Below are 101,699 nucleotides of genomic sequence, written 5' to 3'. Positions count from 1 at the left end.
AGGTGACGCGGGGTGGAGCAGCCCGGTAGCTCGTCAGGCTCATAACCTGAAGGTCGTTGGTTCAAATCCAACCCCCGCAACCACCGACACAAAACTATCCTCACCACTGCGCCGGCCCTTGCCGTTGTCGTTGATCGCATAACCGACCAGCTTGCCGCCGCGCATCCGTCAAGGGTCGCCGAGCAGGAGATGCAATGCCGGACCGGCAGCGCTCAGCGCCATGTTGCCGGCAGGCGTCCCGACCTGCCCCGCGATATCGCAAGGCCAACTTGCAGCACTCGCCGCCCGCTCACCTGCTCCATCGAATATCCAAGCGACCTTTCATCAATTCTTGAGAGAACAGCTTTGCCAACGCAAGAGTATGCAGGTTAGGTTGCAGGACCGACACCATCGCATGTTCCAGCGGTTCGCGCCGGATCGACACGAGGTTCTTGCAAGTGCCTCGTTCACGGGCACCGGCGCAGCCATAGTAGTCCTTCCCTGCGAAGGTGAAGTTGGACCCGCAGCAATCGCATTTGATGCTCCGGAAAGCAGATGCTTGCGCCACCGCTGTGCCGATGGTGCTGCGTTCTGCGTGGCCTTACGGCTGCGCGGCGACATTTTCCAGCGCACCACATTCCAAATTGCATCGTCGACGATCAGCAACGCGGGCACCTCGTTGCGTAAAGCGCCGATTAACCGCCCTGTTTGGTGGTTCTGTCACCGAACCGACGCGGTCATTGCTCCCCTCCGGCGGGTTAGTCATTCCGGTAATCGACGTTGACCACCCGTTCGATCATCCGGAATGATAAAGGGCCACATTAGGGCGCTGCGGGGCAGATTGTACTGGTTCCAGTAATCGTCATTGTAGTTGCCTGTCGCCACCGCTGTGAGCGGACCCATCTGGCCGTTAACCGTCCCCACGGACACGCAGCCGCTGCGATCCAAATGCAAGTTCGCTGAGAAAGGCGGAACCCGGGGCGAACTTCAGCACATAATTGCCCTGAACTTGCGTGCCTAATGAACAGTCGCCCATCCTCGAGCGAGAGCTAACGTCGAAATTCAGACTTGGGTATTGATCCGCGCGAGACTGGCACGCCGCAGGATCGTGACGCTGTAGATTGCCGGGAGATCTCCCGGCCCATTCACGGTAGAAGGAAAGTTTTGCAGCTTCCAAGCGCAATCGGGTGTTTTCCTTCCCGACCAGACCATTCAGCTTCAGCTGAACAATGTCGGCAAGGTCCGCACACGGGGCGTAGAGGTGGAATTGCAGGCCCGCCCGATTGAAGCGCTGCTGCTAGACGGCGGTTTCAGCTTCACCGCAATGCGCAGCGCTATACCGGGCAGACGGTCGCGTTGAGCTGTTTGCCGGTCGCGGGATCAACCACCGGAATACAGGACCTGTCAGGCGAGCGGCTGAGCAACGCGCCGCGTGGAAGTTCAATCTTGGCGGTACCTATACGGTCGAGATGCCGTTTGACGGCTTCATGCAGGGAGATGTCAGCTACCAGAGCTAGGGCAATTTCGACCTGCTGAACAACCCAGTGCTGGTGAAAGACTCGTATGCGTTGGTCAATGCCAGCATTGGCATCGACCAGAACGAGCGCGGCAATCTGCGCATTGCGCTGTTCGAACAATGTCTTCGACAAGCATTTCGCCAGCGCGCTGGGCATCTCGTCCGGCGGTACGCCCGGCGTGCTGCGCAGACCTCCACCCGCAATGCCCGCCGCTATGCGGGCATCCACGTGCGGCTGGGTTTCTGATCCGCCACCCATCCACCATCACCGCTCCATCTGGAAAGGCTGATCTTTGGCTATGACGTGATGCACGGCTTCCGCACGATCTTCCCGGTGCCGCTGGCCAATGCGGCGTCATGGGATCCGGCGCTGGTGGAACGTGCGCAGGCGGTCGCCGCGGCGGCGGCGCGCTTCGTCGGCATCCGCTGGGCCTTTGCGCCGATGATCGATGTCGCGCGGCATGCCCGATGGGCCGGATCCTGGAAGGCGCGGGCGAGGATCCGTTTCTCGATCTCGCCATGGCGGCGGCGCAGGTGCGTGGCTTCCAAGGCCCCGTGATCGGCGCGCCCGGCCATATCATCTCTGGCCCGAAGCACTTCGCCCGCTACGCCGCCGCCGATGGCGGACGCGATTATGACAGCGTGCAACTGTCGGATGCGCAACTGTACAATGTCATCCTGCCACCTTTCGCTGCTGCAGTGGCGGCGGGGCGGGCAATATCATGAGTTCCTACACCGACCTCAACGACCTTCCGGCAGCGGCCAATCCCTGGCTGCTGAACGATGTGCTGCGCGGACAAATGGAGTTTGATGGCTGGGTCGTGTCGGATGCCAATGACGTCAAGAATCTCGTCACCCAGCACTTCGCCCGTGACGAAGGCGATGCCGCCGTGTGGGCGCTAACCGCCGGCAATAATATGGAGATGGCTTTCGGCCCCGCTGCGTCCGCCACTACGGTCGCCCGCTCCGTCACGGGAGGACGACCGCCCGTCGCCGTACTCGACACCGCGGCCCACCGCATCCTGACGACGAGGTTCGCCATGGGTCTGTTCGAAAATGCGTTTGTGGACGAGGCGCGCGCGACCGGCGTCCTCGCCGATCCGGCACACCGGAACGTGGCGCAGGAGGCGGCCGAACGCGCGCTTGTTTTGCTGAAGAACGACGAAGCCGCACTTCCTTGCAGGCCGGGGCGCATCGCCGGGTGGCGGTAATCGGCCCGTCCGCCAATTCCAGGCGGGACATGGTGGGCCCATGTGCCTTCCAGTATGACCTGCCGGAAACCGTCACGCTGTTCGAAGGCATTCGCGATCGCCTGGGCAGCGTCATCACCGTGGAGACGGCGCCGGGTGTGCAGATGAAGCGCAATGTGCCCTCCATCTTCGAGACGATCACCATCCCGGGCGCAGCGAAGCCTGAACCACGCTGGAGCGAGGCGCAGGCGGCTGCGGAGTTCGAGCACGCCTCCGCTCTCGCCGGCTCTGCTGATCTGGTCGTGCTGACACTGGCGAGGCGGAGGACATGAGCGGCGAGAGTGCCTCGCGCGCAGAACTGCGGTTGCCCGGCGACCAGCTGCGCCTGCTTGAGACCGTGCTCGCGGCTGGCAAGCCGGTAGCGGTGGTGACGATGAGCGGCCGCCCGGTCGAACTCGGCCCGGTGCTGGACCGGGTCCCGGCGGTGCTGCATGTCTGATATTCCGGCACGCGTGGCGGGACCACAGTGGCGCGCGCCCTATCCGGCGATATCAATCCGGGCGGCAAGCTGCCGGTGACCTGGCCACGCACCGTCGGGCAGGTGCCACTCTACTACGCACACAATCGTTCCCACTGGCCGCAGGATCAGGACCGGCGCTATGCGGATCTGCCCTCCACCCCGCAATTCGTGTTTGGACACGGGCTCAGCTACACCAGCTTCAGCATCTCCGCGCCAGATGTGGGGTCAGGGACGCTGGAGGGCGGCGGCCGCCTGATCGTCAGCACCACCGTTTGTAACACCGGGCAGCGCGCTGGTGACGAGGTCGTGCAGCTGTACATCCACCAGCAGGCCGGCCGCGCATCGCGTCCTGTGCGCGAGCTGAAGGGCTTCCAGCGCGTCTCTACGGCCACGACGAAGGTGTGCCTGGTCGCGCACGTCGCTGAGCTGTTGCTTCAGCGAAAACTCAAGGCTCGATCGGCGACCGATCAGGTTGCGCATCCCGCCGTGCAAAACGCAGGAGGGTGTACCCGAGCCCGCCAGATACGAGCGAGCCGGCCAGTACTCCGATCTTCGCCTCGGCTTGGAGAAGCGGATCATCCGGGAAAGCGAGGAGCGTAATGAAGATGCTCATCGTGAAACCGATGCCACAGAGCAGCGCCACGCCAAGCATCTGCAGCCGGCCAGCATGTGCCGGAGCGTCAGCGAACCCCAACCGGATCGCCAGCGTGGAGAAGCCGTAGACACCGGCGACCTTGCCGACCAGCAGACCCGCTGCAACGCCGAGTGTGACTGGTGCGGCAAATGCACCTGCCGGCAAGCCCAGTATCGGCACTCCGGCATTTGCCAGGCCGAAGATGGGCACGATCAGGAACCCGACGGGAAGATGCAGCGCATGTTCCAGGCGGTGAAGCGGACTGATGGCATCCATGTCCCCGTCCGATCGGCTCGGGGTGAGCGTGATCGGAATGGTGAAGGCGAGGATGACCCCGGCAAGGGTCGCATGGATGCCTGATCGTAGCACCAGGAGCCAGAGCACCAGCCCGACCAGAAGGTATGGCGTCAGTCGCCGAACACCGAGCCAATTGAAGGCAACCAGCACCGCGACGGCAAAGCTTGCGCCGGCGAGGTCAGGCAGCGAGAGCTCGGCTGTGTAGAACAGCGCGATGATGACCACTGCGCCCAAATCATCGATAATGGCCAGCGCAGCCAGGAAGATGCGCAGTGATGCGGGCACTCGATTGCCGAGCAGCGCTATCACCCCAAGCGCGAAGGCAATATCGGTCGCCGCCGGGATTGCCCAACCGCCTGCAGTAGGACCTCGATTGAAGGCTAGGTACACAAGCGCTGGCGTGATCATCCCGCCCAAGGCAGCAATGCCGGGCAGGGTGCGGCGCGGCCAAGTTGACAACTGGCCATCCAGCACCTCGCGTTTAATCTCCAGGCCCACGAGAAGGAAGAATACGGCCATCAAGCCATCATTGATCCAGTGCCCGAGCGACAACGGCCCGACATAGGCATGAAGCGCCGTCTCATAGCTTGGTCCAAGCGGCGAGTTGGCGATGAGCAAGGCGGCCATGGCCGAAGCCATCAGCACGATCCCGGAGGAAGACTGCGCTTCGAGAAAGCGGCGAATAGCGCTCGGGCGCGCATGGGCGTTGTGGTTCATTGGCAGGTGACCGGTCAGAGGAGATCGTCGCTGGCGGCCCGACCAGCGCAAGAACCTGTCTGCTGCGACAAGATCGGCAGCAGACACCCAAGGACGGCTATGGCATCTCGATCCTGGCCGAGCAACCCAAGAGCAAGGTCGCCGTCTTGTGCAAGCGGCGCGCACCGTTGCCGACCCGCCTTTCGGTAAGCCGTGCTCTTGCACTGCTTTGGAGTCCTGACGGCGCTAGTCGCTGCCGGAGTGGCGCCCCTCATACCGTACGAACTGAGCCTGACCATAGGCGGCAAGGCCGTCGACAACATCCTGACCATTCTTGCATCAAGCATGCTGGCGGTGACCACCTTTGCGCTGTCCGCCTCGGTTATGGCCTACAGCTCGGCAACCAGCATGGTAATGCCCCGTGCGACGCAGTTGCTGGTAGAAGATGCGTTCACGCAACATGCCCTGTCCACCTTCTTCGGCACCTTTCTTTTCAGCATCGTGGGGGATCATCGCATTGACGACGGGTCTTTACGGCGCCGAAGGACGGGTTGTTCTCTTCTTCGTATCATCGTGATCGTCGTGATCGTCGTGATCATCTTTGGGCAAGGCGCGCGTGCCGATCAGTCGACTTCCTTGATAACGGGACGGCAGGGGCTTGTTGACCTGAAGGCACCAAGGTCTGACACTGGTACCGTGACCCGTGTGCAAGGTGTTACACGGCTGCTGTTAGTGTCTATCACTTTGGAAAGAAACGGCTTCTCCTCGACCAGCCGCCTCTAGTTCGACCCAATATCGCGCCCTTCCAGCGGACCGCGTCGTGCACGCGGCGGCTGGTCTCCGGCTGGCCAACCCTCCCTTTGCCGCCGACGGTCGCCATCAACCTCCTCGGTTTGATCATGGAAGAGGATCTGTTGTGTCGGGAAGGGGAGGTCGATGCCGTTTTCGGCAGCCGCTTGCCAGATCGCGAGGATCACTCGAGCGCGCAGGTGGACGATGTTCGTCCGCTTGGAATCGCTCCACCAACGCGCCCGCAAAGTGACCGAGCTCGCATCCAGACCCCACGGCAGTACTTCAGGACCAGGCTCCGCCCCAACTCCGTCAATCCCGGCGATAGCCTCTTCAAAGATGCGGATGGCGCGATCGGGCTTGTCGCCATATCCGATGCCTATGTCGAACTGATCCCGCCGGGTTTCGAAAGCGGTATTGACGATTACCGGCGATGTATAGACATCGGAGTTGGGAATGATCACGCGCCGGCCGTCATAGGTCTTGATGAGCGTAGCCCGGCTCTGGATATGCTCGACAGTTCCTTCGAATTCCTTGACAACGATCTGGTCGCCCCTGCGATAGGGACGGTTGATCAGCAACAGGATGCCGGCAAGCAGGTTTTGCAGGATGTCCTTGAAAGCGAACCCGATCGCGACCGAACCGATGCCCAGGCTCGAGATGATAGTCGCCGGTTTGACGCTGGGGAAGACAATGACCGATGCGATAAGCAGCGATGCCGCTACGATCAGGCCGAAAACCAACAAGGCGAGCACCCCTCCCAGATCAACCAGACCCTTTCGGTGCAATGCCTTGCGCACGCCATTTGCAACGATCTTGGCGAGGAACCATGCAACGGCGACAAAGACGATTCCTCCCAGGATATTTGGCAGCTGGAGGAAGAAGTCGTTTGATACGACATGTAACTTTGCCACGATGAGGTCGAGCGGGTCTTTTACCGGCGGCGGCGTGACGGATTGCATCTGTCACGAACGGGCAGGATCCAGGGCTTGTTCCAGTGGCTCGCCTGGAGTCACGATCGGTCACAACTTCTGGTGGTCGTAAATTCGCGGCTATCCTGTTTAAAGACGCGAGAAAAGGATCTCGACGCGCAAACCCGGCGCATTGTCATCCAGCTTCAGCGAGGCGCGGTGCACCCGCGCCGCGGCCGCGACGATGCTCAATCCCAGGCCGCTGCCGGGCTGCGAACGGCTGGGGTCAAGCCTTGTGAAGCGTTGCAGGGCCTGCGCGCGCTGGGCTTCGGGAATGCCCGGGCCATTGTCGGCAATCACCAGCCGAATGGCACCTTCAATGCTCTCCAACGCAACCGTCACGCCTCCACCTGCCGGCGTGTACTTGATCGCATTGTCGATGAGGTTGGTGACCATCTGCGCCAGAAGCGAGCGGGAGCCCGGCAACTGGGCCGGTTCGATCCGCGAAACCAGTTCCATGTCCCGCTCGGCCGCGACAGGGTCGTACAGTTCCAGTGCTTCGGCAACGATCACGTCGAGCCGGACCGGAGCGAGATGGGCCACGGCGGTCGCCTCGACCCGCGCCAGGCCGAGCACATCTTCGATCAGTTGCAGGATTGTCTCGAGATCCTGGCGGCTATCCGCCATAACGTCGTGCATGCGCCCTGCGTCGGCTTGTTCAAGGTCCGCCACTTCCAGGCGCGCGCGCACTCGGGTCAGCGGCGTCTTGAGATCATGGGCCAGCCCCTCGGTCGCTGCTCGGAGCGAGCCGACCAGTCGCTCGACCTCCTCGAAGGCGCGGTTCATGGTCAGGGCTAGCCGGTCGTACTCGTCCCCTCGTTCCGACACCGGCAGCCGTTCCTCTAGCCGCCCCTGCAGGAAGCTCTCGCCCGTGGCCGACGCGGCATCGACGAAGGCCAGCCCGCGGCGGCTGTACCAGAAGCCGAGCGCCAGCCCCAGCGCACCCGTTGCCAGCAGCGACCAGACGAGGGACGAGAGATACTGGTCGCGCAGTGCCTGGCGCTCGTCCGAAAGATTGCCGACCAGCAGTCGAAAGCCCTCGGGCAGCACGATTGCCCGTGCCTCGACCCGGCGTTCGCGCCAACCCTCACCGGTACTCGCCACCTTCGTTGTAAAGCTGTGATAACCCGGCTGTTCGACATCTACTGGCCATTCCAGCAGATTGCCGACCAGCGGCTCTCCATTGGAGGTGGCCAGCAGGTAGAAGAACTCGTTGACGCGTGGCACGTCCTGCTGCCGGCGGATCGCCATCGCGATGCCTCTGACCCCGTCGGCGCGGTAACGCGCGAGGAGGCTCGCCGCCTCGTCGTCGACCAGCGCGTGCGTTCGCGCTTCCAACAGCCGCGTTGTCTGCATGTACTGCACCGTCAGCGCCACCCCGGTCGCAAGGAGCGCGATCAGGGTGATCCACAATGCGCCGCGCAGGGCCGCACTATGCAGCAGATGCCTTCGGTCAGACGGCATCGAGCCGGTAGCCCGCACCACGGATGGTGCTGATCATGCCCGGCTCCCCCGGAGCATCGATCTTGCCGCGCAGCCGACTGACATGCACGTCGATGACATTGGTGCCAGGATTGAAGCTGTAGTCCCAGATTGCGTCAGTCAGCATGGTGCGCGTTACCACCTGCCCCGCATGGCGCATGAGATATTCCAGCAGCTGGAATTCCTTGTTCAGCAGCTCGATCCGGCGCCCGTCGCGGCGAGCGATGCGTGCAAGCATATCCAGCGTAAGCGAACCAACCTGCAAGGTGGTCTGCGCGGCATTCTCGCTCCCGCGTCGGCGCACGATCGCCTCCAGCCGCGCGATCAGTTCCTGGAAGGAGAAGGGCTTGGCCAGGTAATCGTCGCCGCCGGCCCGCAATCCGGCGACCTTGTCATCGACTTGGCTCAGCGCGGAGAGCAGCAGGACCGGCGTGCGGCTGCCTTGGGCTCGCAAGGCCGTGAGTACCGCTAGTCCGTCCAGTCCCGGCAGGTTGCGATCGAGGATGATGGCATCGTGCTGGCCCGCCAGGGCGCCGGCAAGCCCATCCACGCCGTTGTCCAGATGGTCGCAGGAATGGCCAAGCTCCTTCAGTCCGCGCGTGAGATGTTCGGCGGTCTGCCGGTCATCCTCGATCAGTAGCAGTTTCATCAATCGGCAGCTCCGGACACCATGCGTAGCAATGCTGACGTCTTATGCCACAGTGGATTTCCCCGCCTCAGGATCGGGCGGCGGCGTCGCTGCCGATCCTGAGGTTGAGTGCATAATGGCGCCGATCCCGCAGCACCTGGACCGGCACGCGGCTTCCCGACGACGCGTCTGCTACCGCGCGGGCAAGGTCGCCGCCATCCTTGATGGTCTTGCCAGCAAACCGCTGGACCACGTCGCCCGGCTGGATGCCGGACAGCGCCGCGGGCCCCCCCTGCTCGACCTGGGCGATCAGCGCACCGCCGCCCTGCTCGACGCCCTGTTCCTCGGCCAGTTCGCTGGTGAAGTCCTGCAAGGCTACGCCGATCCGTCCGCGTTCGATGCTGCCATGTTCGACGATCTGGGTTGCCACTGTACGGGCAAGCTGCGCCGGGATGGCAAAGCCAATGCCGACATTGCCGCCGGATGGCGAGAAGATCGCGGTGTTGACGCCGACCACCCGTCCGTTCGCATCGAACAACGGGCCGCCCGAATTGCCCGAATTGATCGCTGCATCGACCTGCAGGAAGTCGTCGTAGGGACCAGCCCCGATCTCCCGGCTGCGGGCCGAGACAATTCCGGCGGTCACCGTGTTGCCAAGGCCGAATGGACTGCCGACGGCGAACACGCTGTCGCCGACGCGGGTGGCGTCGCTGTCGCCCCACGGCACCGCCTGGAAGCCACCTGTGCCTTCGATGCGGATGACCGCAAGGTCGGTCTTCTCGTCACGGCCCAGCACCTGGCCCGGAAGTTCGCGGCCGTCGCTCAACTGCACAGTCACGGTGTCCGCACCTTGGACCACATGCGCGTTCGTCACCACTATACCAGACGCATCAATGATGAAGCCGGAGCCGAGCGCACCGCGGGGTGCCTCCTGCCGGGGCTCGGGATTGCCGAAGAAGCGTCGCAGCATCTCTTCCTGCTGACTGCGCGGGTCGGACGGACCGCTCAGACGCATCGCCTGGTTCTCGGGCTTGACCTGGATCTGCACCACGCTTGTTCCGACCGCTGCGACCATGTCGGCAAGAGACGCGTGGACGCCGGCACGTGCCACAGAGGCGGCTTGCGGTTCGGCCAGTCGCCCGACGGGCGCCGGGTCACTGGCTGTGAGGGCCATGCCGCCCGTGGCTGCTGCTGCTGCGGTACCGCAGAGCAGGAGCGCGGCAACGGCGGGACGGAAGGAAATTTTGTTGAAGGAGTTCATCGGTAAGCTGGAGCCTCGGTAATTTTTTGCTGAACTCTCCCTACGCCCCGTTCCTGTCGTCAGCATGGGGCGATCATGACATCGATTTCACGATCACTTACAGTTTTCGGAACGTGGCCTAGCTGATTGGGCGGTGAAATCCGCAAACAGGCCTTCAAGCGCCCGATGGTCTCGCGACAGCCAGCGCCAACGGTCTCGACCCGAATCAATGTCCGAATCTGAGAGACCTTGCAGCGGGGCTCAACGACCACTTTGGGGTCTTCTACTTGGCGTGGCATTCGCAGCTATCGCCATCTCTCCCCTTGGCGCCGTCTCGTGCGAAGCGTTTGAACAAGCTATGCGACGGGCGATACTTCACCGCTTGAGCCGCTTGCCCAGCCGGCAGCCGCTGGCGATGGCGCTGGTGTGCCTCGGCCCAGCCCTGCAACCCGCTGGCCACGTGCAACGGGAAGGCTCGGACGACGATCTTGCGCCGCTGTCCGTCTCATGTTGCCTTGCTCTCCTCATAGGAGCCGAAGCGGTCCGTTTGATCGTGCCGAAGAGACCCGCTTCTTCCAGCGCCTCGCACGTGGCGGAGCGGTGCGGCGCCATGCCGATCGGCACATTCCCCTTCGGCAGCACCCGGCGCCTGCGCTTGCGGGAGGTGACGAGCAACACCTTCAGCTCTCCGCCGTGATTGAGCCTGTATGGAATCGCGGCTGACTGCATCATTGCAGCGATGTAAACTCCGGCATCAGAAGGAGTTGAAGCACGGTCGTCATTGGCCTGGGAACGGTTCAACAGCAGATCACGGCAGAACTGGCAACCGCCCGGCTGCTGGCAGCGAATGGGCGCACGGCCCATCGCTGCTGCTGCCGCTCAGTCCTGGTCGCGTTCGATCTTGGTCAGGCGGCCGGTGCGCGGATCGGCATGGAAGTCATAGCGTACGGCGTCCTTCACCATTTCGCCTTCCCAGTGGCCGTCATCGGCCTCGATCTCGATCACACGGTATCCTTGCGCGGCAATGGCGCGGGTGACTTGCTCCACCTGCATCCAGTTGCGCCCCGGCGTGTCGGCGCGGGCCGGCATGGTGGTGGCGAGCCCCCCGCTTACCAGGGCTGCGGCGCCGATCAGGGCAAGGGCAGCGGGCAGGGCGTTGGAACGTGCGGTCTTCATGGCATGTGTCTCCTTTGCTGTGATGCCCCTTGTGCCAGCCCCTTGCTGACAGGCTTCATGTGCCCGGCGTCAGGGTAGTGTCAGCGACGAGGCGCTATGGCGCTTGGATGCGCCTCATCCGCTTCCTGCTTCCGCTGCTTCTTGCCACCCCCTTCGTCGCCGCGCCTGCCAATGCCGGTGATCCGGACGAGGCCGCGCGCATCCGCGCCGCCGTGGCGCGCGGGCAAGTGCTGCCACTGCCGCGCATCCTGGCGCTTGCCCGGACGCGCGTGCCGGGCGACATGCTGAAGGTGGAACTGGAGGAGGAGGACGGGCGCATCGCTTACGAGATCAAGATTCTTACTCCCGCCGGCCGCATCCGCGAGGTGACGCTGGACGCCCGCACCGGCCGCGTGCTGGAGGTGGAGGACGACTGACATGCGCGTGTTGCTGGTGGAGGACGAACCTGCGGTAGGCGCGGATCTCGCCGCCGCGCTCGGCGACGCGGGCTTCGTGGTCGAATGGGTGCGCGACGGTGCAGAGGCCGCGTTCCTGGGCGATACGGAGGATTATGCCGCCGCAGTGCTCGATCTCGGTCTGCCAGGGCTGGACGGGCTCTCCGTGCTGCGTGGCTGGCGCGAGGGCGGGCGCAGTTTTCCCGTGCTGGTGCTGACAGCGCGGGCCGATTGGACGGAGAAGGTCATCGGGATCGAGGCCGGAGCTGACGATTACCTGGCCAAGCCGTTTGCAATGGGCGAGTTGATCGCGCGGCTGCGCGGGCTGATGCGCCGGGTCGCCGGGCACCTGTCAGCCACTGTCACCATCGGTCGGTTGCGGCTGGATACCACGCGAATGTGCGCCTTTGTCGACGACCGCAGCGTGCGCCTGTCGGCACTGGAATATCGATTTCTGGAGGTGTTGGCGCATCAGCCCGGCCGGCCGGTGGCTGTGCATGCCATCGCCGAACAGATCTATGGCACCGCCGATAGTGGCGACACCAACGCGATCGAGGCGCTGGTGACCCGCCTGCGGCGCAAGATCGGCAGCGAGCTGGTCGAGACCCGCCGTGGCCTAGGCTACTTGCTGCCGGATGGCAGTGCGTGACCACCCGCTCCATCCGCGCCCGCCTGTTGCTCGGCGGGGGCCTGGCCATCCTGCTGGCGCTGGTGCTGGCGGGCGCCGGTCTCAACTGGCTGTTCCAGCGGCATATCGAGCGGCGGGAGGTGCAATCGCTGGAGGCGAAGGCGCTGGAACTGCTGCCTGCGCTGCGGCTTGATGCCGTCGGTCGACCGCTGGCCGATGCGCAGCCAACCGACGGCCGTTTTGCCCGGCCTGCCAGTGGCCTCTACTGGCAGGCAAGCACATCAGCGGGGCTGATCCGCTCGTCATCCTTGTGGGACCAGCAATTGCCCGTGCCGCGGGCGGTTGCGGGCACTAACTGGCGCCTGCGCCGGGTGGACGGGCCGTTCGGCCATCGCCTGTTCGTGATCGCGCGGGCCATTCGCCCTGACGCTTCGGGTCGGGTGGTAGTCGTCCAGTTCGCCACCGATGACGATGCTTCCGCTGCGACGATGCATGAGTTTCGGCGGGAGGCCGCGTTGGCGCTGCTGCTGCTATGGCTGCTGCTGATGGGTGCTGCCGCCGTGCAGATCGCCCTCGGTCTGGCTCCCTTGCGTCGGGTACAGGCGCAGCTGCAGGCGTTGCGTCGCAACTCCGGCGCTCGGTTGTCGACCGACCACCCGCGCGAGGTTGCACCGCTGGTCGATGCGATCAACGCGCTGGCTGATGCACGCGCCGCCGATCTGGAACGCGCCCGCCATCGTGCCGCCGACCTCGCGCACAGCCTCAAGACTCCACTGGCCGCGATGGCCGCGCAGAGCCGCCGCGCCCGGGCGGAAGGCGCGCCGCAGGCCGCCGCCGCGATGGACAGCACCATCGCCATGGCCGGTGCCGCTCTGGAAGCCGAGCTGGCACGGGCCAGGGGCGCGCTGGCCCGCGATGCCGGAGTGGGGCCGACCGAGTTGCTGCCGGTGGCCGAAGCGGTGATCGCAGTGCTGGAGCGGACCGAGCGCGGCGGCCGCCTTGTCTTCACAGTGGAGGTGCCGGCCGCCCTGTCGCTGCCGGTCGCCACCGCCGAATTGACCGAGCTGCTGGGCGCCCTGCTGGAGAACGCCGCGCGCCATGCCCGCCGTGCCGTGCGCATCCGGGCCGGCGAAGCGGATGACACGCTGGTGTTGCAGATTGACGATGATGGTCCCGGCATGGCGGAGCCCGACATGGCCCGTGCGCTGCAGCGCGGCCGCCGGCTCGACGAAGCAGGGCCGGGCCACGGACTTGGACTGGCGATCGTCACCGATCTGGTGGAGGCGAGTGGCGGCGCGTTGACCCTGGCGCAGGCGGATCAAGGTGGCTTGCGCGTATTGATCCGCTGGAGTCATCGCCACGATGCTGGATATAGGCCGCGCCAATGACCAATGACCCCACTGCCCACCATACTTGCGTCCACGCCTCTGCGGCCGGGTCGATGCGGCTGCTCCTGTGGGTTTCCGTGCCGGCGCTGCTGCTGTTTGCGCTGGTGGCGTGGCAGGTCGGCGTCGGCTCCGATCTTGCATTTGACGCCGCGCTGCTTTCGTATCTCCGGGAAGGCGCCGACCCTGCTGTGCCGCACGGGCCCGCCTGGCTGCTGAAGGTGGCTCGGGATATAACTGCTTTGGGCGGGGGCCCGGTCCTGACGCTCATAACGGTACTGGCGGTCGGCTACCTGGTTGCGCGGGGACGCAGGTGGCCTGCGCTGATCCTCGCGGCGGCAAGCTCGAGCGGAGCATGGCTCAACAGCGCCCTGAAAGACGCCTTTGTCCGCGAGCGGCCCGATGTTGTTCCTCACTTGCTGGAGGTGAGCTCAGCCAGCTTCCCCAGCGCCCATGCGATGAACTCGGCGGTGGTATATCTCACGCTTGCGATGCTTCTGGCGATCACCGAGTGGCGTGCGCCAGTCCGCTCGTATCTGGTCAGCGTTGCGATGCTACTGACCACGATCGTCGGCGCGACGCGGATCTACCTGGGCGTCCACTGGCCATCGGACGTGCTGGCCGGATGGTCTATCGGTGCCGCATGGGCGGCTGCCTGGTCGGCTGCGGCGATCGTGATCCAGCGGCGAGCGAAAGCAGCCAGAGCGCCTTGATCCAGCCCTGCCGCGACGCATCGATTGGCAGAAAAGTGAGGTGAATGGATGTCCGATGGCGCGCAACCTGGACGCCGATCTCGCCTTCTACGAAGGTACCGCGCTGCTGGGCGTGACGGCGCAATGGGTTCTCTGGCACCTTGTTGAACAAGGGCGAACGCAACACGCCCGGCCGCCAGATGGCGGAGCACGAGCGCGCGCCGCTGATGCTGGTAGAAGCGCATGTGGACGCCAGAGGAGCGCAGCGCCCTCTTTACCTCGACCTGGCAGACATGGTCCATTTACCCGAAGGCTGCTACATGCGGGATTGTACCAAGATGGCAGGAGAGGTGATGACGTTCGCTATCAGACATCGTAGCGAGCGCGCCGTGAGCAACCTGCCCACCCCCAGCCGCTTGCCGCCACGCAAGCGCTGGATCGAACAGCTCCCCGTTGCGCGCGACCGCCCCCTCCTCGGTGCCGCGGCGACACTCGCTCTGGTAGGTGCGGCATTCCTGCTCAGGCTGGTCGCCGATCCGCTGCTGCCATCCGGCTTTCCATACGTGACCTTCTTCCCGGCGGTGATCGTCACGTCATTCTTCTTCGGGGTGCGGCTGGGCAGTGTCAGCGCGCTGCTGTGCGGGCTGCTGGCCTGGTACGTCTTCATTCCCCCCACCTATGGCTTCGCGCTGACGCAAGGGGCAGGGTTCGCGCTCGCCTTCTACGTGTTCGTCGTCGCGACCGATCTTGCGCTGGTCCACTGGATGCAGGCGGCCAACAGCCAGCTTGCTAGCGAACGCGAGACGAGCCGGCAGCTCGCGGAGATGCGCGAGATGCTGTTCCACGAACTGCAGCACAGGGTGTCCAACAATCTGCAGGTCGCGGCAGCCCTGTTGACGATGCAGAAGCGCCAGCTGACCGATGTCGATGCGAGGGCAGCGATGGACGAGGCCGGCGCCCGTCTGGCGCTGGTCGGGCGCATCAGCCGGCAGCTCTACGACCCATCGGGCGCAGCGCAGCCGCTGGTACCGTTCCTGGCAGAACTGTGTCGCGGCGTGATCGATGCGAGCGGCCGGATCGACGTGGACCTGCAGGTGCTGGGAAACCAGCGCCTACGCCTCGAACCCGACGCGGCGGTGCCGACAGCCCTGATCGTTGCGGAAGCGGTGGCCAACGCGATCGAGCATGGCTTCGGCGATGGCCGTGCAGGCCGGATCGTCGTGGAGGTCGAGCGCGGCGTGGAGGGAGGTCTGGGCGTGATGGTCCGTAATGACGGGTCCGGTCTGCCTGCGAACTTCGACCTGGCGGCAAGCACTAGCCTGGGGCTGCGGATCGCATCGACATTGGCACAGGGACAGTCGGGCAGCTTTCGCCTGGAAGGGCTGGAAGGCACGACCACGGCGACCCTGTCTCTCCCGGCCCACCTCCTGACCAGCGATGGCTGAGCGGCGCGGCGGAGCCATGGGTACGCTGCACAACAGCCGGCCCGTTTGTACGCGATGATGCAGCTTCATCGGGCAGGCCTGTGGGTGATAGCCGCGAGTGTGGCGTTTGCGGGAGCTGTCGCTGGAGCGCAGACGCTCGGCGCCATGCCGGTATCGGGAGATCCATGGAGCGGGTCCTATGATCTGCGATGGGCTGCAGGTACCCCGGCAGCCGCAGCGGGCGGTTCGGCACGCGCGATCCTGCGCAGGGCGGTCGATGCCGATCCGGGGGGCGTCACGCCGGAGGAGGGCGCCGATCTGGCGCGGTGGAGCCTGAGCACCGGTGAAGATAGAGAGGACCAGCCCCTGCTCCGCCGCTTCACCTCTCGCGAATATCGTGAGCTGGACTGGACCGCCCTGCATGCAGCCGGCGCCATCGAGTGTCTGGAAGGCGCCAGAATGTTTATCTGCCGCACCACGCCTGATGCTCGCATCATGGTTGGGGAGGGGGAAGGTGGCAGGCGTGAGACCTTGCCCACCCGCACGGGCATGTTCGGCGTGGCGCTGCATGCCGGCACCTTCGAGCTGGAGGCCACGGCGGCAGCTGCGGAACCGAGGTCGCCGCGTGACCCGTTGGCCATACCTATCGAGGAGATCGAAGGGGAGAGGGCCCCCGAGGTGAGCGAGTGCCTGGACGCTGCCGTCAGCTCGAACGCGATGGGCGCCTGCGTCAATCTCGAACTGCGGGCGCAGGATACACGTCTCAACGATGTCTATCGCGCGCTCATGCGCCAGTTTGACGATGCGGGCAAGGCGCGCCTCCGGGCCGACGAGCGCGCCTGGATCCAAGCACGCGATGCCGGTTGCGAGGAAGATTTGATGGGCGGTACCGGCGATCTGTACGATCGGCCGAACTGCCTACTGAACGAGACGGTTCGTCGGCGCCTGGTGCTGGAAAGCATGCTCGATACGCGAGAAGGGCCATGAGCCTGATCATACAGTGTTGACCGAATTGATCTGGCGCACAGGCCAGTGCGCTTGAGCAGCCTGTATCGGCCGGGATTTCGGCGTCGCTGGCCGGACCCCTGGCGTAGCCGAGAGCTGGTGCCTCGCAGCTTGAGGACATCATCCACGATGACGCGCTGACACGCCTTGTAAGAAAACCATGCCGAGCAGGCGCTTACGTGCTTTGCTTCCCTTTGCGCGGCTTGGGCATCGGCAGTTCCGCCGCTGGGGTGCGCAGCATGTCACCTAGGGACTTGATATTGTCCCAACGATCGGCCTCGATTGGCAGGTGCGGCTTGACCCCTGAATAGCGCGGCGCCTCCGACACCGGCTCGGCATGGAGGCGACCGGATGCCGTCGGCTTCGTAGAAAACTGATCGTCGCAGATCGAGCCAATCATCTTGCCGTCGACGTAGATGCCGTGTTCGCCGACCATCGGCTTGATCGACACCGCGCCGGCGAACGTCGTCTTTTCGAGCAGGCAGTCGACTGTCTGTTGGTGCGTTGCCATGCCGCCGATTCAACAGACGTGCGTCGCCGCCTAGGGGGGCCGGCCATCGTCTGCGTCGCCGGGTGGCATGAACGAGCGTCCGGTTCTGGAAAGCGGCTCATCTGCGCGAAATGGCCGTAACGGGGTCACGCAGCTTCATCGTAGCGCTTCCGGATCCCCGTCGAGCGGCCCTGGTCAGCCAATGCCGACAAGCGCCCGGTGACAATCAGAACGTTGTCAGCAGCGAAGCACAAGAAGAGCTTGCATGAACGTTATACTGTAACATAGATGGCGCTCACGGAAGGGTGGAGCACGTCATTGCAGTATCGACACATCAGCCGAGGCGCAGCCGCGCTTCTGGCAACGACCGCGTTTGTGGCGGGAGCGGCCGCTCCGGCCTGGGCGCAAGATAGCAACGGCACGCCGAAAACCGCGAGCGAAGCACAACCGGTTCGCGCGCCATCAGGCAACATCATCGTCACCAGCCAGGCGTTCGAGACCAAGCGCACTGCCTTGCCGGTGCAGGTCCTGTCGGGCGACGAACTGGTCCATCGCCGGCAGGGCGGCCTGGGCGAGACATTGGCCGGCCTGCCCGGTGTGCATCTTGACAGTTTCGGTGGAGGTGCGTCGCGACCGGTGATCCGTGGCCAGACCCTGCCGCGGATCGAGATCCTGTCGGACGGCGCCAACCTGTTCGACGTGTCCTCGATCTCGCCCGATCACGCGATCACCACCGATCCGCTGCTGCTGGATGCGATCGAGATCCAGCGTGGGCCGGCGGCGATCCGCTATGGCGGCAATGCAACCAACGGCGCGATCAACCTGATCGACAGCAAGGTGCCCAAGGTCATGCCTGAGGGCGGGATGAGCGGCGCGGCCGAAATCCGCTACGGCACCGGCGATCACGAGAAGTCGGGCGTGGGTCGCTTCACCGTTGGCCTGGGCAGTAACGTCGCGATCCATGCGGAAGGCGCGCTGCGCCGGGCCGACAATTACGATGTGCCCGACTCCTTCGGCACAGACCGGTTGCGGGACTCCTTCGCCGAGAGCGGCAGCTATGCGTTCGGCGCGTCGTGGATTACCTTTAAGGGGTATTTCGGCGCCGCCTATTCCCGGGTCGACAATGAATATGGCCTGCCGGGACATAGCCATGCCAACAGCGCCTGCCACGGCGACTATTACTTCGACCGGCTTGAATTTCACTGCCGTCCGCATGGCAGCATTGGCTACAACGTCACCACGCCGGACGAGCTGACCGCCTTCATCCGCCTGCGCAGCGAGCGGGTTGATGTCCGCGGCGACTATGACGACCTGCTGCCAGGCCTGGCGCATCTGCGCCTGCGCGGCTCCTACACCGATTACAACCATGACGAGATCGACGGGTCGACCCTGTTCGCCCGTTTCACCAACGAGGTGTGGGATGGGCGAATGGAGCTGACCCATCAGCCCCTGTTCGGCTTTACCGGCACGCTGGGCGTCCAGTATACCGACGCCACGTTCAGCGGGCTGGACCTCAACGCCATTCACCGGCCGCCCACAGATCGTGTGGGCTTTTCCGGAACGCTCCAGCGGAAGACAGAGAATGTCGGCGTGTTCCTCAGCGAGGCGCGTAGCCTCGGCAACGTCGATGTTGAGATCGCCGCGCGCAAGGACTGGCGCACGATCAGGACGCCCATTCCCGGCCCGTTCTTCGCCAATCTCACGCCCCAGAACGAGGCCTACTATATCGGGGCCTACGGACCGGACTGGCGCCCGGCGTTGGAGGCTGACCAGCGAACCTACTGGTCCGAAGGCAACCCTGATCTGAAGCACGATCCGTTTTCGGCGTCGTTCGGGGTCACCTGGAACGTGCAGCCCAGCGTCGCCCTGGCGCTGGCGCTAGCCCATACGGAGCGCGGGCCCAGCGTGCGCGAACTGTTCGCCGATGGAGTGAACCTGGCGACCAACAGCTACGAACTGGGCCTGACCAAATCGCCGGCGGACTTCCTGTGGGACGAGTTCCCGATCGATTTCGCGCCGAGCATGCCGGACCTGATGGAGGAAACGGACTCGATCAACCTGACCTTGCGCAAGGTGGGCGGCCCGCTGGAGTTCGAGGTCGGCCTGTTCTACCAGGATGTCAGCGACTACATCTTTGCTCGCTTGATCCAGAGCAATGACGAAAACGGCGTGCGCGCCAACATGCTCGCCTACACCGCTGCGGATGGGGAGTTCAGCGGCATTGACGGGCAGGTCAGCTACCAGTTCGCCCCGGCGCACCGGCTGACGCTGTTCGGAGACTACGTGGATACCGAGCTCAAGAGCATGGACGACAACCTGCCGCGCATCTCTCCCGGACGATTGGGCGCGCGATATGATCTCATGGCCGGATCGATCTCGGGCGGCGTGGAGTATTATCATACGTTCGAGCAGGACAAGGTGGCATCCTACGAGACGGCCACCTCTGGCTACGACATGGTCAACGCCACCCTGGCCTACAGCTTCGATACTGGTCGAATACAGGGTTTCGAACTTTATCTGCGCGGCTCCAACCTGCTCAACGAACTGGCTTTCGTGCATACCTCGTTCGTCAGGGACCAGTCGCCGCTGCGGGGGCGCAACGTGGTGATCGGCGCGCGATACGCCTTCTGAACATCGGACGTTATCGATCAGGTTCTATAATGGGAGATGGATAGGAGTTGCACGTTCCTTGGCCTGATGAACGAGTGAGCGGAATTGGGAAGCGAGCAGCTAGCCACGAACGTCGCGAACGGGCCACCACCTCGATTGACAGCGCCAAGTTGCTAGAGGCTCGTTGCCAAAGCGTACCGCTTGCCGCATGTTGCACGTGCGAACATGCGGATTGTCATCATCGACGATACGGGTGCGCGGGCGTCCGTCCTGGAGGACGGCCTGCGCGAAGCCGGCCATGACGACATTCATGTCGTGCCGCCGGTCGGCGCCTTCGTCAGCCGTATCGAACGGCTGGTTCCGGACGTCGTGCTGATGGATCTGGGCAGCCCCAGCCGCGACACGCTGGAGGAGATGCTGCTGGTCAGCCGGGCGCTCGCCCGCCCAATCGCGATGTTTGTGGACCAGTCAGACGAACAGATGATCTCCGCCGCGATCGATGCCGGCGTGTCCGCCTATGTGGTGGATGGGCTGCGCAAGGATCGGGTCAAGCCGATCCTGGACCTGGCCGTGCGCCGGTTCACCGCCTTTGCGCGGATGCAGGCAGAGCTGACGGATGCGCGCACCCAGCTGGCCGACCGCAAGGTGATCGACCGGGCGAAGGCAATCCTGATGCAGCAGCGTGGTCTGGCCGAGCCGGAAGCCTATGCCCTGCTACGCTCCGCCGCGATGAATCAGAACAAGCGCATGGCGGAGGTAGCGGAGGCGCTGATCACCGCGCATGACCTGCTGGGAGGCGCCAGGTGAGCCACACGATCCGTGCAGCCTTCCTGCCGCTGACCGACAGCGCGGTGCTGGTCGCCGCGCGCGAACGTGGCTTCGCGGCCGATCTAGGCATCGACCTGCAACTGGTCCGCACCGAAAGCTGGGCCACCCTGCGCGACCGGCTGGTGTTCGGCCAGGTGCAGGCAGCGCAGATGTTGGCGCCGCTCGCCGTGGCAGTAACTCTCGGACTGGGCGGGATGCCGACGCAGCTGGCCGCGCCGTTCAGGCTGAACGTCAACGGCAATGCCGTGGTGATGCGCGCCGATTTTGCCGCCGCGCTGGACCCGGACATCGCCGCGCGGCTGAACGATCCGCTGGCCACCGCGCATGATTTCGCCACCGCCATCGGCCTGTATCGCCGCAAGCCGCAGATCGGCATCGTGCATCGTTTCTCCAGCCATGCGCTGATGTTGCGCTACTGGTTGGCGAGCGCCGGGATCGACCCCGATCGCGACGTGGCGCTACGCGTGCTGCCACCGTCGCTGATGCTGGAGGCGATGCGCGGCGGGGAGATCGACGGTTTCACCGCCGGCGATCCCTGGCCCGCCGCCGCCATAGCCGAGGGGCTGGCTGAAGCAGTCGCGCTGGGCGCGCGCATCTGGCAGCGCGGGGTGGAAAAGGTGCTGGCCTTTCGCGCCGACTGGCTGGCCGATCATGCGGACGTCGCCGATCGGCTGCTGCTGGCGCTGTCGCGTGCCGCCGCGTGGTGCGACATGCCGGAGAACCGGGCCGAGCTGGCTGCCTTGCTGGCCCGCCCAGACTATGTCGACATGCCGGCCGCGCTGATCGGGCAATCGCTTGCCGGGCAGTTCGCGCCCCGCATGGGTGCGGCACCATTGCCGGTCGAGGATCTGATCCTGTTTTATCGCGAGGCGGCCAATTTCCCGTGGCGCAGCCAGGCGCTGTGGATCTGGTCGCAGCTGGTCCGCTGGGGCCAGGCGGTGCCCGGAGCAGAGGGACAGGCAGCGGCAGGCGCTGTGTTCCGACCGGACGTCTACCGCCGCGCGCTGGCGGGCAGCGGGGCGGTAATGCCGGGCGCCAGCGCCAAGCTGGAAGGCGCGGTCTCCATCCCCACCGGGGTGGGCGCGCATGGCGGCGCGCTGCTGCTGGGGCCGGACCGCTTCTTCGACGGGCGGGTCTTCGATCCCGAGGCGATCAACACCTATCTGGCCGGGTTCTAGCGAAGAATTGCTTGCAAAGGGCCAGTGGCTGGGTGATTGTGTCCCGGCTCGTGCAACGATGTGCGAACAAACAGGCTGACCTCCCCAGGGGCGGGGCACGGACAGCACCAGCAAAAAGCAGCAAAGCCGCTGACCGTATGGGCATCAACATGCCTGTACGGCCGCGGCTTTTTTCGTGTCCACGATCCGGCGTGCCGCGCCGGATGCCTGGGGGAACAACATCATGGCAACCGCTTATCTGGCCGGCACCGATCGCCCGCCGTCAACTGCGCCCGCCGCCAAGCAGGCCGCCGACAGCTTCTGGCGCAGCGGGCACACGCCCACGCTGATCGCCGCCTTCCTGTATTTCGACTTCGCCTTCATGGTGTGGGTTATCCTTGGGCCGCTGGCACCGGACATTGCCGCGGCCCTGTCGCTCAGCCCGGCGCAGAAGGGGTTGATGGTCGCCACGCCGACCCTGATGGGCGCAGCTCTGCGGGTGGTGAACGGGTTGCTGGTGGACCGGATCGGTCCCAAGCGGTCGGGCGCGATTGGTCAACTGATCGTGATCGGCGGCCTGCTGAGCGCCTGGACGCTGGGAGTGGACTCCTTCGGCGGCACGCTGGTGCTGGGCGTGATCCTGGGCTTTGCCGGAGCCAGCTTCGCCATCGCCCTGCCGCTCGCCAGCCGGTGGTACCCGGCCGAACACCAGGGTAAGGCGATGGGCCTAGCCGGCATGGGTAATTCCGGCACGGTGCTCGCCGCCTTGTTCGCGCCGACTCTGGCCAAGCTGTTCGGCTGGAACGCGGTCCTGGGCCTCGCGTGCATTCCGCTGTCGATCGTTTTCGTCATGTACATGATCATGGCGAAGGACGCGCCAGGCCAGCCAGCGGCCAAGCCTATCGCCGCCCATTTCACACCGTTGAAGACGGGTGACGCGTGGTGGCTCATGGGCTTTTACGCGGTCACCTTCGGCGGCTTCTCCGGGCTCGCCTCCTCGCTGACGATCTACTTCACCGACAGGTTCGCGCTGACCACGGTGGCGGCTGGATATTGCACGGCGGCCTGCGTGTTCGCGGGATCGCTTGTGCGGCCGATGGGCGGTGCGCTGGCGGACCGGGTGGGCGGCATTCGCGCGCTGCTGGTGGTGTTCGCCGTCGCCGCGATCGCGCTGGCCGGTGTCAGCATCGCCAGCACGTTGGTATCAGCGCTGGCGCTGTTCGTGCTGGCGATGCTGGCGCTGGGCACAGGCAATGGTGCGGTGTTCCAGCTGGTGCCGCAGCGTTTCGGACAGGAGATCGGGGTGATGACCGGGCTTGTCGGCATGGCCGGCGGCGTAGGCGGGTTCTGGCTCGCATCGTCGCTGGGCGTGGCGCGGCAGTTCACCGGCAGCTTCGCGGGTGGTTTCCTGGTGTTCGCCGCGCTGGCCGTGCTGGCGCTGGGCGGGCTGCTGGCGGTGAAGGCGGGCTGGCGCGCGCGCTGGTCTACCGCAGCGCGGATCTGATGCGGGCCATCGGCCTGCTGGCGGCGGGCACGATGCTTGCCGCCAGTCCTGCGGCCGCGCAGGACATCACTCCGCTGCTGGAAGTCCGGACGCGGTATGAGCATGTCGAGCAGGCCGAGCTGCCGCAGGACGCCGATGCGCTGGTACTGCGGGTGCGGGCAGGCGCGACGGTCACCAGCGGGCCGATCGGCGTGCTGGTGGAGGGGCAGGCACTGTGGGCGCCGGTGGACCGCTACAATGAGGGCCTGCACGGCCCTGCCACCCGGCCGCTGGTGGCCGATCCGGAGAACTTCGCCCTCTACCGCGCTCAAGTGCAGTATCGCAGCGACCTGCTGGTGTTGACTGCCGGGCGGCAACGCATCGCGCTGGATGACGAGCGGTTCATCGGCAATGTCGCCTTCCGCGCCAATGCCCAGACGTTCGACGCGGCTCGCGCTGAGATCGCTCCCGCAACGGGCCTGAAGGCGGACCTGACCTATGCGTGGAGCGTGCGGACCATCTGGGGCTTCGACGGGCGCGGCGCTCGGCCACAGGCGGTGGGTGGGGACAAGGTCCTCGCCAATCTCGCCTGGACCTCTCCTATCGGGAAAGTAACCGCTTTTGGCTATCTGCTCGACCAGGACGAGACGGCGTTGCAGCGGCAGTCGAGTCAGAGCTACGGCGTGCGGCTGACGGGCGCGCAGCCGGTCGGCGGCGGGTGGGCGCTGGCCTACCAGCTGTCCCATGCGCGGCAGGCGGACTGGCGCGGCAGTCCCGAGGATTACCGCGCCCGCTACTGGCTGGCGGATGCCGCGCTGGAAGGCGGCGGCTGGCGGCTGGGTGGCGGGTACGAGCTGCTGGGGGCGGATGATGGCACGCCACTGACCAGCTTCCAGACGCCGTCAGGTACCAACTTCAAGTTCCAGGGCTGGGCCGACAGGTTCCTGACCACGCCGGCCGATGGCGTGCAGGACGTCTACCTGCAGGCCGGCCGCACGTGGAAGAAGGCCGGCGCGGCGGACGTGCTGGCATTGCAGGCGGCATGGCACTGGTATCGCAGCGACCGGCAGGACCGGGCCTATGGCCGCGAGCTGAACCTGCTGGCCAGCGCCAGCTTCGGCCGGAACGCGCTGTCGGCCCGCTACGCGCATTATGACGCGCAGGCTTTCGGCAGCGATGCGGACCGGTTCTGGCTGCAATATGACTGGGTGCTGTGAACCGGCAGCATGTCGCGTCGGCAAACAAAATTTCTGCTTATGCTTGAGTATCGATTTGGATCGTTCTAAAACCACATGGAAGAGAGCAAGGACGCTCTCGATATCAGCGCCGCGACGATCCGCTGCAGGATCGCCAAGGCACCGTTGATGGCAAGGCCGCCATCCAGGCTCCGGGTTGAACCGGGGCCCGGATGGCGGCCTTTTTTCGTTCTTGGAGCACAGCCGATGGACTTGCAGACCGGCCTCGAACCGGCCCTCCTGGTGGATGGTGATGGCGACCTCGCACTCGCCACCAGGCCTGACCGCCGCCACCTGGTCGTGATCGGCAATGGCATGGCCGGTTGCCGCGCGGTGGAGGAGCTGCTGGCGCGCGACGGCGGCAACTGGCGCGTCACGATCTTTGGGGCCGAGCCGCATGTGAACTACAACCGGATCATGCTGTCGCCGGTGCTGGCTGGCGAGAAGAGTTTTGACGAGATCGTCATCAACCCGCGCGACTGGTACGACGACAACGCCATCGACCTGGTCACCAGCGATCCCGTGATCGCCATCGACCGGGACGCGCGGACCGTCATCAGCCGGTCCGGCCGCACGGTTGGCTATGACCGCCTGCTGATCGCCACCGGGTCCGACCCGTTCATCATCCCGGTGCCGGGGCATGATCTGCCCGGTGTCATCAGCTTCCGTGACATGAACGATGTCGACACGATGCTGGCGGCCAGCGCCGCGGGCGGGTCCGCTGTGGTGATCGGTGGCGGGTTGCTGGGGCTGGAGGCGGCGCACGGGCTGGCGCTGCGCGGAATGCAGGTGACAGTGCTGCACCTGATGCCGACCCTGATGGAGCGCCAGCTGGATGAGGCGGCCGGCTGGCTGCTGAAATCGGCGCTGGAGGCGCGCGGGCAGGTCGTCCTGACCGGGGCCGACACCGCCGCGATCTATGGCGAGGGCCGCGTGGAAGGCGTGCGGCTGAAGGACGGGCGCGAGATCCCGGCCAGCCTGGTGGTGATGGCGGTCGGCATCCGCCCGGCGGTGAAGCTGGCGCGTGAGTGCGGGCTGGCAGTCGGGCGCGGCATCCAGGTGGACGACCACATGGTCACCAGCGATGCCAATGTGCTGGCGGTGGGCGAATGCGTGGAGCACGACGGACAGGTCTATGGCCTGGTCGCGCCGCTGTGGGACATGTGTCGCAGCCTGGCCGATGGCCTGATCGGCACGACCAACCCCTACCGCGGTTCCGTCACCTCCACCAAGCTGAAGGTATCAGGCATCGACGTGTTCTCCGCCGGGGACTTTTCCGGCGGGGAAGGGTGCGAGGACATCGTGCTGCGCGATGCGGCGCGCGGGATCTACAAGCGGGTGGTGCTGCGGGCCGACCGGGTGATTGGCGCGGTGCTGTATGGCGATACCGCCGATGGCAGCTGGTATTTCGACCTGCTGAAGAAGGGCACCGATATCGCGGACCTGCGCGATGTGCTGATCTACGGCCAGGCCTTCGCCGCCGGAGGCGGCCCCGCGGACCCTAGCGCAGCCGTTGCGGCCCTGCCGGCAGATGCGGAGATCTGCGGCTGCAACGGCGTCACGAAAGGCCAGGTGGTGGATTGCATCGAGGCGGGCGCCGCCAGCCTGGATGCCGTCCGCCAGACCTGCAAGGCATCGGCCAGCTGCGGTTCGTGCACCGGCCTGGTGGAAACGCTGCTGGCGTTGACCCTGGGCGCGGACGCGGTGGAGAGCGGGCCGAAGACCATGTGCGGCTGCACCAGCTTCGGCCATGACGATGTGCGGCGCGAGATCGTGGCGCAGGGCATGCGCTCCATACCGGAGGTGATGCAGCTGCTGCACTGGTCCACCCCCGATGGCTGTTCCAGCTGCCGCCCGGCGCTGAACTACTACCTGCTGTGCGCGGCGCCGGGCGAGTACCGGGACGACCAGCAAAGCCGCTTCGTCAACGAACGCCTTCACGCCAACATCCAGAAGGACGGCACCTACTCGGTCGTGCCGCGCATGTGGGGCGGGCTCACCAACCCGCGCGAGCTGCGCGCCATCGCCGATGTGGTGGAAAAGTACGAGGCGCCGATGGTGAAGGTGACGGGTGGCCAGCGGCTCGACATCTTCGGCATCAAGAAGGAGGACCTCACCGCCGTCTGGGCCGACCTCAACGCCGCCGGCATGGTCAGCGGCCACGCCTATGGCAAGGCGCTGCGCACGGTGAAGACCTGCGTGGGCAGCGAATGGTGCCGCTTCGGCACGCAGGATTCCACCGGTCTGGGCGTCACCATCGAGCGGCTGAGCTGGGGCAGCTGGATGCCGCACAAGTTCAAGATCGCGGTCAGCGGCTGCCCGCGCAATTGCGCCGAGGCAACCATCAAGGATTTCGGCATCATCTGTGTGGACAGCGGATATGAACTGCATGTCGGCGGCAATGGCGGCATCAAGGTCCGCGTCACGGACCTGCTGTGCAAGGTGACGACCGAGGCCGAGGTACTGGAACACTGCGCCGCCTTCATCCAGCTCTACCGCGAGAAGGCCCGCTATCTGGAGCGGACCGCCCCGTGGATCGAGCGGGTGGGGTTGGGATATATCCAGGATTGCCTGCTGACAGACCCGGCGGAGCGCGTCGCATTGGCCGAACGGTTCCACCATTCGCAAAGCTTCTCGCAGGACGATCCCTGGCAACAGCGTGTCGCGGGCAGCGATGCCGACCTTCACCAGCAGCTCGAACCCGCGGAGTGATCCCGATGACCCCCATGATCGATATCGGCCCGGTCGATGCCATCCCGCTGCGCGGCAGCCGCTCCGTCACCCTGGATGGCCAGAACATCGCCGTGTTCCGCACCGGCGACGACCGCATCTTTGCGCTGGTCAATCGCTGCCCGCACAAGCACGGTCCGCTGAGCGAGGGCATCATCCACGGCCACGCGGTCGCCTGCCCGCTGCACAACTGGCGCATCAGCCTGGAAACGGGCGAGGCGCTGGGGGCGGACAAGGGCTGTACGCCCACCGTGGCGGTACAGGTGGAGGCGGGACGCATTCTGCTGGCCGCGCCGATCCGGGTCGCGGCCTGAAATGGATGCGCCCGTCCGCACCACCTGCGCCTATTGCGGGGTCGGCTGCGGCGTGCTGGCGCGCCGCATCGGGGATCGCGCGCTGGAGATCGCCGGCGATCCGCAGCACCCGGCCAACAGCGGCCGGCTGTGTTCCAAGGGCACGCATCTGGGCGAGACCGTCGGGCTGGAGGGGCGGCTGCTGCACCCGCTGATCGGCCGCGCCGGGGCGGGCAAGCGGGCAAGCTGGGACAAGGCGCTTGGGCTGGTGTCGAAGCGCTTCGCCGACACGATCCGGCAGCATGGGCCCGACAGCGTGGCCTTCTATGTCTCCGGCCAGTTGCTGACGGAGGATTATTATGTCGCCAACAAGCTGATGAAGGGCTTCATCGGCTCCGCCAATATCGACACCAATTCGCGGCTGTGCATGTCCAGCGCGGTCGCCGCGCAGACCCGCGCCTTTGGCGAGGATGTGGTGCCGGCCAGTTATGCCGATCTGGAGGCGGCGGACCTGCTGGTGCTGGTGGGGTCGAACACCGCCTGGTGCCATCCGGTGCTATACCAGCGGATGATGGCCGCGCGCGAGGAGCGCGGCACGAAGCTGGTGGTGATCGACCCGCGCCGCACCGAGACGGCGGAGGGTGCGGACCTGCACCTGCCGTTGAAGCCCGGCAGCGACGTGCTGCTGATGAACGGCCTGCTGGCGCATTGCGCCCGTGAAGGGCTGGTGGATGACAGTGTGCTGAGTGTGCCGGACGGCTTCTGGGAGGCACTGGCGAAGGGGCACGATCTGTGGAGCGTGGCAAAGGGTTGCGATCTGCCGCCGGCCGATGTGCAGCGCTTCTTCGACCTGTTCGCCGCGCACTCGCGCACGGTCACGATGTTCAGCCAGGGCGTGAACCAGTCGCTGCGCGGCACCGATGGCGGCAATGCGATCCTGAACCTGCACCTCGCCACCGGGCGCATCGGCCGGCCCGGCGCCTCGCCCTTCTCCATCACCGGGCAGCCCAATGCGATGGGCGGGCGCGAAGTGGGCGGTCTCGCCACCACGCTGGCGGCACATCGCGGGTTTACGCCGGACGATTGTGCCGACGTAGCCCGCTTCTGGGCCGCGCCGAACATCGCCAGCAAGCCGGGCCTGAAGGCAGTGGACCTGTTCCGCGCCGCGGGGGAAGGGCGGATCAAGGCGCTGTGGATCATGGCGACCAATCCGGCCGTCTCCATGCCCGATGCGGCCCGCGTGCGGGAGGCGTTGGCCGACTGCCCGTTCGTGGTCGTGTCCGACGTGATGGCGGAAACCGACACTTCGCTTCACGCCCATGTCCGCCTGCCCGCCGCCGCCTGGGGGGAGAAGGACGGCACGGTCACCAATTCCGAACGCCGCATCAGCCGGCAGCGCGCCGTGCTGCCGTTGCCGGGCGCGGCGCGGCCGGACTGGTGGATCGTCAGCGAGGTTGCCCGGCGTATGGGCTGGGGCGATGCCTTCGCCTACAATCATCCGGCGGAAATCTGGCGTGAACATGCGCGGCTGACCGCCTACCGCAATGCTGGCGCGCGGGTGCTGGACCTTGGCGCGCATGCCGCGCTGACCAACCGCGCTTATGACGCACTTGCGCCGGTCCGCTGGGGCGGCGAGCCGTTCGCGGCAGGCCGCTACCCCACGCCCGATGGGCGTGCGCGGCTGGTGCCGGTGGTGCAGCGAGAAGCGGATGCGCCGTTGCCGCGCTGGCCGATGGTGCTGAACACCGGCCGCTACCGCGACCAGTGGCATACGATGACGCGCACCGGCCTTAGCCCGAAACTGGCGCGTCATCGGGAGGAGCCGCTGGTGGAGGTGCATCCCGACGATGCCGCCGCCCTGGGCGTGGCGGATGGCGGCCTTGCCCGACTGGCGACGCCGCAAGGCGCCAGCCTGTTCCGCGTTGCGCTGGCAGATGGCCAGCGCCGGGGCGAGCTGTTCGCGCCGATCCACTGGACCGACCACACCGCCACCGGCGGGCGCACCGGCCTGCTGCCGCGCGACGGCACCGATCCCCATTCCGGCCAGCCCGGCTTCAAGCAGACGCCCGCCCGGCTGGAACCGGTCGCGCTGGGCTGGCGCGGCTTCCTGATCCGGCGCGGCGATGCGCCATTGCCGGCGATCCCGTGGGCCGTGCGGGTGGCGGTACCCGGCGGCGTATTGTTCGAATTGGCCGGCGATGGCGACCTGCCGGAAGCAAGCCTGCCAGCAGGGCACCGCATGGAGGCGAGTGATCCCGCTCGCGGCACACGGCGCATCGCCGTGCTGCAGGACGGCCGCCTTGCCGCGGCGCTGTTCGTCACCGCCACGGGCGAGCTGCCCCCGCGAGACTGGCTGGTGGCGCAGCTGGGGGCAGAGCATGGCCCGCTGGTGCTGGCCGGGCGCGCGCCGGGGCGGCAGGAAAGCCGCGGCCCGGTGGTCTGCGCCTGCCTGGATGTGGGCCTCCACACCATCGTTGCCGCGATCCGCAGCCAGCAGCTGGTGGATGTGCCCGCGATCGGCGCGGCACTGGGCGCAGGCACCAATTGCGGATCGTGCCGCCCGGCACTGGCCCGCATCCTGGCCGGACAGACATTGGAGACGGCGCATGGCTGACGACTTTCCCGCAGGTTCGGTCTGGCTGGTGGGCGCGGGGCCGGGCGATCCCGAACTGCTGACGCGCAAGGCCGAACGGCTGCTGGCAGCGGCGGAGGTGGTGTTCCACGACGCGCTGGTCGGCCCCGCCATCCTGGACCTTGCACCGCAGGCGCGGCTGATGCCGGTGGGCAAGCGATCGGGCCGGCACAGCAAGGACCAGGGCACGATCGACGCGCTGCTGGTGGAGGCGGCATCGAGCGGCGCGCGGGTGGTGCGGCTGAAGGGCGGCGATCCATCGATCTTCGGCCGCTCGATGGAGGAGCTGACCGCTTTGAGGCATGCCGGCATTCCCGTGCGGATCTGCCCCGGCATCACCGCCGCCAGCGCCACGGCGGCGTCCGCCGGCCTGTCGCTGTCGCTGCGCGGCATTGCCCGGCGGGTGCAGTTCGTCACCGCGCACACGCGCCGCGGTGCCGCACTGGACCTCGACTGGGCGGCGCTGGCACAGGCCGACGCCACGCTGGCGATCTATATGGGGCGGGAGGCAGCGGGCGAGGTCAGCCGCAACCTGATCGCGGCGGGTCTGGCCGGCAGCACGCCCGCGCTGATCGCCTGCAATGTCAGCCTGCCGGACGAGAAACTGCTGCGCACCCGGCTCGACCTGCTGCCGCTGGCGGTGAAGGCCCTTGCCGCCGACCTGCCCACGCTGATTCTGATCGGCGACGCGGTCGCGCTTGAGGTAGGAGCCTCATTGAGCGTCACGTGTCTAGGGCGGGGTCGCCTCGTTAAGGTCGATGCCGCTCGGTCATGGCCGCGGTAGGAAGCGCCTGACCCTCGCTACCAGCCCACACAGCCGTAAGCCTAAGCTACGAAGATGAACGAATGTCCGTCTCTGAGACGCGAGCAAAGCAGGCTAAACGTCCGCGTTGGGTCACGATGGAGCCTGATTGGAGTCGGCTGAGCCAGTATTTTTCTCGTTCTCTGACAGACGCGCCTCGATCCGGAGCAGTGTGTCGCGGATGTTGATCAGCACTTGTCGATCGTCGTCTACGGACAGGTGAATTCGCGAAGCCAGAGCGTCCCGCTGCTCAAGAATCTGATCGCGCAACGCTCGAGCGTCAAGCAACCCGACCAGATCTGCATCTGATTTGCTGCCTGATGATCCCGACTGGCCCGCGGTTTCGATGCGTAGCCGTAGCAAGCCAAACGCAGACAACAGCGGGCCTTCGCGGATCGATATGTCCTGGATCTTGTCGATCGGAATAGTCAGTTCGCGGCGAAACAATAGTCCCTTGCCTATCACAACATTCCGGTCGTTCACTTCGCATCGCAGCGTTGCATGATAGCGCTTGATCCAAGGTGGACCGATGAGCAACCAGAGTGGCAAAAGGGCAATGCCAACAACGGTCGCGGCGATCACGGCCGTCCAGTGGAAGAAAAGATATATCCGTAGTTTCTGGCTAAACGTACCGCGTAACAGGACCTTTTGGCAGAGACGGTCGGTTGTTGGTCCCAGCATTACGTCCCCACATCCAAGCTTCGCCTGATCATGCCTCGTGGCTCCAGCGATGAGAACCATTTCGTTGGTTTCGCCACTCGTGCGCTATCGCAATCTGCCTCTCCAAACCGCAACAGTTCCCTCTCCTCCCTGTCTTGCCGGCCATCAGCTAGATCAGAGCGCCGGAAAGCGGCCGTAAGATCGTGATGAATGAACGGCCGGAGTCGGGAGGTGGGAAGGGAACTCTGCATGGCTGCCTTGGGTGGGGTTCTCACCTGCTGGATCAGAGCTTCATGCTGGCCTGTCATCCGGCCAACACGATCTTGGTTCGGGACCAAGCGTCATTCAGTCCTCCCCTCGTCTGGCGTCTTGCAGTCCCGCGTCGAGTACATTCATTACCGCGATGGCCTCGGATGGCGGGACAGGGTTCGGACCTTCGCCGCGCAGTGCCGCTACAAGAGCACTCCAGAACAAGCGATAGTCGCCGGGTTCGTTGGCGATCTCACTTGCGACACCATTTGCATCTGTGAAAATGCCGGGCACCGGATCGTGCCCCCAGTCGCCCTGCGGCAACTTGCCCGCCACCGCCGCCGCCTCCTGTAAGTCGGTACCGTGTTTGATCCAGCTACCGCGCGTACCGTGAACCGCAAACCGTAGGCCGTGTTCGGCCGCGAGCTTGCTAGAATGAAGCAGGACACGAAGGCCGGGATAGCGCAGCACAGCGTGAAAATAGTCCGGAGCAGGAGCTCCGTCACGCAGGGTTGCGATGTCAGCGCTGATCCCGCTGGGCACCCCGAACAATTGTAGCGCCTGGTCAATCAGGTGGGGTCCGAGGTCCTGCCATGATCCTCCTTCGCGGGCTTCCTTCCAGGTTGCGGCCGGCTCGGGCCGCCAGCGATCGAAGTGGCTTTCGAACTGGACGATGTCGCCCAGCATGCCCTCACGCAGGAGTCGCTTCAGGGTGAGGAAGTCGGCATCCCAGCGCCGGTTATGGAAAATAGTGAGGAGCCGTCCTCGCGCTTCAGCTTCGCGCGCGACCTCGTGGGCATCGGCGAGCGTGGTCGCGAACGGCTTGTCGACCAGGACGTGCTTACCCGCGCGCAGGGCTGCCAAGGCATGGTCGGCATGCAGCGCGTCAGGGCTGCTGATTACCACCAGATCGATGCCCGGCTCCGCCAGCAGCGCGTCGATGCCGGAAACCACGAGGGCGCCAGGCAGATCGGCGTGCACCTTGGCCGAGTCGCGGGAGACCACTGCTCGCAACGACATTCCCGGGGTCACGCGGATATACGGCGCATGAAAGGCTCGGCCGCCGAGCCCGTAGCCGATCAGTCCGACGCCAATGTCAGCTAGCTGCTTCACTGCTTCACCATAGATCGAACGCGAGGTTGCATGCAAATGACCGAGCCGGCTCCACGTCACGCACCTTCAGCTAGCCCTACTGTTTGGCAGGCAGGCGGAAACGATCACATCGCACGCTGCGGCCTGTGGAATCAAGGCGGCTTGCGGCAGGACTGTCGCATATCACGAGCAGGTCGCGCATCGATTGCTACGAGGTCGTGGGACAGCCGCTATTTGGCGAGGTCACTGTGTATCCGGGATCCGGCCTGCTGTCGGTCGTGCCGGACTCGCTCGACCGGCACAGGGCCTGCTCTGGATGCAGGCGCGCGACTGCTCACCGTGTTAAATCGCTGTAGGCTCAAGATGAATAAGCGTCCGCTTCCTGGGAGCCCGTCGCCGAACGTCCGCACCGGGGTCATACAGCCGACGAGTAAACTGGGACCGGCTTTGATCTGATCACGCCAACTGGCAGGCGCGCCATCGCTGATGTCCCGGACGACACCTGGCAACCGGCTGGCGGCCAGGCGGCACAATCCAGTTCTGATGCTCGGCTTCGCGGCAATTTCCGCACGGAGGCTGCACTGGCGGCGCCGGGTCAGCCGTCCGGCTTCAGCGTGACGTTCACCGTCGCATCGCCAGTCATGATGGTGCCGGCCTCCGGCTCCTGTTCCGCGATCGGCCGCGTCTCGTCCGGCTGGGCCACTTCCGTCCCTTCTGCATCCACGACCTGGATCGCGATGTCGAGCGACAGTGCGAGCGAGCGGGCCACGCCCAGCGTCGTGTTCATCAGGCTGGGGATCACGCGCAGTTCGTCCACCCGGCCGGGGGCGGGGACAGGTACGATCTTGAAGGTGATCTTGGAACTGGCCGTAGCGCTGTAATTGTAGCGGTTCTGGAAACTGGCATCGACCGGCGTGACATAGGTCGTCGGCAGCTTGCGCACGGCCACACGCGAGATGTTGGCGATGCGGGCACTGGCCAGCAGTGACGGGTTGAGGACGGGCGGGACCGCCGCCGCCGCGGCCTGCCCTTGCATGCCGGCGCCGGAGATGCGCATGGCGACTGTCACCTCGCCGATGGTCTCGGGCAGGGCGTAGAAGGTCGGCCGATATCCGATCTCCCGCAGCAAGGCGATCATCTCGTCACCCCCGTCGCGGTACAGCTCCAGCGTCTGTTCGAGCGATCCGCGGTCCAGCGCCTCCTGCGCGGCGGCGACACCCTGGCCGACAGCGGCGATCACGTCGCCAAGGGGCGTGGCGACCGTTTCCCCCAGGAAGTCCGACAGTTCGTTCGGCATGGCCTATGTCCTTCCTTCAACCGGCAAACACGACGGTAATGGTGGCGCCGCGCGCCGCGCGGGTGCCGGCGGCGGGTGCCTGCATCACCGCCTGTCCGGGCGCCACGCCGCCATCCGCCGGCCCGCTGACCGGCGACAGCCGCAACCCCAGTGCGACCAGCACCTGCCGCACGGCGCTTTCGGTCAGGCCGCGCAGCGCAGGCACCACCACGTCGTCCACCGGGGCGGGCGTGCCCTGCTGCCCGAATTCGAAGTCGAATTCCGCCAGACCGCCGTGCATGTCGGTCTTTTCCAGATCGTCCTTGCCCAGGAACTGCACGGTCTGCGCGCCATTGGCGGCCACGCCCTTGATCTTCACTCGCACATTCGCGAGCGCCAGCCCGCCGGCTTCCGCCCCGATGGCGACCTGCGCCTGGCGGATCTGCCGGCCCAAATTTTCCGCCACGGCCTGCGTGCTGACGGTCTGCGCCTGCGGCGCCTTGAGCTGCTCGTTCTCCTTGCGCACCTGTTCCAGCTGGCGGCCCAGATCGACGGCCCGCCCCCGTTCGGTCGCCAGATCCCGTTCCACCACCCGCAAGCCGGCGATCTGCGCCTCCAGCTGCGGGATCTGCTGCACCTTCTGCTGCAATTGCAGGGCCACATTGTCTCGCGACTGCAGGTTGCTGCGGAGCTCGGTGATCTCCTTGTCCCGGGTGGCGAGCTGCACGTTCAGCAGGTCCAGCTGAGGCCGCAACGTGGCGGCGTTCAGCTCCGCCCGCTGCAGGTCAGCGCCAATACCGCGCGCGGCCACCCGCATCCCGGTTGCGGCGTTCGTGCGGATGGAGGCGGGCTGGGCGGCGATGGTGTGGTTGATGCGCGCAAAACGCACATCGACTGCCGCCGGGCTGACCGGATCACCCAGGTCGACCAGGTCACCGAACTCGATCGCCAACTCCCCTGTATCGCGATTGTAGGACAGCCGCCCGCCTTCCGACAGGACCGCATTGGCGGGCGCGCGCACCAGCCGCAATTGCGGGGCGCCGTCATCATCATCCTCTTCCAGCGGGCCGGACAGGCTGATGTTGCCATCATCGCCCGTTGCGCCGCTGGCGACGTTGATCCATTTGCCGGTCTTGAGCGAGAAGCTCTGCATCCGCAGCTGCAGCCCGGCGGCGGGCGCCCCGTCGGCGTTGCTGATGCGGGCGATGCCCAGCACGCTCTTCATGGCTTCGCCGCCGGGATGGAGGTGCTGGCCTTCGCCGCGCCAGCCTGCGCGGTCACCACGATGATCGCGCCTGCCGGCTCTTTCGGGTCGATCGACAGCAGTGTGCCGGCAGTGCCGTCCGCCCCGGTCACCAGCACCGCTTCCGCCAGCAGCGTGCCGCCCTGTGGCCGGTCGAACGCGACATTGTTGACGGCGGACAGCGCCTGCGATGCCCCGGGATCGATGTTCACTTCCACGCGCCGGTCGGCCAGCAGTTCGCCCGCGCTGTTGCCCAGCTGGATGCCGATCCGCAACGTCCTGCCATCCCCTTCCGCCTGTTGCGCCGTGACCAGCAGCCGCGCGACCGGCATCCCGTCACCCGGCGGCACCGCCACGAACCGGCCCGACAGCTTGCTGTCCAGCGACTGCGTGGAGCTGGACGAACTGCCGCCCGCCGGCTTGCTCAGCGCCACGCGGAAGATTGTCCGCCCGTCGGACTGGCGCACCGTCTCGATCCGGGTGTTGATCTCGAAATCCAGCCACGGGATCTGGTACGATGGCAGCGGACGACCATAGGCGTCCAGCGGCGGGCTTTCGTTCAGCGCCTCCTGCGCCTCGCGGAGGCCGGTGGCGAGCGCCAGCAGCGTATCCTCGATGGAGTCCTGCACGAAGCGGTCGGTGCTCATCGGTCCTCCTCCCGCCGCGCCTGCCGGCGTGCCAGGGCCCGGTCGCGCCGGTCATCGTCGCGGCGCTGTTCGTCCTGCACCGCGCGGCGCCTGCCCAGGCTGCGGTCGCGCTGGCGCTGCATGCGGTCCTGCAACTGGTCGATGGTGCCGGTATCCACGTTCAGCAGCCGCGCGGTCCGTTCGGTATAGCCACGCTGGTGCCGGTCCAGGTCGGCGCCGCCGATGCGATCGCGGCGGCGTTGCCAGTCATCCTCCACCACGCGGACCGCACGTTCGGGCGCCTTCGATGTGGTGGCAGCACGTTCGTAGGTCCGGTCCAGCTTGTCCGCACCCTTCAGCAGCCTGTCGACCCCGGTATCGGCCAGCGCCCGGTCGATCGCATCGGCGGCATCCCCCTTGCTTTCGCGACGCAGGCGGTCGCGCCGGGCATCGAGGTCGCGGGACTGCCGGGCGAGCGACGACACGCTCTCGCCGGCCTTTTCCCGCGCGGCCATGAACGTATCGCTTTCGCCGGGCGAGCGGCGCGTCGGCCGGGTACGCCGCCGCAGGGTCTCACCGACGGTCGGCCGCAACGGCAGAGGGGCGGTGACCGGCGGGCGCGGGGCGGGGCGGGGACCATCCAGCCGGGCGCTCGCCAGCGCCTTCTCCTCTGCCCGCTTCTCCTGCGCGGACCCGACGGCACGTCCGGCCTCCTGCTGACGGCTGCGGGCCCATGTCTCCAGTTCCGCCCTTCGTTCGGCCAACGGGCGTACTTCGTAGATGGACGCCAACCGCGGATCGCCGCCGCCGGTCACCTCGCGCATGCGCGCTTCCAGCAGGCGCCGTTCCTCCAGCAGGCGTCGCACCGGGTCGGGCAGTTCCGGCAGGCGCGGTGCGGCGGGGGCCGGCACCGCTGGCGCAGTTCGCGGCACGCCGATGGCGCTGCGCCAGTCACGCCCCGGCATGCGTGGCCTCACGTTGGTTGCGACGGTGCACGATCAATCCTCTTCCGGCGGCGCGATCATACGGCGGATGCGTTCCTCCAGGATCGCGGGCGGGGGCACGGGCACCAGCTTGGTGCGCATCAGCGAACTGCCCTCGGCCGAATACTGGTACTTGGATGCGAAGCTGGCACTGACCGCGCTGACGGACGCCTTGGCCGAGAAGAAGCCCAGGCTGCCCTTGGCCGACACCTTGGTCGACGAACGCTTTACCTCGACCGTCTGCGTCATGGAGATCGACATCTTCAGTTCGATCACCGTGTCCACGAACTGGTAGAAGGTGGGCGTGAAACCCAGTTCCAGCAGGCTGTATTTCGACCCGTCGTTGAATTCGACCAGGTACTTGCGTTCATTGTTGTCCGCAGGCGAGATGTCGTCATCATTCTCCGGCACGTCGTACCCGGCCATCATCCGCGCGATCTTCAGCGAGACGAGGTCCAGCTGGAACTGCGCCTCGGCAATGCCGACGCCCAGATTGCGCACCATCTCGGGAAATGGAACGGCGAGGAGTTCCTGTCCTACGCTCATCGGTCAGGTCCTTTCTCAGCCACCAGGGCTCGGGGAGGGAGCAGGCTTCGGCAGGGTTGCCGCGCGTCGCTCTGCCTCCATGTCCACGATCGCACGGATGCGTTCTTCCAGGATGGGCGGCGGAGGCACCGGGCTCAGCTTGGTGCGCAGCAGGCTCGACCCTTCCGCGGTGTAGCTGTACTTGCTGGAATAGCTGGCATCCACCTGACTGGTCGACACCTGCGTCGCCTGCGTGTTGCCGCGCGTGACCCCGAACAGCGATCCCGTGGGCCGGCCAAGGCGGATGGAGTTGCTGTTGGCCTTGTTCTCGGCCGTGCGGGTGTCGCGGCGGGCGCGGGTATATTCGCTCGAACGGGTGATCTTGATGGCGATCTTCACCTCGATGATCGTATCCACGAACTGGTAGAAGGTTGGCGTGAAGCCAAGTTCCAGCATGGACACGCGCGTGGGCACGCGGACCTGGCCATTCACCTCCTTGCCCTTCTGCGCCTCGACCGATTTCGCGATGGCGGCGCTGGCGCCTTCCTCGTCGCCGCCCGACAGCGCGTTGTCGGCCGCGATATAGGCGGCCGCTTCGGTGGAGGTCATGTAGGTGTGGCCGAAGAACACCCGGCTGTCGTCGAAGGTGTAGTCACCCTCTTCGTTGCGGATCGCCCGCAGGCCGCCCATCATCTCCGCAACCTCGATGGAGCTTTCGTCCAGCTTCAGCTGGGCCTCCGCGATGGCAAAGGCCATCTGACGGATCATGTCCCCCATGGGTACGTTCAGCAGTTCCTGTCCGATCGATGGCATGTCTCAGCCCTCCTTTCCTGTGAACTCCGGCGTCAATTCTTCTCGTTATGCCGCCGCAGCACGGCGGTAAGCTGGTCGGGCGGCGGCAGGGAGACGATGCGGGCCGCGATCGAGCTCTGCCCCTCGCTCCCGACCGAGAACTTGCGCGCGTAACCGACATCCACGCTGGCCGCGAACATGACGAAGCCGACGCCGCCCCCGCCGCTGACACTGACATCCACGCTGGTCTCGGTGGTTTCCGACATGGAGAAGGACAGCTTCGCCTCCACCGTCGCCTCGGTGAAGGCATAGAAGGACGGCGCGAAGCCCAGCGACAGCAGCGTGTGCTCCTCGTCGCCGATCATCACTTTGGTTTCCGCCATCGACTTGGCGATAGCGACGGAGTTGATGTCCATCGCGCTTTGCGCGCGGGCAATGGACAGGCCGAGTTGCTCGATGATCTGCGGCAGGGGTGCGCTCATCAACGATCGGGTGACGGCTGGCGTGTCGGCCATGGTTCAGCACCTCCCGATCATGACAGATATTCCTTGATCGTCGCCAGGAACTCGGGCGGAGCCGGCACCGCAACGATGCGCGCCGCGATGGAGGAATTGCCGGTGACGTTGGTCTCGTACTGCTTGGAATAACGTACATCCAGCGTCACCCCGACTGCCACCGTGGTGGTGCCGGTCTTCGTCTGCGTGATGGACTGGCTCTGCGTGCGGCTGAACTGGGTGGTGACGGTCACGTCGTCCGTGCCAGACAGCTGGATTTCCCGGCTTTCGCTGGTCAGCAGCGTCAACGTCCATTCCGCACCTTCGGGGCAAAGGTGGACCGTGGCACCGTTGACCCACGCCTTCAGCTTCGCCGCGGCGTTGGCATTGATGTCGGCCGCCAGGTTGATGGCGTAGCTTTCCGGCGCATGTTCGGCCTGCCCACCGGCCCCCGTGCCGCGCAAAGGGAAGTCCTGCCCGCTGGCGGAGACCTTGCGGCTGCTGCCGGTCAGCGTACCGCCTTGCGGGCGATAGACGTGGACGAAGCCGTTGGCACCGCTGGCAGGATTGGCCAGCTGGTCGGGCTTGACCTCCGCCTTGACGATCGGGTGCGCATCATCACCGCGCACCACCACGAACCAGTCGGTCACATCCTTGAACCGCATGTCGACGATGCGGTGATCTTCATCCTTGACGCTGTCCGGCTGGCCCAGATCGCGCCAGTGCTGTTCCCCCTTGCTGGGCAACAGCGTCATCTGGTCGGCCGGTGCCGCGTAATCCAGCATGCGCTGGTGGACATAGGCGCCGCGTGCCGTGCCCAGCTTCACGTTGTATGGGGGCGGCCCGCTGGTGTCGGTCATCCCCTCCAGCGTGATCGCGTGACCCGTTTTTTTCAGCCACCCGGCGAGATTTTGCAGCGAGGGGTTCTGCCAGCTTTTGTAGGCCGGATCGTGGTCGAACTCCTCCTGATCGAACTCGTGGAACACCTCCTGCAGTTTGCGCTTCGGCCCGCCCACGATGAAAGTGTCATAGCCAAGCCCCTTGATGGCGGCCGATACCTTCCCGGCATAGGCGGCGACATCGGCGGCGGGTTCGACGTCGACGCTGGTGCCGGATCTCAACGTGTAGGTTTCAGCGACTCCCGGATTGGCGGAGATGCGGATGATCGCCGCCGAATAGGTGCCGCCACCCAGAAAGGTGACGGTGTTGGGCGTCGTCACCACCTTTTCGGACGCCGGGGTAACGGACGGGTTCACCGGCGCACATTCATGCGTTGCCAGCGACCGTTCGATCCCGCTGGACTGGCTGCCTGCCAGGCGCTGGCGCAGGTCGGCGATGCGCGCGCGGGGGTCGGTGCCCTGCAGCTGATAATCCTGCCCGCCGACCTTCAGCGCGCCCTCGCTCTTCATCGCGATCTTCACCTCCGCCTGGCGGTGGCTGGTGCTGGTGGAACTGCCGGTTTCGCTGGAGCTGCTGGACGAATTGCTGCTGTCGTTGGAAGTTGAGCCGGTATCGACCTTCACGCCCAGGTTCAGGCCGATGCTCGTCTCCTCGATCTGCTTCAGGCTGATCTGCAACGCCACCGCCACGTCGGCATGCTGATAGTGGTAGAAGGATGGCGACAGGCCCAGATCCATCAGCGACCGGCCACCCAGGCCGTCACGCGGCTGCACGAAGTGGGCGATCTGCTCCACGCTGTTCTCGTCCAGCGCGCGCTGGGCGTCCGCGATCGACACGCCCAGCGCCTTGATGAAGTCCGAGACGCTGGCTTCCGTCAGGATCTCGCCGGGGGTCATGTCCTTGAGGTCGGGCATCGCGCGCTCCTGCCTAACGGCCTGCCAGCACGGCACGCAGATCGGGCGCGGCCATGTCTGGTGGCAAGGGGCGGGCCAGCCGCCGGTCGACATTGTCCTTGCGGATCACGAAGTAACCCAGTTCCCGCTGCAGGCTGCGCAGCCGGACCGGCGGGACGGCGAAGCCGCGCCGCAGCCAGTCGCTCAGCCGTTCCGCCAGCGGCAGGATGCCGGGCCCGGCTCGCGCGCCTGCGCGGGCCAGCACGGCCTGCGCTTCCGCCAGCTCGCCCGCCTGCAGCAACGCCACGCCCAGCCGTTCCAGGATCGCCCCATGATCCTTTGCCAGCAGGCTGTTGCCGTCGGACAGGTCGCCATAATGCGCATCGGCATCGCGGCAGAAGGTGATGATTTCGGGCAGATCGCCGGCCAGTTCCAGCGCCTCCAGCACGCATTGGGTGTAATGGCGAAAGAACACCTCCGGCGCCCTGGTGGCTACCGCCAGCCGGATCGCCTCGCGAAAGTGGCGCAGCGCCTGCGGGTAATCGCCCGCCAGCAGCGCCAGCTTGCCGCTTTCAGCGATGCCCCAATGGGCCATATGCAGCGCCTGGCCGGTGACAGGGTCAGGCATCGACCACCTCCGCCGTGCAGCCTGCCCGCTGCAGAGCCGCGGCCAGCAGCCGGGCCCGCGTCTCGAACATCGCCGGCGAGCTCCAAGGCGCCACTGCCGGCGGATCGACCCCGAACTGCGCCGCGGCCTGAGAAACCTGTGCCGCCGCGCCCAGCCTCGTCACGTGCACCCGCTCGGCAGCGAAAGTGGTCATCTCCCCCCGCGTGACCAGGCCGGCCGCGGCATAGGCCGATACCTTTTCCACCATCGCGTTGTGTGTCAGGCCATGTTCCAGGATCACCGGCGCCGCTGCCAGCACGTCATGATGGTAGGGGGCAGGAACCGCGCTCAGCCGATCCAGCGCGGCAAGATCGGGCTGTGCGTCCGCGCCATCCAGCCACAGCGCGAAGCGCAGGAAGGCACGGTCCACGATCCGGACATGACCGGTGCGGCCATAACGGTCCCACAGCGCGCGGGCCTGCCCATGCGTCAGGTCGAGCGGATCCAGCTCTGCCAGTTGCCGGCGGATCTCGTCCGCGGCCTTGTGGGAGATCGTCGCTGGCAACGCGGCAAAGCGCGCCTGCTGCTGTACGGAGCCGACCACCGCCACACCGTGCCCGACCAGCGCCGCCCGGAGCGCATCCAACGTCGCCTGGCTGACGGAGCCGAGGACAAGTCCCGGCGGCGTGACCAGCAGATCGATCGCCCGCGCCTCGTCACAGGCGCAGAACGCGGCCAGGATCGCGGGGACCTCCCGCGCAGCGTCGGCGTCGATCACATGGACGGCGACATCCATCAGTCGACCCGCATCCGTCTCGGCAACCAGATCGTCTGGCACCACTTCTATCTCGAGGCCGGTTTCCGCCAGCATGCGGGCCAGTTTCTCGGCGGCGGCCGGCTGCAATCCGCGCACCAGCCGCGACGGTGCCTGATAGATGGCGCGCAGTGTCGCATCGATCGGTAGCCCGAGACCATGGGCGATCGCCACCGCCATGCTCGGTCGCGCCTGCCCGACAGATCGCACCATGACGCAGGCGTTCACAGCATCCTCCCCAACCCAAGTATAGAACCTGAGTTTCAAGCACTTCTAACCAGCGCCTCCTCGAAAAGTGAGGCGCGCTGCTGTAGCTCGACTCAGTATTTACACCTGCATCACAAGACTCGCAAAGTTATTTGCTTAGAGATCTGAATCAGAATGCAAACGTTTGTTTGTGTTACGCTTTCCGCAGTGTTGCTGCGCCATTGACGTCGTTCGGTCATAGGCGCGACGCTTGATCGTTCACCGCGCCCACCGATAAATCCTGCCTTGGCAAAGGCGATCAAGGTCTCCGTCATTGCACTGCTCAGCGCACGATCCTTGGGCGTCCAAGCACGCGTGCGACGATACCGGTTAAAGCTTTCCCACGTGCCAGTCCTTCTACTGCTCCAAAGCCACAGAGCGCTTCATCACGTGTGAAGCCGAGCAGCAACGGCACGTCGTTCTGCTTGCCTTCAGCGAAGGTTGTCTCGACTGGTGACGTCAGCACATAGCCATCCTGGCTGGCCCCGATCGCGGGCGCGCCTGGTACGCGCGGCACGGTTAGCCGATCCACCGGCAGGTTGCGCATGTCTGCCAAGGTGTCAGCCTCGATGAGTTGCTGGAACTTGACGCCCTCTGCCGCTTGCTGAAGCGCACGGATTACAAACGGCCGATCGAACCAACGGAGGCTCCGCTCATGCCGACGGTCCGTTGAGACAATCCGTTTGCAAGAGGGCTTGCTTGTAGCGCCAGCACCGACATGAAGCCTGCCGACTGGCCGACAACGGTCACATTGTCGGGATCGCCACCGGACTGGCTGATGTTGTCACGAACCCAGCCCAGAGCCGCGATCTGATCAAGGAAGCCATAATTGCCAGATGTCTGGTGAGAAGATTCCCGTGACAGATCCGGATGAGCAAGGAAGCCGAGTACGCCATGACGATAGTTCAGATTCACGAACACGGCGCCATGCTGCGCGATCGTCCGGACGATGTAGGCACATCGGTCGAACCGCCGATCGCGGTACGCGGTCAGCGGGGGGATCGTGCGCGCGCGACCTGCTGACCACTAGGAGAAATACCTCGACAGCGTCGAAGCTGACACTGGCCGCCAGGTAGTCATCCAGCAGATCAAGATGCGCCATCGCTCGCACGACGTTGGCTTGCTGGATGATGCCGACGCCGCAGACAGACCAGTGCGGATCGCGCTCCACAACTTCGACCGTGTCGCCACGGCCACGTCGCGTGATGGCGGCGGTGAGTCCGCCTATGCCGCCGCCAATCGCGAGTATCTTCAACGCTTCCACGATGCCCCTCCGTGCGGCTCTTTGGCCGCGATCTGTCGGGACAAGGAGTAAGTGGATTTTGCCGGCTTAGAAAACCGATTGGTTTTGTGGTGGATGATTAGCTTTTTTTGTAGTCAACGGGGCTTACGCTTGAGCCAGGATCACGCTGCCGTGTTCACTACATGCGCGCTTTTGCGCTCCAGCCCGCGCAGCTCGGCGAGCCCGCGCAGTCGGCCCAGGAGCGAATAGCCCGGATTGTCTTGCGGCTTAGGTCATCCGGCATCTGATGTCCGTGATCCGGGTGCATCGGGATAATGCGGCCTTCACGGACGGACAATCGATGGATCGCTGTCACGACTGCTGGCGTGCCAGCACTTCCATCCAGATGGAGTCACGGTACGAAGAGTCGAGGTTGTCGCGTGGCAATGTCCCCTTCAATCAAAAGCAAAGGAACATCGGCAGATGCGTAACATGCGGCGTCACTTCTCCACGTCGGGTCTGACAAGCTTTGTCGCTTGGTCAGCTTTCGTCACGGTCTGGCCCGGCTTGATCCCCGTGCCAGTCGAAGCGCAGGAGGTCGATCGCACACCACAGTCGATCCTTTATGGGGTGTCGTATTATGACGAATACACGCCCGTTGATCGCATCGATGAGGACTTCCGCCTGATGAAAAAGGCGAACATCACGGTCGTCCGGATTGCGGAGTCGACGTGGGGGACGCTCGAACCGCAGCCGGGTGTCTTCGATTTTAGCCATGTTGACCGGATGCTTTCCGCGGCGCAGCGCTATGACATCAAGGTTATCGTCGGCACGCCAACCTACGCGATCCCGACATGGCTCGCACGTGAGTACCCTGATGTCCTGGTGACGAGGCCAGAGGGGCAGGCGAGGTTCGGCTATCGCCAGAACATGGACATCACCAACCCGGATTATCGCGCAGCGGCTCAGCGGGTCATCGAAAACCTGATTGCCCATGTCGCTGAACACCCGGCGGTGATCGGTTATCAGGTCGACAACGAAACGAAGGCTTACAACACCGCAGGTCCGAACTTGCAGGCTGCCTTCGTAACGGCGCTGCGGGCGAAGTGGGGGAGCCTTGACGAACTGAATGACGCCTGGGGCCTCGATTACTGGAGCAATCGGGTCAACCGGTGGGAAGACTTCCCATCGACAACCGGAACGATGAACGCGAGCGTCAAGAACGCCTTTGCCGAGTTCCAGAGAGGTCTCGTCACGGAGTTCCTCGCCTGGCAGACGGCGCTGGTGCGCAAGCACGCGCGCGACGACCAGTTCATCACCCAGAACTTTGACCTGGGCTGGCTACAAACGTCTTACGGTATCCAGCCCGAGGTCAACCACTGGTTGGCAGCGCGGCCGCTCGACGTCGCCGGCATCGACATCTACCACCCGTCGCAAGATGGCCTGACAGGTGTGGAGATTGCCTTCGGGGGTGATCTGGCACGTTCGCTGAAGGGTGGCGCAAACTACTACGTCATCGAGACCGAAGCGCAGGGGTGGCTGCAGTGGACACCCTATCCGGGTCAGCTGCGGCTACAAGCCTTCAGCCATCTCGCATCCGGCGCGAACATGGTTGCGTACTGGCACTGGGCCACAACGTCGAACGCGGTCGAGACGTACTGGCGCGGATTGCTGACCCAGGACTACCAACCGAACGAGATCTACCAGGCGGCGGCAGGGATCGGTGCTGACATCAGGCGCCTCGGGCCGACGCTTGCGGATATCGAAAAGAGCAATGACGTCGCCATCTATGTCAGCAATCGCGCGCAGAGCGCATTCGACTCGTTCAAGCTGCCAGGAAACATCGAATACAATCAGGTAATGCGACCCTTCTATGACGCGCTGTACAGAAGGAATATCGAGGCCGACATCATCTCGCCTGATGGCAACGTTGATCTGTCGAAGTACAAGATGATCGTCGTGCCGGCCCTGTATGCGGCAAGTGACGAGGAGATCGCCCGGCTTAACGCGTTTGCCGAAGCCGGCGGCCACCTGGTCTACACGTTCAAGAGCGGGTTCTCCGATGAGGATACCAAGGTGCGCTACGCATCGCAGCCCGGCGCAATCGCCCAAGCAGCAGGGGTGAGCTACCAGCTGTTCACCGAACCCAAGGAGGTCAGGATCACGCCCGGGGCCTACGGCCTCGCCGGAGCTGATCTGGAGGCGCGCTGGTGGATGGAGTTCCTGACCCCGACAACTGCCGAGGTGCTTGCCCGCTTCGAACACCATTCATGGCCTGATTACGCTGCGATCACCCGCAACGCTCATGGCAAGGGGGAGGTGACCTACATCGGCTTCATGCCGTCGGATGCGATGATCGAAGGCGTCCTGACCGACACTGCAACCCGCGCTGGCGTTGTCTGGCCAGAGACTGCCCGGTTTCCGCTCATCGTGCGTAGCGGCACCCTGACGAATGGCGACCGTGTCCGCTATCTGCTCAATTACTCGCGAGAGAGGCAGGATCTTCCTAAAGAGCTGGCCGATGGAACAGATCTTCTGACGGGTCAGACTGCCGCTTCCACGGTCGAGCCTTGGGGCGTGGCAATCCTGGAGAGTAGCCATTGAAGCTGATCGAGAACATGATGCTGAAGTCGTCACGGGTGTCATTGGTCAATTCTGAAGCGTACGACATTTCTGACTGATTGGCCGACTGTCGCATGTGCCCACGGTTACAAGGGGCCTGATACAGTCCACTTCTATTCTCCGAAGGTTAGACGCCGGTCACGTTGCTGCTAGGCTTTCGCGTATCGCCCAAGCCGTTCAGAGGCGCGACGAGCAGGACAGTCAGCTGTTCGGCGCATGTCAGGTCGGCGCTTGACAATGGGCGAGCTGCGATGACCGTCAGATTTTGCCGGAGGCGCGATGCGGACCCATGCACTGGGTGAGAAGCAGGGGCGCTTATGACCCCGCGCAGGGGTACGGCGAGCAAGAGGCTCACCGACCCACATTGATCCGGGACGCTATGACGTCACCCAGCCGAGCCTGGTTGTTCGCGGCCGTCACCTCGCGCGGAGCGCCATCCAATTCCAACCGCACTTGCATGCCACCATCGATGCCGCGTGGCAGCGTCAGGGCGATCTCGGTTGTGCGCGGCAACAGGTCCGCCGGGGCCGCCAGTGCCGGGAAGCGGGTACGCGCGAGCTCGTGGCCCGTGCTGTCGCTCGCAATCGCGGTGCCGGCCGGTGTGGGCTGCGCGCCAAGGGAGTGGGTCCGGACGCTCAGCCGGCGTCCGCGCAGCATCAGGTCGTCCGCCGACAGGCCGATGTCAGGACGGGTCGCGGGATCGTCATGCGGGCTGACCAGCGCGAAATCATACACCACGCTGACACCCGGCGGCAGGTCCAGCGCGGTGCCAACGCCGCGCTCCAGCGCCACCTGCTGTGTCGGGCCGGGCATGTCGGCCGCGCCGTCACCATCCGCATCGACGCCGCCCTGCATGGTCCAGGTGCCGGCTGGCAGCTCCGCTCCGATCAGCTGCGCCGCGATAGTGCGGGCAGACAGATTGTGCGCGGTCACGCGGAAGCGATCGCGGCCCTGCGGGAGGACCAGGATGCCGACATCTTCCGCCGCGAGCGGCTGGTCGAAGCGCCAGCCGACCAGATTGCCGGGGTAGGGCGCGTTGCGCCGATGCGCGACCCCGCCCAGCCGCGCGCGCTGCAGCAGCTCGCTGGGCAGGCTGACCCGGTCGGACCAGAAATGCGCCTCGGTCAGCACCGGCAGGCGCTGTGTGGTGGTGGCGACCTCCGCCTGCCACAGATCGGCCAGCAGGGCGGTATCGCCCGTCTGCTGCCAGCGCACGAAGCGGGCGAGGGCGGCATCGCCCACTCCGCCCAGATTGCGGTCCACCGCGCGACCATCCTTGCCGGCGCCGGCACCGGCGATGGTCTGTGCGATTGCAGCGCCATCGGGGACCCGTGCCAGCAGGTCGACATTGACGGCGGCGAGCGGGGCCACATCACCTTTCGCCAGGTTTCCCAGCAGCGGACGCAGGTAGCGGGCATCGCCTGTCCAGTCGTAAGCGGCCCAGAACAGATGGGACGCGTTGCCGACGCCGTTGCCCTGCGACCGATCGGTCACCCATTCGATCTCGGCCGGCAGGCGGAGGGTGCTGTCACGCTCTTCTCCGTGGGCCAGCCAGCCATCCAGCAGTGACAGCACTGTCTGCCGCACCGCCGGAGCACCGTTCCAGTTCACCAGCAGCAGCCCGGAATGGAAGAGGAGAAAGCCGAAGGGCCGTTGCCAGCCGAGCGTTCCCTCCCGGTAGATCTGCGAACCGCTGAAGTAGCTGCTCACCAGATGGCTGTGCCCGACCGGGTTCATCTCCACGAGCCGGTGATATTCGCGCGCGACCTGCATGGCGCGCTCGATCGCGGCGGGATCGCCCCACTCCATCTGCATCGCCTGCGCGACGGAGTTGATGCCTTCTTCGTAGGAATGCAGTTCATCGGTGGCGATGCGGCTGAGCCCGCCGGTCCACATGCCATTGGCATAGGTCGCATCCAGCAGCCGGCGGACGGAGGCGGCCAGTCTGTCGGGCTGCACGCCCATGGCGGCAAGCGGCACCCACTGGTTCACCAGGTCGGTATCGTCCGACAGCCCGCCGCCGAACTCGCCATTGTCCACCTGCCGCTCGTCGATCCACCAGTTCACGAAGCGGCGGAACAGCTTCAGCTGTTCGGTCTGCCAGTGTGCCCAGGCGGGCACGCCGGCGGGTGGCTGGGGTAGTGCGAGCGGCGCGTAGGGCTGTTCCGGGTTCTTCTCGACCCAGTAGGCGCGCGCGAGCGCATTGCCGGGATCGACGCGCAGCACATCCGAGATGTCCCGCTCGAACCGGGTCCACACGGGGAACAGCCGCTGGTTGGGCTGCTCCTCCACCAGGAAGGCAAGGTTGTCGCGCGCCTGCTCCAGCCGGTCGGCGACATGTTCGGCCTTGGCATCGGCCGCCGGCTTGAACACCAGGCGCAGGCGGGCACCTGCCAGCGCAGCCGCATCGAAGCCGGCGCTGCCTGCGCTGATCGAGAGCATCAGGCTGTGCTCGCCGGTCAGGATGCGGTCGCGCGTGTCGAGCCACAAGGTACGCGCCTCGCCCCGGTGGACGGAGACATTGATGTCCAGCAGGTCGCGCGCCGGCCACAGCGGATCGCGCACGCGGATGTTGAGCGGGATCAGCCCGCCTTGCATTGCCGGCCCGTCCAGCGCGGGCAAGTCGAGCGCGATGCCGTCCAGTCCTGCATCCATGTTCTGCCAGCCATAGGAGAACCGGCTGGGTGCCTCTCCCGGCGGCGGATCGCGGAAGTCCGCGGGCACCAGCACATGCACCACCGGTTGGGTTAGGGTGGTGCCGGCCTCACGCACATCGCGCGGCGCGCCGGCGGGCAGGGCGACAACGGTGCTGCGCTCAGCCGGCACGAACCGGCCGGCGATGAAGGCGCGGGTTTCGGCGAGCGCGGCATAGCGGCGCGGGTCGGCGCCGGGATCGATGCTGTAGCTGAGCGTCACCAGCCCCTGCGGCACCGCGCCGGGCGCGACATGATAGGCGGCGATCTCCTGGATCGGCGTCTCGGGCGTATCGTTCCGCCACCGGATGGTGCCGCCGTGCCGGTCCTGCGCCAGCTGCGTGGTGGTCCGCTCCACGCCCTCGCGCCGGCGCAGCAGCACGCCCGGTACATCGCCCGCCACCCGCTCGAGCGTGCCATGGGCGGCGCCGGTCAGCTCGATCCGGTTCCACGGCTCGTCCGGCAAGGCCAGGTCGTAGGTGCGACCACCTGCGGAATAGACGTTCCAGTCGGGCAGCTGGAAGTAATCGTCCCGGCCCGGCAGGCGAGAGCGGTTGTAGACGCCGGGCCAGGTCGTCTCCCGGATGCCGTCCGCCCCCCGCAGCATCTTTGCCTTCAGGTCCCGCGTATCGGCGAATTCGACCTTGCGGATGGCAGTGACCGGCGCGTCGAGCGGCGGGGGAGCTGCGTCCTGCCAGCCATGGCGCCGCAGCCAGTCGGCGCGGATCGCAGGATCATCCAGCGGCGGCAGGGCGGGTGTCTCGTTGCGCGCCAGCGCCGCGATCCCGGCATCATCCAGCATCCGGTCGTAGATGCGCAACTCGTCAAGATCGCCCGAGCGGCGGAAATTGTACATCGAGTGGACCTGGTACGGGCTGACGATCCGCTGGAACGGGCCGAACCCGAACAGCCCGGTGTCGTAGCGCGCCCGCCGGTCGGACGCGGCGACCTGCCGCCCGTCAATCCACAGCCGGACGCCGGCCTGCTCGTCCCAGGCGAAGGCCACATGCACCCAGGCGTCCGGCGAGGGCGCGGCCATAGGTGCGGACACACGGGTGCGGGCCAGGTTGGTATCCGTGACGAAGGCGTCGTAGCCTGCCCCGTTCCAGTCGATCCGCAGCCAGCTCATATCCCAGCTGGTGCCGTCCGCCGCGCCCACCCGGAACAAGGTCACCGGCGCCTCGCCCAACGGCGTGCGCGTGCGCAGGAAGAAGGACAATGTGCCGCGTTGGGCCTGGATGTTGCCCGGAGCCGACCAGGCGAGCGCCAGATCGTCATCCAGTGACAGCGCCGGCCCATGCGCGCCATCGGCCACGGTGGAAAGCCCGCGGGCAAAGATCGGCCGTGCTTCGCCGCCAGCGACCTGCGCGGTTCCTGCATCATCGGCGGAGACGGCGAACAGCAGGCCGGCGCCATCCTGCGCCCGAACGGCGGGCGTCAGCGCCACGGCGGCCAGCAGCAGGGCGATGCGAATTATCGGGATCATGGGCGTCTTGCGCATCATCAAGCTGTCGTCATCCTTGGCGGATGGCACCATCTCTACCCGCTCGCCGCCGGTCACGCGCATCAGCGGCTCCGCAGTTGTACCGCAGCCGGATCTACCGGCCCAGACGACCCGCTGCAGGCGGACAGGACCAGCATGGCCGTGCCAAGACATGCACGTGTCATCAGTTCCCGCACGCCAGCGCATCCTTCAGGCAGTTGATGTCCCGACCGGGCATCCGAGCCAGGGAAAATCCAGCCGTTTGTTGTGCATCTGCCAGGCGGTTGCAAGGCGCTTCATCGTCCGGACACCCGTCCAGGCATCCGGATCCGCTTGGGCAAGATGTCTGTTGGTGAACGCTTGCATCGATCAGCCGGCAGCTGCTGCTCACATCATCGCGCGTACAGTAGACTGATCGCCGGTCGCTGCATGTCGCAAGCCGGGTTGCCTGCGTATCTTTCAAGGAGCGCGCTGGTCACCCCGTTGGTCCAGCCAAAGCCGTCCTGCGTCGGATATTCACCGCCGCCGCCGGGCGTACGCTCCTCCACGTTGTATTTCTCCAGCATCTTGCCCGTCTCGGTGAATGTCCCGGCCACCGTGTCCAGCCAGCGTCGGGAAACTTCGCAGGCCAGCGCTTCCTGCCCTGATCGTTCGAGTCCGGCGATGGCGATCCACTGCAACGGCGCCCAGCCATTGGGTGCATCCCACTGCTCGCCGGTATGCAGCGGGGTCGTGCGCAAGCCTCCGGGGGCCAGCAGGGTGCGGGTGACGGTCTGCGCCACCGCTGCAGCCTGTTCCTTCGTCGCGGCGCCGGCGAAAAGCGGAAAGAGCATCGCTGCGGAGACGCGCGGTGTCGGCGCTTGGGACACGCGATCCCAGTCGGCGAAGCGGTCCTCCTCCGGCATCCAGAAATAGCGCTGAAGCGCTGCACGCCGCTCGCCGGCCATCTCGGTGTACGCGGCGGCACAGGCTTGATCGTCCTGGGCAGCGCAGCGCCCGGCGATCTCTTCTTCCATGATCAACATCAGACTGTTGAGGTCCACCGGCACGATGTCGGTCGTGCGGATCGTCGACAGGCGTTGCGGATCGGCAAGCCAGCGACTGCTGTAGTCCCAGCCGCTTTCCGCGCCGGCACGCAAGTGACGGTAGATCTCCGTTGCGGCGCGCGAGGGGTCCTCCTGCGCAGTGGTCAGATCCTCGACATAGGATTCATCCCGCGGCAGCGGGTGATCGTCCCAGTAACGGTTGAGCAGCACACCATCCGGCATGCGCACGACGCGCGCACAAGCACCTGTCGCGTCGAGGCACGATGTGCCCGCCATCCAGTAGGCATGCTCCTGCCGCAGCGCCGCCAGCCGGCGTGCCGCCAGCACCGGATCCTCATCGTGCGACAGGTCCAGCATCAGGGCGAAGAAGGGTGGCTGCGAGCGGCCCAGATAATAGGTGCGCATGCCGTTCGGAATGTGTCCAAACCGCTCGATGGTGGCGGTGAAGTTGTCCAGCATGGCTTCGATCAGCTGCTGCTGTCCGTCCACCGCCAGGCCCAGCATGGTGAAATAGCTGTCCCAGTAGTACATCTCGCGGAAGCGGCCGCCTGGCACCACGTAACGTTCGGTCATCGGCAGGAGCGATCCGCCCGGTGTCGGCTCATCGGGCTCGCGCACCAGCATGGGCCACAGGTTGCGAATGTGGCGACGCAGAGTGCTGAGGCCCCGGTCGTTCACCCCCGGGACTTTGAAGTTCGCCAGGACGAAGTCTTCGAGTGCCACCGGCGTGTCAGGCGCTGTGCGCCGGTAATCGGCCATGATCGCCGCCGGGTCACGGCGTGGCTCCGCATCGGCAAATGTCTTGCCGTCGGGAAAGATGCGCTCTGTCTGGATCTGCTGGAACAGCTCGCCATAGATAGCTGCGGGTGCTTCCTGCGCCTGCAGCGGGACCGCCGCCAGCGTCACAAGCACGAGCGCCGCACCAAGAATCGAACGGCAGATCTGCATACGCCAGGTTCCTCCACATCCGGCGTTGCCGCCTGACCCTTCTTAGGCCGGTTGGCGCCAGCTCGTCACCCGCGACGGCAATCCCGGCTTCTGTCTGAGGCTACTGCCACCGGCTTCCTGTCATCGCTATCGCCCACTTGGAGGTTGCCGTCAGGTACCCCGTTCACTGATGATCCCAGCGCCTCACCGATCAGGAACTCCAGCTTTCGAAGCTTGTTGCCGCCCTGCCGATGCCCATCAGATCGTCGCGCTTGACGTAGATCGGAGGGCCGGCGCTACAACCGAGAGCCTGTTCGCGGCGCGCAAGCCGCTGGATCAGGGTGCGTCCGGTCCTGCAGCGTGGCTCTCGGGACAATACCGGGCGTCATGGTTACGCCCGCAAACTTAGCGGCGGCCATCATGCTGCTGTTCGGCAGGATCGTGGGAGGCTCCTCGCCGTGCCGCCGCATGCATGGTCCCGATCCGGACGGGTAGGCCGGTTCCCCGCGTCCCGACCGCGGTGGTCGGGTGCCGCCGCCGCGACACGATGTCACGGCGGCGGCGCGGCTCGATCGTTACGGCTCCAGATTGTTGCTCTTGAGCGTGGTGCCATCGACGGCGAACTCTGCGTAACCGCTTTCCTTGATATCGTTGGTGGCGAGCCGCCCGTCGATGTCCAGCCGCAGCACATGCACGTCGCTGAACACGCCCGGCGACATCAGCCGCACGCCCGACCAGGCAAAGCTGCTGTAGATCTTGCCCATCGGGCCCTTCTGGGCCTCCATGAACGGCGCCAGGCCGGCAGCGTTCACCTGCGCAAGCGGGATGATGTAATCCGCCAGCTTGAACTCGGACGCGTCGCCCCCGGTGACCGTGATGTCGATCCGGCTCGGTGCCTCGAACTCGCCCGTCTGGACGTTCATGGACGTGCCGAGCAGCTTTCGCGCATCGGCAGGGTCCTGATACTGCACCGAGCAGACGGTCAGCTGCCCTTGCGGTTCGTCGTCGCTGCTGTCGATGGCCTCGCCCGAACTGAAGAAGGAGTTGATCTCGGCCACCTTGGCATCGGGGCCGAGATGCTGGGCGATGGCACGGAAACACACATCCGGTCCGTCAGCGATATTGAGCGCCGCGGCCCCTGCCACCTGGGGCCCGCCCTCCGCGCCCACCTGGGTGGCGGCGCCAGCGGCGGCATCGCTGGTGGCTTCGTTCCCCTCGCCGCAGGCGGACAGACCGAATGTTGCTGTGGCAACCAAGCATAGTGCGGCGGAACTTGATTTGAACATGGTGGCGTGAACCTCGGGTCGTGATGACCCCGCATCATAGTGCGCCAGTTCTCACGGTGTCGACCAGTAAGCGCGACGCCCCGGCCTGCGAGCTTCCTGCCACGCAGATCCGGCAGGGTAGGGCCGGAACTTCGTGGCAGAAAGCAGGGCCAGCTTGGTGGGTGTCGGTCATCGTCCTCGTGAGTGGAAATGACCACCGCCGATCACGACAAGCGCCTGGTGATGGATTGTGCCGCCTCGAGAGGGAGAGCCGCCGCGTCCGGGTGGTTTGTCGTGATCAGTTGCGACGTGACGACCGGTGCGCCGCAGAAGTCGAAGATGCCGTGCTCGATCTGCGTCTGCATCGCCTGACGGTATCCGCGTCTGGCATAGGTCGCTTTGTCGGCTCCGCCCAGTGCGACAAGGTGCACCTTCAGCTGATCGAGCTTCTTGACGATGCCAAGCTCGGCGTCCTCGTCGAATGCCCATCCGGATACGAAGACCCGGTCGATCCAGCCTTTGAGCAGCGCCGGCATCGACCACCAGTAGACCGGGTAGACCAGGATGAGGTGATCGGCCCGGTCGATCCGCCGCTGCTCTCTCAGCACATCATCCGGCGTGGGTCCGCCCGCAGCATAAGCTGCATGATCCGCCGGGCCGAAGATCGGGTTGAATCCCTCGCGCGCGAGATCGGCGATCTGTGCCGTGTGTCGGACGGCCTCAAGCGCCTGGACAATCGCAGCAGTGACGGCGCGGGTAAGAGAAGCGGCGGCCGGGTGTGCCATGACCACCAGCGAGTGGGTCCGGGGGCTCTCCTGCCCTTGGTCCGTCATGAGTATGGAAGCGTCATGATCTGTCCGCCCTCCTGCTCCAATCGTGCCAGATAGGCGGCGTGGTCGAGGACCTGATACGGGAAGAACAGTCCCGGCTGGGTGGCGGGTTTGCCGTCCAAGCCTGCCAGCCGTTCGAGCAACATGCTTGTCCCGAGCGCCGTCAGCGGCGCCGCTCCACCTGGATGAAACACGGCGTGTCGGCTGCGCAAGGGGGCACCCTGAGCGTCGGTACCGGTTAGTTCGATGATGATCTCGGTCGATTTCGCACCGCCCGCTCGCCGGCTCGAGCTGATACCGGTACCGATGGCGAATACGATATCGCTCGCCCCTGTCACGGCCGCGAGGCCGGCGATGTCGATGGACGAGAAGCCCGCAGCCTTGATTGCGGTTCCGTCGATCGCCCGGAATTCGCAGGCTGCATCGTCCCGCGTGCGCCAGACAAAGGCACCGTCCGATCTTGCAAGAACGGAGGGCATCACCCTGCCGAGGCGCTCGAAGTCTTCCGCGACCGCAGGGCCGCCCTGGTCATCCTCATCCACCAGCGCACCGATCCTGATGCTTTCGACCCGGGCGAAGGGTTCTGCACAAGCGAGCGTCGCGATGGTGGTGGCGCCGACCAGCCACTCATAGCCGAGCACAACCGCCGCGGCGTCCGGGCGCTGCATGTGGATCGCGATCTCGGGTGCAATCTCGTAGATGCCGGACGATATGCTGAGGTGCGGAACTCCGCGGGCATGGGCATAGCGCAATCCCGATAGCCGCTCGTCCGCGAAGAAGACCGCCACTGCACTGACAGGCCGATCGCCGAGGCCGAGATCCTCGGCGCGGGGGTCGATGACTACCGCCTCGGCATTGCCCAGAACGCTGGCCAACTGCTGCGCCCTGGCCGTGCTCCGACCACCGATCAGCAAGGGAAGTCCGGGATGCTGCGCCCGCAGAGCCTTGGCGGTGAGCCGACCGATCTCCCCGGAACCGCCCATGAGAAGGATAGGTGAGACAGACATTGACGCATCTCCTGCTGAAGCCAATAAGCTACGTTTCGTAGGAAGCAATAAGCTACTTTTGGTAGGTTTGGCAATCAGGTACTTCACGGTGTCCGGCACAAGCGACAATCTCCCCCAGGGCGGCCGCAGGCTTTCGAGGGCTGACCGCCGTCGTCAGCTGCTTGGCGCAGCCCTTGAAGTCATTCGGGCGGACGGTGCCGATCGTCTGACGCTGGGGCATCTTGCGACCTGTGCAGGTGTGTCGAAGCCGGTCGTCTATGACCATTTCGGCTCTCGATCCGGCCTGTTGATAGAGCTCTATCGCTGGATCGACACCGAACGCATCGATACGTTCCGCCTGGCCATGGCCGCCGCTCCCAAGGATCGTGAGGAGACGATAGCGTGCCTGGCCGATGCCTATATCCGCTGTGCGGCCGATCTTACCGGCGAGTTCCACATTGTCGGCGCGGCGCTGGCCGGAAGTTCGGAGAAAGCCGAAGTGTACGACGAACTGCTCGGCCACTCCGTTGCGATGTTCGTTTCCGTCCTCCGACCATTCTGCGACCTGTCCGGAAGCGCCGCCACTCGTCTCTGCACAGGTCTGGTCGGCGCGGGCGAAGCCCTGTCTGCCGCCATTGTCCGCGGCAAGATGGCCGAGGGTGATGCCATCGGGACATTCAGGGATATGATCGACAGTTCCCTGACCTGATCGCAGCAGGGTGTCCTCCGACGCGATCCACTCCGTCCAGGGCCGACCGATTGTATCAGGCGATCCAACCGCGCCAGCAGCGGTTTCGACGTCAGCCGCCTGTCCGGCGACCAGATCCACACCATCCTGAAAGACCTGACCTTGCAGGAGGAGTGCGCCGCAGCCTGACGCGCATGCACGGCCGGACTGACGGACCGGCAGCCGGCAGGATGCAGCCGTCAGGTGCTGCCCGGCGCGGTCGCGTCACGAGCCAGACCCCGAGGCTGACCAGGGCGAGCGCGGCCAGATTGTTCCAGCGCAGGATCGACTCGCCCAGGAAAACGGCGGACAGGCTGACGCCGAATACCGGCACCAGAAAGTTGAACGCGGCGATCATGCCGACGGGATTGTGCTTCAGCAGCAGACTCCACAGTGCAAATGCCACGGATGACAGCAGCGCCATGTAGAGCAGCAGGGCGCCGGATGCGAAGCCAAGGGCCGCCATGGACCCACCGGCCGTCAGTCCGCCCGCAGTCAGCAGCGCGCCGCCGATCAGCAGCTGCCAGCCCGTCATCACCAGCGGATCGATCCGGGCCGAGATGTGCTTCCCGTAGATTGAGGCAGCCGCCAGCACGAATGCAGCGATGGTGACGAACCCTTCTCCCAGCAGCGTGAAATCCAGCGTGAGGCGGCCCCCGGCGCCGAGATTGACCACGACGACGCCCAGGAACCCGATCATGCAGCCGAGCGCCTTGCGCGCACTCATCCGGTCGTCGGCATAGATCAGGTGCGCGATGCCGACGCTGAAGAACACGCCGGTAGCGTTCATGATGGACGATTTGACGCCGCTGGCATGGGCCAGGCCCACATAGAAGAAGACGTACTGGATTGCCGTCTGCGTCAGCCCCAGCAGGGCGACCCGGCCGGCATCGCGCACGCCCAGCGACAGGACCGGTCGGCCGATGGCGCCCGCCACCAGCAGCAGGATGGCCCCGGCCATGACGAAACGCCAGCCGGCGAACAGCACCTGGCTGGCGATATCCTCCGGCGGGATCAGCAGGAGGGCGTAGCCGCCTTTGATCGCGGGATAGGCGCTGCCCCACAGGAAGCAGCACAGGGTCGCCAGGGCGAACACGCCTGATCTTCGCTGGTAAAGCGCAGGGCTGTCCTCGTTATCCGCCACCAAGATGCCTGCCTTCCCGTCCGATCGAAGCATCATGAGGATGCAAGCCGCGCCCGTGCCGCGCCCCATCGCCCGGCGCAAGCGCGCACCTCCATGATTGTGACGGTCGCCCCGTGGCGGGTTCCCGTGTCCTCCTCCGATCCCCATCTTGGGCGCATGCATGAAGACCTGAACCGCCTCGGCCTGGTAGAGGAGGGCGAGATCGTCCTTGATGAGGCCGCATTGTCGCTGGCGCTGCCCGATCATCCGGGCACCGACCTCGCCCCGTACCACGACCTGCTCGATGCGATGGAGACGCGGCTGGATCTGGTCGGCGTCGAGGCAGAGACGCCTGCCGAGCGCGCCGAGGCCCTGGCCGCAGTCCTCGTCGGCGAGTTCGGATTTGCAGGCGATGCGGAGACCTATGACGATCCTGCCAATGCCGATCTGATCAGCGTCCTGGACCGTCGGCGCGGGCTGCCGGTGTCATTGTCCATCCTCTGGGTCGCGACTGCGCGACGGCTTGGCTGGAGCGCGGAGGTGCTCGATGTTCCAGGTCACGTGCTGGTCGCGATCGGCACGGAGGCGGCGCCGGTCATTGTCGATCCCTTCACCGGCGGCGTGCGTGTCGGGCCAGAGCGGCTGGCCGCGCTGCTGCAGACCGGTGGCGAGGTCGTGCACGTCGCTGCCATGCCGAACCGCGCCGTGCTTGTCCGCCTTCTTCAGAACCAGGCATCGCGGGCCGAACTGGCGGGCAAGGGGCGTCGAGCGCTTGAACTCTACATCCGCATGACGACCATGGCACCGGCCTATCCGCATGCATGGTGGGAACGAGCACGGCTCGAAATTGTCGATCAGCAGATCGCCGCTGCCCGTGCAAGCCTCAGCGCCATGCTTGAGATCACGCGCGATCCGGACCTGCGTCGCCGGGTGACGAACGCGTTGGACGCGCTGCCGACAGACTGAGCCTCCTCAGATCGGATCTAGGGCGGGACTTCGCGCACGCTCGGACCCGGCGACGTGCTGTTCATTCCGGCAGTACCGCATCGGTTCGATATCACGGGCGACCGAATGGTGCTGCGCGGCACGAAGCTGCATGTGAGCCAATAGGAGCATGGCACGGCCAAGCAGCTTTTCGAGCTGTGGTACTCGGCCGTGCTGGTCAGCGCCGGTCGTTGAGCAATCCGGTGATCAGGTCGCTCGTACCACGCAGCGAAACCCGATGTGCGAGGTGGAAGTATCGACAGTCTCGGGGTGACGGGCGGCTGGGCGATATCGTTGGCAGTAATTGGCGGCACACAGGTGCGATCCGCCCTTCAGGACCTTGCGGCCGATGCGGCGGCCAGGCTGCGCCGGATCGAAGCTGTCGCGCAGCCGTGCGCCCCGCGGATTGCTGATGGTGCAGCATGACCGGACAAGGTCGGAGGGGCTGCTCCACCAGTCCCGGGTCCATTCCCAGACATTGCCGATCATGTCGGACAACCCGTAGCCATTCGGCGGGAAGGTGCCGACGGGAGAGGTCCGCTCCCACCCGTCCAGCAGCTGGTTGTCGAACGGGAACCGACCCTGCCAGTAATTGGCCAGCATCGCGCCGTCAGGTGCCAGTTCGTCCCCCCAGGCGTAGTCGCGACCATCAATGCCGCCTTGCGCGGCAAACTCGAACTCCGCTTCGGTCGGCAGATCCTTGCCCGCCCATCTGGCATAAGCAACCGCGTCGCCATGAGCGATGTGGACCACCGGATGATTCCAGAGCTCCAGCGTGTCGAGATCGGATGATGGGCCGGCCGGATGGCGCCAGTCCGCGCCCAGCTCGAACCGCCACCATTGCGTCACGTCCCCCATGCCCACCGGCGCGGCCGGGCGATGGAACACCACCGATCCGGGATGTGCCATGTCGGGCGACATGCCGGGATAGTCGCGCGGATCGGGCGCAATCTCCGCCATCGTGCGATGGCCGGTGGCGGCGACGAAGCCGGCGAACTGCCGGTTGGTGACAGGTGCGGGATCGATCCAGAAGCCGTCCACCGCGACCCGTCGCGTCGGTGCTTCCTCCGGGTAGAAGCGGTCCGACCCCATGGTGAAGGTGCCGCCGGGAATCCAGATCATGCCTTCGGGCTCTGCCGCGAGCCGGCGCTTCGCTGAATTGCTGGTCGGCATCGTGGACGTCTCTCGTAACGCTGGCAGGTGCAAGCCGGACTGCCTGTTACACAAGCGGAACTGTTGTTGACCTGAATGCTGCATCGTTCAAGCTGCATCGTACCAAGTTGCGCCGAGGCGACCACGCCAGGTGTCATTGCAGACTAGACCGATTTTCGGGGGCATTGATGACATCGACCTTTTCGCGCGCCTGTCAGGTGCGCCGCAACCTTGTATCGCTGATCGCACTCGTCGCGGCAGGTGCGGGCGGCTGGCCGGGCACAGCCGGTGCCCGGGACGCCGTCACACCCGCGCCGGAGGCGGAGGAAGGCACGATCATCGTGACCGGCATCCGCTCCTCGCTGGAGCAGGCCGCGGATATCAAGCGCACCGCGACACAGGTGGTCGATTCCATCGTCGCCACCGATATCGGCAAGCTGCCCGATCCCACGGTGGCGGCGGCGTTGCAACGCGTGCCCGGTATCCAGGTGGTCAACGACCGCAACAACGAACTGGGCGGCGTCCGCATTCGCGGCCTCACCGACATCCTGACCACGGTGAACGGGCGGGAAGTGATGACCACGACCGGCCGCGACTTCGACCTGCAGGACATGCCGGCCGAAGCACTGAACCGGGTGGACGTGTTCAAGTCGCAGACGGTGGACCAGATCGAAGGCGGCGTGGCGGGGTCGATCGACCTGCGGCTGAACCGGCCCTTCTCCTTGGACGACCGGGTCTTCGTCCTGACCGCGCGTGGCAACTACGCGCAGAATGCCGATGCCGTGAACCCGCAGATCGGTGCGCTCGCCTCCGTGCGGACGGACACGCCGCTCGGCGAGATCGGCCTGCTGGTGAATGCAACCTGGTCGACCGCCGAAACGATCCGCGGGGCCAGCAACATGACGGAGCGGCGCTATTCCGGGCGGCCGCCGCTGAACCAGCCGGGCTACCTGATCCCGCAGGTGATCCAGAACATGCCCGATGTGGGCGAGGTCGATCGCGGCCAGATCAACGCCGCCCTGCAATGGCAGGCGACGCCGGAGCTGGAAGCCTATGTCGAGGGCTTCTACACCTATTTCGGCGCGACCACCGGCTTTGCCGGCTTCAATGCGCAGCCCTTTACCGACCGTACCCGCCTGGCGGAGGTGACCGCGGACGATTACTGCTTCGATGCGCGGGTGAACGCGGCCGGCACGAACCCGACCATCGTCAGCAATGCCGATGGCACCCGGACATTGCAGCCCTTCACCGTGGAGCGGGTGTGCAACATCACCAGCGCTCGGTTCGACAACATCGTCATCAACCAGAACAATAATTCGGAGGATCGCACGCAGGCAAACCGCCTGATCGCCGGCGGTCTGAAGTTCGCGACGGATCGCGCGACCGCCACGCTCGACGTCGCCTGGCAGACATCGGAGGAGGTGAACGAGACCTTCAATGCCGAGGTCGGGCAGCGCGTGCCTTCGGTGTTCATCGAGACCGATGTCGACAACGGCCCGGCCATGACCATCGATGCCGCGATTCCCCTCAGCGCGACCAACCTGTCGCTGCGCAACTCCATCAACCAGAACTACACCCGGGGGGATGGCGAGCTGTTCCAGGCGCGGCTGGATGGCGGTTACGAATTCGACAGCGTGCTGACGAAGCTGCGCGCCGGCATCCGCTTTGCCCGGCGGGAGGCCCGGTTCCAGAGCGTGCAGCAGACCAACACCGTGCAGTCGATCGGCTTCGGCAATATCGGCACGGCGACCGAGGCGAATGCCCGGCTCGTCTCCACCCTGCCGCTGTCTGCCGACTTCATCGGGGTAATCGGCGAAGCGCCGCGGCTGAATGGTGGGGCGGACTTCCTCGGCGCTGACTCCGCCTATCTACGCTCCGAACGCGGCCGCAACGAATTGCGGGCCCTGTTCAACCTGCCGCTGCAGGCACCCGCCTATGATCCGACGCGCGAGTTCGATGCGGAGGAGACGACCTATGCCGGCTATCTGGAGGGCACCTACGAGATCCCGCTGGGCGAGCTGACGCTGGACGGCGTGTTCGGCACCCGGCTGGTGCGGACCGACCGGACGATCTCCGGCTTCGAACGGGCAGGCACCATCTTCAACCAGGTGGAGGCGACCACCTCCGACACCGACGTCCTGCCCGCCTTCACCGCGCGGCTGCAGTTCCCGGCGGGGTTCCAGACCCGCTTCACCTATTCGCGCGCGATCCGCCGGCCGGACTTCGCTACCCTCAGCCCGACAGAGTCCCTGACGCTGGTGGGCAACGTCTTCCTGCTGAACAGTGGATCACGCGGCAATCCGGATCTGCGTCCGCAGAAATCCGACAGCTTCGACGTGACGGCGGAATATTACTTCGACAGCGGCTACGTCGCGGTCACCGGCTATTACCGGTCGATCAAGGACCGGGTCGTCACCGCCGCGACGCAGGAGGCGATCGCCGGGCTCAACTACCTGATCTCCAGCCCGCGCAATGTCGGCTCCGCCGACCTGAAGGGGGTCGAACTGAGCGCACAGTACTTCTTCGACTTCCTGCCCGGCATCCTGTCCGGCTTCGGCGCGCAGGGTGCCTTCACGCTGGCAGATACCGAGATCAAGGGAGACGATTCGCTGGCCGGATACGCCCTGGTCGGCGTGTCAAAGTACAATTACACGGCCGGGCTCCTGTACGACAAGGCCGGCCTCAGCGGCCGCCTGATCTGGACGCACCGGTCCGGCTACATCGACAGCGACAGCACCGGGGGCATCCAGTTGCGCCCGTTCGATCCGGCTCGCGTGAACGAGGCCTATGTGCCCGTGCTGCTGGCCAATACCCGTGCGGCCGGCCGGCTGGACTTCAGCGTCGGCTACGATGTCAGCGACAATCTGCGGCTGGATGTCGGCGGCACCAACATCCTGCGCAACCGCACCTCGATCTATCGCGGGGATCGGGCGATCAACTTCTCCCTGCTGGAGGACGAGACCGTCTACGCGCTGGGCGCGCGGGTGCGGTTCTGATGGCCGGGCGCAAGGGGATCGGCCGGCGCGCGCTGCTGCTGTCCACGCTACTGTTCGCCACGCTGCCGGGCCGTGCTCTGGCGCAGGCGGCACCGCCGCCGCCGGCCCGACCGGACATCGTGATCTTCATCGCCGACGATCTCGGCTACCTCGACGTGGCGCCCAATGGCAGCGCCGATGCGCGTACGCCCAACCTGTCCCGGCTGGCGTCCGAAGGGATCGGCTTCGACCGCGCCTTTGTCGCCTCGCCATCCTGCGCACCCAGCCGGGCCGCGCTGCTGACCGGCCTGATGCCGGCCCGCAACACGGCGGAGGCCAACCATGCGCGGCCCGATCCTGCCCTGCGCAAGCTGCCGTCCTACCTGCAGTCGCTGGGCTACCAGGTGGTCGCCTTCGGCAAGGTCGCGCATTACGAACAGACTGCCACCTACGGCTTCGACCACTCCGCCCGCGACACCTTCCACGACGACGGCGCCGTGCCGGAGGCGATCCGCTGGCTGAAGGCGCGGCGCGATCCCCGACCGCTGGCGCTGTTCGTCGGCAGCAACTGGCCGCATGTGCCCTGGCCGCAATCGGGTGACGGGATCGATCCCGCCACCCTGACGCTCCCGGCCCGCTCGGTCGATACACCCGCGACGCGGGGGGCGCGCGCATCCTACCACGCCGCCATCGCCCGGATGGATCAGGAACTGGGTGACGTGGTCGCGGCCACCGACGCAGTCTTGGGGCAGGACAGCGTGGTGCTGTTCACCGGCGACAACGGGGCGCAGTGGCCATTCGGCAAGTGGAACCTGTATGATGCGGGCACGCGCACCCCGCTGTTCGTGCGCTGGCGGGGCGTGACGCCGGCCGGAACCCGTACGCAGGCCATGGTCAGCTGGGTCGACATCCTGCCGACCCTGGTCGACGTGGCCGGTGGACCTGCACCGGAAGGGCTGGACGGGCAGTCCTTTGCCGCAGCCTTGCGCCCTGGCGGCAGCTTCGCCGGGCGGGAGGCGATCTTCACCACGCACAACAATGATGGCGACATCAACGTCTACCCGGCGCGTGCGGTGCGGACCGGCCGGTGGAAGTACATCGCCAACCTGGAACCCGGGCACGTGTTCACCACTCACACCGACCAGTATGCCCCCTTGGGCGGCGACGCCTACTTCACCAGCTGGCGGGAGGCGGCGCAGCACGATCCCGCTGCGCAGGCGATCGTGGACGCCTATTTCCGCCGCCCGGCGGAGGAGCTGTACGATCTGGAAAGCGATGCGGAGGAAACCCGCAACCTTGCCGCCGATCCGGCTCATGCCGGCACCGTGCGCCGGTTGCGCCGCATGCTGGCGGACTGGCGCCGCGAGCAGGGAGATAACCGCCCGGTCGCGGGTCGCCCGCATCTGGATGACAGCCCGGTTCCGCCCGGGCAGGGCGCCACGCCATGATCCGCCGCAGGCTCCGGCGCTGGCTGGGCATGGCGCTGGCGATGACCACGTTTGGCGGCGCGGCGCCCGCGGCTGCGCAGGACAGCCCGCCGCGGCGCCTCAACGTGCTGCTGATCCTGGTGGACGACCTGAAACCCGCCATCCATGCCTATGGCGATCCGGTCGCCATCACGCCCAACATCGACCGGCTGATCGCGCGCGGCACGCGGTTCGACCTGGCCTATGCCAATCAGGCGGTCTGCGCGCCAAGTCGCTTCAACCTGCTGACGGGCGCCCGCTCGACATCTTCCGGCATCTACGATTTCGGGATCAACCTGCGGGACGTCATGCCGCAGGCAGTCACCTTGCCTCAGTACTTCATGCGGGCAGGATACCACGCCGAAAGCATCGGCAAGGTGTTCCATACCGGCCACGGCACCGTGGGCGATCCGCAAAGCTGGTCCGTGCCGCCGCACAAGGATCATGTGATCGAGTATGTCTCCGCCGAGGCGCAGGCGATCGGCCGCACCAGGGAGGAGGCGCTGTTCGGCGACTTCGAGCTGCCCGATGGCGACGTATGGGACATCGCCGCCGCGCTTCCACGCGGGCTTGCCTGGGAACGGCCGGACGTGCCGGATGACGCCTATGCCGACGGTCGCAGCGCGCGCCATGCCGCCACCCGGCTGGCGGCGCTGGGGCAGAGCGACCGGCCCTTCTTCCTGGCGGTAGGCTTCGCCCGGCCACACCTGCCGTTCAGCGTACCGGCGCGATACTGGGACCTGTACGATCCCGCAGCTCTGCCCATGCCGATGCTGGACCACCTGCCCGAAGGCGCCCCGGCGCTGGCTGGCAAGACCGGCGGGGAGATCGCCGCCTACACTCCTGTGCCGCCGAACACGTCGGAGGCTGACTTCCCGGACGCACTGAAGCGGCAGCTGATCCACGGCTATTATGCGGGCGTCAGCTATGTCGATGCCCAGATCGGCGTGGTGCTGGATGCCCTGGCAAGTGCCGGTCTGGCCGAGGACACGATCGTCGTGCTGTGGGGCGATCACGGCTACCACCTGGGCGATCACGCCCTGTGGACCAAGCACACCAATTTCGAACAGGCGACGCGCATTCCGGTCGTGTTCGCCGGTCCGCAGGTCAGCGCCGGCGCCGCTACCGGACATCTGGCCGAGACCGTGGACATCTATCCCACGCTGGCGGCGCTCGCCGGCTTGCCCGCGCCGGCCGGGCCGCAGCCGATCGACGGGATCAACCTGGTACCGGTGCTGCGCCAGCCCGGCACCCGGCTGCGTGGCTACGCTTACCACACCTATCCCCGCCCGCATCACTGGGGTCAGGCAATCCGCACGGAGCGTTACCGCCTGGTCCGCTGGACGGACGATCGCACCGGCGAACGCATCCACGAGCTGTACGATCTCGTCGGCGATCCGCAGGAAACGCGGAACATGGCATCGTCAGAGCCTGCGATCGTTCGCCAGCTCGACGGCATCATCGACCGCCACCCCGCGCCTGCCCCGCTGCCAGTACGTGAATGATGGTGTCGTCATCACCGGAGCATGCGCGGCGTCTGGGCCATACGGTCATGTTGTGAGCGTCGTCACTTGAGCGTAGGTTAGATCCGGCGCAACAGGAGACCGGATCAATGCCTATCCACGTGAATGGCTCAGCGGTGTCAGTCCCGGACGATCCGCGCGTGTCCTTGCTGGACCTGTTGCGAGAGGGACTGCACCTGACCGGCACCAAGGTGGGCTGCAACCAGGGTGCGTGCGGGGCCTGCACCGTGCTGGTCGATGGCGAGCGGATACTCTCGTGCCTGGCGCTGGCCGTGCAATATGATGGCCGTGAGATCACCACGGTGGAAGGGCTGGCAGAAGGCGATACACTGCACCCGCTGCAGGCCGCGTTTGTCGATCACGACGGTTTCCAGTGCGGCTATTGCACGCCGGGGCAGATCTGCTCTGCGATCGGCATGGCGGGCGAGATCGAGCGCGGCATGCCGAGCCACGTGACGCAGGACTTGGCCACGGAGACCATCGCGATCAGCCGCGGCGAGTTCCAGGAGCGGATGAGCGGCAACCTATGCCGCTGCGGCGCGCATAACGGCATCATCGACGCGATCAGCGGGGTCTATGCGGGCGATCGAGGCGCGTTGGAGCGGTTCGCCCATGTCGCGGAGTCGGCCGAATGACTCCGTTCAGCTATGCACATGCCACCGACCTGGCGCAGGCGCTCGACCTCGCGACTGCGCCGGGCGCAAAGTTTCTGGGCGGCGGCACCAACCTGGTCGATCTGATGCGCGAGACGATCGAGCGGCCAGCCGCGCTGATCGATGTGACCGGCCTGTCGGACGGGATCGAGGAGCGCGAGGACGGCAGCCTGCTGATCGGCGCGGGAGTGAAGAACAGCGCGCTGGTGGCTCACCGGGCGGTACGTACGCGATATCCGGTGCTCGCCCGCGCGGTCCTGGCCGGTGCCAGCGCGCAGATCCGCAACATGGCGACCGTCGGCGGCAACCTGCTCCAGCGCACGCGCTGCACCTATTTCTACGACACCGAAGGATCCCGCTGCAACAAGCGTGAGCCCGGCCAGGGGTGCGATGCGATCGGTGGCTTCAATCGCATTCACGCGATCCTCGGCGCTTCGCACGCCTGCGTGGCGACGCACCCGTCCGACATGTGCGTGGCGCTCGCCGCGCTCGATGCGACGGTGCACATCAGCGGGGCGGGTGGCGAACGCAGCGTGGCGATCACCGACTTCCACCGCCTGCCGGGCGATCGGCCTGACATCGAGACGGTGCTCGAGCCCGGTGACCTGATCACGGCGATCACCTTGCCGGCGCAGAGGCTCGCCGCCAACTCCGCCTATCGCAAGGTCCGTGACCGGGCGAGCTATGCCTTTGCGCTGGTCTCCGTCGCCGCTGCGCTGGAGGTGAGCGACGGCCGCGTAAGGGACGTCCGTCTTGCGCTCGGCGGCGTGGCGCACAAGCCGTGGCGCGCGACACAGGCAGAAGGGCTGCTGCGGGGCGGACCGGCCACGCCCGGGGCGTTCCGCGCCGCTGCCGATGCCGAACTGGCGGATGCAAGGCCGCTTGGTGAAAACGGGTTCAAGATCGAACTGGCGGCGCGGACGATCACCGCCGTGCTGGCCGATCTGGCGGGAGCGGACGCATGAGCAACATCCTTCAGGACGCCAAGAACGCCGTGCAAGGCGTCGCCCAGATGGTGATGCAGAAGGCTGTCCAGCTTGCGCCCGACAGCTTCATTCCCGGCGGGCGGCCCGATCCGCTGATCCGCGAGCAGCACGGCAATGTCGGCAAGCCGCTGTCCCGCCTCGACGGTCCGCAGAAGGTACGCGGCGCGGCGCCGTTCGCCGCTGAGTTCGCGCTCGATCGCATGCTGTATGCGTCCGTCGCATTCAGCACCGTGGTCAGGGGTCGCATCAGCCGGATCGACATGGCCGCGGCCGAGGCCGCGCCGGGTGTGGCGCTGGTGATGACGCATCTCAACGCCCCACGGATGGCCAAGGTGCCGTTGCTGATGTCCAAGCCCAAGGCGGCCGGTGGCATCGATCTGCCGATCATGCAGGACGATCGCGTGCACTGGAGCGGGCAGCCGATCGCACTGGTGCTGGCCGAAACGCAGGAACAGGCCGATCATGCCCGGTCGTTGCTCCGCTTCGAATACGAGACCGAACCCGCCGTCACAGCGTTCGCCGCTGCCAAGGCGTTGGGTACGGAAACCGGCCAGTTCATGGGGCAGCCGCTGAAAATGGAGCGGGGCGATACTGCCAAGGGCCTCGCCCTAGCGCAGTACAAGGTCGATCGCACATACACGACGCCGCGTCACAGCCACAATGCGATCGAGCTGCATGCCTGTACGGTGGCGTGGGATGGCGACACCTTACGCGTCCACGACGCTTCGCAGATGGTTGCGCATACCGCCTGGAGCCTCGCCCAGGTGTTCGGGATCGAGGAGGGCCAGGTTCATGTCACTTCGCCGTTCGTCGGCGGCGGGTTCGGCGGCAAAGGCCTGTGGTGGCACCAGGTCCTCGCGGCCGCAGCCGCCAAGCTGACGGAGCGCCCGGTACGCCTGACGCTGTCGCGCGAGGGAGTTCACCGTGTGGTCGGGGGCCGCACCTGCACCGAGCAGCGTGTGGCAATCGGCGCGCGGGCGGATGGCACGTTCGACGCGCTGGTCCATACCGGCACCGTGGTCATCAGCCGGCATAATCCGATGCCCGAGCCTTTCATCCTGCCGGTGATGAGCGCCTATGCGAGCGGCAGCCTCAAATTCGACCTGGAGGTCGCGCATATCGACATGCTCGCCAACACCTTCATGCGGGCGCCGGGCGAGGCGGTGGGCACCTTTGCGCTGGAATGTGCAGTGGACGAACTGGCGGTCGAGATGGGCATGGACCCGATCGAACTGCGGCTGAAGAACGAGCCGGAGAAGGACCCGGTGACCGGCGCGCCACCATCGCAGCGCGACACGGCCAAGGCCTTTCGCGACGGTGCCGAGCGGTTCGGCTGGTCGAAGCGCGGCGCACCCGCCAGCCGGCGCGAGGGTGAATGGCAGATCGGGATGGGCGTCGCCACCGCGTGCTATCCCTATCATCGCATGCCTGGCGGTGCGGCGCGCATGACGCTGGGGCAGGATGGCAGCGTCGTGGTCGAGATCGCTGCGCACGAGATGGGCATGGGCACGATGACCGCGCATACCCAGGTGGTGGCCGACCGGCTCGGATTGCCGCTCGACAAGGTCGATTTCCGCTATGGCGACAGCTTTCAGCCGGGCATGGTGATGGCCGGCGGATCGCAACAGACCGCCTCCATCGGCTTCTCGATCATCGCCGCGCAGCGCGAACTGGTGACCGAGCTGCTCAAGCTGGCGGGGAACAGTTCACCGCTGGCCGGCCTCGCGGCGGATGAGGTTGGCGGCGTGAACCGTGGTCTCGGCAAGCTGGACGACCCGGACCGGCACGAAAGCTACGCGTCGATCCTGTCGCGGGCGCAGCGCGACGAACTGGTGGTGGAAGGCAGCGCGCCGCCGCCGATCGAAGTGCAGCACTGGTCGATGCACAGCCATGGTGCGATGTTCTGCGAAGTCGGTGTCAACGGCGTCACCGGCGAGGTGCGCGTGCAGCGTTTCCTCGGCTCGTTCGATTGCGGCCGCATCCTCAACCCCAAGACCGCCGCCAGCCAGTTCCGCGGCGGCATCATCATGGGGCTCGGTCTGGCGCTGATGGAAGAAACCCAATTCGACGAGCGGCTGGGACGCATCATGAATCCGAGTCTGGCCGAATATCACGTCCCCGTGCACATGGACGTACCCGAGATCGACGTGATCTGGACCGACATCCCTGATCCACATGCGCCGATGGGCGCACGCGGCATCGGCGAGATCGGCATTACCGGAGTTGGCGCGGCGGTCGCGAACGCGATCTTCAACGCGACCGGCAGGCGGGTTCGTGACCTGCCCATCACCCTGGACAAACTGCTCTGACGGGCCCTTGCAGCACGAACTCACGAGCACCCTTTCCGGCAAGGACGCCCGATGAACAGACGGCCGGCTTCGAGCGGGCGCAAGCCTACGCTTAAGATCCGCCGACCGCCGGCACCTCTCTGTCTGCCCTGAGGCCGCTCATGGTAGTTCCGAAGCGCCGCAATGTCGGTGAGAGGAAACCCGCAAGGCCGATACAGCCGCCGGCAGTGCCCATCATCACGAACAGCCAGCGTATGCCGACGAGTTCTCCTAGCGGTGCTGCCGCAGCCAGCCCGACAGGCGCGGCAAAGCCCATGATCGTGCTGAGCAGCGCCAGCACGCGGCCTTGCAGGTGATTGGGCACGGTGGTCTGGATCAGGGTCGTGAACGGCGCATTGCCCATGATGAAGGTAAGCCCGCTCAGCCCCCATGAGGCAGCCGCCAGCCAGAACAGGCTCGGTGGTGTCAGCGCCGTGAACGCCAGGGTGAAGCAGGAAAAGGCAAAGCCCCACAGGATCCACGTCACGAGACGCCTGGGTGCCAGTGCGGTGACGATCATGCCGCCGGCAATCATCCCCGCGCCACCGACGCTTTCCAGGATGGCAACTTCCTGAGCGCCGCCCGCGAAGTGCTCTGTCACCAGAAGAGGCAGCAGCGTGAAGGACGGCATGATCACCAGCACCACGCCCCCAAGCATGGCATAGATGCGCAGCAGCCCCGGGCTGCGCCGGACGAGGCGCACGCCTTCGCGGAACTCGACCCACATGCCGCGCGGTTGGTCGTTCGGCTGATGCTGCTGGGGGACGGTAAAGATCAGCAACGGCACGATGCCGGTCACCGCGGTCGCCACGTCGATCCACAAGGCCATGCCGATCGGCATGACACCGATGGCAAGAGCGCCAAGTGGCGCGGCCGCGACGGTCATGATGCCGAACATCGTCTGGTTCAGTCCTGCCGCCCGGGGAAGAAAGCCGGCGGGTACCAGCATCGCGGTGCTGGCGCTGGAAGCCGGTGCCTGGAACGCGGCCATTGCGCTGCGGACGGACATCATCGCATACGCGTGCCACAGCTCTATCCGGTCGGTCAGGAAGAGGGCGATCAGCACCATCATGCAAAGGGCGCTGGTCGCATCGGCGGCGATCATCAGCAGGCGGCGGCTGTACCGATCCGCGAAGGTGCCGCCGAGTGGCCCGAGCAAAGCCTGCGGCAACAATGCGGCCAGGCCGGCCGTCGCCAGTGCGCCAATGTCGCCGGTGGTCGCCGTGATCCACCAGACCAGCACGAACTGGGTCATGGCGGAGCCGATCAGCGACAGCGCCTGGCCGGTGAAGATCGACCAGTAGCGCAGCCGCCATCCTGCGCCCGGGTCGACGCCGGCGACGTTCGGCTGGGTCGAGACATGCTCGCCTGGCGTGTTCAACACGAGCGATGGTCCGGCATCATCATGAAAGTGGTGTCCGTATCGGAACTCCCGGCCGGAAAACAGATCGTTCGTCAGCCTCGGGCGCACCGGTCACAAGCTCGGCCATCCGGCGAACCGACGGATTACGTGGCCGGTGCCGACCCACATGAAAGCGATGCTCACCGAGACGAGCACTGACCGCCGGGCAAGATCGCCATGAGTCTGTGACTTCGTCCGCCTTCGGTTTGGCGCTAATCCGCCATTTACCATTAGGAAAGTGGCGCTCGCTAGCCCGGTTTGGTCGGCTACGATGCTCCTTACCTCGCAAGCGGTGAAGCTTCGGCAGCCGGGATCTGTTCTCGGGGGTTATTCAATGAAGCTTTATTCGCGCCTGCTCATCGGGGCGTCCACGCTGGCAACGTCGCTGGTTCCGATTGGCGCCGTTCATGCGCAGGATAGCGCGCCTACGGTGGTGGATGGCAACGGCTCCAAGGGCGAGATCGTCCAGGCAGGCGCATCGCGGAGCGTCGGTAACTCCGACCGGACCACCATCTTCACCAACTACTATACCGAAGGTGGTGCGGGCAGCGGTGGCGGTGCGGGCCTGGGCGGCGTGTTCTTCGTGGACCAGGGTGCCAGCCTGACGCTGCGCAACGTGGAACTGATCGGCAACACCGTGAAGGGCGGCGAAGGCGGCAGCCTCGCAACCGTGTCGCTTTCCGACATCACCATCAACCTGCCGTCGCTGGAGCTTGACGCCAAGGCCATCACCGCCCTCGGCGTGGCGGCGACTGTTGCCCGGAACGAGCAGAACCAGCTGGTCATCACCGGCGCCACCATGACCCACGCCAATCCGCTGATCAGCGCTGGCGCGAATGTTAGCTTTGGCGGTGCTGCCGCAAACGCCAGCATCGCCAGCATCGATGGAAAGAGCGTGACCTTCGACAAGCAGATCGTCATCGATCCGTCGGCGATCAACGCTGCAACGCTCGACACGGCAGCGTATGGCCCGGCAGGAGGCCCGGCCACCGGTGCGACCTCGCTCAACCTTTCCGGTACCCTTGATGCGGTGAAGGTGCAGGTCGGCATGGCGCTGGTCGGCGACGGCATCGCGGCCGGCACGACCATCACGAAGGTGACCTATGACGCGCAGAACAAGGCAACCGCGATTGAGCTGAGCAATGGCACGACCGCGCCGGTCGGCAATCTGCAGGTCGTCTCCATCACTCAGTTCCATGCAACGCGCTTCTCCGTGGCGGGCAGCAACAGCATCAAGCCGCTCGGCTCCCTGGCCGGGCTGACGGTCGGCATGACGGTGACCGGCGACGGCTTCCCGGCCGGCACCATCATCACGGAAATTGCCAGCGACGGGACCATCACCTTCTCCAATGCGGTGACGCCCGGTTCCGGTTTTGTCGCCAGCCTGCAGGGCGCTGCTGTCGGCTCGCAGGCGATCACCCTGGCGGCCGCCCGCAACGACCTGGCGGTAGGGATGGAGGTGAGCGGATCGGGCATTCCGACCGGCACCCGGATCACCGGGATCGACGGTGCCAGGATCACCCTCAGCAACGCGGTCACATCGGCCGCGGCGGCAGCGATAGCGGACAACACCTTCGTCGCCTCGTTCAGCAAGGTGATTTCCGGCACGGGCAACACCCTGACCGTGGCAAGCACCGACGGGCTGAAGGTCGGCGCGCTGCTTTCGGGTGGTGGGGTGCCTGCGTTTGCGGTGATCACCGGCATCGACCAGGCGCGCGGCACCGTCACCTACCGGATCGATCCGGGCGCGGCGGAACTCGCCAATGGGGGCGCCATGAACGGTCTGGTGACCAGCGCCTTCGGTGCCAACGGCGGCAATGGCAAGAACGGCAGCAGCTTCAATGCAATCATGGACGATGGCGAAGGGCGGTCGGGCACCAACGGCTACAAGGGCGGCAATTCGCTGACCGGCGCGGGTGGCGCAGGCGGCAACGGTGGCAGCGGATCGTCAGGCGTGGCGAGCAATACGGGCCTGGCCCTGTCGATCACGATGGCCACCAAGTCGGCCATCGCCTCCACGGCCGAGGCGGCGGCCGCTTCATCGCCGTTCACATTCCCGATCGCCGTCGCGAAGGGCATCTCGATCGCGCTCGACTGGGCTGATGTCGCCTACAACGCGGTCCTGCTGGGCAAGTGGGTATACGATCTCAACCAGGGTCAGGTCGCGTTCGGTGGTGATGGCGGCTCCGGCGGCAATGGCGGCAGCGGTGGCACCTTCTTCGGCGGCGGCGCCGGCGGCAATGGCGGCAATGGCGGCGACGGTGCGCGGTCCTATACCGATGGTGGAGAAGGCGGCGCCGGTGGCACCGGCGGTGCCGGCGGCTTCGGCGCGGGCGGCGGTGCGGGCGGCACGGGCGGCGTGGGCGGCGCCACCGGCGCGGCCAAGGACGGTGACGCGGGTGCGGGCGGCTCCGCCGGCTTTGGCGCCGGTGCCGGTTCGGACGGCGATGGCGCGAATGGCGGCGGCGGTTCCGGGTTCGGCGGCGCGATCTTCGTGCGCAGCGGCGGCACGCTGGTGATTGCGGGCAACTCCCTGTTCCAGAACAACGCCTCGCTGGCGGGTTCTTCCAACAATGGCGGGTCCGCGGGCAAGGCGATCGGCAGCGACCTGTTCATGATGAAGGGCAGCAACGTCACGCTGACGCCGGGCGCGGGCAACACGATCCGCTTCGAAGGGACCATCGCGGATGACAGCTCCGCCAGCTATGCCGGCGCGGCCTACGCGTCCGGCGCGGGCGCAGGCCTGCAGATCACCGGCGGCGGACTGGTGCAGCTGCTGGGTCAGAATACCTACACCGGTACCACCTATGTCGGCGGCGCCACGCTGCAGGCGGTCGACGGCGTCGGCCTGAACGCCAACAGCCATCTCACCTTCAACGGGGCCGGCACTATCGGCAACCTGACGTCGCAGAATGGCGGTGTCTGGATGGCAGGCGGCACCGTGGTCCGGCGCGTTGGCGGCTTGTCCCACCAGCTGAACTGGGACGGCAGCGGCGGCTTCGCAGCGGTCGATGCCAAGGGGCTGGTGCTCAACTTCGGATCGCTGAACGGCGCGCCGGGGCAGGCCCTGACCTGGGGCCAGAACGGCTTCGTCAAGGACGGTTCGACGCTCATCTTCGGGTCGGAATATGCGCAAGGCGCGGTCACCCTGGCCAATGCCGTCAACCTGAACGGCGGGACAGGACGCATCGCCGTGTACGACAACCAGGCGGTGACGGGCGACCATGCCCTGCTGGCCGGGGCGTTCAGCAATGGCGCGATGATCATCGGTGACACGCTGTATGGCGGCGCCGCCTATTTCACCGCGCAGAACAGCCTGAGGTCGCTCACCATCAACAATGGCCTGGTCAGCACCCGCTTTGGCGAGAGCACCGGGCGCCTGATGCAGGCCAGTGGTGGGTCGCTGCAGATGAACGGTGGCCGGCTGGAGCTCCATGGCGCGGAACGGCTGTCCGGTGCCTATCTGGGCGGCAAGGCCGAACTCGCCGCGTTTGCCTCTGTGGACGGCAATTACCTCGACAATCGCGCAAACGCAGCCTTCCATGCCGATGCCAGCTTCATCGACATCCATACGGGGCGCGAAGGGGCGACTGCCTTCTACGGCCAGCTCGACAATCGCTGGATGGTGAACGAAGGCCGGACGCTACTCGCGAAGGGTATGACGGGAGGCTACCTGTACAACGGGCCCGACGCCACGTTGATGAGCATGGGCGACATCACCAGCGACAGCTATACCTATAACAGTGGCCTGCTGGCGTTGGGCGGCGATCTGACGACCCCTTACCTGTACCAGTATGGCCGCCTGGCAATCCTGGGCGACATGGTCGGCGGATCGGAAAGTGCCACGACGCGCACCATCACGACGGCTGGCCTCGCAAGCAACAGCGATGCCAGGATCAGCCTTGGCGGGCTGACCGGGGAGGTGGCCAACACCCTGCGGCTGGATCTTGCCGGCGCTGGTGAATTCGCCGGTGTGATCAACGGCGCCGGTCAGCTGGTGAAGGCCGGCGTGGGCAAGCTGCTGCTGTCCAACGCCAATACCTTTACGGGTGGACTGACGATCGAGCAGGGCGGTGTCGAGACCACCCTGTCCGGCACCCTGGCGGACAGCCTGGCGATCGACGTCCGGGAACCCGGCACCTTCATCTGGGGCAGCGAGGACGCGGTTGCCAGCCTGAAGAATGCCGGCATCACCCGGATCCTCGCCTTCGCTAGCCTGGAGGAAGTGGCCAATAGCGGCCTGCTCGACCTGAGCGCGCCGATGGTCGTCAGCGGCACGCTGGCCAACGCAGACACCGGCTCCGTCAACATCGCAGGGAATGCGGGCGCCAAGGTGGGCCAGCTCGGCAACGCGGGCAGGCTGACGAATGCCGGCGAACTGCTGGTGCTGGGCGCGGCCGAGAACGCCGGCACGCTGTCGCTGGCAGCAGGATCGGTGAACCGCTTCGGCTCGCTCGCCAATACCGGCACCATCGCGAGCGACGCGTCCATGGTGGTGGTGGATGCCTTCGAGCAGACCGCAGGCAGCACCAGCGGCAGCGCGGACCTGCTGGTAGGCGGCGATTACCGCCAGACCGCCGGCAAGGTGACGCTGGGCACGACCCTGAAGGTCGGTGGTGCCGTGACGCTGAACGACGCCTTGTTGAACGCGGGTGAGGACGTGTCGGTTGCGGGCGACTTCATCGCCGGTTCCGCCGAATTTGCCACCCCGGCGGACCTGATGGTGGGTGGTGCCTACTCCCAGGTGAGTGGCGCGGCCGAAATCGGCGGCGATGTGACTGTCGGCTCCGGCATCGCGGTCGACGATGCCATCTTCGATGTCGGTGGCACCATCGGGACGGGCGGCGGCTATGCCCAGACCGGGGGCATAACGACTGCAGGTGCCGACTTCGGCATCGAGGGCGACGCACGAGTGCAGGACGGCCTGCTCACGGTGGCCGGCGATACGGCCGTGACGGGGAATTACATCCAGACCGGCAGCATCCTGCGCGCAGGCGGCCGGATGCAGGTCGGCGGCGTCTACGCTCAGACCGGCGGGGAAGCAGATATCGGCGGCTCGCTGATGGTACAGTCCAGCCTGACAGTGGATGGCGGTGCCCTGGCCGCAAAGGGCTCGATCGGTGCTGGTGGCGACTATGCGCAGTCTGGCGGCACCACGCTGACAGGTGCGGATTTCGGCACCGACGGCAATCTGCGGCTGAACGATGGTGTTCTGGTGGTGGCCGGTGAGGCGACCGTGCTGGGCAGCTATGCGCAGACACTCGGCAGGGTGACTGCGGGTGGCACCCTGAAGGTCGGCGACAGCTACACTCAGGAGGGTGGCGAAACCGCAATCGGCGGCGCTCTCCTGGTGCAGTCCGGCATGACGACGGACAATGCCGCGCTGAAGGTCGATGGTTCGCTGATGGCTGGCCGCGATTATGGGCAGACTGGCGGCACGACGACGGCTGGTGCGAACTTCGGCATTGGCGGCGACCTGCGGCTGAACGATGGCGCGCTCGAGATTGCTGGCGAAGCTGCTGTGTCGGGTGCCTATACGCAGATGCGCAGCAGGGTGACTGTGGGCGGTCAGATGGAAGTCGGCGGCACTTACGCCCAGACCGAAGGGGTCATGGCTGTCGGTCACGCGCTGGCGGTGCAGTCCAGCCTGAGAGTGGATGGCGGCACGCTGGCCGCGAACAGCTCGATCGGTGCTGGTGGCGACTACACGCAGATCGGCGGGACGACCACAACAGGCGCGGATTTCGGCACAGGCGGCAATCTGCGACTGGACGATGGTGTGCTAGCGATTGCCGGTGAGGCGATCGTGCTGGGCAGCTATGCGCAGACAATCGGCAAGGTGACTGCGGGTGGCGCCCTGAAGGTCGGTGACAGCTACGCCCAGGTGGGTGGCGAGACCGCGATCGGGGGCGCTCTCGTGGTGCAGTCCGGCATGACGACGGACAATGCCGCGCTGAAGGTCGGTGGTTCGCTGATGGCCGGTGGCGACTTTGCGCAGACCGGCGGGACGACCACGACAGGCGCGGATTTCGGCACCGGCGGGAATCTGCGACTCGACGACGGCGTGCTGGCGATTGCCGGTGATGCGGTCGTGGCCCGCTCCTACTCGCAGACGCTTGGCCGCCTGACGGCGGGCGGCATGCTGGAGGTAGGCGGCGCCTTTGCCCAGGCGGGCGGCACTGCGGACATTCGCGGAGCCCTCACCGTTGCTGACGGGCTGACGATCAACGATGCCACCCTCGGCGCAGGTGGTGCGATGATCGTCGGCAGCAACCTGCAGCAGGTGAATGGCCGCCTGGCCATTGCTGGTGATGCGGTGGTGCGCGGCACCCATGCCCAGACCGGCGGTGCGGCCACGATGGGCGGCGCGCTGGATGTCGGCGGCATGCTGACACTGGCCGATGCCGAGCTGATGGTGGGCGAGACCCTGCGCACCGGCGGCTTTGCCCAGGCTGGCGGCAGCACCACGATCGGCGGCGCGCTTGGCGTGAATGGCAGCCTGGCGCTGGCGGGTGGCACGGTTCGGTCCGGATCGGACGTGCTCGTGAGCTCCGGCTATCGGCAGGATGCGGGAACGTTGAGCGTGGCGGGCAACCTGCAGGTGGGTGGCGGCCTGACGCTGAACGGCGGCACCATTACCGTTGAAGGCGACATCGCCAGCGGGGCGCTGTCCGGCGCCGGCGGCAGCATCGTGCTGGCGCAGGGCGCAGCCATGGCGGTCGATCAGACGATTGACGGCATCTTTGCCGGCAACATCACCGGCGGCACGGCCAGCGTCATCAAGACCGGCGCAGCCACGTTGACGCTGGCAGGAGCGGCGGGCAGCTTCGCTCCGGCCCAGCTGTTCGTCACGGCCGGCACGGTGGCGGTCGGTGGTGCGGGCATCCTCGACTCCGCGCTGAAGGTCGATATTGCCGACAAGGCGGGCCTGACGTTGGTCAAGGGCAACCAGACCATCAACAATCTCAGCGGCTTCGGTACGCTGGCGCTGAACGGCAACAACCTGCTGCTGGCCAATGGCGGCAACTTCAACGGCACGGTCACGGGTAGCGGCAGCGTCTCGCTGACCAGCGGCGCCTTCGGCCTGTCCAACTCCGTCAACGTCCAGAACGGCAGCTTCATGGTGGAGAAGGGCAGCGAGCTGAGCGTCCGCCAGAGCGGCACGTTGCAGGCGAACAAGGTGCAGGTGAACGGCACGCTGGACGTCGTGGGTGTCGTCACGTCCGACACCACCACCGTCGATGGCGGTGCGCTGCATCTCGGCTCCGGTACCTCGGGCGGCATGATGGCCAGCAAGGCGCTGCAGGTGACCAATGGCGGGCGCCTGACCGGCAACGGCCAGGTCGCTGGTGTCACCACCATCGGCGGCAGCTCCACCGGCCTGCTCTCGCCCGGCAACTCGCCCGGTATCATGGGCTTTGCCGACCTGACGCTGGGCAGCCGGTCGACGGCGTTCATGGAGATCGAGGGGCCGAATGGTGCCGGCAATGCAGGCGGCCACGACCTGATCATCGTGTCGGGCAAGCTGACGCTGCAGGACGGGTCCACCCTGGCCCTTGCCAACAGCAGCGGCTTCGAACCCGCTCTGGGCCAGACGGTGCAGATCTTCGACGTCGCACCGGGAGCAGTCACGGGCCAGTTCGGAACGGTGACCAGCGCCTTCGGAAATCGCGTCGGCCTGAACCTGTCCAATGGAACCGTGATCGGGCTGGGCAATGCGGGAGGGAACGGCTTCATCGACGCTGCGACCGCCAATGCCAACCAGCGCGCGATGCTGAGCCAACTGCGGGTCGGCACGAATGGCGGGGTGGACCAGTATCGTGGCGGCCATCTGGTCCAGCAGGTTGCCGGCGCACTGGCGGCGCGGGATGCGGTGGCGCTGGCCGCCATCTTCGATCGCGCCTCGCCTGAAGCCTATGCCGGCCTTGCCGATCACCAGCGCCTGTCGGTGCTGAACGGCCTGGCCGATCTGGGCGGCTACACCCAGCTGGCCGACCGGGCGATCTATGCCACCGGCTCGATCGCCTATGACCAGGCGCGCAGCCGGAACGAGGCGGGCTTCACCCGCTTCCGGTCACGCGATACCCGCTTCACCGTGGGTTTCGCGGCGGAACTGGCGCTCGCCAAGCTGCAGGTGTCCTATACCCACAGCGATGGCGAGGTGACGTCCCGGTACCTGCAGGGCGAGGCCAGGGGCGACATCTTCGCCGCCGGTGTCTCCGCTCCGCTGGCGCTGGACGGTGCCTTCCGGGTGTCGGCGCGGGTCAGCCATGGCAGCTACCGCTATGATGGTGATCGCATCGCCAATGGTGGCTCCGCCTCGTTCAACGGGGTGGATGGCACGGCAACCGTCTATGGCGGCGGCTTCGAATATGTCACCAGCTCGCCCCGCGCCAACCTCGCCGCCTCGGCCGAGGTGCTGGGGGTGACCAGCCGGGTCGATGGCTTCGCCGAAGGGGGTGCCTTGCCGTTCGATGCGCTGAACGTGGCGCGCCAGCGCAACACATCCAGTGTGGTGCGGGCCCGGATCACGGGCGGCTACCGCCTGGCGCCGAACTGGCAGGCCTTCGTCAAGCTGGGCCTGGACCAGGATCTCAGCGACACGCCGCTGGGGGTGACTGCCAGCGTGATCTCGGAAGACGCGCCGTTCACGGTGGCCAATCCGGGCTTCACGGACACCCGTGCCCACATCGGTGGCGGCACCGCGGTGGATATCACGCCTGGCCTGCGCTGGAGCGTGGAAGGCGATGTGGGCAACGCCTCTCGCGTCGGTGCCCGCACCAGCGTGACCCTGCGTTTCTGAGGGATCGGGATCGGCTCACTTCTGCCTGGATGTGAGCCGATCCCCCCGGGGACAAGAAACAGCCTCGGACAGCAGCAAGCGAACGCCGATGGCTGGAACGACAAGGTGCAGCCGACCACTGGGGGCATCTCGGCTGGCGATCCTAGGCGAGGCCAGGTCGTCCGGCTTCCACGCTGCGCTGGTGCAGCACGCTCAGGGTCGCGCGCGGATCAGCCTTGTCGCTGATCGTCATGCAGCGCGCGTCCAGGCGGTCGGCCGTCATGTCGAAGCTCATGTAGCCGCGATGTTCGGAATCGAAGAAGGTGATCTGCGGATTGTTCGGCATCGCCCGGCGATAGAAGTCCTGTGGCGGGCCGCTGGAGGTGACCGAACTGACCACGAACTCGGCCGCGACGGGTGCTTCGCCTCTAACGTTCAGGCCGTCGACCGCGAACCGGTTGGCATCGAACCCGCGATAGAGATTGTTGCACCAGAACGAGTGGTAGTCGCCCGCCAGCGTAACCGGATTGGCGATGCCGCTCGATACCATCGTGTCCAGCAACCGGCGGCGTGCCGCGCCGAAGCCGTTCCAGGTGTCGGTCCAGATCACCGGACCTTCGGGCGTGTCGAACACCATCGGAGCGACCAGCAGGTTCTGCACCATCAGGTTCCAGCGCGCGCTGCTGCGCTGCCAGCCATCATACAGCCAGCGTTCCTGCTCGAAGCCCAAGAAGGTGCGCGCCGGATCCTCCAGGTCGGGGCAGTCGGGCGCGGTCATGTGCCCGCGGGCACTGTCCAGCCCGGCGGTGCAGGCGGGGGCGGAGCGGTACTGGCGGCCGTCCAGCAGGTCGAACTGCGCCAGATTGCCCCACTGCATCCGGCGGAAGATGGTCGTGCGCGCCCCCTGCCAGGTGCGCGACAGCCGCAGCGGCATGTTCTCCACGAAGGCGCGATAGGCATTGGCGCGACGCCAGGCGAAGGCGGTCGGGGGCAGGCGCTCCCCCTCCTGCGACCAGATGCCCGAATAGTCGTTCATGGTCTCGTGATCGTCCCAGATCGCCAGTGCCGGCGCCGCCGCGTGCAGGGCCTGCAGGTCCGGGTCTGCATGGTGCAGGGCATAGCGGCGGCGGTAATTGGCCAGGCTGTCCGCCACCGGCAGATCGCCATAGGACCGCACGCGCCCCTCGCCTGCGGGTCGGCCCACGCCTTCGTAGATGTAGTCGCCCAGGAACAGGGTGAAGCGGCTCTCCTCGTCCGCCGCCATATGGCGATAGGCCGAAAACCAGCCCTGTTCGTAATGCGAGCAGGTGGCGGCCGTGAACCGCACTGCCTTGACCTGTGCGTCTGGCAGCGGCGTGGTCCACGCCCGACCGACGGGGCTGTTCACGCCCAGGGCGTTGAAGCGGTACCAGTAAGGCCGGTCGGGCCTGAGCCCCGCCAGATCCACATGCACCGCGCCGCCCATCAGGTGGCGTGACACCGCTTCGCCCGCCTGCACGATCCGGCGGAATCCGTCATCTTCTGCGACTTCCCAGCGCACCGGCAGATTGTCGGGCGCGCCGCCCAGCCCGTCGGCCGCAGTGATATCGGGCGCGATCCGGGTCCAGATCACGAAACCGTCCGGCCACGGATCGCCGCTGGCGACCCCTTGCGTGAAGGGATCGCTGGCGGCGAGCGCACGTCCGCTGGTCAGCAGCGCCGGCACGCCGATGGCGGCACCCAGCAGGAAGGATCGGCGGCCAGTCGGGGTGTGCAGCAGGGTCATGGCAAGTGTCTCAGTAGCTGTAGTTCAGCCGGACGCCGAATGTGCGCACCGGATTGGTCGACACCGTGCGGGCCGAGATGAAGCGGTTGCGCGTTTCCTGCACCTGTTCGTCAAACAGGTTGCGCACCCACAGGGTCACCGCGAACGTCTCACCCGGCGGGGTCAGCGACAGGTTCGCATTCGCCAGCCAGTATGCCGGGATGGTGGAGGCATCGGACTCGCTCCACCGCTCGGACCGGTAGTTCCAGTTGACCTCCGGCGTCACGGTCCAGTCCGCCACCGGCACTGCCCAAGCGACCGAACCCTTGTAGTCGATCTTGGGCAGGTTCAGGCGTCGCCCGTTGTAATCCTCGTACTGGATGTTCGAGTACAGCCCGGTCGCCGGATCGATCGTGGCGGAGACGGGGGCCATGTACTCGTCGAACTCGCCCATCTTGTAGGCGAAGTTCTGCACGATGGTCAGCCCGTCCACCGGCACGGCGGACAGCTCCACCTCCGCACCGTACAGATGCGCGCGCGGCGCGTTGGTTATCCGGCCGACGCGCGATGCGCCGGTGTAGATCACGCCCTGCAGCTGGTAGTCGCGATAATCGTAGTAGAAGCCCGTCAGGTTCAGCTGGACCCGGTTGTCCAGCAGGTTGGACTTCAGCCCGGCCTCGTAGGCGACCAGCGTTTCCGGGTCGTAGGGATCGTTCTGCGACGGGATGCCGGTATTGTAGGTCGTGAATCCGCCCGACTTCACCCCGCGCGAGATGCTGGCGTACAGATGCGCCACCGCGCTGAACTGCCAGTCCAGTGCCGCACGGCCAGACCATTCGTCCATGTCCAGATCACGGTCCGACGTCGCGCGCAGCTGGTAGGCGGGGAAGATGATCTCCGTCCGGAAGCCGTTCAGGCTGCGCCGCTCATGCTCGAACCGCATGCCGCCGGAGAAGGTCAGCGTCGGCGCGATGTCGTACTCGATATTGCCGAACCCCGCAGTGGTCGAAACCTCCTGATTGTAGCTGGTCGAGAAGATGTTCCGGAGCGAGGCGGCTTGCGTGAAGTCGGACATGAAGCCGCCATCCACCGTCTCGAACGACTGGTACGCGCCGAACAGCCAGCGGAACGGGCGATCCTGGCGGCTGGCGAAGCGGATCTCGCCGCTTTCCACGTCGATGTCGTTGAAGAAATAGGTGCCCGCCTCGTTGGAGGAGGTTGCGTCCCAGTCGTTGAACTCGCGGCGGGTGAAGTCGCGATGGGCGACGATCGCGGTCAGCGTGCCCCAGTCCAGGTCGCTGTTCACGCGCAACTGCGCGCCCCAGCCTTCATTGTTGCGGAAGGGCTTCGCATCCGTGTCGACGCCCAGCAGTTCGGCAAAGGTGGTGGAGATGCCCCAGCCGGTCGCGCGGTGATCGGTATCGGCCGGATAGAACCGTCCGCTGGCATCGGTGAAATCGTTCAGCAGCTGCAGGCCGCGCCCGTCGGACTTGTCACGGCTGTAATCGCCCTGCAGGTCCACGGTGGTGATCGCGCTGGGCTCCCAGCGCAGCTTGGCGCGGACGGAGTTGCGGTCCCGGTCGCCCAGTTCCTCGCCCGTGTCGCGGTTGCGCTGCCAGGCGCCGCCCTGCTGGCTGGAGACGGCGATGCGCGCGCTCAGGGTGTTGCTGACCGGACCGGAAACATAGCCTTCACCGTCGAACTGGTCGAACCGGCCGTATGACAGGCTGGCCCCGACGCGCAGGTTGCGCGTGGGGGTGCCGGTGATGACGCTGATCGCGCCGCCGGTGGTGTTGCGGCCGTACAGCGTGCCCTGTGGGCCGCGCAGTACCTCGATCCGCTCGATGTCGAACAGCGCGCCCTGCGTCATCACGCCATAGGGCAGTGCGACCTCGTCCACATAGACACCGACGGTGTTGGTGTTGTTGGCGGCATAATCTGTGCCGCCCACGCCGCGCAGGCGGAACTGCGGCTGGCCACCGCCGAACTGCGCATCGACCTCCAGGCTGGGCACGCTGTTTTCCAGGTCGCTGACGGTCTGGATATTGCGTCGTTCCAGCTCTTCCCCGCCAATCACGGTGAGTGCGATGGGCACGTCCTGCGCGCTCTGCTCGCGGCGCTGGGCCGTTACGGTGATGACCTCCAGCCCGTCTGTGTTCGGGCTCGTGGCGGTGGCATCGGTGCTGGCCTGCGCAGTAGCAGGCAAGGCTGCCAGTACGAGAGCTACTACAGAGCAACCTAACAGTTGGTTATCGATCACGCGGAAACTTACCCCTTTGGTTCGAAAGGGCGCTTACGTGGGGTCCTTTACAGCTGCGTGACGGTAACGGGCCACCGGCAAGGTCAGGCCAAATACGATGCTCTCAGAACGTCATGCCATGTCAGCGCTTGGCCTGCCGTTCTCCACCACATAACTCGCTGCCGTGCCCATCCGTCCGTCAGGCCGATCAACCTGATCCAGCACCTTGATGTCAGCGATGCAGTGCCGCCCGTCAGCCCGGTAGAGCTGGTAGCCGCGCTGGTTGTTCAGCAATTGAAGGAGGGGATTATGGTCCGACGTGCGCCGCTGGTGTGCCTGCCGTTCAGAGCCGCTGCCGCCGGAGGTGACGGATGTCGCCAGGAATTCGGTGGCGATGGGCGGGGAGAGCGGATCGTCCGGGTTGCCGGGCAGGGTGCCCACCACATGCTGGTGCATGTCGCCGCTGCCGATCACCACATTCTTCAGACCGCGGCCGTCGATCAGGCCCGCCATCCTGTGCCGTGCCGCGCGGTACCCGTTCCAGTTGTCCACGCTGTAGACCGGCTCCGCCGCACCGTCATGGCGCACATCGAACGGCATCATCGGCACCTGTTGCGCGATGAAGTGCCAGCCCGGGCCGGCCGTCATGCCGAGTGCCAGCTATGCCCCCTGCTCCGCCCCCAGCATGGTCCGTGCTGCGTCATAATGTGGCTCGCAGACCAGGTCGCTGCCCCGCGTCTCGCACAGCTGGTTGCTGCGGTACGATCGCGTATCAAGCACATGCATCCGCATCAGCGTGCCGAAGTCGAACCGGCGAAAATAGCGGGCATCGCTGCCAGGTCGCATGGCCGGGCGCACCGGCATGTGTTCGTACCACGCCTGCAGCGCGGCCGCCTCGACGTTACCGACCAGGCAGGTCGATGCGATGCGGAACGCCAGCGCATACAGACTGGCGGGCCGCTACTGTTCGCAATAGGCCAGCAGCATGTCCGGTTGGCGTCAACGATAGCCCGCGGCCTGAAGCTCGAACAGTTCGGCATAGCGGCCACCGGCGGCAAGCAGATCGCCATGCGTGCCGGATGCTTCCACCCGTCCGTCGGCGAGCACGAGGATGCGGTCGGCCATGCGGACGCTGGAGAACCGGTGCGAGATCAGGATCGCGCTGCGTCCGGCGCTCAGTTCCTGGAAGCGCTGGAACACTTCGTACTCCGCCCGTGCATCGAGCGCGGCGGTCGGCTCATCGAGGATCAGGACCTCGGCATCGCGCATGTATGCGCGGGCGATGGCCATCTTCTGCCATTCACCGCCAGACAGGTCGACCCCGTTCCGGAACCGCTTGCCGATCATCTGGTCGTATCCGTTCGGCAGCTTGGCGACGACGCTGTCGGCGAGCGCGGCGGAGGCGGCGGCCGCGATCCGCGCGCGATCGTCACGCGCCTCGATCCGCCCGACGGCGATATTGTCGGCAGCCGGCAGGTTGTAGCGCACGAAGTCCTGGAAGATGACGCCGATCGCGGCGCGCAGACCCTCGAGAGCGTACGCGCGCAGGTCCCGCCCATCGAGCAGCACGCGACCTTCGACCGGGTCGTAGAGGCGGGCGAGCAGCTTCACGAGCGTGGTCTTGCCGGCACCGTTCTCGCCGACCAGCGCCACCACCTCGCCCGGCGCCAGGCTGAAGGACAGATGGCGCACCGCCCACCGCTCCGATCCCGGATAGCGGAAGCCGACATCCTCGAACACGAAGCCCTCCTGCATCGGCTGCGGGAAGGGCAGCGCGTCCTCGGGCGAGCGGATGCCGGGCTCTGTCCGCAGGAACGAGAAGAGATCGTCGATGTAAAGCGCCTGTCCGGCGGTCGAGGAAAAGCCGGTCAGCAGCCCTTCCAGCAATCCTCGCAGCCGCAGGAACGAGGCGGCAAGGAAGGTCAGGTCGCCGATCGTAAGGGCCCCGGTCACCGCGCCCCAGGCGATGTAGGCGTAGGCTGCGTAATAGGCGATCGTGCCCAGGGCGGCAAAGACAACGCCCCACACTGCGCGACGCAGCGCCAGCTGGCGGCTCGCATGGTAGGTCTCGCGCGAGATGGTGCGGTAGCGGTCGATCAGGAACTGGCTGAGCCCGAAGATCTTCACCTCCTTGGCGGTGTCCGCGCTGGCCGCGACCTGGCGGACATAGTCGAGCTCGCGCCGCTGCGGCGTGCGCACGTAGCTGAGCGCGTAACTCAACGCATTGAAGTGCGCTTCGCCGAGGAACGATGGGACCAGCGCGACGGCGAGCAGCACCATCAGCCACGGCGCATACACCACCAGGCCAGCGGCAAAGCTCGCCACCGTGATGATGTCCTGCGCCTGCCCGAACAGCTGCCCCATCAGCGACATGCGGCCGCTCGCCTGCATGCGGGCGCGATCCATCCGGTCCTGGAAGGCGGCGTCCTCGAAATCCGCAAGGTCGAGGGTGGCAGCGTGCTCCATCAGCCGCACGCTGGCGTCGTTGCTGACGCGATCGGAAAGCAGTCCGTCCACCAGCGACACGATCCGGCCGAGGAGGTCGGACGCGACCGCCAGCGCGAACTCGGCCAGCAGCAGCGCCTCCAACCGACCGAGCAGGCCGGAGCTCAGCCAGGCGGACAGGTCCGCTGGGGGCGCCGCGACCTGGGTCAGGGCCACGACCTCGTCGATGATCAGCTTGCCCACGAACAGCATCGCGACCGGCAGCAGCGCACGGACCAGCCGCACGGCCAGCGTGGTGGCGGTGAGCAGGCGGCTGGTGCGCCACACCATGGCCAGGAACGGCGGCAGGTTGCGCAGCGCACCCAGCCGCTCGCGCCAGGTGGTCGGCCGGGCCGGCATGCCGTTGCGACCCGGTCTTGCGCCCAGGGCCATCTATCGGGTCCCACGGGAATGGGCAGGGCGTGCGGAGGAGGGGCATGCGCCAGGCGAGGCAATGGGGTGCATGTCCGAGCGATACACGTCCGGACATGCCATTGTCAGGCCTGCGCTGCCGCGTCCTGCCGCAACCGGCGGTTCCGGACCGGGTTGCCCCGGACCGACAAACAAGGGTGCCGCGATCAGTCCAGCTGCCGGCGCATCCGCCTGGCCCGCGTCTGCGGGCTGGGGTGGGTCTGCAGCAAGGCCACGCCGCCCGCACCGCCGCTGAGCGCCGCCAGCTTGTCCATCGCCGATGGGCAGCCCTGCACGTCATAATTGTTGTTGCGCATGAAGGTCAGGGCATAATCGTCGGCAGCGGTCTCGTCCGCCTGCGAATATTGTGCGTCGATCACCTGGCCGACCAGCTTGCCCAGTTCGGAATCCGCAAGCTGACGAACGTCGCCGCTCGCCGTGCTGGCGATGCTCAAGGCGGCGTCCTGCTGCAGCGCGCTCTTCATGCGCTTCACGGAGTGCTCCAGCTTCACATGTCCGATCTCGTGGCCGATCACGCACTGGATCTCGTTGTCCTCGAAGCCATCCATCAGACCGGCCATGACGCGCACCGTGCCATCGCCCATGGCGAAGGCGTTGACGTCGGCCACCCGGTAGGCCTTGATGTCCAGATTGAGCCCGTCATAATTGTCGAGACCCGCGGTCAGCGCAGCCAGGCGCTGCGCGTAGGGATCGTCCGGCGGTGCCACCGGGTTCATGCGGTCCATCTCGTCGGACATCTGCCCGAACATGGCGACGATCTCCCCATCCGAGACGGTGACCGCGTCGGCAATCTTTTTGACCGAATTGAGGGCGTTCCCCAGATTGAACTGCGCCTGCAGCGGCACTGTTGTTGCAATCGCGGCAGTCAGCAGGACAACCTTGCAGAACGATACGGTTTTCGTCTTCAAGCTCACAAGGAACCTTTCTCAGTTCAACGTCCGAATTACGGCGGCTGTGATCGCCCGGGCATCATGACTGGTCAAGCCACTAAACTTGTCCGGGGCCGATGGCGGGACATATGCCCACCTCCACGTCCCATGCCGGGTGCTCCGGTCACCAGCCAGCCACCTGCGCCCATACCGCCGGTCCTGAGCCACCTCGAATGTCCGGTGCGACGGTTCTTGAACACGGTCACCAAGCGACATGAATTCTAGTCCGGAGGTCGCGGCGAGAAGGGCGGTCTGATCGGCGTGAAAGGCGCCTCGCCGCAGATCTGTCAGGCGCTGGCCAAGACGGTCCGTTGAACATGGCCACCCCTGCGGCTACTGCTGCCATGTTCCGGATCAATCGCCATCCCATGTCGAGCTGGCGAGACCCGGGCCTGCAGGTAGGAATGAATATGAAGTTCTTGATGGTGGCGGCTCTGGCACTCGTTTCTGCTGGGGCGGGGGCGATACAGGCGCAGGAACGCCCGGCCACATTGATGGCGACGCCCGGTCAGGATACGCCGCCAAAGGAATGGATCGACCAGACGACCGGCCACCGCATCGTCCGCATCTCCGATGAGGCTGGCAGCAGCAGCAACTATTTCAACGTCAACAGCTACACGCCCGACGGGCGGTGGATGGCGTACAGTTCGCCCAGCGGGATCATGGCACTGGACCTGGGCAGCTTCCAGTCGAAGCTGATCGTGCCGGGCGGCGTCAGCCTGCAGTTCGTCGGTCACAGGACGGGCGACGTATATTACATTACAGGCATCGAGCAGACGCAGGGGCACGACGCCAATTCGGCCCACACGCCGGGCGCTGCCGTACCAGTGCGCAACACCGCCCGCCGGGAGCCCCGAGCGATCATGGCGTACAGCTTCGCGACCGGCCAGTCGCGCATGATCACCACGCTCGACCCCGAATATTCCGTCGCCACGATCAATGCCGACGAGACGCTGTTCGCCGGAGCCCGGATCACGGGCGGTGCTGGCGTCGGCGAGAACCCCGGCAGCGTCATGGCCAATCGCGATCCGGCGGACGAAGTCGGACCGAACGGGGAGGACCTGACCTATGCCGAAGGGCGCGAGGTCCAGATCAACCGGCGGCTGACGATGAACATTCCGATGGAGATCTTCACGATCAACATCCGGACGGGCGAGAAGAAGACGGTCACGGCATCCACCGACTGGCTCAACCACCTGCAGTTCTCGCCCACCGATCCCAACCTGCTGCTCTACTGCCATGAAGGCAACTGGCACGTCGTCGATCGCATGTGGCTGGTACGCGTCGATCGTCCCGACACGCCCAAGCTGATCCATACGCGCACCATGAACATGGAAATCGCCGGCCATGAATGGTGGAGCCAGGATGGCTCGACCGTGTGGTACGACCTCCAGACCCCCCGTGGGGAGGATTTCTGGGTCGCCGGCTACAATGTCGAGACTGGCAAGCGGATGTGGAACCATCTCGATCGCAACAGCTGGGGCGTCCACTTCAACAGCAACCAGGACGACACGCTGTTCTCCAGCGATGGCGGCGATGCCGAGATGGCTGCACATGCGCCCGACGGGAAGTACATCTGGTTGCTCCGCCCGCGCGCAATTCCCGATGTGGCGGGGATCCATGCGGCCAACAGCGGCAGCCTGATCACGCCCGGCGTGCTCGATCCCGAGCAGCTGGTCGATCTGCGCAATCACGATTACCGGTCGGAGCCGAACGCAAGCTTCACGCCCGACGGCAAATGGCTCGTCTTCCGCTCCAACATGTGGGGCCCCGGGCACGTCTACGCAGTGGAGCTGGCCGGTCCTTCCGGCACCGGTGAAGCAGATGCGGTGCCGACAAGATAGGGCAGTCAGGCAGGGGACCTTGCTGGCAGCCGGGCACGTGAAAGGTTGCCCGGAACAGGGTTTGTTACAAACTGTTGCAGAGATGGGAGTATGATGTCGCGGTGACCTGCCGCGCGCGCCCGCAGTCGCAGGAGTGCCGAGATGACAAGAGTCCCATGGTCCGCGATCGCGCTGGGTGTAGTGATCGGGATCATCGGCGTGGTGCTTGCGATCGGCGGCGTCTGGCTGGCGGTGCTCGGCGGCTCGCTTTATTATCTCATCACCGGTGGCGCCATGACGGTGTCCGGCTGGTGGCTCCTGAAGGGGCAGCGGCGCGGCGGCTGGCTGTATGCCGGCATCGTTGCCGTCACCGTCCTCTGGGCCTTCTGGGAAACGGGAGGCCTCGCCTGGGCACTGGTGCCGCGTGTCATCGCGCCGCTTGTCCTGCTGTTCCTGCTGATCCCGGTCATGGCGATGCTGACGGCGCGGCCGGATCGCTGGCGCATGGCCGGCGTGACTGCGGGCATCCTGCTGCTGGCATGTGTTGGCGGCGGGTTCGCCTTCACCCACGGTTACGACACGCCGCCGACCGGACCGCTGCCGGCATCGCGGGCTCCGGGCATGACCGACCCGTCGCTGGTGGCCACGGGTGGCGACTGGCCCGCCTACGGTGGCACCAATGCCGCGCGCCGCTACAGCCCGCTCACGCAGATCACGCCGGAGAACGTCGGCGGGCTGGAGCGTGCCTGGCTGATCCATACGCGGGACCTGCCCTCCAGCGTGGCGGAGGGTACGTACGGCGCGGAGAATACCCCGCTGAAGATCGGCGACACGCTGTATATCTGCACGCCCAAGAACATCATGCTGGCGCTGGATGCGAGCACCGGGGCGGAACGGTGGCGGCATGACCCGAATGTGCCGGACGAGAACATTCCCTACACCGCCGCCTGCCGCGGCGTGGTCTATTACCAGGCCCCCGGCCTTGCTGCCGATGCGCCATGCGCGACCCGGATCATCGAGGGAACGCTGGACGCGCGGCTGATCGCGGTGGATGCGCGCACCGGCCGCCGATGCCCCGGCTTCGGCCAGAACGGCCAGACCAGCATCACCACCGGGATGGGCGATGTGCCGCCGGGTTACGTCTCCATCACGTCCCCGCCGACGCTGGTGCGCGGCGTGCTGGTGGTCGGCCACCAGGTCTTGGACGGGCAGGATCGCTGGGCGCCTTCGGGCGTGATCCAGGGCTTCGATGCCGTGACGGGGGAGCTTCGCTGGGCGTGGGACATGGTGAACCCGCAATGGGATGGCCTGCCGCCCGCCGGGCAGACCTTTGCCCGCGGCACGCCGAACATGTGGACCACCGCCAGCGGCGACGAGCAGCTCGGGCTGGTCTACCTGCCGATGGGCAATTCCGCCGGCGACTATTACAGCAAGAGCCGCCGCCCGGCGGAGAACGCCTATGCCACCTCCATCGTCGCGATGGATGTCGCAACCGGAAAGCCGCGCTGGAGCTTCCAGGCGGTGAAAAAGGATGTGTGGGATTACGACTTCGGCGGACAGGCGACGCTGATCGACTGGCCGGCGGCGAATGGTGGCGCTGCCGTGCCGGCGCTGCTGGTGCCCAGCAAGCAGGGAGACATCTATGTGCTGGACCGGCGGACCGGTCGTGCGCTGACGCCGATCGGCCAGATCCGCGTGCCCGGCGGCGGCGTGGAGCCGGACCAGCGCAGCCCCACGCAGATCGTTTCGCTCTGGCATACGCTGCGCAAGGAACCGCTGACCGAGCGGGATATGTGGGGCATGAGCCCCATCGACCAGATGGTGTGCCGCATCCAGTATCGCCGTGCATCCTATCAGGGCTTCTTCACGCCGCCCGAATCCGGGCAGCACTCCATCACCTATCCCGGCTACAATGGCGGGACCGACTGGGGCGGCGTGGCGGTGGACCCGGCGCGCGGGATCATCGTCGCCAATTACAACGACATGCCCAACTACACGACGCTGGTCCCGCGGGAGGAAGCCGACAAGCGCGGCTGGGCACCGCGTGACCAGGCGCGGGGTGATATCGGTGGGGCAGAAGGCGCGGGCGATCCGCAGGCCAACACGCCCTTCGCCGTGGACGTGAATGCCGGCTGGCGGCTGCCCTTTACCGGCATGCTGTGCAAGCAGCCGCCTTATGGCGGCATCCGCGCCATCGACATGCGCACCGGCAAGACGTTGTGGGATCGTGCCCTGGGCGAGGCGCGGACCAACGGGCCCTTCGGTGTGCCTTCGATGCTGCCGGTCCGCATCGGCACGCCCAACAATGGCGGCGCGGTGGTCACGGCCAGCGGTCTGGTGTTCATCGCCGCGGCGACGGACAACCTGATCCGGGCGATCGATCTCGATACCGGCAAGGTGCTGTGGCAGGATGTGCTGCCCGCGGGCGGACAGGCGACGCCGACCGTCTACGAGCAGAACGGCCGGCAATATGTCGTGATCTATGCCGGCGGGCACCACTTCATGGAAACGCCCGTGGGGGACGAGGTGATCGCCTACGCTCTGCCGCAGTAAGGCCCGAGCTTCGCCTCAGGGTTCTACCAGGCGCGACCAGGCCTCCGCCATCTCGCGTTCGGACGTGGGGACGTCGAACAGGATCCGCCGGGTCTTGAAGTCGATCGCGATGCGCCGGAGGAGCCGCAGCTCGCGCATGCCCAAAAACATCGCTGGCTGATCCTCCAGATCGAGCGCACGGAAGACCGGGGAGGGGGTGAAGACGATCGGTACGCTTGTCAGTCGCAATCGCCCGATCTCGGCGCTCTCGGCGATATGGATATGTCCGTAGGCGATGGCGCCATTGATGTCGGTGAGCTCCAGTCCCTCACGTTGTCGCGCCCGCAGGCGACGGGCCAGCGCCGCGTTGCCGACGCTCACCTCGGCACCGGTGTCGATCACCACGGAGGTGCGGATCCCCTCGATCCGGGTGTCTGTGATGATCAGCTGGCCGGATCGCGCGCGTGCGCGCACGACGATCTCGTAACCGCGGCTGCTCTTCGCCTCCTCGGGCGTGGCGATGGTCATGGTCCGGCGGGTGAAGTCGAACAGCACGCGCTGGCCTTGCAGCGCATCGACGCCGAGTACCCCGTCCGCGCCGCCGATATTCTGCCCTTCCACCAGCACGGCGCGCAGCTCGTCAGTCCGGCGCTGGCCGATCATCAGCCCGGTCATGGCGACGGTGTGCGTGGCGAGGCGGCTGGCCACGCCGATCAGCGTGACCGGTTGCCGATCGGACAGACCGAGCGCGTCCGCCATCTCGCGCGAGAGCACCGTCGCCTGAGAGCCGGTATCGATGAGGAAGTCGTAAGCGCCGGCATCGCCGATGGTCACGGCCACTGTCGGCCGGTCGTGGCGATCGTAACCGAGCGCCATCAGCTCGGTCGCGGGTGGCGGGGCGGGGGCCGCGGTGACCGGGTCCTGCGCAAAGGCAGGGACACCCACGCCGAGCATGAGCCCGGCGGTGAGCGCAAGAACGCGCATGATCCTCTCCTGCCCGGTCACATCGGCCGGGCTTGGCGCAAGGATATCACGCGCGGAGGCGCAGCCCTACAGCCAAGATCGGGTGTCTACAGGCGGGACCGGGCGCCGGCAGGTTGCGCCGCGGGCCACTAGGCGGATGCAATACGCAGTGCGAGAGCTGCGAGCGTGATGAGCAGGACAGGCACGGTCAGGGTCACACCGACGCGAAAATAGTAGCCCCAGCCGATGCGGACGCCCTTCTGGCCGAGCACATGAAGCCACAGCAGGGTCGCAAGCGAGCCGATCGGGGTGAGCTTGGGGCCAAGGTCACAACCGATCACGTTGGCGTAGATCATGGCCTCCCTGACCGCGACGGTCGCATTCGTTGCGTCGATCGACAGCGCGCCGACCAGCACGGTGGGCAGGTTGTTCATCACCGATGACAGCAGCGCGGCGATCACCCCCGTCCCCAGCGCCGCGCCCCAGACGCCGCCCTGTGCCGTCCGGTCGAGCAACACGGCCAGGCTGTCGGTCAGCCCTGCATTCCGCAGGCCATAGACGACCAGGTACATGCCGAGGGAAAAGATCACGACGTGCCACGGCGCACCGCGCAGCACCGTGCCGGTGTGGATCACTCCGCCTCGCCCGGCGATCACCAGCAACACGGCCGCTGCGGCGGCAGCCACGCCGCTGACCGGCACGCCGAGCGGGAAGAAGCCGGCGAGCAGCAGCCCCAGGACAATCCAGCCACCGCGAAAGGTTGCGGCATCGCGGATCGCCTCGTGCGGCGCCCGCAATGCACCCACATCATAGACGCGCGGAATGTCGCGGCCGAAGAACAGCAGCAGCGCGCCCAGCGTGGCAGCAACCGCCACCAGGTTCACCGGCATCATCACGCCGGCATATTCGGCGAAGCCCAGACCGAAGAAGTCGGCCGACACGATGTTGACGAGGTTGGATACGACCAGCGGCAGGCTGGCAGTGTCGGCAATGAAGCCGGCCGCCATGACAGAGGCGAGCGTCGCCTTCGTGCCATATCCCAGCGCCCGCAGCATGGCGATGACGATCGGCGTCAGGATCAGCGCGGCACCATCATTGGCGAACAATGCGGACACGGCGGCGCCGAGCAGGACGACCAGCGCGAACAGGCCCAACCCGTTGCCCCGTCCCCACCGGGCGACATGCAGCGCCGCCCATTCGAAGAAGCCCGCCTCGTCCAGCAGCAGGCTGATGATGATGATCGCCACGAAGGCGCCGGTCGCATTCCAGACGATGTCCCACACCACCGGCACATCCGACAGCGAGACCACGCCGGCAAGCAGCGCCACGATCGTGCCGGCTGTCGCGCTCCAGCCGATGCCGAGGCCCCGTGGCTGCCAGATGACCAGCGTGATCGTGGCGACGAAGATCAGGACCGCGGGCAGCATCAGGCGGTGGGCTGGCCCGCAGGAAGGAGATCAAGCACCGCCTCGGACGGACGGCACAGCTTCACACCCAGGGGCGATACGACCAGCGGGCGATTGATGAGGATCGGGTGCGCCACCATGGCATCGATCAGCGCGTCATCCGACAGCGATGGGTCGGCGAGGCCCAGCTCCGCATACTTCGTTTCCTTCTCCCGCAGCAGGGCGCGGGGCGCGATACCGGCGCGCACGATCAGGTCAGCCAGCAGGGCTCGGGAAGGCGGGGTTTTCAGGTACTCGACAACGTGCGGCTCGATGCCGGCATCGCGGATCATCGCCAGCGTGGTGCGCGATGTACCGCAGGCAGGATTGTGATAGATGACGATATCGACGGCCATTGCGCATCCTTTCAGCAGCAGGGGTAAGTTCGGCAATCGGCGGCGCGCGCCGGTCTGGCGAAACGGCGCAGCAAGCCCCGACCAGGAACGGCGTCGATCGTCTCCCGGTCCGTTCTAGCCTTGCACCGGGGCCGTACGGTTGTCAGCCTTTGCGCCCGAAACTTCATCGGTCAGCGTGTCGAAGGCGTTCTCCAGGAGCTCTACAAGCGTCCGTCGTTCGCCTTCCATGCCGAGTGCTTCCGTGGCCAGCCGGATAGCTCCGATCGCGACCATGGCAACAAGCCGGAGCGCCATGGCGCGCGGCGGGTCGGGCCATCGTTCGCGGAGTGCAGCGTCAAGCGTGCGCTCATGCTCGACATAGCTTGCCTGCTTGCGCGCCTGTACGGCGGGGCTAGACCGCATGAGCCGGTCGATCGCCACCATGTCGTCCGCCGGTATCTCGGCGCAGGTCGCGATCACTGCGCCACGAACAGCATCGAGGGGCAGGGCCGCGTCGCCTGCCTGGCGGATCCGCTCCGCGATCATCTCGCCCATGCCTTGCTGGAGCGAGAGGAGGATGTCGTCCTTCGACCTGAAATAATGGAAGAAGGTGCGGCGCGAGATCCCGGCCATCGCCGCGATCTCGTCCAGCGTCGTCGCATCGATACCCTTGTCTACGAACAGGCAGATCCCCGCATCGGTGATCCGCCGCCGGGTCTCCTGACGCTTGCGCTCGCGCAGGCCTGATAATGGCTGAGCCTCTTTTTCCGGCACGGTCATCACTTCACGCTTGATTATTGCACTGAGTGCAAGCTACTTGTTGCACTCAGTGCAGATAGCAGGAACGACGACGATGCGAAAGTGGACGCTTGAGGACATGCCCCGGCAGGATGGGCGAGTAGCGGTGGTGACCGGCACGGGCGGGCTCGGGCTGGAGGTGGCACTGGCGCTTTGCCGCGTCGGCGCAGAGGTCGTCATCGCCGGACGTGATCCGCGGAAAGGCGCCGAGGCGATCGCCCGGATCGAGGGACAGGTGCCGGCGGCACGTGCACGCTTCGAGCTGCTGGACCTCGCCTCGCTCGCATCGGTCATGCGCTTTGCCGAGCGGTTGCCGGCACAGGACAGCCATATCGATCTGCTCGTCAACAATGCAGGCGTGATGGTACCGCCGGCGCGGCAGCAGACTGCGGACGGCTTCGAGCTGCAGTTCGGTACCAATCACCTCGGGCATTTCGCACTGACCGGGCAGTTGCTGCCGCTGCTGCGTGCGGCCGGCGGCGCAAGGGTCGTTTCGGTGTCGAGCGTGGCGGCCCGATCGGGATCGACGGACTGGGACGACTGGAATGCCGAGGGCGGCTACTCTGCCATGCCGGTCTATGCGCGCTCCAAGATCGCCTGCCTCATGTTCGCGCTGGAACTTCAGCGCCGCAGTGCCGCGGCCGGGTGGGCCATCAGCAGCATCGCCGCCCATCCTGGCGTCGCGCGGACGGAACTGCTTCACAACGGACCGGGTCGCGGCAGCTTGCACAGCCGTGTGCGATCACTCCTGCCGTTCCTCTTCCAGCCCGCGGCCCAGGGCGCACTGCCCTTGCTGTTCGCGGCAACGTCGGCCGATGCCAGGCCGGGCGGCTATTACGCTCCCGACCGGCTTGGTGAGACCCGCGGCTATCCGGCGGATGCCAGGATTCCCCGGCAAGCGCTGGACCAGACCGCGGCCGAACGCCTGTGGGCAGTGTCGGAAGGCGCGACCGGCGTGCGGTACTGACCAGGCGGATGCAGGGCTGCGACCGTGCTGACGGAACGAGGCGTGAGCGCCTATCCAGCTTTCGGCACCAGCCGCAGCAGGCGTCCGTCCGTGCGATCTTCCGCCAGCCAGAGCGATCCGTCGGGCGCTTCCACCGCAGCGCGCATGCGCTCGGGGAAGTCATACCGCGCCCGTTCGGTGAACTGCGCGCCATCCCTGGCCAGGATCAGCAGCGACTGGGTGGGCATGGCCGGCACGATCGCCGCACCACGCCACTCCGGCCAGCGCGCGCCGGAATAGAACATGAGGTCGCCCGGTCCAATGATCGGATTCCAGCTGAGCACCGGCGGGCGGAACTCGGGCCGGGTCGCGTGGTCGGGGATCGGCGTGCCATCATAGCCGTCACCGTTGGAGACGATCGGCCAGCCATAATTGACGCCTCGCTCCACCAGGTTGAGCTCGTCGCCACCGGCGGGACCATGCTCCAGATCCCATAGCCGGCCATCGGGATCGAACGCCAGGCCCAGGATGTTGCGGTGGCCATAGCTCCAGATCTCGCGCGACACGCCGCCACGATCGGCGAACGGGTTGCCCTCGGCCGGCGTGCCGTCAAGGTTCAGCCGCAGGACCTTGCCCAGATTGGTCGCCAGATCCTGTGCCGGGGCACCCTGATCCCGCTCGCCTGACGCGAGATACAGGTACTTGCCATCCGGCGAGAAGGCGATCCGGTGGGAGTAGTGATTGCGGCCTTCCGTCTTGGGCTGCTGGCGCCAGATCACCTCAAGCCCGTCGATGCGGCATGACAGGGTACTGGCGCAGGTCAGCTGCCCGCGGCCCATCGCCGCAGCGCGTGTGTCGCCGTCTCCCGCCTCGGCCCAGGTCAGATAGATCGTCCGGCCCGACAGCACCGAGGAGCTTTCCCCGGGCAGGAAGGCGACGTCGCCCAGCCCGCCCTGCTTGCCATAATCCACCTCCGGCAGACCGGTCACCGTGCCGACCTGTCCGCCGGGCAGTGCCATGAACTTCAGCGTGCCGGGCTTCTCGGTCACGAACAGCGTCCGCGTGCCGGGCGCGAAGGCCAGCGCCCATGGCTGGTCGAACGCACCATGGGCCGTGACGGTGAACGGCGCGGTTGCCGCCATCTCCACCGGCTCCCCGCCGGCCACGCGCATCAGCGGCTCGGCAGATGCAGTGGCGCCCGGCGCGGCACCCTCCGGGGAACCTCCACAAGCCGCAAGGCCAGACAAGGCAGCCGCAAGGCACAGAGTTGTCATGAGTGTTCGCATGAAAGCCGATCCTTTGTGCATCTGCGGACTCGGCTGAGTAGGCGTCGGCCCGGGAGAAACTCCATTCTTGTGTTGTTCAATCACCCAAGCCTTGCAAGCTAATTTGTAGTACAGGTTTGACTTGACCGAACTTGCACCGCTAAAGTTCGCCGACCCGCTGCCCGCGGTCCGGAGATGTCTGGCGATGACCGTTACGCTGCCGTGTCACCTTTCAGCCATGTCCCTGCTGGCTATGCTGCTGACGACGGGGGCACAGGCGCAGGTCCAGGTCCAGGATGTTCCGGCCAGGGTACAGCGATCGACCGGGACCGAGCGCCTGATGCTGACCGGCACCGGACCCGACGACGCGGTAGACTGGGAGTTCACGATCGACGGCGGCATGCGGGCGGGCGAGCAGGCGACCATTCCGGTGCCCTCCAACTGGCAGCAGCAGGGATTCGGCAGCTATCAGTACGGCTATGTCCGCGGCCCTCGCGCGGAGGACAGTGCCGTCTATCGCCGTTCCATCGACGTGCCGGCGGACTGGGCCGGCAGGACCGTCCGCATCGTGTTCGATGGCGTGATGACCGATGCGCTGGTGCTGGTGAACGGCAAGCCCGCCGGTCCGGTGCACCAGGGCGGCTTCAACCGGTTCAGCCATGACGTGACGGCCCTGCTCACGCCGGGTGCCACGAACATGATCGAGGTGCGGGTGGACGAGGCCTCGGCCGCGCCGGCGACGGACGTGGCGGAGCGGTGGGGCGATTACTGGGTGTTCGGCGGCATCTACCGGCCTGCTTGGCTGGAGGCCACGCCGGTCGAGGCGATCGCGCACGTGGCCATCGCTGCCGAGGCGAACGGTGCCTTCCTTGCAGATGTCACCCTGGGTGCGCCGCGCACGGTCACCCGCCTCACCGCGCAGGTGATCGACGCGTCCGGCGCGCCGGTGGGTGCTGAGATGCGGGTCGACCTGCCGGCCGGCGGGGCCCCGCAGGCGCGACTGACCGGGCAGTTCGACCGGCCGCTGCTCTGGTCGGCGGAGACGCCGCATCTGCACGATGTGGATGTCACGCTCTGGCGTGGAGAAGAACGGGTGCACCATGTCCGCCGGCGGTTCGGCTTCCGGACGTTCGAGGTCCGGGCGGGCGACGGGCTCTACGTGAACGGGCAGCGGGTGATGCTCAAGGGCGTCAATCGCCACAGCTTCCGGGCCGATACCGGCCGCGCGCTTAGCCGTGCCGATGCCTATGCGGATGCGCGCATGCTGCGCGACCTGAACATGAACGCGGTACGCATGTCGCATTACGCGCCGGAAGAGGCCTTCCTCGAAGCGGCCGACGAGCTCGGCCTGTATGTCATGGACGAGCTGAGCGGATGGCAGAAGGCGCACGGCACCGAGGTCGGGCGCGAACTGGTGCGCGAGCTGGTGCAGCGTGACGTGAACCATCCCAGCATCCTGTTCTGGGCCAACGGCAACGAAGGCGGCTGGAACCGTGAACTGGATGCCGACTTCGCGTTGTACGATCCGCAGCGTCGCCCCGTGGTGCATCCGTGGGAGCTGTATGACGGTCTGCAGACCGACCATTACCCGCGCTATGACGAGCTCGAGGCGCATCTGGCGGGCAAGCACCTGGTACTTCCGACCGAGTTCCTCCACGGCCTGTACGATGGCGGGCACGGCGCCGGCCTCGACGATTACTGGAACGCGATGCTGGCGTCGCCCTTCGGTGCCGGTGGCTTCCTGTGGAACCTGGCGGATGAGGGCATTGCCCGCACCGATCAGGACGGCCGGATCGAAGTGGCCGCCAGCATGGGGCCGGACGGGCTGGTCGGTCCCCGGCACGAGCCCGAGCCGAGTTATCATACGATCAGGCAGGTCTGGTCCCCCGTGCAGGTCGCCACGCCGGAGCTGACGGCGGGGTTCGACGGGCGGCTGACGCTCGCCAACCGCCATGACTTCACCTCGCTCGATGCGGTGACGTTCGACTGGCGCTGGCTGCGCTTTGCCGGGCCGCAGGCGGCGGACAGTGCGCCGACGGTGCTGGCGCAAGGGTCGCTGACGGGCCCGTCGATCGCTCCGCATGGGGAAGGCGCGCTGCGCTTGCCGCTGCCGCGGGAATGGCGCGGAGCCGATGCGCTGGAGCTGGTGGCGCGCAAGGCGGACGGCGAAATTGCCCGATGGGTCTGGCCGACGGCGCATGCCGAAGTCGTACCTGCCTTGCAGGTCGCTGCGACAGGCGAGCCGCAGGTGGTGCGTGAAGGTGGGGAAGTGCGCCTCTCCGCCGGGCAGGCGGTGGCCCGGTTCGATGCGGCGACCGGCCTGCTGACGGCATTCGGCACAGGCCAGGATGCGACATTGGCCGACGGGCCGCGGCTGATTTTCGCCCGCCCTGCGACGAAGGAAGAGCCGGACTGGCGGGTACTGGAGGCGCTTGGCGGCGGCCTCTACCGCCCCGCCGCACCGGCTCCGGCGAACATGGCGGAGGTCGATCTGGGGCTGGGCGAGGATGATGGCTGGGGCGGCTTTACGCTCCAGATCTCGCCTGACAGCACAAACTGGCGCACGGTGTCGCAGGGCGCGCGGATCGCGCGGGACGGCAAGCTGTACCCGTTTCCCGCGCAGCATGTCGCCGCAATCCGCCTGATCGACCTGACCGGCTCCCGCGGCGTGCCGCAGGTCCGCTCCGTCCGTCTCGCCTATCAGGCGGAGCGGTTTCCGCAGAGTGCAGCTGCGCCGGTGGCCGTGCAGACAGGCACCGACATCGATGCTGCCACAGGCGAGCCGGTCGCGTGGCTGGAGGCGCCGGGCGCGGGCGGGCTGGAGCGGGCACGCTGGACGCTCGCCGGCGATGGCACGCTGACGCTCGACTACCGCTATACGCTGGACGGCCCGATGCTGTTTCACGGCGTCGGGTTCGGCAATGCCGCCGGCGCGCAGACCGTTGCCACTGCGTTGGCCCGTGGTCCGTGGCCCGTCTGGCAGAACCGCCTGCGCGGCCCGCAGCTGGGCGTCCACAGGATCGCCGCGCCCGGGGAGCAGGGTGTGCCCTCCGCCGATATGGCCGGCTACTTCGCCGATCCGCGCTGGCTGCGGCTTGCTGGCGGGAACGGTGCGTTGCTGATCCGCAATGACGGGCGCACGCCTTTCCTGCAACTGGGGGCGCGGCCATCGGACCTGCCGTCCACCAGCGCCGCATTTCCGTCCGGAGCGCTCGGGTTCCTTCATGCGATACCCGCAATGGGTGCCAAGTTTCAGCCAGCCGAACAGACGGGCCCGGCGGGCCAGCCGGCTCTGGCGCAGGGCAGCTACGCAGGCAGGCTGTCCTTCAATCTGATGCCCTGAACGCGCTGGTTGCAAATGCCGGCCGCTTGGCTGACGTGACGCGGCAAACGTGCAGAACCAACGTCGACGCCGGGTCAACCGGGGTGACAGGCCGGGGAGGATGAACATGAGGATCTTGCGGGCGAAATGTGCCCTTGTGCTTACCGCGGTGCTGCTGGCATCGCCTGTATTGGCGAACGATGTCGGAAAGCGCTTTCCGTCGGAAACCCGGACCATTGCGGATTCCGTGACAGGGGCACAGTTGCAGTTGCTGACGGACGGGGCACAAGGCGACGCCAAGCTTTACCAGACGCATCCGCAATGGGCCCATGATGGGGAGCATATCGTCTTCCGGTCCTCCGCCCGCTCGGCTGACGGCAACTCGCAAGCCTTTGCCGTCAACGAGCGGACCGGCACAATCACCCAGCTGACTGACGGGCCGGGGGTGATGACCGGATCGCTCAATGTCGCGCGACTGACGAACGAGCTGTTCTACCTGCGACAGGATCAGGGTGACCGCCGCTGGCGCATGTATGCGGTCGATCTGGACGCGGTGTTCGGCATGGCGACCACGAACGGCACAAGCCCCGGCGATCATGAGCGGCTGGTCGCGACCTTGCCCGAGGATTACCGCGACTCCGGCGGCTGGACCCTCGATGCGGACGAGCAGACTGCCTATTTCGGCGTGAACCTGTCAGACCCGCCCCCTCGGCCGCCGGGACAGCCGGTGCCGCAGGTGCCCGGCGGGGTACGTTCGCTGGACCTGCGGACCGGTGCCTGGACCAGGGTGATCGACAGTGAATTCCGCATGGGCCACGTGCAGGCCAACCCGTGGGTGCCGGGGGAAATCCTGTATTGCTGGGAAACCGGCGGCGATGCGCCCCAGCGGATGTGGATCGTCAACCGGGACGGTACCGGAAAC

The 101,699-nt window shown here is 66.2% G+C and carries 75 protein-coding genes, 1 tRNA gene and 3 pseudogenes (1 of these 79 running past the window's edge); 37 read left to right on the top strand and 42 right to left on the bottom strand.

Translation table 11 applies throughout. From position 1 onward, the window contains the following. Positions 1-6 precede the first annotated feature (6 nt). Positions 7-83: transfer RNA gene (locus PK98_RS09620), tRNA-Met, on the top strand. A gap of 206 nt (positions 84-289) precedes the next feature. Here PK98_RS09620 and PK98_RS17555 read toward each other — a convergent pair. Together PK98_RS17555 and PK98_RS16745 are read right to left on the bottom strand one after the other, a co-directional pair. Then, positions 290-547 (bottom strand): zinc ribbon domain-containing protein, encoded by a 258-nt coding sequence (locus PK98_RS17555; protein ID WP_161792427.1) that lies wholly within the window; start codon positions 545-547, stop codon positions 290-292. Positions 548-1,313: 766 nt separating this feature from the next. Continuing rightward, the gene (locus PK98_RS16745; protein WP_161792426.1) at positions 1,314-1,754 is read right to left on the bottom strand and encodes a hypothetical protein; all 441 of its coding nucleotides are present in this window, start codon (positions 1,752-1,754) and stop codon (positions 1,314-1,316) included. Between the two features lie 48 nt (positions 1,755-1,802). Between PK98_RS16745 and PK98_RS17550 the strand changes: the two are divergent. The 3 genes and pseudogenes from PK98_RS17550 to PK98_RS17375 form a co-directional block, all read left to right on the top strand. Further along, a pseudogene (locus PK98_RS17550) lies at positions 1,803-2,706 on the top strand (glycoside hydrolase family 3 protein). Continuing rightward, positions 2,697-3,017, top strand: a complete 321-nt coding sequence (locus PK98_RS17380; protein WP_235425451.1) for a glycoside hydrolase family 3 protein — start codon at positions 2,697-2,699, stop codon at positions 3,015-3,017. Before PK98_RS17550 ends, PK98_RS17380 begins: the two are co-directional and overlap by 10 nt. Next, positions 3,014-3,550, top strand: a pseudogene (locus PK98_RS17375) (glycoside hydrolase family 3 C-terminal domain-containing protein); the annotation flags it as partial. The gene PK98_RS17380 and the pseudogene PK98_RS17375, both read left to right, overlap by 4 nt. Here the strand turns inward: PK98_RS17375 and PK98_RS17370 are convergent. Together PK98_RS17370 and nhaA are read right to left on the bottom strand one after the other, a co-directional pair. Next, complete coding sequence (locus tag PK98_RS17370; protein ID WP_039096004.1) at positions 3,431-3,685, bottom strand: hypothetical protein; 255 nt, start codon at positions 3,683-3,685, stop codon at positions 3,431-3,433. The pseudogene PK98_RS17375 and the gene PK98_RS17370 sit on opposite strands and share 120 nt — an antisense overlap. Then, on the bottom strand, positions 3,651-4,853 hold the full coding sequence (gene nhaA, locus PK98_RS09595; protein ID WP_039096003.1) for a Na+/H+ antiporter NhaA: 1,203 nt from the start codon (positions 4,851-4,853) through the stop codon (positions 3,651-3,653). Before nhaA ends, PK98_RS17370 begins: the two co-directional genes overlap by 35 nt. A 192-nt stretch (positions 4,854-5,045) precedes the next feature. Here nhaA and PK98_RS09590 point away from each other — a divergent pair, with 192 nt between their 5' ends. Further along, on the top strand, positions 5,046-5,615 hold the full coding sequence (locus PK98_RS09590; RefSeq protein ID WP_052208295.1) for a DUF2254 family protein: 570 nt from the start codon (positions 5,046-5,048) through the stop codon (positions 5,613-5,615). Here the strand turns inward: PK98_RS09590 and PK98_RS09585 are convergent. The 4 genes from PK98_RS09585 to PK98_RS09570 all read right to left on the bottom strand — a co-directional run bounded on the left by PK98_RS09585 (position 5,612) and on the right by PK98_RS09570 (position 10,029). Further along, complete coding sequence (locus PK98_RS09585) at positions 5,612-6,583, bottom strand: mechanosensitive ion channel family protein (protein ID WP_052208292.1); 972 nt, start codon at positions 6,581-6,583, stop codon at positions 5,612-5,614. The two genes, PK98_RS09590 and PK98_RS09585, sit on opposite strands and share 4 nt — an antisense overlap. Before the next feature lie 99 nt (positions 6,584-6,682). After that, positions 6,683-8,005, bottom strand: coding sequence for a sensor histidine kinase (locus PK98_RS09580; protein WP_161792423.1), 1,323 nt, complete (start codon positions 8,003-8,005; stop codon positions 6,683-6,685). 40 nt (positions 8,006-8,045) lie between these two features. Then, positions 8,046-8,723 carry a winged helix-turn-helix domain-containing protein gene (locus tag PK98_RS09575; RefSeq protein WP_039096001.1) on the bottom strand — a complete coding sequence of 226 codons (678 nt, stop codon included), beginning with the start codon at positions 8,721-8,723 and terminating at the stop codon, positions 8,046-8,048. A gap of 67 nt (positions 8,724-8,790) precedes the next feature. Beyond that, the gene (locus PK98_RS09570) at positions 8,791-10,029 is read right to left on the bottom strand and encodes a trypsin-like peptidase domain-containing protein (RefSeq protein WP_081996116.1); all 1,239 of its coding nucleotides are present in this window, start codon (positions 10,027-10,029) and stop codon (positions 8,791-8,793) included. A 295-nt stretch (positions 10,030-10,324) separates the two neighbouring features. Here PK98_RS09570 and PK98_RS16740 point away from each other — a divergent pair, with 295 nt between their 5' ends. After that, a complete protein-coding gene (locus tag PK98_RS16740) occupies positions 10,325-10,639 on the top strand; it encodes a hypothetical protein (RefSeq protein WP_152608579.1) in 315 nt (104 codons plus the stop codon). A gap of 182 nt (positions 10,640-10,821) precedes the next feature. Here the strand turns inward: PK98_RS16740 and PK98_RS09565 are convergent, their stop codons facing one another. Beyond that, positions 10,822-11,118, bottom strand: coding sequence for a PepSY domain-containing protein (locus tag PK98_RS09565; protein ID WP_052208288.1), 297 nt, complete (start codon positions 11,116-11,118; stop codon positions 10,822-10,824). Between the two features lie 107 nt (positions 11,119-11,225). Here PK98_RS09565 and PK98_RS09560 point away from each other — a divergent pair, with 107 nt between their 5' ends. The 6 genes from PK98_RS09560 to PK98_RS15980 all read left to right on the top strand — a co-directional run bounded on the left by PK98_RS09560 (position 11,226) and on the right by PK98_RS15980 (position 16,668). Continuing rightward, positions 11,226-11,534 carry a PepSY domain-containing protein gene (locus tag PK98_RS09560; RefSeq protein ID WP_039096000.1) on the top strand — a complete coding sequence of 103 codons (309 nt, stop codon included), beginning with the start codon at positions 11,226-11,228 and terminating at the stop codon, positions 11,532-11,534. Position 11,535: 1 nt separating this feature from the next. After that, complete coding sequence (locus PK98_RS09555; protein ID WP_039095999.1) at positions 11,536-12,201, top strand: response regulator transcription factor; 666 nt, start codon at positions 11,536-11,538, stop codon at positions 12,199-12,201. Beyond that, a complete protein-coding gene (locus PK98_RS09550) occupies positions 12,198-13,568 on the top strand; it encodes a sensor histidine kinase (RefSeq protein ID WP_052208286.1) in 1,371 nt (456 codons plus the stop codon). The genes PK98_RS09555 and PK98_RS09550 overlap by 4 nt, the downstream gene beginning before the upstream one ends. Next, positions 13,565-14,278, top strand: a complete 714-nt coding sequence (locus PK98_RS09545; protein WP_081996115.1) for a phosphatase PAP2 family protein — start codon at positions 13,565-13,567, stop codon at positions 14,276-14,278. The genes PK98_RS09550 and PK98_RS09545 overlap by 4 nt, the downstream gene beginning before the upstream one ends. Positions 14,279-14,421: 143 nt before the next feature. Next, positions 14,422-15,702 carry a sensor histidine kinase gene (locus PK98_RS09540; RefSeq protein ID WP_235425450.1) on the top strand — a complete coding sequence of 427 codons (1,281 nt, stop codon included), beginning with the start codon at positions 14,422-14,424 and terminating at the stop codon, positions 15,700-15,702. Positions 15,703-15,756: 54 nt separating this feature from the next. After that, positions 15,757-16,668, top strand: a complete 912-nt coding sequence (locus tag PK98_RS15980) for a lysozyme inhibitor LprI family protein (protein ID WP_052208284.1) — start codon at positions 15,757-15,759, stop codon at positions 16,666-16,668. Positions 16,669-16,861: 193 nt separating this feature from the next. Here the strand turns inward: PK98_RS15980 and PK98_RS09530 are convergent, their stop codons facing one another. Further along, complete coding sequence (locus PK98_RS09530; RefSeq protein ID WP_039095998.1) at positions 16,862-17,197, bottom strand: TfoX/Sxy family protein; 336 nt, start codon at positions 17,195-17,197, stop codon at positions 16,862-16,864. A 354-nt stretch (positions 17,198-17,551) separates the two neighbouring features. Between PK98_RS09530 and PK98_RS09525 the strand changes: the two genes are divergently transcribed. From PK98_RS09525 to cobA, 9 genes are all read left to right on the top strand, one after another. Next, positions 17,552-19,807 (top strand): TonB-dependent receptor domain-containing protein, encoded by a 2,256-nt coding sequence (locus tag PK98_RS09525; RefSeq protein ID WP_235425449.1) that lies wholly within the window; start codon positions 17,552-17,554, stop codon positions 19,805-19,807. A 204-nt stretch (positions 19,808-20,011) separates the two neighbouring features. Further along, the gene (locus PK98_RS09520) at positions 20,012-20,593 is read left to right on the top strand and encodes an ANTAR domain-containing response regulator (protein WP_039095997.1); all 582 of its coding nucleotides are present in this window, start codon (positions 20,012-20,014) and stop codon (positions 20,591-20,593) included. After that, positions 20,590-21,792 carry a CmpA/NrtA family ABC transporter substrate-binding protein gene (locus tag PK98_RS09515; RefSeq protein ID WP_039095996.1) on the top strand — a complete coding sequence of 401 codons (1,203 nt, stop codon included), beginning with the start codon at positions 20,590-20,592 and terminating at the stop codon, positions 21,790-21,792. The genes PK98_RS09520 and PK98_RS09515 overlap by 4 nt, the downstream gene beginning before the upstream one ends. 223 nt (positions 21,793-22,015) lie before the next feature. Next, positions 22,016-23,275, top strand: coding sequence for a nitrate/nitrite transporter (locus tag PK98_RS09510; RefSeq protein WP_039096608.1), 1,260 nt, complete (start codon positions 22,016-22,018; stop codon positions 23,273-23,275). Next, a complete protein-coding gene (locus PK98_RS09505) occupies positions 23,275-24,471 on the top strand; it encodes an alginate export family protein (RefSeq protein ID WP_039095995.1) in 1,197 nt (398 codons plus the stop codon). The genes PK98_RS09510 and PK98_RS09505 overlap by 1 nt, the downstream gene beginning before the upstream one ends. 225 nt (positions 24,472-24,696) lie before the next feature. Further along, on the top strand, positions 24,697-27,201 hold the full coding sequence (nirB, locus tag PK98_RS09500) for a nitrite reductase large subunit NirB (protein ID WP_039095994.1): 2,505 nt from the start codon (positions 24,697-24,699) through the stop codon (positions 27,199-27,201). A 5-nt stretch (positions 27,202-27,206) separates the two neighbouring features. Further along, a complete protein-coding gene (nirD, locus tag PK98_RS09495; protein ID WP_039096607.1) occupies positions 27,207-27,533 on the top strand; it encodes a nitrite reductase small subunit NirD in 327 nt (108 codons plus the stop codon). A gap of 1 nt (position 27,534) precedes the next feature. Then, positions 27,535-30,126, top strand: a complete 2,592-nt coding sequence (locus PK98_RS09490; protein ID WP_039095993.1) for a nitrate reductase — start codon at positions 27,535-27,537, stop codon at positions 30,124-30,126. After that, on the top strand, positions 30,119-30,928 hold the full coding sequence (gene cobA / locus PK98_RS09485) for a uroporphyrinogen-III C-methyltransferase (protein ID WP_039095992.1): 810 nt from the start codon (positions 30,119-30,121) through the stop codon (positions 30,926-30,928). The genes PK98_RS09490 and cobA overlap by 8 nt, the downstream gene beginning before the upstream one ends. 111 nt (positions 30,929-31,039) lie before the next feature. Here cobA and PK98_RS09480 read toward each other — a convergent pair whose 3' ends face one another. The 14 genes from PK98_RS09480 to PK98_RS17360 all read right to left on the bottom strand — a co-directional run bounded on the left by PK98_RS09480 (position 31,040) and on the right by PK98_RS17360 (position 43,267). Beyond that, positions 31,040-31,687, bottom strand: a complete 648-nt coding sequence (locus tag PK98_RS09480) for a PH domain-containing protein (RefSeq protein ID WP_052208282.1) — start codon at positions 31,685-31,687, stop codon at positions 31,040-31,042. Positions 31,688-31,951: 264 nt separating this feature from the next. After that, positions 31,952-32,968: an oxidoreductase gene (locus tag PK98_RS09475; protein ID WP_039095991.1), complete on the bottom strand. Its 1,017-nt coding sequence runs from the start codon at positions 32,966-32,968 to the stop codon at positions 31,952-31,954. A 574-nt stretch (positions 32,969-33,542) separates the two neighbouring features. Further along, positions 33,543-34,244 carry a hypothetical protein gene (locus PK98_RS09470; RefSeq protein WP_039095990.1) on the bottom strand — a complete coding sequence of 234 codons (702 nt, stop codon included), beginning with the start codon at positions 34,242-34,244 and terminating at the stop codon, positions 33,543-33,545. Positions 34,245-34,260: 16 nt separating this feature from the next. After that, positions 34,261-35,448, bottom strand: a complete 1,188-nt coding sequence (locus PK98_RS09465; RefSeq protein ID WP_039095989.1) for a PASTA domain-containing protein — start codon at positions 35,446-35,448, stop codon at positions 34,261-34,263. Next, positions 35,445-36,113 (bottom strand): hypothetical protein, encoded by a 669-nt coding sequence (locus PK98_RS09460; protein ID WP_039095988.1) that lies wholly within the window; start codon positions 36,111-36,113, stop codon positions 35,445-35,447. Before PK98_RS09460 ends, PK98_RS09465 begins: the two co-directional genes overlap by 4 nt. Continuing rightward, positions 36,110-37,057, bottom strand: a complete 948-nt coding sequence (locus tag PK98_RS09455) for a hypothetical protein (RefSeq protein ID WP_039095987.1) — start codon at positions 37,055-37,057, stop codon at positions 36,110-36,112. The genes PK98_RS09460 and PK98_RS09455 overlap by 4 nt, the downstream gene beginning before the upstream one ends. Before the next feature lie 33 nt (positions 37,058-37,090). Further along, positions 37,091-37,621: a hypothetical protein gene (locus tag PK98_RS09450; RefSeq protein ID WP_039095986.1), complete on the bottom strand. Its 531-nt coding sequence runs from the start codon at positions 37,619-37,621 to the stop codon at positions 37,091-37,093. A gap of 15 nt (positions 37,622-37,636) precedes the next feature. Further along, positions 37,637-38,413 carry a hypothetical protein gene (locus tag PK98_RS09445; protein WP_039095985.1) on the bottom strand — a complete coding sequence of 259 codons (777 nt, stop codon included), beginning with the start codon at positions 38,411-38,413 and terminating at the stop codon, positions 37,637-37,639. A 32-nt stretch (positions 38,414-38,445) separates the two neighbouring features. Continuing rightward, entirely contained in the window at positions 38,446-38,874 is a 429-nt protein-coding gene (locus tag PK98_RS09440; RefSeq protein WP_200884994.1) for a hypothetical protein, read from the bottom strand. Between the two features lie 50 nt (positions 38,875-38,924). Continuing rightward, positions 38,925-40,700 (bottom strand): OmpA family protein, encoded by a 1,776-nt coding sequence (locus tag PK98_RS09435; protein ID WP_152608578.1) that lies wholly within the window; start codon positions 40,698-40,700, stop codon positions 38,925-38,927. Between the two features lie 13 nt (positions 40,701-40,713). Beyond that, positions 40,714-41,307, bottom strand: a complete 594-nt coding sequence (locus tag PK98_RS09430; RefSeq protein ID WP_200884993.1) for a hypothetical protein — start codon at positions 41,305-41,307, stop codon at positions 40,714-40,716. Beyond that, entirely contained in the window at positions 41,300-42,280 is a 981-nt protein-coding gene (locus PK98_RS09425) for a hypothetical protein (RefSeq protein WP_152608577.1), read from the bottom strand. The genes PK98_RS09430 and PK98_RS09425 overlap by 8 nt, the downstream gene beginning before the upstream one ends. Before the next feature lie 349 nt (positions 42,281-42,629). Further along, positions 42,630-42,893, bottom strand: coding sequence for a carboxylesterase family protein (locus PK98_RS17365; RefSeq protein ID WP_235425448.1), 264 nt, complete (start codon positions 42,891-42,893; stop codon positions 42,630-42,632). 71 nt (positions 42,894-42,964) lie between these two features. After that, on the bottom strand, positions 42,965-43,267 hold the full coding sequence (locus PK98_RS17360) for a carboxylesterase family protein (RefSeq protein ID WP_235425447.1): 303 nt from the start codon (positions 43,265-43,267) through the stop codon (positions 42,965-42,967). 172 nt (positions 43,268-43,439) lie between these two features. Here PK98_RS17360 and PK98_RS17045 point away from each other — a divergent pair, with 172 nt between their 5' ends. Together PK98_RS17045 and PK98_RS09415 are read left to right on the top strand one after the other, a co-directional pair. Then, positions 43,440-43,661 (top strand): hypothetical protein, encoded by a 222-nt coding sequence (locus PK98_RS17045; protein WP_039095979.1) that lies wholly within the window; start codon positions 43,440-43,442, stop codon positions 43,659-43,661. A 390-nt stretch (positions 43,662-44,051) separates the two neighbouring features. Further along, complete coding sequence (locus PK98_RS09415; RefSeq protein WP_235425446.1) at positions 44,052-46,172, top strand: beta-galactosidase; 2,121 nt, start codon at positions 44,052-44,054, stop codon at positions 46,170-46,172. A 369-nt stretch (positions 46,173-46,541) separates the two neighbouring features. Here the strand turns inward: PK98_RS09415 and PK98_RS09410 are convergent, their stop codons facing one another. The 5 genes from PK98_RS09410 to PK98_RS09390 form a co-directional block, all read right to left on the bottom strand. Then, the gene (locus tag PK98_RS09410) at positions 46,542-50,450 is read right to left on the bottom strand and encodes a LamG-like jellyroll fold domain-containing protein (protein WP_052208280.1); all 3,909 of its coding nucleotides are present in this window, start codon (positions 50,448-50,450) and stop codon (positions 46,542-46,544) included. A 308-nt stretch (positions 50,451-50,758) separates the two neighbouring features. After that, the gene (treF, locus tag PK98_RS09405; protein ID WP_039095978.1) at positions 50,759-52,360 is read right to left on the bottom strand and encodes an alpha,alpha-trehalase TreF; all 1,602 of its coding nucleotides are present in this window, start codon (positions 52,358-52,360) and stop codon (positions 50,759-50,761) included. Between the two features lie 554 nt (positions 52,361-52,914). Beyond that, on the bottom strand, positions 52,915-53,595 hold the full coding sequence (locus PK98_RS09400; RefSeq protein WP_039095976.1) for a hypothetical protein: 681 nt from the start codon (positions 53,593-53,595) through the stop codon (positions 52,915-52,917). A gap of 233 nt (positions 53,596-53,828) precedes the next feature. Further along, positions 53,829-54,389 (bottom strand): NAD(P)H-dependent oxidoreductase, encoded by a 561-nt coding sequence (locus PK98_RS09395; protein ID WP_200884992.1) that lies wholly within the window; start codon positions 54,387-54,389, stop codon positions 53,829-53,831. 44 nt (positions 54,390-54,433) lie between these two features. After that, on the bottom strand, positions 54,434-55,441 hold the full coding sequence (locus PK98_RS09390) for a Rossmann-fold NAD(P)-binding domain-containing protein (RefSeq protein ID WP_039095973.1): 1,008 nt from the start codon (positions 55,439-55,441) through the stop codon (positions 54,434-54,436). Positions 55,442-55,529: 88 nt separating this feature from the next. Between PK98_RS09390 and PK98_RS09385 the strand changes: the two genes are divergently transcribed. Continuing rightward, positions 55,530-56,129 (top strand): TetR/AcrR family transcriptional regulator, encoded by a 600-nt coding sequence (locus tag PK98_RS09385; protein WP_235425445.1) that lies wholly within the window; start codon positions 55,530-55,532, stop codon positions 56,127-56,129. Positions 56,130-56,220: 91 nt separating this feature from the next. Here the strand turns inward: PK98_RS09385 and PK98_RS09380 are convergent, their stop codons facing one another. Continuing rightward, entirely contained in the window at positions 56,221-57,327 is a 1,107-nt protein-coding gene (locus tag PK98_RS09380; protein ID WP_200884990.1) for a DMT family transporter, read from the bottom strand. A 186-nt stretch (positions 57,328-57,513) separates the two neighbouring features. Here PK98_RS09380 and PK98_RS09375 point away from each other — a divergent pair, with 186 nt between their 5' ends. Further along, positions 57,514-58,236, top strand: a complete 723-nt coding sequence (locus tag PK98_RS09375) for a SirB1 family protein (protein WP_235425444.1) — start codon at positions 57,514-57,516, stop codon at positions 58,234-58,236. Between the two features lie 225 nt (positions 58,237-58,461). Here PK98_RS09375 and PK98_RS09370 read toward each other — a convergent pair whose 3' ends face one another. After that, entirely contained in the window at positions 58,462-59,376 is a 915-nt protein-coding gene (locus tag PK98_RS09370) for a formylglycine-generating enzyme family protein (protein WP_039096597.1), read from the bottom strand. A 218-nt stretch (positions 59,377-59,594) separates the two neighbouring features. On the opposite strand from PK98_RS09370, the gene PK98_RS09365 reads away from it, so the two are divergent. The 6 genes from PK98_RS09365 to PK98_RS09340 all read left to right on the top strand — a co-directional run bounded on the left by PK98_RS09365 (position 59,595) and on the right by PK98_RS09340 (position 69,318). After that, positions 59,595-62,402, top strand: a complete 2,808-nt coding sequence (locus PK98_RS09365; RefSeq protein WP_052208278.1) for a TonB-dependent receptor — start codon at positions 59,595-59,597, stop codon at positions 62,400-62,402. Beyond that, positions 62,402-63,829, top strand: a complete 1,428-nt coding sequence (locus PK98_RS09360) for a sulfatase family protein (RefSeq protein ID WP_039095968.1) — start codon at positions 62,402-62,404, stop codon at positions 63,827-63,829. The genes PK98_RS09365 and PK98_RS09360 overlap by 1 nt, the downstream gene beginning before the upstream one ends. Further along, entirely contained in the window at positions 63,826-65,352 is a 1,527-nt protein-coding gene (locus PK98_RS09355) for a sulfatase (RefSeq protein ID WP_039095966.1), read from the top strand. Before PK98_RS09360 ends, PK98_RS09355 begins: the two co-directional genes overlap by 4 nt. A 107-nt stretch (positions 65,353-65,459) precedes the next feature. Further along, on the top strand, positions 65,460-66,005 hold the full coding sequence (locus PK98_RS09350; RefSeq protein WP_081996112.1) for a 2Fe-2S iron-sulfur cluster-binding protein: 546 nt from the start codon (positions 65,460-65,462) through the stop codon (positions 66,003-66,005). Further along, positions 66,002-66,988 (top strand): FAD binding domain-containing protein, encoded by a 987-nt coding sequence (locus PK98_RS09345; protein WP_039095964.1) that lies wholly within the window; start codon positions 66,002-66,004, stop codon positions 66,986-66,988. The genes PK98_RS09350 and PK98_RS09345 overlap by 4 nt, the downstream gene beginning before the upstream one ends. Beyond that, positions 66,985-69,318 (top strand): xanthine dehydrogenase family protein molybdopterin-binding subunit, encoded by a 2,334-nt coding sequence (locus tag PK98_RS09340; protein ID WP_039095962.1) that lies wholly within the window; start codon positions 66,985-66,987, stop codon positions 69,316-69,318. Before PK98_RS09345 ends, PK98_RS09340 begins: the two co-directional genes overlap by 4 nt. Positions 69,319-69,409: 91 nt before the next feature. Here PK98_RS09340 and PK98_RS09335 read toward each other — a convergent pair whose 3' ends face one another. Further along, entirely contained in the window at positions 69,410-70,720 is a 1,311-nt protein-coding gene (locus tag PK98_RS09335) for an MFS transporter (RefSeq protein ID WP_081996111.1), read from the bottom strand. A 352-nt stretch (positions 70,721-71,072) separates the two neighbouring features. Here PK98_RS09335 and PK98_RS09330 point away from each other — a divergent pair, with 352 nt between their 5' ends. Continuing rightward, positions 71,073-79,541 carry an autotransporter-associated beta strand repeat-containing protein gene (locus tag PK98_RS09330; protein WP_039095958.1) on the top strand — a complete coding sequence of 2,823 codons (8,469 nt, stop codon included), beginning with the start codon at positions 71,073-71,075 and terminating at the stop codon, positions 79,539-79,541. A gap of 142 nt (positions 79,542-79,683) precedes the next feature. Here PK98_RS09330 and PK98_RS09325 read toward each other — a convergent pair whose 3' ends face one another. The 5 genes and pseudogenes from PK98_RS09325 to PK98_RS09305 form a co-directional block, all read right to left on the bottom strand. Beyond that, the gene (locus PK98_RS09325; RefSeq protein ID WP_039095956.1) at positions 79,684-81,285 is read right to left on the bottom strand and encodes an alkaline phosphatase D family protein; all 1,602 of its coding nucleotides are present in this window, start codon (positions 81,283-81,285) and stop codon (positions 79,684-79,686) included. Between the two features lie 10 nt (positions 81,286-81,295). Further along, on the bottom strand, positions 81,296-83,470 hold the full coding sequence (locus PK98_RS09320) for a TonB-dependent receptor (protein WP_235425443.1): 2,175 nt from the start codon (positions 83,468-83,470) through the stop codon (positions 81,296-81,298). Positions 83,471-83,635: 165 nt separating this feature from the next. Continuing rightward, positions 83,636-84,415 (bottom strand): annotated as a pseudogene (locus tag PK98_RS09315) (alkaline phosphatase D family protein). An 87-nt stretch (positions 84,416-84,502) separates the two neighbouring features. Further along, positions 84,503-86,347 (bottom strand): ABC transporter ATP-binding protein, encoded by a 1,845-nt coding sequence (locus PK98_RS09310; protein ID WP_039095954.1) that lies wholly within the window; start codon positions 86,345-86,347, stop codon positions 84,503-84,505. 218 nt (positions 86,348-86,565) lie between these two features. Further along, the gene (locus tag PK98_RS09305) at positions 86,566-87,327 is read right to left on the bottom strand and encodes a M48 family metallopeptidase (protein WP_152608575.1); all 762 of its coding nucleotides are present in this window, start codon (positions 87,325-87,327) and stop codon (positions 86,566-86,568) included. A 431-nt stretch (positions 87,328-87,758) separates the two neighbouring features. Between PK98_RS09305 and PK98_RS09300 the strand changes: the two genes are divergently transcribed. Both PK98_RS09300 and PK98_RS09295 read left to right on the top strand, forming a co-directional pair. Then, a complete protein-coding gene (locus tag PK98_RS09300) occupies positions 87,759-89,192 on the top strand; it encodes an oligogalacturonate lyase family protein (RefSeq protein ID WP_039096586.1) in 1,434 nt (477 codons plus the stop codon). Positions 89,193-89,333: 141 nt separating this feature from the next. Continuing rightward, positions 89,334-91,724, top strand: coding sequence for a membrane-bound PQQ-dependent dehydrogenase, glucose/quinate/shikimate family (locus tag PK98_RS09295; RefSeq protein WP_039095952.1), 2,391 nt, complete (start codon positions 89,334-89,336; stop codon positions 91,722-91,724). 15 nt (positions 91,725-91,739) lie between these two features. On the opposite strand, the gene PK98_RS09290 is transcribed toward PK98_RS09295, so the two are convergent. The 4 genes from PK98_RS09290 to PK98_RS09275 all read right to left on the bottom strand — a co-directional run bounded on the left by PK98_RS09290 (position 91,740) and on the right by PK98_RS09275 (position 95,226). Beyond that, complete coding sequence (locus PK98_RS09290; RefSeq protein ID WP_152608574.1) at positions 91,740-92,687, bottom strand: retropepsin-like aspartic protease; 948 nt, start codon at positions 92,685-92,687, stop codon at positions 91,740-91,742. Positions 92,688-92,815: 128 nt separating this feature from the next. Next, positions 92,816-94,093, bottom strand: a complete 1,278-nt coding sequence (locus PK98_RS09285; RefSeq protein WP_039095944.1) for an arsenic transporter — start codon at positions 94,091-94,093, stop codon at positions 92,816-92,818. Next, entirely contained in the window at positions 94,093-94,467 is a 375-nt protein-coding gene (gene arsC / locus PK98_RS09280) for an arsenate reductase (glutaredoxin) (protein WP_052208269.1), read from the bottom strand. Before arsC ends, PK98_RS09285 begins: the two co-directional genes overlap by 1 nt. Positions 94,468-94,581: 114 nt before the next feature. Next, the gene (locus tag PK98_RS09275; protein ID WP_052208267.1) at positions 94,582-95,226 is read right to left on the bottom strand and encodes a TetR/AcrR family transcriptional regulator; all 645 of its coding nucleotides are present in this window, start codon (positions 95,224-95,226) and stop codon (positions 94,582-94,584) included. 73 nt (positions 95,227-95,299) lie between these two features. On the opposite strand from PK98_RS09275, the gene PK98_RS09270 reads away from it, so the two are divergent. Continuing rightward, entirely contained in the window at positions 95,300-96,211 is a 912-nt protein-coding gene (locus PK98_RS09270) for an SDR family oxidoreductase (RefSeq protein WP_039095943.1), read from the top strand. 50 nt (positions 96,212-96,261) lie between these two features. Here the strand turns inward: PK98_RS09270 and PK98_RS09265 are convergent, their stop codons facing one another. Then, the gene (locus PK98_RS09265; protein ID WP_235425442.1) at positions 96,262-97,362 is read right to left on the bottom strand and encodes a PQQ-dependent sugar dehydrogenase; all 1,101 of its coding nucleotides are present in this window, start codon (positions 97,360-97,362) and stop codon (positions 96,262-96,264) included. Positions 97,363-97,693: 331 nt separating this feature from the next. Between PK98_RS09265 and PK98_RS09260 the strand changes: the two genes are divergently transcribed. Together PK98_RS09260 and PK98_RS09255 are read left to right on the top strand one after the other, a co-directional pair. After that, positions 97,694-100,798, top strand: coding sequence for a glycoside hydrolase family 2 TIM barrel-domain containing protein (locus PK98_RS09260; protein WP_200884988.1), 3,105 nt, complete (start codon positions 97,694-97,696; stop codon positions 100,796-100,798). Positions 100,799-101,024: 226 nt separating this feature from the next. Continuing rightward, a protein-coding gene (locus PK98_RS09255) for a hypothetical protein (protein ID WP_152608573.1) crosses the window boundary here: on the top strand, positions 101,025-101,699 show its 5' portion. Its footprint extends 474 nt past the window's final position; 675 of the gene's 1,149 nt are visible here — the first part of the coding sequence; its start codon is at positions 101,025-101,027; its stop codon lies beyond the right edge, outside the window.

It is taken from the genome of Croceibacterium mercuriale (assembly GCF_000802385.1).
Taxonomy (GTDB): Bacteria; Pseudomonadota; Alphaproteobacteria; order Sphingomonadales; family Sphingomonadaceae; genus Croceibacterium; species Croceibacterium mercuriale.
This window is presented reverse-complemented; position numbering and strand designations above follow the sequence as displayed.

Coding starts and splice junctions, on each gene's coding strand:
- PK98_RS16745 (WP_161792426.1), bottom strand. CDS start 1,754: ATGGGTGGCGGATCAGAAACCCAGCCGCACGTGGATGCCCGCATAGCG.
- PK98_RS17370 (WP_039096004.1), bottom strand. CDS start 3,685: ATGCGCAACCTGATCGGTCGCCGATCGAGCCTTGAGTTTTCGCTGAAG.
- nhaA (WP_039096003.1), bottom strand. CDS start 4,853: ATGAACCACAACGCCCATGCGCGCCCGAGCGCTATTCGCCGCTTTCTC.
- PK98_RS09585 (WP_052208292.1), bottom strand. CDS start 6,583: ATGCAATCCGTCACGCCGCCGCCGGTAAAAGACCCGCTCGACCTCATC.
- PK98_RS09575 (WP_039096001.1), bottom strand. CDS start 8,723: ATGAAACTGCTACTGATCGAGGATGACCGGCAGACCGCCGAACATCTC.
- PK98_RS09570 (WP_081996116.1), bottom strand. CDS start 10,029: ATGCTGACGACAGGAACGGGGCGTAGGGAGAGTTCAGCAAAAAATTAC.
- PK98_RS09565 (WP_052208288.1), bottom strand. CDS start 11,118: ATGAAGACCGCACGTTCCAACGCCCTGCCCGCTGCCCTTGCCCTGATC.
- PK98_RS09560 (WP_039096000.1), top strand. CDS start 11,226: ATGCGCCTCATCCGCTTCCTGCTTCCGCTGCTTCTTGCCACCCCCTTC.
- PK98_RS09555 (WP_039095999.1), top strand. CDS start 11,536: ATGCGCGTGTTGCTGGTGGAGGACGAACCTGCGGTAGGCGCGGATCTC.
- PK98_RS09545 (WP_081996115.1), top strand. CDS start 13,565: ATGACCAATGACCCCACTGCCCACCATACTTGCGTCCACGCCTCTGCG.
- PK98_RS15980 (WP_052208284.1), top strand. CDS start 15,757: ATGATGCAGCTTCATCGGGCAGGCCTGTGGGTGATAGCCGCGAGTGTG.
- PK98_RS09530 (WP_039095998.1), bottom strand. CDS start 17,197: ATGGCAACGCACCAACAGACAGTCGACTGCCTGCTCGAAAAGACGACG.
- PK98_RS09520 (WP_039095997.1), top strand. CDS start 20,012: ATGCGGATTGTCATCATCGACGATACGGGTGCGCGGGCGTCCGTCCTG.
- PK98_RS09510 (WP_039096608.1), top strand. CDS start 22,016: ATGGCAACCGCTTATCTGGCCGGCACCGATCGCCCGCCGTCAACTGCG.
- PK98_RS09505 (WP_039095995.1), top strand. CDS start 23,275: ATGCGGGCCATCGGCCTGCTGGCGGCGGGCACGATGCTTGCCGCCAGT.
- nirB (WP_039095994.1), top strand. CDS start 24,697: ATGGACTTGCAGACCGGCCTCGAACCGGCCCTCCTGGTGGATGGTGAT.
- nirD (WP_039096607.1), top strand. CDS start 27,207: ATGACCCCCATGATCGATATCGGCCCGGTCGATGCCATCCCGCTGCGC.
- PK98_RS09490 (WP_039095993.1), top strand. CDS start 27,535: ATGGATGCGCCCGTCCGCACCACCTGCGCCTATTGCGGGGTCGGCTGC.
- cobA (WP_039095992.1), top strand. CDS start 30,119: ATGGCTGACGACTTTCCCGCAGGTTCGGTCTGGCTGGTGGGCGCGGGG.
- PK98_RS09480 (WP_052208282.1), bottom strand. CDS start 31,687: ATGGTTCTCATCGCTGGAGCCACGAGGCATGATCAGGCGAAGCTTGGA.
- PK98_RS09470 (WP_039095990.1), bottom strand. CDS start 34,244: ATGCCGAACGAACTGTCGGACTTCCTGGGGGAAACGGTCGCCACGCCC.
- PK98_RS09465 (WP_039095989.1), bottom strand. CDS start 35,448: ATGAAGAGCGTGCTGGGCATCGCCCGCATCAGCAACGCCGACGGGGCG.
- PK98_RS09460 (WP_039095988.1), bottom strand. CDS start 36,113: ATGAGCACCGACCGCTTCGTGCAGGACTCCATCGAGGATACGCTGCTG.
- PK98_RS09455 (WP_039095987.1), bottom strand. CDS start 37,057: ATGCCGGGGCGTGACTGGCGCAGCGCCATCGGCGTGCCGCGAACTGCG.
- PK98_RS09450 (WP_039095986.1), bottom strand. CDS start 37,621: ATGAGCGTAGGACAGGAACTCCTCGCCGTTCCATTTCCCGAGATGGTG.
- PK98_RS09445 (WP_039095985.1), bottom strand. CDS start 38,413: ATGCCATCGATCGGACAGGAACTGCTGAACGTACCCATGGGGGACATG.
- PK98_RS09440 (WP_200884994.1), bottom strand. CDS start 38,874: ATGAGCGCACCCCTGCCGCAGATCATCGAGCAACTCGGCCTGTCCATT.
- PK98_RS09435 (WP_152608578.1), bottom strand. CDS start 40,700: ATGCCCGACCTCAAGGACATGACCCCCGGCGAGATCCTGACGGAAGCC.
- PK98_RS09430 (WP_200884993.1), bottom strand. CDS start 41,307: ATGCCTGACCCTGTCACCGGCCAGGCGCTGCATATGGCCCATTGGGGC.
- PK98_RS09425 (WP_152608577.1), bottom strand. CDS start 42,280: ATGGCGGTGGCGATCGCCCATGGTCTCGGGCTACCGATCGATGCGACA.
- PK98_RS17365 (WP_235425448.1), bottom strand. CDS start 42,893: ATGCGCAACCTGCCGGTGGATCGGCTAACCGTGCCGCGCGTACCAGGC.
- PK98_RS17045 (WP_039095979.1), top strand. CDS start 43,440: ATGCGCCATCGCTCGCACGACGTTGGCTTGCTGGATGATGCCGACGCC.
- PK98_RS09415 (WP_235425446.1), top strand. CDS start 44,052: ATGCGTAACATGCGGCGTCACTTCTCCACGTCGGGTCTGACAAGCTTT.
- PK98_RS09410 (WP_052208280.1), bottom strand. CDS start 50,450: ATGCGCGTGACCGGCGGCGAGCGGGTAGAGATGGTGCCATCCGCCAAG.
- treF (WP_039095978.1), bottom strand. CDS start 52,360: ATGCAGATCTGCCGTTCGATTCTTGGTGCGGCGCTCGTGCTTGTGACG.
- PK98_RS09395 (WP_200884992.1), bottom strand. CDS start 54,389: ATGGCACACCCGGCCGCCGCTTCTCTTACCCGCGCCGTCACTGCTGCG.
- PK98_RS09390 (WP_039095973.1), bottom strand. CDS start 55,441: ATGTCTGTCTCACCTATCCTTCTCATGGGCGGTTCCGGGGAGATCGGT.
- PK98_RS09380 (WP_200884990.1), bottom strand. CDS start 57,327: ATGATGCTTCGATCGGACGGGAAGGCAGGCATCTTGGTGGCGGATAAC.
- PK98_RS09370 (WP_039096597.1), bottom strand. CDS start 59,376: ATGATCTGGATTCCCGGCGGCACCTTCACCATGGGGTCGGACCGCTTC.
- PK98_RS09365 (WP_052208278.1), top strand. CDS start 59,595: ATGACATCGACCTTTTCGCGCGCCTGTCAGGTGCGCCGCAACCTTGTA.
- PK98_RS09360 (WP_039095968.1), top strand. CDS start 62,402: ATGGCCGGGCGCAAGGGGATCGGCCGGCGCGCGCTGCTGCTGTCCACG.
- PK98_RS09355 (WP_039095966.1), top strand. CDS start 63,826: ATGATCCGCCGCAGGCTCCGGCGCTGGCTGGGCATGGCGCTGGCGATG.
- PK98_RS09350 (WP_081996112.1), top strand. CDS start 65,460: ATGCCTATCCACGTGAATGGCTCAGCGGTGTCAGTCCCGGACGATCCG.
- PK98_RS09345 (WP_039095964.1), top strand. CDS start 66,002: ATGACTCCGTTCAGCTATGCACATGCCACCGACCTGGCGCAGGCGCTC.
- PK98_RS09340 (WP_039095962.1), top strand. CDS start 66,985: ATGAGCAACATCCTTCAGGACGCCAAGAACGCCGTGCAAGGCGTCGCC.
- PK98_RS09330 (WP_039095958.1), top strand. CDS start 71,073: ATGAAGCTTTATTCGCGCCTGCTCATCGGGGCGTCCACGCTGGCAACG.
- PK98_RS09325 (WP_039095956.1), bottom strand. CDS start 81,285: ATGACCCTGCTGCACACCCCGACTGGCCGCCGATCCTTCCTGCTGGGT.
- PK98_RS09310 (WP_039095954.1), bottom strand. CDS start 86,347: ATGCCGGCCCGGCCGACCACCTGGCGCGAGCGGCTGGGTGCGCTGCGC.
- PK98_RS09300 (WP_039096586.1), top strand. CDS start 87,759: ATGAAGTTCTTGATGGTGGCGGCTCTGGCACTCGTTTCTGCTGGGGCG.
- PK98_RS09295 (WP_039095952.1), top strand. CDS start 89,334: ATGACAAGAGTCCCATGGTCCGCGATCGCGCTGGGTGTAGTGATCGGG.
- PK98_RS09290 (WP_152608574.1), bottom strand. CDS start 92,687: ATGCGCGTTCTTGCGCTCACCGCCGGGCTCATGCTCGGCGTGGGTGTC.
- PK98_RS09285 (WP_039095944.1), bottom strand. CDS start 94,093: ATGCTGCCCGCGGTCCTGATCTTCGTCGCCACGATCACGCTGGTCATC.
- arsC (WP_052208269.1), bottom strand. CDS start 94,467: ATGGCCGTCGATATCGTCATCTATCACAATCCTGCCTGCGGTACATCG.
- PK98_RS09275 (WP_052208267.1), bottom strand. CDS start 95,226: ATGACCGTGCCGGAAAAAGAGGCTCAGCCATTATCAGGCCTGCGCGAG.
- PK98_RS09270 (WP_039095943.1), top strand. CDS start 95,300: ATGCGAAAGTGGACGCTTGAGGACATGCCCCGGCAGGATGGGCGAGTA.
- PK98_RS09265 (WP_235425442.1), bottom strand. CDS start 97,362: ATGCGCGTGGCCGGCGGGGAGCCGGTGGAGATGGCGGCAACCGCGCCG.
- PK98_RS09260 (WP_200884988.1), top strand. CDS start 97,694: ATGTCCCTGCTGGCTATGCTGCTGACGACGGGGGCACAGGCGCAGGTC.